This is a genomic window from Pseudomonas sp. NPDC098747, from assembly GCF_044760045.1.
In the GTDB taxonomy this organism is placed as follows: Bacteria; Pseudomonadota; Gammaproteobacteria; order Pseudomonadales; family Pseudomonadaceae; genus Aquipseudomonas.
Window position 1 is genome coordinate 1 of sequence record NZ_JBIWAL010000003.1, and the last position, 113,583, is coordinate 113,583.

Here is a 113,583-nt window from a genome sequence, read left to right on the forward strand (position 1 = left end):
AGCGCCTGAGCGCCCAGGAGTACGCCATGAGTGCCGTGATCAAAGACGCATCCCAGCAGAACGACAAACCCCTGGTCAGCCTGCGCAACCTGAACAAGCACTACGGTGATTTTGCCGCCGTGGACAACATCTCGCTGGACATCAAGGAAGGTGAATTCCTCACTTTCCTCGGCTCCAGCGGCTCCGGCAAAAGCACCACGCTGTCGATGCTCGCCGGCTTCGAAACACCGAGCAGCGGCGAGATCCTCGTCAACGGTCAGTCGCTGGTCAACGTGCCGCCGCACAAGCGCGACATCGGCATGGTGTTCCAGCGTTATTCGCTGTTTCCGCATCTGTCGGTGCGCGACAACATCGCTTTTCCTCTGGCGATCCGCAAACTCGCTGCGGCTGAACGTGAACGGCGTGTCGATGCGATGTTGAAACTGGTGCAGCTCGACCAATTCGCCCATCGCCGCCCTTCGCAACTGTCCGGAGGCCAACAGCAACGGGTGGCGATTGCCCGGGCGCTGGTCTACGAACCACGCATCCTGCTGATGGACGAACCGCTGGGTGCGTTGGACAAAAAGCTGCGCGAAGATTTGCAGGATGAACTGCGCCAACTGCATCGGCGTTTGGGCATCACCATCGTCTACGTGACCCACGATCAGGAAGAAGCCATGCGTTTGTCGCAGCGTATCGCGATTTTCAGCCACGGCAAGATTGTCGGTCTGGGCAGCGGGTATGACCTGTATCAGAATCCGCCGAACGCGTTTGTCGCGTCGTTTCTTGGCAACTCGAACTTCCTCAAGCTCAAGGCTCAGGGCAACGCAGCAGCGGGTTTCGAGGGCCAGTCGTTGTCGATTCGCCTGACTGCTGGATTGCATACGGATCAGGACGTGTTGCTGATGGTGCGCCCGGAAAAGGCACTGGCGTTGAGCGTTGAACAAGCGATCAACGAGCCGCTGGCGGCGGGTTGGAATGAGGTTTCAGCGAAGGTGGTGGAAGTGCTGTTTCTGGGTGAGAGTCAGACGTGCAGCGTGGTCACTTCGGGTGGGACTTCGATGACGGTCAAGGCGCTGTCGGCGGCGGGCATGCCGCTCAAGACAGGCGATCCGGTGCAGGTGCGCTGGGCCACTGCAGACGCCTGCGTCTATACCGAATGGACTGAAAGCGATCTGAACAAGGCAGCTGGCGCTCACTGATAGCGTGTTGTCTGCGGAATTTACCCCCTCACCCCAGCCCTCTCCCAGAGGTAGAGGGAGCAGATCCGGGGATATTGAAGAAGTACGTCGACCTGAAAGTTCTGCAGTGAATCCATATTCACCGCCAATCTTTCAGGTCGATATCTGACGCCGGGCAACTCGGTCAGTCCCCTCTCCCTCCGGGAGAGGGTTAGGGTGAGGGGCAAGCAGGCGACGCGGTATCACCTGATCGGCGCATACCCTTCAACCTCATCCGGCCACACCGTCAGCACTTCAAAGCCCGTTTCCGTCACCGCCACCATGTGTTCCCACTGCGCCGACAACGAGCCATCCTTGGTCAGCACGGTCCAGCCATCCGGCATGTTCTTCACATGGCGTTTGCCGGCATTGAGCATCGGCTCGATGGTGAAGATCATCCCGGCCTTGAGCGTCATGCCCTGATTGGGAAAGCCGTAATGCAGGATCTGCGGTTCATCGTGATAAACCTTGCCGATGCCGTGCCCGCAGTACTCGCGCACCACGCTGAAACCTTCCTTCTCCGCCAGACTCTGGATCGCATGGCCGATATCACCCAGCGTCGCGCCCGGACGTACTGCGCGAATACCGGCACACATGGCGTCATACGTCGTTTTAATCAGGTGCTGTGCTTCAGGCGTAGCCTCACCCACCACGTACATGCGACTGGTGTCGCCGAACCAGCCATCCTTGATCACGGCGATGTCGAGGTTGACGATGTCGCCGTCCTTGAGCGGCGTGCCCGACGGAATGCCGTGGCAGACTACGTCGTTGACTGAGGCGCACACGGTTTTCGGGAAACCGTGATAACCGACGTTGGCGGGAATGGCTTTCTGCACATTGACGATGTAGTCGTTGCACAGCCGATCCAGTTCATCGGTGGTGACGCCAGCCTTTACGTGCGGCACCAGCATCGCCAGCACTTCAGCAGCCAATTTGCCAGCAGCGCGCGATTGAGCAATGTCAGCCGGGGTGTTGATCTTGATCTGGTTTCTCATGCCGTGACGTCTTCCTGAGTCAGTTGTTGCAGGTCCAGCCCGCCGTTTTGTTCAGCACGAATCAGCAAGCGGCAGATTGCGCTGTGGTCAAGGTTGGGGTGCAGCTCGGCGAGCATGCCGATGCGCATCCAGTGCTCGGCCTGCGCGTTGATCGAGCGGCTGAGTGCGTTGCTGGAAATGCGCAGGTTCTCGTGCATGTCCTCTGAAATCTTTACGATGCCCATGGCACAATCCGATACGAAGTGTATATGGATCGTATATTAGCCAAGCCTGGTGAGGAATTGCAAACCGAACCCTGCAGGCACTGAATTTCAGGCAAAAAAAAGCTGCCAGAAATGGCAGCAAAAACTTTGAAGAACACGCGATGTGTTGGGCTCAGTATGGATATCGAATAATGACACTGTTATGACAAACAACAATTCACTGAACCGCCCCTGCCCCGTCATCAGGGTGTCATCAAGATAACGGCAGAATCCTCGCAAACCGTCTTGAGCCTCGCGACGGATGCTTTGCAAGGACTGCCATGAAAGACGACGCCTCGCTGTTTGCCGCCATCGACCTGGGTTCGAATGCATTTCGCCTGATGATCGGCCAGTCAGTGCGCAGTCGCAAAGGCCTGATGATCCAGGAAGTGAAAACCTTGCGCGAACCGGTGCGTCTGGCCGAGGGGCTTGACGGTGGTGCGCTCGACACCTTGGCTCTGGATCGAGGCTGGCAGGCGTTGGCGCGGTTCGGCAAGAAACTGCGCGGATTCGAGCCGGGCCGAGTGCGAGCAGTCGCTACCAGCGCGGTGCGGGAAGCCGATAACGCGCAGCTGTTTCTGGCCAGTGCGGAGCGGCATCTGGGCTTTCGCATCGACGTCATCTCAGGGCATGAAGAAGCGCGATTGGTGTACGCCGGCGTGGCGCACGCGTTACCGGGTGTCGAAGAGTTGCGCCTGGTGGTCGACATCGGGGGCGGTTCTACCGAATTGATCCTCGGCCAAGGCTCACAACCACTGCTCACTGAAAGTATTGCCATCGGCAGCGGCACCTTGAGCACGCGGTTCTTTCGCGGCGGCGAGATTTCCCCCGGCGCGCTGCAAGAAGCTGAACGCGTCGCCATCCTCGAGTTTGAAAAGGTCGCCCGACGCTATCGCGCTCAGGGTTGGCAGCAGACCATTGGCTCCTCGGGCACCGCGCGGATGCTCGCCAAAGTGCTCAAGGCCAATCGACTGAACGATTTCGGTCAGGACGGCATCACCTACGCGGGGCTATTGCGTCTGTCGCTGCTTCTGCTGAAGGTGACCAACGTCCGCCAGCTCAGACTCGAAGGCCTGCAACCACACCGCCAAAGCATCCTGCCCGGTGGACTGGTGCTGATGCTGGCGGCGTTCAAGGCGTTCGGTATCTCACAGATGGTGCCATGCGAACCGGGATTGCGCCTGGGCGTGCTGCACGGGTTGATGAGCAAGCACTGACCCTCCCACCGCTTGACTGCATTCCCTCAGTTGGATCTGCACGGGTCGAAAATGTGTGGACACCGCTGATCCCTGTGGGAGCTGGCTTGCCAGCGATGAGGCCCGCACATTCGACATTGATGCTGCCTGATCCACCGCCATCGCTGGCAAGCCAGCTCCCACATTTTTTCTCTGTACAGCCCTCGACATCGCGTAACCCTCCTCCCGCTGTTAACGCCCGGTCCCGAGGCAAATTCAGTTCTATAGTTAGATCAAAATCGCTGATCTTTTCAGCCCGCCGGGTGGTTGCGGCAGATTCCTTCACGGCTTATGTTGCATGCGAAGTTTTCCCGCGAATGGAACGCGATCCATCACCAACAAGAGGTGAAGAATGTCGAAGGAATCCCGCCCTGCCGTACTGCGGCTGATAGGAAATACGCCGCTGGTGCAAGTGACCCGCTTCGATACCGGCCCCTGCACACTGTTTCTCAAACTCGAATCGCAAAACCCCGGCGGCTCGATCAAAGATCGTATCGGCCTGGCGATGATCGATGCCGCCGAACGTGACGGTCGCCTCACACCCGGTGGCACTATCGTTGAGGCCACTGCCGGCAATACCGGCCTGGGCCTGGCACTGGTGGGCCGCGCCAAAGGTTATCGCGTGGTGCTGGTCGTCCCGGACAAAATGTCCACGGAAAAAGTCCTGCACTTGAAAGCCATGGGAGCCGAGGTGCACATCACCCGCTCCGACGTCGGCAAGGGTCATCCCGAGTATTACCAGGACGTCGCCGCGCGACTGGCGAAAGACATTCCCGGCGCATTTTTCGCCGATCAGTTCAACAACCCGGCCAACCCGCTGGCCCATGAATGCAGCACCGCGCCGGAGATCTGGGCGCAGACCGAACATGACCTGGATGCGATTGTGGTCGGCGTCGGCTCCGCCGGCACCCTGACCGGGCTGACCCGTTTCTTCAAACGCGTGCAACCTGAGCTGGAAATGGTCCTGGCCGATCCCGTCGGCTCGGTGATGGCTCAATACAGCCGCGACGGCTCGCTGCCCACCCCCGGTTCATGGGCGGTCGAAGGCATTGGCGAGGACTTTATTCCGTCGATCACCGACCTCTCCAGCGTGCGCCACGCCTATTCGATCAGCGACGAAGAAAGCTTCGACCACGCCCGTCAATTGCTGCGTGCCGAGGGCATTCTCGGTGGTTCATCGACCGGTACCCTGCTCGCTGCCGCGCTGCGTTATTGCCGCGAACAGACCGAGCCAAAACGCGTCGTGAGTTTCGTCTGCGACACCGGTACGCGCTACTTGTCGAAGGTCTACAACGACCAGTGGATGACCGATCAGGGCCTGTTGCAGCGCAAAGGCTATGGCGACCTGCGGGACTTGATCGCTCGACGTTTCGAGGACGGCCGGGTCATCAGCGTTGGCCCCGATGACACACTGCTAACCGCCTTCCAGCGCATGCGCCTGGCGGATGTCTCGCAACTGCCGGTGCTGGTGGAAGGCAAACAACTGGTCGGCGTGATCGACGAATCGGACATTCTGCTGGGGGTGCACGAAGACGCCGCACGCTTCAGTCAATCGGTCTCCAGCGTGATGACCGACAAACTGCAAACCCTCGCGCCCGACGCCCCCCTCGCCGAACTGGAATCGGTGCTCAGCCGTGGCCTCGTCGCTATCATCGCCGACGTATCGGGCTTCCATGGCCTGATCACCCGCGTCGATATGCTCAACCAATTACGGAGATCCCTCGCATGAGTCAGCAGGACAAGAGTGCCCAAGGTTTCGCGACCCGGGTAATCCATGCCGGGCAAGAGCCCGACCCAACCACCGGCGCATTAATGCCGCCGATCTACGCCAACTCCACTTACCTGCAAGACAGCCCCGGCGTGCACAAGGGTTTCGACTACGGGCGCTCGCACAACCCGACGCGTTTTGCCCTTGAGCGCTGCGTGGCGGATCTTGAGGGTGGCAGCCGGGCGTTCGCTTTCGCTTCCGGGCTGGCGACGATTTCCACGGTGCTGGAATTGCTCGACGCCGGATCGCACGTCATCTCCGGCAACGACTTGTACGGCGGCACCTTTCGCTTGTTTGACAAGGTGCGCCAACGCAGCGCCGGCCATCGCTTCAGCTATGTCGACCTGACCGACCTGTCGGCGTTCGAGGCGTCGTTGCAGGACGACACGCGCATGGTCATGGTCGAGACACCGACCAATCCGCTGCTGAGCCTGTCGGATCTGGCCGCCATCGCGCGTATCTGCCGCGCACGCGGAATCATCAGCGTGGCCGATAACACTTTCGCCAGCCCGTATATCCAGCGTCCGCTGGAGCTGGGTTTCGACATCGTGCTGCACTCGACCACCAAGTACCTGAACGGTCATTCCGACGTGATCGGTGGGATCGCCGTGGTCGGGCAGAACGCCGAACTGGCCGAACGTCTGGGCTTTTTGCAAAACGCGGTTGGTGCGATTTCCGGGCCGTTCGATGCATTTCTCACGTTGCGCGGAGTGAAAACCCTGGCGCTGCGTATGGAGCGTCATTGCAGCAACGCGCTGGATCTGGCGCAGTGGCTGGAGCAGCAGCCGCAAGTTAAACACGTCTACTACCCAGGGCTTGAGTCGCACCCACAGCATGAATTGGCGAAACGGCAAATGCGCGGTTTCGGCGGGATGATTTCCGTGGATTTGAACTGTGATCTGGCCGGCGCGCGGCGCTTTCTAGAGAACGTGAAAATCTTCGCCCTCGCCGAAAGCCTGGGCGGCGTTGAAAGCCTGATCGAGCATCCGGCGATCATGACTCATGCCACCATTCCACCTGAAACCCGCGCAAAACTGGGGATTGGCGACGGCTTGGTCCGTCTGTCGGTGGGCGTTGAAGACATCGAAGACCTGCGCGCCGATCTGGCGAATGCCCTGACGAAAATCTAGCGCTGCAAGAATGACAAAGCCCGCACGATGCGGGCTTTGGTGTTCGAGTAGGCGGCCAGTGCTGGTCTCTGGCTTACAAGGTTTATCAGGCTTCTCACAGTACCGGGCGAAATTGAAAAGTAGTGCCTCGGCTGCTTCACACGGCATAAGGGCTGGATCTCAGCGCGGAGATCTTTCTAACCGTGCACCCTTCGGAACGCGCCCCACGTCCCCTTGCTATCCGTTTGCGCATCAGTCTGCGTCTTCACCTACACCTTTGAGCGTAGCAAAAGCACAGAAAAACGAGCAGGTGCTTTTAGACTGATTTCCTTCTTGCTCGGGCCTGCAAGGAAGCGAAGCGACTATCGCAAACGTCTCCCCGCCTCAGGAATGCTATTGCAGCAATCCCCGGCTTCTCGGGTAAACCGGTAGTTCTTATCTTTATCAAGCTCAATAAGACCGTCCTCGCACAGGCGCTTGAGCACTTCGCGCACACTGATGAATGACAATTCGGGCGATGTCGACTCGACATACGCATGCACCCCGTTCACACCCATAGAGCGCCCGTCCCTGCTGGCAACCACCAGCGCATTGATCACTTTGAAACGGATCAGGCTGGCACGCAGCCCAAAGTGTCGCAGCAGTTCGCGAATATGCTCGTTGGCACTGCGTTCGAACTCAAAGGCCAGTGGGTTGGTGGCGGTCCGCAAGGCTGAAGGTGCGTTTACCGACGCAGCGCCTGGGTTGCTGAACATGCGAATACTCCTTTTCAGAATTGTTCAGGCGGGCTGTCGCTGATCCCGCCTGCCACCCACGCTCCAGACCGCAACGTGGTCGTGACGCTATATATAGAAGAGCAATGCGTAACTGCCGTTTACCAAGGCTCCCCTTTTCCAGCGTGCGTCAGAAATCGACCGTGGCCGACAGCTGCAATGTCCGCGGAGATCCCGGGGAGAATGCGCCGTAGGAGGCCACGCCTGACCAATACTCACGATCAAACACGTTCTGCACGGTGGCGCGGAACGTCGTTGGTCGGCCTTCGATTTTGGTGGCATAACGCGCACCCGCATCGAAACGGGTCCAGGAATCAAGTTCCTGGGTATTGGCCTGGTTGACGTACTGACTGTCGGTGTAGATCGCACCGCCGGTCAGTGTGAAACCTTCAAGCCATGGCGTATCCCATTCAGCCCACAGGTTGGCCTGTACGTCCGGCACGCCGACCGGTTTATTACCACGGTTGGCCGCTGTCGCCGAATCAGTCAACTTGCCATCGAGCACCGTTACGCCACCCATCAAGCGCGTGCCCGGGGCCACTTCGCCGAACATGCTCAATTCGACACCGCGGTTACGTTGCTCGGCCTGCACCGAGAACACGTTGTCGGCGCCGACTTCGCCACTGGGTTTCTCGATCTGGAACAACGCCAGCGTGGTCATGAACGTGCCATGTTCATATTTGACACCGACTTCATGCTGCTTCGATTCATAGGGGGCGAATGTCTCGCCGGCGTTGGCCGCGGTTCCGGGCGCGATGTCACCTTTGCTCAAGCCCTCGACATAATTGTAGTAGAGCGAAACATCCTCCCAGGGTTTGACCACCACACCGACCAGCGGGGTGGTGGCGTTATCGTTGTATTTCGAGCTGACAGAACCCGCCGCGTTGTAGTTACGCGACTCGATGTCCTGACGACGCAGGCCGAGCGTCAACTGAAAGCGGTCATCGAGCATGGACAGCGTGTCAGTGAACGCAACGCCGGAAAGTTCCGACTCGGAAATACGCAGCACCTTCGGCGCGTTGATGTATTGCTTGGGTGCATCCACTGGGTGGTAGATGTTCGAACGAACCGCCCTGCCGCTGGTGATGCCACGGGACAGTTCGTCCTGATACCGGGTCGCCATCAACGTGGTGGTGTGGGTCACCGGCCCGGTGGCGAACACACCGCGGATCCCGACATCCGCCGTCGACCGGTCAACGTTGAATTTGTAGTAGCCGGGGATATTGCTAGTATCACCGGCATCATTGAGGATTCGTGGTACCTGGTCGGACATGCGCTTGACGTCCGACTTGCCGCCACCGGCATGGGCGAACACCGTGACGTTATCTGTCAGGTCGTACTCGCCACCGAGCAACGCCGACTGCTCCTTGGTGTCCGACCAGCCCCAATCCTGCGACACATTGGTTCGACCATTCGGCGCAGACGGAACATCGACGCCCGGCGCGACGGTGAAGGGCCGCGAAGCCCCTTCGAAGTTTTCCTTCTGGCTGATGTAATCAAGGTTCAGGCGCAAACGTTCACCGCGATAATCAAGCGCAATCGCGCCGATACCCAAGTCTCGCTGCTGATCATCGACCGCGGTATCACCGCCCTGCAGGTTGCCGTTGAAGCGCACGCCGAACTGGTTCTGCGAACCAAATCGCCGACTCAAATCCAGATGCCCACCCACTTGCGAGTCAGAGGCATAACTGCCGGTAAAACGAGTCAGGTCTTCATCCAGCGGACGCTTGGGTACGATGTTGATCACGCCACCGACACCGCTGTTGGGCGAGATTCCGTACATCAGCGCCCCCGGCCCCTTGAGCACTTCGACACGCTCGGCGTAGTCGGTGAATACCCGATAGTTTGGCGCTACACCGTACACGCCGTCGTACGCCAACTCGCCCAGGTTGCCTTCACCAATCGCAAAGCCACGGATGAAAAACGAGTCAACGATCCCGCCCGTCTGCCCGGTCGAGCGAACCGAAGGATCACGCTCCAGCGCATCGGCGACGGTCACGGTTTGCAGATCGGCCAGTGTCTTGGCGGTGTAACTGGTGACGCTGAACGGGGTGTCCATCACATCCTTGTTGCCCATCATGCCGAGCCGGGCACCGCGCGCGACCTGACCACCGGCGAGCGTTTCCGGCAATGCGGTCGGGCCGCGGTAACGGGCGTTGATGTTGGTGGTGTCGAGGGTCAGCGCATCAGCGCTGTCGTCGGTCGACGCTGCCGCCGAACTGTTCGAAGTCTTATCGGCGGCAACGTCTTGTGGCTCGGGGCTCGCGGCCCACGCGTTGGCGCTTCCTGCGACCAGAACGAAATTCAGCATGGCGGTACGAATGGCGAGTGTTAACACGCGCTCACCGCAAGGACGACTGACAACAGGCATGACGTGAGGATCCTTTTCAACAAGGGAAAATGGTAATCACTCCTATTGCCAGTCGATCTGCGAAAAAGTATCACCCGCAATAAAGTTTTTTTTGAATTCGTCCAGCGGAGCTCAGGCGTACAGGTTTTCCAGCGGTATCGCGACCACCGGCAACGCTGGGTCAAACGCGTGTCGGGTGGTCTTGTAGGGAAAAATCTCACCACGAGCGATTGTGGTGAAAATCCGCGCCACCTCGAACGCCTGCCCGGTCTGCCAGTGCCGCACACATACTCGCGGATCGCTGTAATCGAGCTGGATGCACGGCACCCGCTTCAAGCCCAGCTGCAACGCGGCGTTGAAGCGGTGATTGCCGTCCATCACGATCCCCCGTGAACGCTCGACGATGATCGGTTCCAGCCAATGCCCGGCGCGAACAATCGATTCGCACAGCCGTGTCACGTTGGCCGGATCGACCTGCTCCGACGGCAGCACTTCGCTGAGCGGTCGCAGCGCAATCTGATAACCGTGTTCCATGGTGGTCCTCCTGATTTGCTTGGGATTCAGCAAGCATCGGCGCGGGTTATCGCAAACGGGCTGATAGCAGTCTGGGTCTGGCGACTGACTTGATCGGATTGCATGGCGTTGCTCCTTTGCGTGAACCAGTCGTGGTTTCTGAACATTTGCAGGCCCCTTCAGCGGCAAATTTGCGTGCTCGTCCGGGGTATCTCGCAGCCACCCTTAACGCCTTATTGATCAAGGAATTAAGCGTCTTTTTATTTCAGGACGAACGCTTCCTTGAGCGTGTAAATACACGTTCATTGATTTTTCTTGCGCAGGTCTTTATTCCAAAATATTTGAAAACCTTACTTGATAATCGTTCCTGTTCGCAATATTGTTCACGCCGCCAAGAGAAACTATCTTGGTTTCAACGCAAGCGAGCAGCACCACGGAAAGTACATATCAGTGATGTCATTTGAATGCCAGTCACTGGCCATTTACAGGGCATTGGTCATCAACTAGTGGCCAATTGGAACATCCGTACAAACCTCAGGGAATGGGTTTTCATGCAGTTATTTTGTGAAATATTTATTACGATCAGCGCCACCATTCAAACTTCAGCTATCGCCTGGCGCCCGCCTCCGAGTTGTATAAAACTCGTTTACAACGAGTAAACAGACTGAGTCCGTCGATAGCGATCAGTTATCGAAACATCAATGACGAGGTTATTTCGACGCCAGGGGTTAACTATGCCTACAACAAATTTTATAGCGATTGAACAATCAATCGAAACTCATCACCCCGACATGTTGAAACCGCTGATCGACCCAATAATCGCTACGCTTATCAACAACTTCCCGGACACACTTGCTGATCTGGCCAAACAACACGGCTCCCCCTTAAACCTGGTCTGGCCCCACGCGTTTAAATTAAACACACAGACCCTGCTTAACGTGTTGAAACAGCACAACGTGCCTTGTGAAATATTCTATGGCGCCAAGGCCAACAAGTCCCAGAGCATGCTCGGGGCGGCAGCAAATTCGGGGATTGGCGTCGACGTGTCGAGCATCCACGAACTCCATGCAGCGCTCCGAGCCGGTACACCTGGCGCAAAAATCTGCGCCACGGGGCCGGCGAAAACCGCCGTATTTCATCAGGCATTGATTAGCGCAGGCTCGCTGATTTGCGTCGACTCGCTGGAGGAATTCGATCACCTGAAAAGTGAGATCGAAGCATTGCAGCCAGTCGCCAAAGCCAGGATTTTACTGCGTTACAGACCGAAAAGCAGTCCAAAAAGCCGCTTCGGCATGAGCTCGGAAGATTTGCTGGAGGGCCTTCAACGACTGACCAAACGCAGTGATATTTTTCACTTCGAGGGTTTCCATTTTCATCTGGGCGGCTATGGGTTCGAATCCCGCGCACAAGCGTTGCGCGAGGTCAGCGGGTTCGTCGGGGCTGCCAGGGAAATGGGCTTGAATCCGCGGATGATCGATATCGGTGGCGGCCTGCCGATACGTTATGTCGAGCCGCAGACGTATGCCCGATTCTTACAAAACGACAATACGCCAAGCCATTACTACAACCAGAAAATTCCCGAGGCTTATTATCCTTATGGCGGCGACCTCACAGCAGCGCAATGGCTGACGTTATTGCTCGAGGCCGAGCATTCGCCCGGATTATCCATAGCCAATTATTTAAAGCTGGAGAATATAACGCTGGCACTGGAGCCCGGTCGAAGCCTTGTCGATCAAGCAGCGATTTCATTATTTCGCGTCACCCGCACCAAGAAACTTGCCAACAACAAAACCGTCATCTTTGTTGAGGGCAGTAGTTTCAGCGCTTGCGAAACCTGGTTCGCCTCCGAATATCTGGTTGATCCGATCCTGATCAGCACAAAAGAACTGCCACACACACCCACCCAAGCTTTTATCGCAGGTCATAGCTGCCTGGACGACGACGTTATCACTCATCGCCTGATCAACTTTGCGACTGCACCCCAGACTGGCGACTTATTGATTTACGTCAATACCGCCGGTTATCAGATGGACTTGCTGGAAAACGAGTTTCATCGCCATCCCCTGCCCCGACGGTTGACGGCGACTTGTTCTACGGAAGGTAACTATGCGTTTTCACCTGACTATTAAAGGGAACAACTGCAATGATATTGAATAAAGTCTCGGACCTTATCGGTAATACGCCGATGTTGGGCATTGATGTTCCGGATACCAACGCCCGCCTGTTACTGAAAATTGAAAAGAACAACCCGGGGGGCAGTATCAAAGACCGCATGGCACGCAACATGGTGCTGGCCGCACTCAAATCCGGACGCCTGAAACCCGGAGGCGTGGTTGTCGAATCTTCCTCCGGCAACACCGGAATCGGCCTTGCCATGGCGGCCGTGGAGTTCGGCCTGCACTTTATCGCGGTGGTTGATCATCACGCGGCGCAAGACAAGATCGCCGTGATGAAAGCACTGGGTGCCGACATTCGTTTCGTCAAAGGCACCTATCGCGAAGATGAAGTCGCGGTGGTCGAGCGCCAGCAAATGGCGGCAGAACTGGCCAGCGAAATTCCCGGCGCCGTGTTCATGAACCAATCTGACAACGCCGCCAACGCGGGCGGCTACAGCGATTTCGTTCGCGAATCCATCGCCCAGGCAGAGGGCGGTATCGGCGCCTACGTCGGTTGCGTCGGCACCGGGGGCTCGATGACCGGCATCGCTCGCGGCCTGAAAGTGCACAACCCCAACACCGTGACCGTCGCGGTGGAACCGGCCGGTTCGATCGTCTTCGGCCATCCCGGTTATCCCTACTACCAGTCAGGCACCGGCACTCCGGCCGGTGACACCGTCGGACTGGTGCTCGACTACAGCTGCATCGACCTGGGTGTGCAGGTCACGGACTCTCAAGCGTTCGAAACAGCGCGCTATATCGCCCGCAACCTTGCGCTGTTGGTCGGGGGATCAACCGGTGGTGCGATTTTCAAGGCGCTGGAACTGATCCACAAAGGCGTATTGACCGGCAACGTGGTCGTGCCAATCGCCGACGGGGGCGAAAAATACTTGCACACCGTGTTTAACGATAAATGGCTGCAAGAACGCGACCTGATCGACCCGAGCATCGCCACCCAGCTGGATGCCTGGCTGGGCAAGACACAATGGCTGGACTCCGCTTCCACGCCGCTGCAACTGAGCGTCGCATGACCCCACTCTCACACAGGAACGCCTCTCGATGAATCTGTTGAAAGTCGCCATCTGTGGTGGCGGCAGGACCGGCCATCTCAACGCCATTGTTTTTAAACAACTGCCCAATGTTCAGGTTTCAATGCTCACCGGCAATCCGCTCGTCATCGAACATCATGCGCGCCATACACCGATGCAAGCCTTGTTGCCCGATGGCTCGACCTTGAGTGCGCGCCTGGATCGAGTGACCAGCGACGCAAAGGCTGCCGTTGAAGATGCCGACATCGTCATCATCACCGTACCGGCCCATGCCCGGCAGCAAACTCTAAAAGCCATCGCCCCGCATCTGAGCGCGAGCAAACCGGTGTACATCGGAGCGATTCCCGGGTTCTGCGGTTTCGACTGGCTGGCTGAAGCGACCCTGCCTGATCGTCCCAACGTGGTGATATGGGGCATGAAAGACGTCCCCCACACCGCGTTCGAGCTGACCCCGGGGCAATCGATCAAAATGGGCGGCGGCAAAAACCAATTGTATGTGGCGACTCACGCCAGAGAGTCGCAAACAGCGCGCCAACAGTTGCAGGCCATACTGACCACACTGTACGGATCCTGCGTGACGATGCTGGAAAACTATCTGGAAATCACCCTGACGCCGGGCAACCCGATCATGCACAGTTCGGTGATCTATGGGCTGATCGGCCCTTACGGCCAATGGCACCGCAAGATTTTCCCGCAACGCATGTGCTGGTGGACCGAGTGCCCGGAGCTGGGCGCGTACTTCCTGGAGCGCATGGATCAGGAAAGCCAGGACTTGTGTGCGGTCATCAGTCAGCGCATGGGCATCGACCTGTCCTCGGTCAAATCCCTGAAGCAGGAAATCGTCGAGGCCTACGGCGACCAGATCCGCGACCAGAGCAGCATGCTGTCGATTTTGCGCACCAACCAGGCCTACAACGACATCCTCGCGCCGATGGTGCCCGCCGCCGACAACCGCGCCGGCTACGTGATCGAACGCGAAAGCCGCGCCTTCAACGAGGACGTCGCCTATGGCCTGGTGCTACTGGTGGAAATGGCCAGACGCTTCGACCTCAAGGTGCCCTATATCGAGGAAGTGCTGCAGTGGAGCGTTGCCTACATGCAAGGCCTGCGCGACTCGGCACTCGACTACTTCCCAAGCCACTGGCCACACCCGGCAAACGCCGCCGCTTGATCTCATTAATTCAATTTTCGACGAGCAGACCGCTGATATGGATGACTTCAAGACACTGATCGCCTACTCCCGCAAAAACGCCATGCGACGGTTGATACGCTGCCTTTTCGCGGACAACATCCTCGACCGTTCTGCCTTGAGCTTTTCGGTCGAGGGCAGCCAGGCCACTTTTCCACTCAAGGACGGCCGCGCCCACCTGGCCTTTTCCGACATCACCCAAGGCCCGGCCGACACCGTGGTCAACGAGGGTGACGTGGTGCTGGTCACCGATGAAGGCGTACGCCAAGTCATCACCAGCCACCAAGACCTGCTCGATGTGCTGCGCGACAGCTTCGACTTTGCGCCCACCGACGAAGGTGTGGCCGGGCTCAAGGCCGACATGGAAAACAGCCTGACCAACGACGCCCACGCCCGGCAACATCGCCAGCAATGGAACGCGCGGCTGCAACAGGCCGTCAGGGATCAGGGCCTCGACAGCTTCACCGACTACCTGCGACAGCACGCCAACACCAAGGACGCCGCGATTCTGCTCGACCAGTGGGGTTCGCTGGAAGGCCATCCGTATTACCCGACGTGGAAGGCGCGCCCGGGCCTCACTGATGAGGAAGTCGAGCAACTGTCGCCCGAGTTCAACGCGCAGGTACCACTGCGAATCGCTGCGTTGCGCGCGGACAACGCAAAAAGCGAAAGCATGCCTCACGTCACCCATTATCACGACTGGTTTGCCAGCCATTTCCCGGTGCAATGGGAACAATGGAAAGCCTCGCTTAACAGCAAGGGTCTGGACGAAAACCAGTGGCTGCCATTGCCGATTCACAGTTGGCACTTGCAGGCCTATGTGCTGGAAACCTTCGCGGCGGAAATCGAAGAAGGCATCCTGATCACCGACGGCCCTGACATGGCGAGCCTGCCGACCATGTCGTACCGCACGATGATGCCGGTGCTGGACCAATCCGCGCCGTTGATCAAACTGCCGATTGCCGTGTGGATGACCAGCGAATTGCGCAGCCTGCAAGCCAAGTCGATTCACATGGGGCCGCGCATCAGTACGGTGATTACGAAGATTCTGCAGGCGGAAAACGGCTTCGATCAGCGTCTGGAAATCTTCCCGGAGGAAATCGGCGTGCGTTATAAAAACGCGGTCACGCAAGACGATCACCCCGGGCGTCATCTGTCCGTGGTCTATCGCGCCAGTGCGCCGGCGTTCGACCGCAACGACGATTGCCTGCCGATTACCGTGGCGTCGTTGTTTACCCGCTTGCCGGGTAACGGGCGTCCGTTGTTCACCGATCTGATCGAGCGTGATGGCGTGCGGGCCAATGCCGTGCAGGTTGAAAACTGGTTCCGCGACTACGCCAAAGTGGTCACCCACCCGGTGGTCGCGATCTACCTGCTTTATGGCATCGGCCTGGAAGCGCACCAGCAAAACACCATGGTGCTGTTCTCCCCCGATGGCAAAGCACGTAGTCTGCTGATCCGCGATTTTGGCGATGGCCGCACGTACGCGCCACTGTTGGAAGGACGCGGCTACAGCCTGGCGCCGCATGTGCAGCCAGGTATTCTGCCGACGGTGTTTGCAGGCGATATCGAACCGGTGCGCTCGTTCGTCCTCGGCGCGACATTCCTCACCCACCTGCACGAAATTGCCCTGTGGCTGACCAAGGAATACGGTTTGAACAACACGCGGCTGTGGCAGATATTGCGCGAGGAAACCGACCTTGCCTTCGACGCCGTGCGCAACCGAGTCGAGCCCGCGCTGTGGAAAACCGAGCACAAAGCGTTCGTTGAAGATCCATGGCCGACCCGCTCGTTGTTGCGCATGCACTTGATGCAGTACACCAACTATCGTTTGCAACACACTTTGACCAACCCGCTCGCCAGCGTTTAACCGAGGCTGTCTCATGTCCCATGCAGGTGTCATCCAGGGTTCGAGAGTACGAATCCTGATTTATCTTCTATTTGCGATCCAGCTGGTGTCCATGGGCGCGATGGAGATGAGCGGGCCGTTCTGGCCCGTCCATCTGCGTGGGCTGACGTCCTCGGAGTCGGTCTTCAGCTTCGCCAGCATCGCCGTTTATGTCGGGCCGATGCTTGGCATTATTCTGACCAGTGCATTCTGGGGCCGTATCGGCGATCGATACGGCCACAAGTTGATGATGATCCGCGCCCTCGCCGGCTTGTCATTGACCCAGCTTGGGCTGGCCCTCTTCAGCGACATCTGGGTCATTCTGATCCTGCGTTTTCTGCAAGGCGCCTTCGCTGGCTACATCGCCCCGGCGCAGGCTTATGGCGTCAGTATCGAAGCCCCTTCGCGGCGAGCCCGGCTATTCGCGATCCTGCAAATCTCGACCAACGTGGGGTCGTTGCTGGGCGCAGTCGTCGGCGGGTTGATCCTCGATTACGCGACGTTCTTCTGGATCAACATCACCGCCTCGGTATTGTGTGCGGTGTGCACCGTGATCGCGGCCGTGACCCTGCCCGATGTACCGCCGGTAAAGAAAGCACCGATGGCCGACAAGGCAGCGCCTGCCCGCCGTTCAGGCCATATCTGGCAAGGGTCGCCGTTACTGTCGCTGCTCGGCGTGATGGGCATTCTGCTGTTGGCGCGAATGCTCCCGCAAACCTCGTTTTCGCTGTACGTCAGCTCGGTGTTCGACGTCAGCAACTCGGTGGTCGGCCTGTGCTACGGCTTGCTGGCGCTGGGTTTCATTCTTTCGGCCACGGCGTGGTCGCGCTATTTCGAACACCGCAGTCAACAGGACACCCTGCACCGCATGACCTACGTGGTTATCGGCTGCATCGCCCTCGCCGCTGTGGCTGGGGTCACGCGTAATCCGGTGGTGTTTGTCATCGCCTACTTCATTTGGGGCGCGCTGCTGGGCGCGACCACTCCGGTGCTGATGGCGCTGATTTCGAAAACCGCTGACAGCTCGAAACAGGGCCATGTGCTGGGCATTGCCCAAGGCACGGCGCAATTCGCCTCGATTGCCGGCATCTCGGCGGGTGGCTTGCTCAGCCAGGTCTACGGTTTGCAGTACACCTATCTGTTTGTTTGCCTGGCCTACGTTGTGGCGCTGATCCCGATTGTCGCGTTGCGTTACTGGCCTGCGGTGATGCAACCGAGTCATGCCCCTCCCGGGGATTGAGCAAGGAGTCTGACTTTGAACATCGAACAACTGCGCGCCGATACGCCTGCGGTCGCGCAACTGATCCACTTCAACAATGCTGGCGCGGCGCTGATGCCTGCGCCGGTGATCGAGACCATGACCCGTCACATTCAGCTCGAAGCCAGCCTCGGCGGCTATGAAGCGGCCGGGCAACAGTCGGCCGAGCTGGAAAACGTCTACGCCGCTATCGGTCGCCTGATCAACGCCGGGGCCGATGAAATTGCCGTGATCGAAAACGCGACCCGCGCCTGGGACATGGCGTTCTATTCGTTGCCGTTGCAATCGGGCGATGTGGTACTGACCTCGACCACCGAATACGCCGGCAACTACATCCCCTATCTGCAACTGAAGCAGCAGCGCGGCATTGAAATCCGCGTTATTCCCAACGATGAACACGGCCAGGTCTCGCTTTCGGCGCTCAAGGACATGTTGGCTGATGATCGCATTGCCCTGATCTCTTTGCCGGTGATCGCCACCAACGGCGGGCCGGTGCAGCCCATCGAGCAGATCGGCGCCCTCGCCCGCGCCGCCGGCGTGCTGTTTCTGCTCGATGCTTGCCAGGGTGTAGGGCAAATGCCCATCGACGTGCAGAAGATCGGTTGTCATATGCTTGCCGCCACCAGCCGCAAATACCTGCGTGGACCGCGCGGGATGGGATTTTTGTATGTCGAAAGATCTCTGTGCCAGAGCCTGGAGCCGGCATTTCTCGATCTGCATGCAGCGTCTTTGCTGACATCCGACGCCTACAAGATCCGCGCCGATGCACGCCGTTTCGAGAACTGGGAATGCAACGTGGCCGCGAAGCTCGGCCTCGGTGCAGCGGTCGAATACGCGCTGGCGCAGGGCATCGAGCCAATGTGGCAACGCATTCAACAGCTGGCCAGTTACATGCGTCAGCGACTGGCGCAGATACCCGGCGTCACCGTGCGAGACCAGGGGATTGAGCAGTCCGGCATCGTCACATTCACTCACCGGAACAGCAGCGCCGAGCAGGTTCAAGCGTTTCTGGCAGGCCAGACAAAACGCATCAATGTCAGCACCTCGACATTGCGCTCGACCCTGCTCGACATGCAACAGCGGGACTTGCTGGAGGTTAACCGAGCCTCAATCCACGCGTACAACACCGAGGCGGAAATCGACACGATGATCACTGCGCTGCGCCTTCTGCCGTGAGACTGAAAAGGACAACAATCGGCGCTTGCGTCGCAGCCAGTTTGTAAACTAGCATTGGGAATACTTCTCAATTGCATGAAAATCTGCAGCCATGAGCGAATCCCTTTCCGCGAATAATGACAATCACCTGCGCGCGATCGAAGCCTTGTACAGCGGTCATCACGGCTGGCTGTACGCGACGCTGAGGAAAAAACTGGGTAACGCCATGGATGCAGCGGATCTGGCGCAGGACACCTTCACCCGCATTCTCGCTTCCCGGGTGACTGTCATCGAACAACCGCGCGCTTATCTGAGCTGCGTGGCCAAAGGCATTCTGGTCAACTGGTATCAGCGCAAGGCGCTGGAACGTGCCTACCTGGACGCTCTCGCCCATGTGCCGGCCCCGGAGGTGCCTTCGCCGGAGTCACGCTTCATGATCCTCGAGACCCTGCACGAAATCGACGCGATGCTCGACGCCCTGCCGCCGCAGGTCAAACGCGCGTTCCTGCTGTCGCAAATCAGCGGCCTGAAATACGACGACATCGCCGAGCAACTGGGCGTCTCGCTGATCACCGTCAAACGCTACATGAAGCAAGCCTTCGTGCAGTGCCTGTTGCTGGTGGAGTGAATGCTGACTCGCCGCAAGGAGCCGAACCTCGATCACCAGGCACTGGAAGAAGCCGCAGACTGGTTGATCCGTCTGAGTGAAAGCGAACTCAGTGACACCGAACGGGCCGAGTGGGAATGCTGGAAAGTCAGCTCCCCTGAACGCGGCCGCGCGTGGGCCCGTGCGCAGTTGTTGCAGACCAAACTGGGCGGCTTGCCGCCGTCACTGGCGATGTCGGCACTTGATCGACCAAGCAGCCCGGAGCGGCGCGCGGCACTGGGCAAGCTGGCGATGATTCTGGCGATCTTGCCGGCCGGTTGGGGCAGCTGGAAACTGGCCGAATCTCAGCAATGGGCAGCCGACTATCACACCACCGTCGGTCAGCAACGCGAACTGACGTTGGCCGATGGCTCAAAAATCACCCTCAACACCGATACCGCCATCGACGTGCTGTTCGACGCCAATCAACGGCTGATTCATCTGCGTGAAGGCGAAATACTGGTGCAGACCGCGCCGGACATTTCGCCCATGCCCCGGCCATTTCTGGTCAGCACCCGCCAGGGTCGAATGCAGGCGCTGGGCACGCGTTTCACCGTTCGCGAACTGCAACCACGCACCCACCTTGCGGTGCTCGAAGGCGCAGTGAGAGTCGAACTGGCGGAGAATCATCAGGGCACACCATTGATCGTCAATGCCGGCCAACGCACGGACTTTTCATCGCGCACCTTTGGCCAGGTCAGCGTGGCCGACCGCTATGTCGGCGCCTGGAGCCAAGGCATGCTGATGGCCGACAAAATGCGTCTGGCCGACTTTGTTGCCGAACTGACGCGCTACCGCCGCGGCTTCGTACGCCTCGACCCGGCGATTGCCGATCTGCGCATTTCCGGCGCCTATCCCATCAGCGACAGTCAGCGCACGTTGAGCATGCTGGCGCAAACCTACCCTATTCTGGTCAGCGGCCATTTGAATGGCTTCTGGGTGATGCTCTCTCCTGCCTGAGGCAAAAAATTTGCCGTACCGGTGATACTTTTTTTGCGCTCGACTGGCTATTAGGCAGAAGAACCTTTTCGTCCTGTTCATAGGCTCATCTTTCCATGCTCGCTGCACGCCTCCTGCGTCCGGATCGTCAGTTCAAACCAGTTATTCGCAGTGCGTTGCTAAGCCTTGTCCTGATCGGTGCCGTTTGCCCGTTTGCCTTGGCCGTCGTGCCTGCGCAACTGGATGCTGTCGCGGTTCGTGCCTACAACATTCCTGCCGGATCACTTGGCGCAACTCTGTCGAGTTTTGCCGTGGATGCCGGCATTGCCCTGTCGTTCGAGCCGGCTTTGACCGAGGGCCTGAGCAGCCCGGCGTTGGTCGGTAACTTCTCCACTCAGGAGGCCGTCGATCGCTTGCTGCAAGGCAGTGGTCTGGACATGGTATTGCGCAGCGATGGCAGCTACACGCTGGCGCAGCGCCGGGTCTCGCTGGATGAAACGGCCATCATCGGCACCGACAAACGCACCGAAGCCCTGCTGCCGGTGTATGCCGGTGGCCAGGTCGCCAACGGCGGGCGTCTGGGCATTCTCGGTAATACCGACGTGATGGACGCGCCCTTCAGCGTCAGCACTTACACCTCGACGCTGATCAAGGATCAACAGGCGGTTACCGTCGGTGATGTGCTGGAGCGCGATTCATCGGTGCGCTCCACCGGCCAGACCGGGGGTATCGTCGACTCGTTCTTCATCCGTGGCTTTCCCGTCGGTGAAGGCAATCTCGGTGAACTGGCATTTGACGGCGTCTATGGCGTGGCGCCCAACTACCGGGTATTTACCGAATACGCCGAGCGTATCGAACTGGTCAAAGGCCCCGGTGCCCTGCTCTATGGCATGTCGCCCAACAGCGCGGTCGGCGGCGTTATCAACGTCGTGCCCAAGCGCTCGCTCGATGAGGATCTGACCCGGTTCACCGCCAGTTACGCCATGAATTCGCAGCTCGGTGGCCACATCGATGTCAGTCGGCGCTTTGGCGAGGATCGCCGGTTCGGTGTGCGCATCAACGGCAGCACCCAACTGGGCGACACGGCAATCGACGATCAATCGCGCCACGTCGATATAGGTGCAATGTCCCTCGATTATCAGGGCGAACGCTTGCGCACCACCTTCGATTGGCTCAGCCAGAAAGAAAGCTTCGACGCCGCCTCGCGGCCATTCTTGATCGCCTCGGGTGTGGACATTCCTTCAGCCGCCAACGGGCGCACCAACGTCAGCCAGGACTGGGGTTGGTCGCAGACCCGCGACAAGTCAGCGCTGCTCAGCGGTGAGTACGACCTCAGCGACGCATTGACCGTGTTCGCCCATGCCGGCGGCGGCAAATCGGACGTCGCGCGGATGTCCGACCAGACGCCAACCATCATCAACGCCGCTGGCGATACGTCCTCGACTCCCGGTTACTACAAGTTCGAAGTCCAGCGTTACACCGTAGACGCGGGGGCGCGCCTGCGTTTCGATACCGGGCCGATCACTCACCGGACAACGCTGCAGGTCAGTCGTTATCGCGATTTGTTGTCCCGGGGGGTCATTTCCGGCTCGCCGATTCTGTCCAACCTCTATCACCCGGTGGACCGCCCAAAACCCTACATCGCCAAGCCGGACACACCCAAAGTGTCTGAGAGTGAACTGACCGGCGTGGCCCTGGCCGACACGTTGTCGGTGCTGGATGACCGGGTTCAAATGACGTTGGGTGTGCGCAAACAGAACATTCAGTCCGACAACTACAACGCGTCCGGCGTGGTCACCACCTCGTATGACGACGGCCGGGTCACGCCACTGTTCGGCGCGGTGATCAAACCCTGGGATCACGTTTCGATCTACTACAACTACCTCGAAGGACTGAGCAAGGGTGACATCGCGCCCTCCACCGCCACCAATGCCGGCGAGATCTTTGCCCCTTATGTCTCGCGCCAGCACGAACTTGGGGTCAAGGCCGACTACGGAACCTTCACCTCGACCCTCGCGCTGTTTCAAATCACCAAACCCAGTGGCGAGCTGACCTCCGGGGTGTTTTCGATACAGGGTGAACAGCGCAACCGTGGGCTGGAGCTGAACGTGTTCGGCGAAGTCAGGCCGGGCACTCGCCTGCTCGGTGGCGTGACCCTGCTCAATGCCGAACTGAGCAAAACCGCGGTCGCCGCCAACCACGGCAATAAACCGGTCGGCGTGCCGGAGGTTCAGGCCAATCTCTGGGCCGAATGGGACACCTTATGGGTTGAAGGCCTGACGCTGACCGGCGGCGCGATCCATACCGGGAGCCAGTATGTGAACCAGGCCAACACGCAGGAACTGGATGACTGGACCCGCTTCGATGTCGGCGCCCGCTACACCACCCGCATCGAAGATCGACCGACCACGTTCCGCGCCACCGTGCAGAACGTGTTCGACCACGAATACTGGTCGGGCGTTGCCTCTTATGGCGCGTTTTCCCAGGGCTCACCGCGCACCTTATTACTGTCGGCGACTGTCGATTTCTGAAACGTTCAGCCGGTCGGCGATGCATGCCAATGACCGAACTGACCTTTGCAAAGGCTTTGACCATGGTGATTTTTGATCGACGCAGCCTCGCTTTTGCTGCGCTGTTACTGGCAGGACTTTTGAGCCTGACCTCCCTCGCACCGCGCAGCGCCCACGCTGGCGAGGCAGATACCGCGCGCACCGAGGTGACCGATCTGTTGGGGCGCAAGGTCAAGGTTCATTTGCCAGTCAGGAGGGTGATTCTCGGCGAAGGTCGGCAGCTCTATCTGGTCGCCACCCTCGACACGCAAAACCCGATCGAACGGATCGTCGGCTGGCGCAAGGACATGATCCAGTCGGACCCGGACACCTATAACGCGTACCTGCGCAAATTCCCCGACATCGCCAAAATCCCTACCTTCGGCGGTTTTGAGGACGGCACCTTCGACATCGAACAGGCGATCTCGCAGCGTCCGGACGTGATCATCCTCAACGTTGAGGCGCAGCACGCCACGGAAGATGCGCGTTACATCGAGAAGCTCGACGCGTTGGGCATTCCGGTGGTGTACGTCGATTTTCGCAATAACCCGATGCAGAACACAGAGCCGACCATGCGCCTGTTTGGCAAGTTGTTCGGCAAAGAGCAACGCGCGGAAGACTTTATTGATTTTCGCAACCAGCAGATCCATCGCGTCACCGATGTGATCGAGAAAAACCATCCGCCTCGCCCCAGTGTGTTCATCGAGCGCATCGGCGGCTACACCGATGATTGCTGCCTGAGTTTCGGCAACGAGAATTTTGGTCTGTTCGTCGACATGGCCGGTGGCAACAACATCGCCCGGCGCATCATTGCGACCACGTTCGGCCAGTTGAACCCCGAACAAGTCATCGTCTCCAATCCGGACCATGTGGTGGTCACCTCCGCCAATTGGGAAGCCTTTGCGCCCGGTGGCCATTGGATCGGTGTCGGTCCCGGCGCGGACATGACCGAGGCCCGAAAAAAACTCGCGTGGTTCACCCAACGTCCGGCCTACGCGGGGATCAAGGCCCAGCAAACACAAGCCTTCCACGCCATCTGGCATCAGTTTTACAACAGTCCTTATCAGTTCGTCGCTATTCAGCAATTGGCCAAATGGTTCCACCCCGAGCTGTTTGCCGATCTCGATCCGGACGCCTCATTCCGTGAACTGCACGAGCGCTTCCTGCCGGTGCCTTATGAATCGGGCTACTTCGTCAGCCTGCGCAAACCCGAGGTCAAACCGTGAGTTCGTTGACCGATGCTGTGGTCGTGCAGCGCGAAACCTATCGACGGCTGGTGCTGCGTAAACGCCTGATCCTCGCCGGACTTGTGTTTCTGTTGCTATGCAGCGTGTTGCTCGACCTGGCATTGGGGCCGGCGAGTTACAGTTTCAGCGAAGTGCTCGGCGCACTGTTTTCGCCGGACAGCGCTTCGCCGCAAGTGCGCGTGGTGATGTGGGACATCCGCCTGCCAGTGGCGCTAATGGCGGTAGCCGTGGGCGCCGCGTTGTCGCTGGCTGGCGCGCAGATGCAGACGATCCTCAACAATCCGCTGGCCAGTCCGTTCACCTTGGGTATCTCTGCTGCCGCCAGTTTCGGTGCCGCGTTGGGATTGGCCTTCGGTGTCGCGCTATTTCCGCTGGCGGCGCAATTCATGGTGCCGCTCAACGCGTTCATCATGGCCATGCTTTCGGCGCTGTTGATTCACTTCCTGAGCATGCGTCGCGGCGTCACCGCCGAAACCATTGTGCTGCTCGGCATCGCGCTGGTGTTTACCTTCAACGCGCTGTTGGCGCTGGTGCAGTTCTTCGCCACCGAACAAGCCGTGGCCGCGGTGGTGTTCTGGACCATGGGCAGTCTGACCAAAGCCACCTGGCCGAAGCTTGGAATCGTCTGCCTGATCATTCTCATCACCCTGCCGATATTCGCCAAACGCGCCTGGGCGCTCACCGCACTGCGACTGGGCGACGACAAGGCCGCGAGTTTCGGCATCAACGTCCGCAGCCTGCGCTTTCAGACGCTGATCATGGTCAGCCTGCTCGCCTCGTTTCCGGTGGCCTTCGTCGGCACCATTGGCTTCATCGGCCTGGTCGGCCCGCACATCGCCCGCATGCTGATCGGTGAAGACCAGCGCTTCTTTCTCCCAGCCTCGTTACTGACCGGCGCGTTAATTCTGTCGGCCAGCTCCGTGGTCAGCAAAACCCTGATACCCGGCGCAATATTCCCGATTGGCGTAGTGACCTCGCTGATCGGCGTGCCGTTCTTCATTTCTCTGATTCTGGGCGGGAAGAAAAACTCATGGTGAAGCTGCAGTTGGAGAACCTAGGCGCCCGCTACGGCCAGCGCGAGATCATCCGCGATGTCTCGACGGCGATGTTTTTCGGCGGTCAGGTGGTCGCTGTGGTCGGGCCTAACGCCGCCGGCAAATCGACGCTGTTCAAGCGCATGGCAGGGCTGATCGACGGCCCCGGCCAAGTCATATTGCAGGATTCAAAGAAGGGTCCGACGGGCATCAGCTACATGCCCCAGGGCTTGAACGCCAGCGCCCGTTTGACGGTTTACGAATCAGTGCTGCTGGCGCGCAAACAGCTGACACCCGGCTGGGTGGTTCACGATGATGAGTTGAAACTGGTCGATGAGATTCTCGCCGCACTGGGCATTAGCACTTTGTCGTTCCGTAATCTCGGTGAACTCAGCGGCGGGCAGCAACAGTTAGTGTCCATCGCGCAAACGCTCGTGCGCGAACCGGAAATCCTGCTGATGGACGAGCCGACCAGCGCCCTCGACATGCATCGGCAGGTGCAGGTACTCAACTTCATGCGCAGCCTGGCCCGCAAGCGGGAGGTGATTGTGTTCATCGCCATCCATGACCTGAACCAGGCACTGCGTTTTGCCGATCAGGTGCTGGTCATCGCCGATGGCACCGCGCAAGGCAGTGGTCCGAGCAACGAGGTGATCACCGAACAGATGTTGCGCAACGTCTACAAGGTCGAGGCCCGTATCGAGCAATGCAGTCGCGGCCTGCATCACATTCTGATCGACGACATCGTTTAAAAGTCTCGATGGTGAAATATTGCGGGTGCCGGGTTATGGGTCAACTTGCGCCATCAGCTCCGACACCGATTCCGGGCGGTTCGCATAACGCTGCGCCAACACCGCGCAGACCATCAATTGAATCTGATGGAACAGCATCAGCGGCAGGATCAGCACACCGATGGTGCTGCCGGCAAACAACACCTGCGCCATCGGCACACCGGTGGCCAGGCTCTTTTTCGAGCCGCAGAACAGGATGGTGATGCGGTCTTCCTGACTGAAACCGAAGGCCTTGCCCAGCAACGTCGCCGCCACCAGTACCAGCGCCAGCACGATGCAGCAAACCACCACCAGCCCGAGCAACTCGATCAGCGGAATCTGATGCCAGATGCCTTCGTTGACGGCCTCGCTGAACGCACCGTAAACCACCAGCAAAATAGAACCCTGATCGACAAACTTCAGCCAGTTCTTGTTGCGCCCCACCCACGCGCCGATCCAGCGGCGGGCAATCTGACCGACGATGAATGGCAGCAGCAATTGCGCGCTGATTTTCAAGATCGCATCGAGGGTCGAACCGCCGTCGCCATGGACGTCGAGCAGCAGCGTCACCAGCAACGGCGTGAGAAAAATCCCGAACAGACTGGATGCTGCCGCGCTGCAAATCGCCGCCGGAATGTTGCCCCGCGCCAGCGAGGTGAAGGCAATCGCCGATTGCACCGTGGCGGGTAATGCGCAGAGGTAAAGCATGCCCATGTACAACTTGTCGCCGATCAGCGGCGACAGCAGCGGTTTGAGCGCCAGCCCCAGCAGCGGAAACAGCACAAAGGTCAGCCCGAACACCAGCAGATGCAGGCGCCAGTGACCGGCGCCAGCGATGATCGATTCACGCGAGAGTTTGGCGCCATGCAGGAAAAACAGCAGCGCGATGGCGATATTGGTCAGCCAGCCGAAACCGACTGCGACCTGACCGCTGGCGGGTAGAAAACTCGCCAGCAGCACGACGCCGACCAGTGTCAGGGTGAAATTGTCGGGCAGGAATCTTGGGCGCGTCATGGTGTGTTCATCCGGGGGTTGCCAGTGCGTGCCGACGACTCTAACGTGAGCGGGAATTACCGACTAACGCCGAAGAGCCTGCTGATGCCGCCTAAAGGACATGCCAAAAGTATTCGGCGCAGCATTCCCGGGCTGCCCAGCCTGCCGCGTCCGCTGTACGGGCGCACTGAATCTCTGCCCAACCGCGCATTGACCCGGCGCCACAGCCATCCATGGGTGCAGTTGTCCTATGCGATTCAGGGCGTGCTTGAGGTGCAGACCAGTGCCGGACGTTTCGTCGCGCCCCCGGAGCGCGCCGTGTGGATTCCGGCCGGAGTACCGCATCGGGTATTCAGCTCGCCGCACACCGAAATGCGCAGTCTGTACATCGACTGCAGCGTCGCCGGTCGGGCTATTGAGCACTGTCATGTGCTCGGTGTGAGCGATTTGCTGAGAGAACTGATCCGTGCCTTCAGCGAGGTTCCGGCGGAATACGATCAATCCGGGCCACACGGACGCCTGGCCCAAGTTATCCTCGACCAACTGGCAGACGCGCCCCACATCGACCTGATGCTGCCGCTGCCCCAAGACGCGCGTTTACGGCAGATCTACCAGAGCCTGGAGCAACACCCGGAACAGCAGACCACGCTGAGCCACTGGAGCGAGAAATTCGGCGTCACCGAAAAGACCCTCACACGCCTGTTCCTGCGCGATACCGGCCTGACCTTCCGCGCCTGGCGACAACGCTTGCGCCTGCTCGGTGCGCTGACGCCACTGGAAAACGGTGAACGCGTCACCGACGTCGCGCTGGCCTGCGGCTACGATTCGACGTCGGCGTTTATTGCGGCGTTTCGTCAGCAGTTTGGGCAGACGCCGGGGGAGTTTTTTCGTTGATCCGCAATCAGCCACGGGCCCGACACTTCGTTAATAACGAACTCTAGCCCAGAAATAAACGATTTTTCTTTCGCCCAAACTCGTCGCTAGCATGGCCTCGCCTGACCCTAAAACAGCCAAAAACAGGGAGCGTGACATGCCAGCAACGAACATCAATATCGGCGAACCCTGGATGTGGGGCGCCTTCATCGTCTTCGTACTCGCCATGTTGGCCCTGGACCTTTTTGTGTTCGGCGGGCGCAAGGCGCATCGGGTCTCGGTGCGCGAAGCCTTGGCGTGGGTCATTGCCTGGTGCTTGTTGGCGTTGAGTTTCGCAGGCCTGCTCTGGTGGTACTTGAACGGTGCGTTCGGCGGTGAAATCGCCCAGCAGAAAACCCTCGAATTTCTTACCGGTTATCTGATCGAGCAGTCGCTGTCGATCGACAACATGTTCATCTTCGTGATGATCTTCAGCTACTTCGCCGTGCCGCCGGAGTTGCAGCGTCGGGTGCTGCTGTACGGTGTGCTCGGGGCAATCGTGATGCGCGCGGTAATGATTTTCGCCGGGGTGTGGCTGGTATCGCAGTTCGAATGGCTGCTGTATGCGTTCGGCGTGTTCCTGATCATCACCGGGATCAAGATGCTGGTGTTTGCCGATCAGCAACCGGATCTGGAGAAAAACCCGCTGCTGCGCTGGGTGCGCGGACATCTGCGGATTACCAGCAGCTTTCATGGCGAACGTTTTTTTGTCCTGCAAAACGGCGTGCGATGGGCCACGCCGATGTTTCTGGTGCTGGTGCTGATCGAAGCCAGCGACTTGATGTTCGCGGTCGACAGCATCCCGGCGATCTTCGCCGTCACCACTGACCCGTTCATCGTCTTCACCTCGAACATCTTCGCGATCATGGGCCTGCGGGCGATGTACTTCCTGCTGGCGGACATGGCTGACCGCTTTCATCTGCTCAAGTACGGCTTGGCGATTGTGCTGGTGTTTATCGGCGGCAAGATGACGCTGATGCCGTGGTTTCATATGCCGGTGGAATGGTCGCTGGCGGTGGTGGGTGGGGTGATTTTCGGGTCGGTGTTACTGAGCCTGATCACGACCAAGAGCAAAGCGCCGGAAAACCAGTCACCGTAAATCCCCGTGGGAGCACGCCCGCTCCCACGGGGTGATGTGCTGTTAATTACCGGACTTTATGCTGGTCCAGACCCGCGTCCGTACGCGCTCAAGCTTTTGCGGCAATGGCTGGACGACGTAGAGGGTTTTCAGCGCCTCTGGGGTCGGCGTCAGGTTCGGGTTGCCGGTGATTTCCTTGTTGATCAGCGCCATCGAATCCTTGTTCGCATTTGGATAACCGAGGAAGTCACTGATCGGCGCGATGACCTTCGGATCAAGCAAGGTGTTGAGGAACTCATGAGCCTCAGCAACGTTCTTCGCGCTCTTCGGAATCGCGAACGTATCGAACCAGATCGGCGCGCCCTCTTTCGGCAAACGCCAGTCGACCACCACGCCATTGCCCGACTCTTTCGCACGGTTGCCGAACTGATAGAAGCTGCCGGAGTAGCCGATGGCCACGCAGATGTCGCCGTTGGCGATGTCGGTCATGTATTTGGCCGAGTTGAAGTAGGTCACGTAAGGACGAACCTTGAGCATCAGCTCCTTGGCTTTTTCGTAGTCGGCAGGGTTCTGGCTGTTCGGGTCGAGGCCCAGATAATGCAGGGCCAGCGGTAGGATTTCCGTCGGCGAATCAAGCATCGCCACGCCACAGGACTTCAGCTTTTCCATGTTCTCCGGTTTGAACACCAGATCCCAACTGTCTACCGGCGCATTATCGCCCAGCGCAGCCTTGACCTTGGCCGGGTTGAAGCCGATCAGCACGGTACCGACCATGTATGGCACACCGTACAGGTTGCCGGGATCGTTCTTGCCCAGCAGCTTCAACAGCTCCGGATCCTGGTGCTTCCAGTTGGGCAATTTGGACTTGTCGAGTTTCTGGAACACACCGGCCTTGATCTGGGTCTCGAGAAACTGGTTCGACGGCACCACGAGGTCGTAACCGGAGTTGCCGGTCAGCAGTTTGGCTTCCAGGGATTCGTTGGTGTCAAAGGTGTCCCAGGTCACTTTGATGCCGCTTTGCGCCGCGAAATCCTTGGGCACCGCCGGCAGGATGTAGTCCGCCCAGTTGTAAACCCGCAGTTCGCGCTGCTCAGCCTGAACGGCACTGGCGAGCAGCGTCAGCCCACACACGGTGGCACCCAGAATACGTTTCATCGTGACCATGGTTGTTTTCCCGAAATGCGACGTGAGTTCGATGGTTTTTATGTTCTGTACACGGCAGTGGCTTCGACGATAGCCAAGGGTAAGGAAAATCAAATGTCTGATTTTTATTGTAGACAGCCTGATTCTTGCCGACGGCGCAGGAAGATCACAGTGGGGGGTTGGCCAAAAGGGGATTAATGTGGCCATTTGTAGTGAGGGGATTTATCCCCGATGGGTTGCGAAGCGATCCCGTCGGCTCAGCTTTAAAGCCCTTGCAAAGAATAAATTCTGGTATACCATAAGACCATAATCACATAACAATTGCGTCACAACACTCGAGGACCGTCCAATGATCGATGCCGCCATCTACAAACAAGTCATGGGCTCGTTCCCGTCCGGCGTAACCGTCATCACCACCCTGGATGACGACGGCCAGATTGTCGGGCTGACCGCCAGTGCCTTCAGTTCGCTGTCGATCAATCCGGCCTTGGTGCTGTTCTGCCCCAACTACAGCTCCGACTCCTACCCGGTACTGATCAAGAACAAACGCTTCGCGATCCATGTTCTGTCCGGTAGCCAGCAAAGCGAAGCTTACGCCTTCGCCCGTAAAGGCAAGGACAAGGCGCTGGGCATCGAGTGGACATTGAGTGAGCTGGGCAACCCGATCCTGGCCAACGCGACAGCGGTGATCGAGTGCGAGTTGTGGCGCGAATATGAAGGTGGCGACCACGCGATCATGGTTGGTGCGGTGAAGAACCTGATCGTGCCCGAACAGTGCACCGGGCCGCTGGTGTATTGCCACGGCAAAATGGGCGCCCTGCCCGTCCTGGCCTGATCTAAACCTTCAGGCATGCTCAGTCTTGTAGCCATAACAACAAAAAAATCCGAGGAAGCGTCATGAAATTTTCCCTGTTCGTACACATGGAACGCTGGGACGAAAGCGTCAGCCACCGCCAACTCTTCGAAGACCTGACCGAGCTGACTCTGATGGCCGAGGCCGGCGGCTTCAGCACCGTGTGGATCGGCGAACACCACGCCATGGAATACACCATCTCGCCGAGCCCGATGCCGCTGCTCGCCTACCTCGCGGCCAAAACCACCACCATCCACCTCGGCGCCGGCACCATCATCGCGCCGTTCTGGCACCCGCTGCGGGTCGCCGGTGAATGCGCGTTGCTCGACGTCATCAGCAACGGCCGCATGGAAGTCGGTTTGGCGCGTGGCGCCTATCAAGTTGAATTCGATCGCATGGCCGGCGGCATGCCCGCATCAAGCGGCGGCCAGGCCCTGCGGGAAATGGTCCCGGTGGTCCGCGCTCTGTGGCAAGGCGACTACGCCCACGATGGCGACATCTGGAAATTCCCCACCTCCACCAGCGTGCCAAAACCGATCCAGAAGCCCAACCCACCGATGTGGATCGCCGCCCGCGACCCGGACTCACACAACTTCGCCGTCGCCAACGGCTGCAACGTGATGGTCACGCCATTGATGAAGGGCGACGAAGAAGTCCTCGACCTGAAGAACAAATTCCAGACTGCACTGGACAACAATCCAGAGGTGCCACGCCCGCAATTGATGGTGCTGCGCCACACCCACGTTCACACCGTTGATGATCCTGAAGGCTGGAAAGTCGGCGCCAAAGCGATCTCGCGTTTTTACCGCACGTTTGATGCGTGGTTTGGCAACAAGGAAAGCCCGGTGAATGGCTTCCTTGCGCCGAGTCCGGAAGAAAAATTTGCCGGACGTCCGGAGTTTGAGCTGGAGAGCCTGCACAGAACTGCAATGATCGGCACGCCGGAAGAGATCATTCCGCGGATCAAGTACTACAAGGAACTGGGGGTGGATGAGTTTAGTTTCTGGTGTGATAACAGCTTGCCGCATGAGGAGAAGAAGAAGTCGTTGGCGTTGTTTATCAAGCATGTGGTGCCGGCGTTTCGCTGAAACCCTATCAGCAAACCACAACTGAAAAAGGGGAGTATTCATCGGGATGAACGCTCCCCTTTCTACACCGTCGAAGACACTGGTAAAAGCGAGCCTTCAGTGCGCCGCGCCCAGTCGGGTCGCCACCTCGTTCGCCGCCAATACGCGACCATCCGCCGCCTTCAGTTCGAGCTTGCAGAGCGGTTGGCGATTCTTTGCATCGACCATCACCGATCCCGCCTCACCCGGCTCGTACATGAACTCGCCACCCCATTGCGACAGCGCGACAATCACGGTCTGCAAGGCTTTGCCGCGTTCGGTCAGCACGTATTCCTTATAGGCGCTGCCATCAGCGGCCGGCACCGTTTGCAGGATGCCCTGCTCCACCAGCGCCTTGAGGCGGGCGCTGAGCATGTTTTTGGCGATATCCAGATTCTTCTGAAAATCACTGAAGCGGCGAATCCCCTCCAGCGCATCGCGGATGATCAACAGCGACCACCAGTCGCCGATCAAGTCCAGTGTCCGGGCGACCGGGCAAGCATTGCCTTGCAGGCTTTTGCGCTTCACGTAAACGTACTCCCTCAAACAGTGATCGGCCTTGTGGCTCAGGGTTGCATCATACAACCCTGATGCTGCGAGCCAACCCAGCACTTGCGTACAAGTGGCCAGCCGCGATTGCGCGGATAGTGAATGCTGCCCTTTCGGCAATCCATGCACGCCCTTCGAAGAACCTGACGCAGGAGTTTCCATGAGCACATTCACCACGCAAGACGGCACCGACATCTATTACAAGGACTGGGGCAGCGGTAAGCCCGTGCTGTTCAGCCACGGCTGGCCACTGGATGCCGACATGTGGGAATACCAGATGGAATACCTGAGCAGTCGTGGCTATCGCACCATTGCTTTCGACCGTCGCGGTTTCGGCCGGTCCGATCAGCCGTGGACCGGCTATGACTACGACACCTTTGCCGATGACATAGCGCAACTGATCAATCATCTGGACCTGCGTGAAGTGACGCTGGTGGGTTTCTCCATGGGCGGCGGCGATGTCAGCCGTTACATCGCCCGGCACGGCAGCGAGCGTGTTGCCGGATTGGTTTTGCTGGGTGCGGTGACGCCGCTGTTCGGCAAGAAAGCCGACTTCCCGCAAGGCGTCGACAAGTCGGTGTTCGATGGCATCAAGGCCGGTCTGCTGAAAGATCGCGCGCAGTTCATCGCTGATTTTGCCGCGCCGTTCTATGGCACCAATCAGGGCCAGACCGTCTCTGATGGTGTCCTGACGCAAACCCTCAATGTCGCGCTGCTGGCGTCGCTCAAGGGGACCGTGGACTGTGTGACAGCGTTCTCGGAAACCGACTTCCGTCCGGACATGGCCAGGATAGATGTGCCGACGTTAGTGATTCATGGCGACGGCGACCAGATCGTGCCGTTCGAGACTACTGGCAAGCAGGCGGCTGCGCAGATCAAAGGGGCGGAACTCAAGGTCTATGCCGGCGCACCGCATGGTTTTGCGGTGACGCATGCGCAGGCGTTGAATGAGGATTTGTTGGCGTTCCTCAGCCGATAACACCGATCCATCGAGCGTGGCACTGAACCGGTGACGAGGGAGCTTGCTTTCCTCGCCACCGGCTCATCAGGATTGCAGCAACCGGGCCGTTCTCGCGCCCGGTGATTGGCAATCGACGGTTCTGTTGTCACGCTTGGACGTAAACCCATGCCTCTGTTCCAGACTTCAGCAGCACACTGACGCGCTTGTAGTCCGCGACTTCATAGGCGTCGGCCACTACCAGTTCCTGCTCGGTGATCTGGAACACCGTGCCGGCAATCTCATCGGCTGCATTACCGCTCACCTGCACTATCGGATGATGGGTTTTGCCGCTGCTTGCCAGCACGGCAGAATCGGTGATCTCGACCATTTCCTGCCTGTAGCCGAGCAGACTGTCCGGCCGCCCTTGCAGCTCGCGACCGAAGTTGGACAACTGCACCGCGCGATCTTGCAAAGTGCCATAGGAAAACAGCAACACGGTTAGTGGTGTCGGATGGCTCATGGGGCTTCCTTGAGTCAGATGAGTTTTGCAGCTCAGGGCTGTGGTCATTTACCGCCACTTGATCGCTGCGCTGTATAAACCTTTATATTGCGAAACGCCGCTAAAGATACAGTCATGACACAAAGTGTCAATTACTCTTCTGCACGCACCACACCGCGCTCCTCAAGCAGGCGCACAAACATGCTCAGGCTGCGCGACACCGTGCCCCGCCGCCACACCAGCCAAGTCGTCAGGTAGCGAAAATCTGCCGTCAGCGGCCAGACACTCACCGTGGCACTACCGGGCATGCTTTGCAGCATTTTTCGTGGCATCAGCGCCAGTCCTGCACCCGCGCTGACGCAGGCGAGCATGCCGTGGTAGGACTCCATTTCGAAGATCTTGCCGGGCACAGCGGCATCGGTGCTGAACCATTTTTCGAAATGGTGACGGTAGGAGCAATTGGAGCGAAACGCATAAATGCTCTCGCCGTTCACATCCGCCGCACGCTGGACTGGCGGGTGATTGAGCGGCGCGATGATGACCATTTCCTCTTCAAACGCCGGCACGCCCTCCAGCGTCGGATGCAACACCGGGCCGTCGACAAACGCGGCGGCCAAGCGCCCGGATAGCACGCCGTCGATCATTGTCCCGGACGGCCCGGTGGACAGGTCCAGATCGACTTTGGGGTGCAACTGGTTATATGCCGCCAGCAGTTCGGGGATGCGCACCGCCGCTGTACTTTCCAGCGAACCCAGAGGAAACGCGCCCTGCGGTTCTTCACCGGCAACCGTCGCCCGAGCCTCTTGCACCAAGTCGAGAATGCGCCGTGCGTATTCAAGAAAACTCCAACCGGCCGGCGACAGGCGCAAGCGGCTTTTCTCTCGAATAAACAGATCGACGCCCAGATCTTGCTCAAGCTGTTTGATCCGCGTGGTCAGGTTCGACGGCACGCGATGGATCTGCGCGGCGGCGGCGCTGATGCTGCCGTGTTCGGCAACGGCTTTGAAGATTTCCAGCTGCACCAGATCCATAGTCATTCTCTAATCGTGAAAGAAACGATCTTAATTATTCAGTTTCCAGAACACAATCGCCACCCTACTCTAGCTCCATCCGATGAACACGCAGGACGACAGCCATGAGCCAGATTTCCAGCCAGACCCACGCCATTTCGATCAACCCCGCCACCGGCGAGCAGATCGGCCACTACGCGTTTGAATCCGCAGAGGCCCTCGATGGCGCGCTGACCCGCGCGGCCTTCGGCTTCGGCAAGTGGAAACGCAAGCCGTTGCAAGATCGCTCCAGCGCCCTGACGGCTCTCGCCGGCGCACTGCGTGAAACCGCCGAGGCCATGGCCACCATGGTCACCCTGGAAATGGGCAAGCCAATCGCCCAGGCCCGCGGTGAAATCGAAAAAAGCGCCAAGCTCTGCGAGTGGTACGCCGAGCACGGCCCGGCCATGCTCGATGCTGAGCCGACTCAGGTTGAAGGTGGCAAGGCGCGCATCGAATACCGTCCGCTCGGCCCGATTCTCGCCGTGATGCCGTGGAACTTCCCAATCTGGCAAGTGCTGCGCGGTGCTGTTCCAGCGCTGATCGCCGGCAATACCTACGTCCTCAAGCATGCGCCAAACGTGATGGGCAGCGCCTATCTGCTGCGCGATGCGTTTACCCGCGCAGGGTTTGCCCCTGGCGTGTTTGAAGTGATCAACGTCACCACCGAAGGCGTCTCCAGCGCCATCGCCGACCCGCGCATTGCTGCCGTTACGCTGACCGGCAGCGTCCGCGCTGGTATGGCCATCGGTGCTCAGGCCGGTGCCGCGCTGAAGAAATGCGTGCTGGAGTTGGGCGGCTCTGATCCGTTTATCGTGCTCAATGACGCCAATCTCGACGAAGCCGTTCAGGCGGCAGTGATCGGTCGCTACCAGAACTCCGGCCAGGTCTGCGCAGCGGCTAAGCGTCTGATCATCGAAGAAGGTGTCGCTGAGGAATTCACCCGAAAATTCGTTGAAGCGACGCGCAAGCTGAAGGTTGGCGATCCGCTGTCCGCCGACACCTACATCGGGCCGATGGCACGTTTTGATCTGCGTGATGAACTGGATCAGCAAGTGCGCGACACCCTGGAAGAAGGCGCGACCCTGTTGCTCGGCGGCGGCAAAACCGCTGGGGCTGGCAACTACTACGAACCGACCGTGCTGGCCGACGTCACCGATCGCATGACCTCGTTCAAACAGGAACTGTTCGGCCCGGTCGCCTCGATCATCACCGCCCGCGATTGCGCACATGCCATCGCGTTGGCCAACGACAGCGAATTCGGCCTGACCGCCACGATCTACACCGCCAATGTGGAACTGGCCCAGCAACTGACCAGCGAGCTGGAAACCGGCGGGGTATTCATCAACGGTTATTCCGCCAGCGACCCGCGCGTGACCTTCGGTGGCGTAAAGAAGAGTGGCTTTGGCCGTGAGCTGTCGCACTTCGGCGTTCGCGAGTTCTGCAATGCGCAGACCGTATGGCTGGATCGCCGCTGATCATTCGCAGAAAATGCTGCCGCTCGATGCTCTGCATGTTGCCCATTGCCGTGAGCCTTCTATAGTGTTCAGGTCCCCCTGCTCTTGGGGCCTGATATCGAGCGCTTTTCATGGTCGCCACCGAACAACTGATCATCTGCGAGCACTGCGATTGTGTGTATGAAAAAGCCGTGCTCGGCAAACACCAGAAAACCCTCTGCGTACGCTGCGGTGGAGTGCTCGAACGCTTCAACGGACTGACCGTTGAGCAGCGTCTGGCGTTGACGTTCACGGCGGCAATGCTGTGGCTGTTCGCCAATTTCTATCCGGTAATGACCATCAGCCTCAAAGGCCTGAAAAACAGTGCGACGCTGTGGGATTCGGTGCTCGCCTTGAGTCAGGGGCCGATCACGTTCATGGCGATGGTGGCGGCGATCTCGATCATCATTGCCCCGGCGTTCCAGTTGGTGCTGCTGATCTGGGTGCTGAGTTTCGCCCTCTCGTCCCGACGCGCACCCGGCTTCAAGACCTGCATGCGCTGGCTGGAAACGCTGCGCCCGTGGAGCATGCTCGAAGTGTGTTTGCTGGGGGCGATGGTGGCCGTGTTCAAACTGGCCGGGATGCTTGATGTGTTGCCCGGTATCGGCCTGTTCGCCCTGGCCGTGCTGAGCCTGATGATGATCCGCATTGCCGGCCGCGACATCCGTGAACTCTGGGAAATCAAATGAAGCGACCAGCGACCGCCAGCGAGCTTAACCTGTGCCTGTGCCACAGTTGCGGCCTGGCCTGCGACATGACCGACGAACCGCATGAGTGCCCGCGCTGCGATGCCCCGCTGCATCGGCGCAAGACCAACTCGCTTGCCCGCACCTGGGCATACCTGCTCGCCGCACTGGCGTTTTATGTGCCCGCCAACTTGCTGCCAGTGATGAACACCACGATGCTCGGCAACGGCGCCGACAGCACGATCATGAGCGGCGTGCTGGAGTTCTGGCAGCACGGCGCGTGGGACATCGCGCTGATCATCTTCATCGCCAGTATTGCCGTGCCGGGCGTCAAGTTCGGCGCCCTGACGCTGCTGCTGATCACCGTGCAGCGCGACAGTGCCTGGGCGCGGCGCGAACGCTCGAAGCTGTACCGTTTCGTCGAGTTGATCGGCTATTGGTCGATGCTCGACGTACTGGTGGTGGCTCTGGTCGCGGCGCTGGTGAAATTCCAGGCGCTGGGCGACATCGAACCGCGTTCGGGCATCCTGTTTTTCGGCATGGTCGTGGTGCTCACCATGCTCTCGGCGATGAGCTTCGACCCGCGACTGATCTGGGACAACGCGCCGGAGGACGAACCGCTCAGCGACTCAGCCCCTCAAGCAGCACCTGCAACGGATGGCGCACTGCCTGATCCGACTGGCGCTTGACCTGGCTGCGGCACGAATAACCGGTGGCCAGTGCCTCACCCTTCTGCGCTGGCGCGTCGATCTGCCGCGCCCACGATTGCTCGTAGATCACTGCCGACGTGTCGCGGTTGCGTGCTTCGTGGCCGTAAGTCCCGGACATCCCGCAGCAGCCGGTAGCCTGAGTGGTCAGTTTCAATCCCGCGCGCTCGAACACTTGCTCCCACTGCCGGGTTGCGGCCTGCGCATTGGTTTTTTCCGTGCAATGCGCCAGCAGACGGAAGGTCTTGGCGGTGCCTTGAAGTGCCTGCTCCGGCATCACGTTGAGTAGCCATTCTTGCAGCAGCGCGACCTCCGGACATGCCTGCATGCCGGGGACTTTCTGATATTCCTGGCGATAAACCAGGGTCATGGCCGGGTCCAGTCCCACCAGCGGCACGCCGATATCCGCCAGCTCCCGCAGCTGCCGCGCATTGCGCAACGCCGCGCGGTTGAACGCCGACAGAAAGCCCTGCACATGCAGCGGCTTGCCGTTGGCACTGAACGGCGCCAAATAGACCTGATAGCCAAGACGCGAAATCAGCTCGACCAGATCCGCCAGCAGCGGCGCTTCGAAGTAGCGGGTAAACGCGTCCTGCACCAGCACCACGCTGCGCTCGCGTTGCGCCGGGGTCAGCGCAGACAAGGTCGGCACCGTCGCCGGCTGCACCTGCCAACGGCGCATCGCCGCGTGAAAATCGAAACGGCTGAGCAACGGCACATCGACCATACCACCCAGGCGTTCCAGCAGTTTTCGAACCACAGATGCGCCCATCAAACCGTTGTACAACGCCGGAATTCGCGCCATGTAAGGAATGCTGTATTCGAGCGAAGCGATCAGATAATCCCGCGCCGGACGCAGATAGCGGCTGTGGTACAGCTCGAGAAACCGCGAACGAAACTCCGGCACGTTGACCTTCACCGGGCATTGACCCGCGCATGATTTACACGCCAGACAACCGGCCATGGCATCGTAGACCTCATGGGAGAAGTCCGGCGTTTGCGCGCGGCTGTTGCGCCAGCGCTGCCACAATGTGCTGAAAAACGCTGGTCGGCGGATGGTATCCGACAGCACATCAACTCCCGCCTCGCCCTGCAATCGCAGCCATTCGCGGATCAACGACGCCCGGCCCTTGGGCGACTGCGCGCGTTCGCGTGTGGCTTTCCACGACGGGCACATCGCGTCATCAGGATCGAAGTTGTAACAGGCGCCGTTGCCATTGCAGTGCATCGCTGCACCGTAGTCCTGCCAGACTTTTTCGTCGATCTGCCGATCCAGTTCGCCACGCAAGGTCACTTCATCAATCTTCAACAGTGCTGCGCCAGTGTTGGCCGGCGTGGCGATTTTGCCCGGGTTGAATTGGTTGAACGGGTCGAACGCGGCCTTCAGCGCTTGCAGCGCCGGGTACAATTCACCGAAAAACGCCGGCGCATATTCCGAACGCAGGCCTTTGCCGTGTTCGCCCCACAGCAGGCCGCCGTAACGCTGGGTCAATGCGGCGACGCCATCGGACACCGGCCGAACCAGCGCCGCTTGTTGCGGGTCTTTCATGTCGAGAATCGGCCGCACATGCAGCACACCGGCATCGACATGACCGAACATGCCGTACTGCAAACCGTGGCTGTCGAGCAGATCGCGCAACTCGGTGATGTACTCGGCAAGATGCTGAGGTGGCACGGCCGTGTCTTCGACAAACGGCTGCGGCCGCGCTTCACCGGCAACGTTACCGAGCAAGCCGACGGCGCGTTTGCGCATGCCGTAAACCTTGTTCACCGCGGCATGACCTACCGCCAGCGTGTGGCCCAGACGCTCAACGGTAAGGTCGTTGCTCAAGTGTTCAACGAAAGCCTCGACACGGCGCTGTAGATCTTCGGCATCGTCACCGCAGAACTCCACCAGATTGATCCCCAGCGTCGGCCGCTCTGCGCTTTGCGGGAAATACTCGGCAACGCCATGCCAGACAATGTCCTGCATCGCCAGCAACAGCACTTTCGAGTCGACGGTTTCAATCGACAACGGCTTGCGCGCCATCAGTGCCCGGGCATCGCGCAGCGCGTCCATGAACCCGGCGTAGCGAATGTTCACCAGCATCGTGTGTTTGGGGATCGGCAACACGTTCAACTTCGCCTCAACCACAAAGCCAAGCGAACCTTCGGCGCCACACAGCACGCTGTTGAGGTTGAACCGGTTGTCCGCCTCGCGCAGGTGCGCCAGGTCGTAACCGGTCAGGCAACGGTTGAGATCGGGAAAGCGTGCCTTGATCAGCGCACCCTGCTCATCAATGATCCGCCGCGCACAACGGTAAATTTCGCCGACCCGATCCTCGCGGGCGCACTGTGCCTGGAGTTCGCTTTCCGCAAGCGGCAGACCGTGCAGACGCTCGCCGCCGCGCAGGATCATATCGAGTTCGAGTACGTGATCGCGGGTCTTGCCGTAGGTGCAACTGCCTTGGCCACTGGCGTCAGTGTTGATCATGCCGCCGACGGTGGCGCGGTTAGAAGTCGACAGCTCCGGGGCGAAAAACAGCCCGGCGGATTTCAGCGCGGCGTTGAGCTGATCCTTGACCACCCCGGCCTGCACGCGCACCCAACGCTGCTCGACGTTGATTTCCAGAATACGGTTCATGTGCCGCGACAAGTCGACGACGATACCGTCAGTCAACGATTGGCCATTGGTGCCAGTGCCACCGCCGCGCGGGGTGATCACCACGTGTTGATAGGCCGGCTCGGCAATCAGCCGTGCGACCTTCGCGACATCCTCGGCGTCCATGGGGAAAACCGCGGCTTGCGGCAGGCGCTGATAGATCGAGTTGTCAGTGGCCAGCACCACACGACTGGCGTAGTCGGCGCTGATTTCACCGCGAAAGCCGCTGGCCTTCAGTGCATTGAGGAACTGCTGGTAATCCGTAGACAAGGCTTTTGCGGGCGACAGCTGGGCAATCATCGGTCAGGTTATCTCGGTAAAATCGGGCCGTGTAGCGGTGAACAGTTGTACGCAACGAATGATTGCGTCAGGCTCCGCCATCTCATGTTGCCCATGTTCATTGTTGAACAACGCTGGGACAACCGTAAATTTGACCCACTATCAATGACTTTTACGAATGAATCCGCGCACGCTCACCCCTTCCATGTCGTTATTGTTGGCCTTCGAGGCTGCCGCACGTCACGAAAGCTACACCCGCGCCGCCCATGAGCTGTCGCTGACGCAAAGTGCGGTCAGCCGTCAGGTGCAAATCCTCGAGAAGATGCTCGGCATGCGCCTGTTCAGCCGCGAAGGCCGGCAGGTAGTGCTGACCGACGTCGGGCGCATGTATCAACGCGAACTCGCCGAGGCACTCGGGCAGATCCGCAGCGCCACTTTGCAGGCCATGGCATTTGGTTCGGGCATCCACAGTCTGCGACTGGCAACGCTGCCGACTTTCGGCTCGAAATGGTTGTTGCCGCGACTCAAGGATTTCTACACCGCACATCCGGGCATGACCGTGCACTTGCACTCACGCATCGAAGCCATCGACTTTGATACCAGTGAGATCGACGCGGCAATCTGTGTGGGTGGCGGCGAGTGGCCGGGGCTGACCGCCCTGCCCCTGCACACCGAGGAACTGGTGGTCATCGCCAGTACGCAACTGTCCGAAGACGAGCGCAACGACGCCGGGCAACACATCGCAGGGCAATTGCTACTCAACGTCAGCAGCAATGCTCAAGCGTGGACAGAATGGTTCAGCCAGCACGGTTTGCCGCATCGCAGCATGCGCATCGGCCCGAGTTTTGAGATGACTGCGCATTTGATTCAGGCAGTACGCGCCAATATCGGCGTGGGCCTGGTGCCGAGAATTCTGGTCGAGGATGAACTGTTGAATGGCGAGTTGCTGCAACTGGGGGAACCGATTACCAGTCGGCGCAGCTATTACCTGGTGTATCCGCCACGTAACGAAGCGCTGCCTTCGTTGAAGGCGTTTCGGGATTGGTTGGTGGAGACGCTTTGAAGGCTCGCGACGGCTGACAAGGGGCTGTCAGATTTTTTTGTGCGAGCCGGTAATGGCCTGCCATCAGGCAGGCCTTCGTTTCCCCACACCTGAATACTTACGCATCCTGCAAAATCAGATCCGCGCCCTTCTCCGCCACCATCAGCACCGCCGCATGGGTATTGCCCGACGTCACGTTCGGAAAGATCGATGCATCGACAATCCGTAACCCCTCAAAACCATGCACTTTCAGACGCTTGTCGACCACCGAAGTCTGTTCGTCCGCGCCCATCGCGCAAGAGCCGCACAGGTGGTAGATCGAGCCGCAGTTGTCGCGAAAGTATTGCAACATCTGCTCGTCGGTCTCAACGGCCGGCCCTGGCAGAACCTCCTCGACGGTGATGCTCTTGAGCGCCGGAGCATTCATGATCTTGCGCATCAAGCGACTGCCCTGAATCACCTCGTCGATGTCCTTTTGCGTGCTCAGGTAATTGGGATCGATCAGCGCCGCGTCGCGCGGATTTTTTGAGGCGATCTCGATGTGTCCACGACTGGTCGGCCGGCACGGGTTGAAGCACAACAGGAAGCCTGAGTACGGTTCCGGCTTGAGACTGGCCTTGTTGTTTTTCGGGATCTGATACGACAACGGGTTGAAGTACAGTTGCAGATTGGGGTGCTGCTGATGCGCTTCACCACGAAAAAACCCACCCGCCTGATTGACGCTCATGGCCAACGCACCCTTGCGGGTCAGCAGGTATTTGACGCCGAGTTTGAACTGACCAAACAGCGAGCTGAGTTCATCGTTGAGCGTCGGGATATTGGCTTTGTAGTAGTAGCTGGCGCACAAGTGATCCTGCAAATTCTGGCCCACAGCCGACAGATGCTTGACCAGAGGAATCTGGTGCCTGGCCAGCAAGTCGCGGTCGCCGACGCCGGACAACTGAAGGATTTTCGGCGTATCGACAGCACCCGCGCAGAGGATGACTTCCTTGCGTGCGGTAAAGGTCCGCGCCAAGCCATGCTGGGTAATCGAAATGCCCGTCGCACGTTGCTGCGTTTCGTCGAACAGTACCCGATCCACCAGCGCGTAATGCTCGACGGTCAGGTTCGAACGTTTCAGCGCCGGATGCAGATGCGCAAAGCTGCTGGAGCAGCGCTGGCCATTTTTGGTGTTGACGTCGTACAGGCCCGCACCCTCGAATTTCGCGCCATTGAAATCATCGCTGCGCGGATAGCCGAGTTCTGCGCAGCCCTCAAGAAACACATCGCAAATCGGATGGGTCTGGCCCTTCATCGGCGTGATGCTGATCGGGCCGCTGCTGCCGTGGTATTCGCTGTCGCCCAGCGGATGATTTTCCAGTTTGCGGAAGTACGGCAGCACGTCCGTGAAGCCCCAGCCGTCGTTGCCATTGGCAGCCCAGTCGTCAAAATCATGGGCCTGCCCGCGCACGTAAATCATCGCGTTGATCGAGCCTGAGCCGCCCTGCACCTTGCCGCGTGGCGCGTAGATTTCGCGGTTGCCCAATTGCTTTTGTGGCTGGCTGTAATACATCCAGTTGAAGGTCGGGTTGTAATACATTTTGGCGAAGCCGACCGGGATCTTGAACCACAGAGAGCTGTCCTTGCCACCCGCCTCCAGCAACAGCACGGTGTGTTTGCCCGAGGCCGAGAGCCGGTTGGCCAGTACGCAGCCTGCGGCGCCTGCGCCAGCGATGATGTAGTCGTATGTCATGCAAGGTTACCGCGTAAGTCGTTGTACAAAATTTGCCGTCCCTGTGGGAGCGAGCTTGCTCGCGAAGGGTGCGTATCAGCATGCAGATTCGTCACTGACACTCCGCCTTCGCGAGCAAGCTCGCTCCCACAGGGGATTGGCTTCGCAATCAAAACCTGTGTCAGCCCCGGGCCGGCGATGTGTCTTTGACGTCCACAGGCGTCGGGGCCATTTGCAGGTGCAAGCGCTGGCCGGTGTACGGTGAATGCTTGCGCACCACGTCCATGTTCAGCTCAACGCCCAGGCCCGGCTCGGTGGACGGAATGATGTAGCCGTCCTCCCACTGCAACGGCTTGGTCAACACCTCGGCATGGAAACCATCCCAGGTGCCGATGCTTTCCTGAATCAGAAAATTCGGCGTGCACGTCGCCAACTGGAAACTCGCTGCCGCGCCAATCGGCCCGTTGTACAGATGCGGGGCGATTTGCGCGTAATAGGCCTCGGCCATGCTGGCGATCTTCTTGGCTTCGAGCAGGCCGCCGCATCGCGCGACGTTCATCTGCAGAATCGATGCACCGCCGGCCTGCAACAGCTTGAAGAATTCGTACTTGGTGGTCAGGCGTTCGCCGGTTGCAATCGGAATGCTGGTCTTGGCCGCCACTTGCGCCATGGCCTCTTCCTGCCCTGGCGGCACTGGCTCTTCAAACCACAGCGGATCGTATTTCTCCAGGCGCTTGGCCAGGCGAATCGCCGAGGATGGGACCATCTGCCCATGGGTGCCGAACAGCAGGTCGCATTTGTTGCCCACCGCTTCGCGGATCTTGCGGCAGAAGGTTTCGCAGCGCTCCAGCACTTCCAGCGAGATCTGATGCCCGGAGTACGCGGTGTAGGGGCCGGCCGGGTCGAACTTCACCGCCGTGAAGCCCTTGTTCATGTTGTCGATGGCACACTCGGCGGCCAGGTCGGGGTCGTCGTAGTCGTACTCGCCACGGCTGTTGACCGGGTACAGATAGGTGTAGGAACGCAGGCGCTCGTTGACTTTGCCGCCCAGCAGTTCGTAAACCGGCTTGTTCGCCGCTTTACCGATGATGTCCCAGCACGCCATCTCCAGACCGCTGACCACGCCCATCATGGTCAGGTCGGGACGCTGGGTGAAACCACTGGAATAGGCCTGACGGAAGAAGCGCTCGATGTGGTGCGGGTCATGATCGAGCAGGTAGCGTTCGAACACGTCTTCGATGATCGGCAACATGGCTTTGGGGCCGAAGGTCGCGGCGTAGATCTCGCCCACACCTTCAATGCCGCAGTCGGTCTTGAGCTTGACGAACAGCCAGTACATGCCGCCGACGTGCGGTGGCGGTACGGCGACGATATGGGTTTCAAGGGCGACGATTTTCATCTCAGGCACCTGTCTTGTTCAGAGATTTGCGATTGATTCGAGCGCGCAGGATCACGGCAGCCAGCGTGCCGAGAAAGCCGACGAAGGCGATGTAGCCGAAGTACAGCTTGTAACCAAGGGCACCGGGGAAGTGCTCGGTGAGGTAACCGTTGATCAGTGGGATAAAGGCATCCGGCATGTAGCCGACCACCGAAACAATGCCGATGGCCAGGCCGGTGATGCGCAGCGGAATGTTGCAGGTATCGAGGATCGCCCAGTACAGCCCGCGAATCGCATAGGTCATCAGGCCGATGAAAATCACCGTGCTGATCAGCAGGCCGATGCTGTTGAGCGACGGAAACACGATCAGGCCGACGATGGCCAGACTCGCCAGCAACAGCGCGACGATCAGCACCGAAATATTCGAGAACTTGTCCCCCAGCCAGCCGCCACCGATGCCGCCGATCGGGCGCATCCACAGTTTGATCGTGGTGATGGTGCCGGCCATGACCGCCGTCATGCCGCTGCCTTGCAGGTAATCGGAGAAACTGTAGGTGGCCCAGAAGATGTGATAACCGCAGAACACAATCGCGGTGACCAGCCACAACTCAGGAATCTTCACCAGTGTCGCCAGATCGCTGAGCAGGTTGAACTTGCCCTTCTCCACCGCCGGCGTTTCCTCCATCGACTTCGGGTCCTTGATCAGCACCAGCACACAGCCGATGGCGATACAGGTGAAGGCGTAGAGATAGACGACGTGGCGAAAGCCTTCGGCGCTGGATTCACCACGGGTTTCGGTGGCGAAGGCAAACAGCCCCAGGGCGACGGTCGCCAACAAGGCTTCAATCAGGCCACGACCGCCGTCGAGGATGCCGAAGAAACGCCCCTGCTCGGTGTGATGAGCGATCATCTTCACGCGCTTGAGCACCGAGGCCCAGAAGGTCAGACCGGTGGTCAGTCCCCAGCAACCGAAGATGATCATCAACTCGGTCATCGACGGCGCGGTGGAGTACCAGAGTCCCAAAACACCCGTGGCCACCAGCGAGAAGAAAATCAGAAACCGCGGCGCAATGCGGTCGGCCAGCCAACCGCTCGGCAAGTAGCTGAGCAAAAAGATCGTGCCGAGCATCGAGTACAGATAGCCCAGTTCACTGGGGCTGATCTGGAACACCTCAAGCATGGTCGTTTGATAGACCTGGCGCAGGTACAGAATCGGATAGATCGCGCCGGCGGCCAGCACCAGCAACATCAATTGGAAATAGCGACTTCCCTTGTCACTTTGGCTGTTCACAGCCGCGTTGGAACCCTGAACAGCCGCAGCAGAGGATGCATGCTTGGACATTGAAGTGACCTCGGGCGACCCGTGCTCCGGGCGCCCCTGATAATTGTTTTTATAGGTGTAGCGTGAGGCGTGTTGCGGCGGATCAGTACTTCATGACCACAAGTCGGGTCTGGGTGAATTCGAGCATGCCGTGCTTGCCGTCATCGCCGCCCAGGCCGGAGCGTTTCCAGCCGGCGTGGTAGCCCTGATACGGGTCGGCCGGGGTGCGATTGACGTACAACTCGCCAGCCTCGATGGCGTTGGCGACTTTCTGCGCGGTGCGGTAATTCTCGGTGTAGAGCACCGACGCCAGGCCGAACTGGTGATCGTTGGCCATCGCCAGCGCTTCGTCGATGTCGCGGTACTTGAGCACCGGCAGCACCGGACCGAAGATTTCTTCCTGGACGATTTCCATGTCTTGGCGGCAGCCGCTGAGCAGCGTCGGCGGATAAAAATGCCCCCGACCTTGCGGCAGTACACCACCGCATTCCAGGGTCGCGCCGTCAGCCACGGCACGCTCGACCATCGCGTGAATGTTCTTCCGGGAGCTGGCGTTGACCAGCGGGCCCATCAGGCTGGCGTCGGTGGCGCGGTCGCCGAATTTGACCTCGGCGATTTTTCTTTTGAGCAAGTCAAGGAACCGGTCGTAGACACTTTCCTGCACATAGACACGCTCGACCGCTGTGCACAGTTGGCCGCAGTGCGTGGTCTTCGAGGCGATGATCGCCGTCGCAGCCGCTTCCAGATCGGCATCCGCCTCGATGATCGCCGGGGTCTTGCCGCCCAGTTCCAGCGACGGCTTGGCGATATTGGCCTTGCAGTAATCGAGGACGATGCGCCCGGCGTTGACGCTGCCGGTCAGGGTAATCAGGCCCACCGATTTATGCGTGCAGACTGCCGCCGCCGTGGCGTGGTCCATGGTCAGAATATTGATGACACCCGCCGGCATGCCCGACTGCTGCACCGCTTTGGCAATTTCGAACGCCGAGATCGGGGTGTTGTTGCTCGGACGCACCACCACGGTGTTGCCGGTAATCAGCGCCGGGGCGATTTTGCGCAACAGGGTGTAGACCGGATAGTTGAACGGAATCAGGCAGGCAACGACGCCGATCGGCTCGCGATGCAAAAACAGGTTTTCGTCAGGGCTGTCGCTGGGAATGATTTCGCCTTCGATACGGCGCGCCCATTCAGCGTGATAGCGGGTGATCTGTGCGGCGTAGCGCGCTTCATTACTGGCGTCGCTGACGCTTTTGCCGGATTCGGCGGCCAGCGCGGCGCCGATGGCTTCAGCGCGATCTTCAAGGGCCGTGGCGAAGGCTCGCAGATGTTCGGCGCGCTCGATGCTGGTGAGTTTGCCCCAGAGCTTTTGCGCGGTGGTCGCAGCGTCGACCGCAGCAGTGGCTTCCTCGACAGTGGCGCCCGACACATGGCCCAGCAACGCTTCGGTGGCCGGGTTGTAGACCGCAATCAGCGCTGCGCTGGCAGGCTCGATGAATTGGCCGTTAACAAAATTTCGCTCGATTCGCATGTGCATCGCCCATCGTTTGTTTTTATCGATGCCGCCAGTCTTGTCATCGATGGCGGGTTGAACAAACGATTTATCGGGTGACGTAACATTCGAAAAATGCAGGTTACCCCTGAGAACACGCCGATCCCACAGGTTTTTTGGAGGACCTAGAAAGCGGCGGTCGAGGGCTGCAACTGGCGCTGCGCCAGCCAGATTTCTTCCTGCAACCACCGGCTGAACACCTGCAACTGCGGCATTTCAGTCTGCTCCGGCCGGGTGACCAGCCAATACGATTGATGCCCTTCAACATGCACATTCAGCACCTGAGTCAACTGCCCGCTGGCCAGTTCCCCCGCGACCATGTGCCAGTCGGCAATGGTGATCCCCAGCCCATCGGTCGCGGCCTGAATCGCCAGGTCCAGCAGGTCGAACTCATAACCGCCCTGGGTATCCACACCACTGATCCGCGCCGCATCGAGCCAGTGTTTCCAGGTCAGGTAACGCTGATCTTCCTTGGCCAATACATGCAATAACGTCAGACGATTGAGGTCGATACCCTGCTCGCCACTCTCGCGGGCATACAGCGACGGCGCGCACACCGCGATGTGCCGCTCCTGGATCAACAGCGAGCTGTCGAGACCATCCCACTCTCCATCGCCAAAACGGATGGCGCAATCGAGGGTGCTGGTTTCCGCGAGACTGTCCTGCAAGCGTGTGGTGATGCTCAGCTCCAGTTCCGGGTGCTGCTCGCGCAGGCGTCCCAGGCGCGGCATCAACCAGCGACTGGTGAAGGTCGGCGGCGCGTTGATGTGCAGGCGATTGGAATGGGTTTTCTGCTGAATGCTGCGTACCGTCAGCTCGATTTTGTCGAACGACTGGTGCAGCGCCCGCAACAGAATCTTGCCGGCGCCCGTCAGCTCCAAATGATGATGACGGCGCTCGAGCAGGCTTTCGCCAAGCTGTTCCTCCAGTTGCCGCACCTGGCGGCTGACCGCACTTTGCGTGACATTGAGCAACTCGGCGGCGCGGGTGAAGCTACCGGTGCTGCCGGCGACTTCGAACGCTTTGAGCGCGTTCAGGCCAGGCATTTTGCGTTTCATATCAAGGCACTCGAAAACCGCTGACAAGGCGCAGAGCATCCCATGAGTTTGTGGGACTGTCCTACAGGATTTTTCGAGTAACTTGCATTCGATGCAGGTTTCTCCAGCGTTTTTATCGTTTGTCCAACAATCGACAGATGGCAAAACTGCGGCATCTCTAATAAAAACAATCGAGAGCCGCTCTATGCCTTTCTCCTCTTCGTTTCGCCTGCGCACGACTTCCATTGCTCTGTTCTGTAGCTTCGCCGCGCCGGCAATGGCGGTGCAGGTCACCGACAATCTCGATCTGGGCGGCGCCATCCGCGCGCGTTGGGACGTGGACCCTGATCGCGACATTCAGAAGTTCGGCCTCGACACGGTATTCCTCAGCGCAAAATACAATTCCGACAGCTGGATCGGAGAGGCGCAATACCGCTTCTACGGCCGCTCCTACCCTTACCAGTACACGAAAAACTACGGCGACATTCAGTTCGCCAAGTTCGCCTGGGCCGGCTACAAATTCAATCCCGACCAGCAGGTGCAAGTGGGTCTGAACACCGTGCCGTTCGGTTTGCAGCCGTACTTCGGCAGCACGTTCTACGAGACGCTGGGCAACGTCATCGGCCTGGAAGATGTGCAACAGGTCGGCGCCAAATACATTCAGCAAAGTGGCGACTGGAACTTCCAGGCCGGGTATTACTTGCGCCCGGCGTGGCAAGGCAAAGGCACCAGCAATGGCGTCAGTTACTCAAGCATCGTGTCCGAGGCGGACGACTATGTGGCTGACGGCAGCGACAACCAGGAGCGCAACACCATCGTGCTGCGCGTGGCCAAGTCGCTGGACATCGGCGCGTGGAAGTCCGAGGTCGGCGTCTCCGGCCTGACGTCGAGCCTTCAGAACAGAGACACCGACAACGACGGCAGACGCAATGCCGTTGCCGTGCATTACCTGGGCAAGAACGGCCCGTGGGGCGTGCAGTTGCAAGCCGCGCGGCAGCAGATGTCTCCGCGCAACCCAGGCACGGATGAGCTGGTCACCCTCGGCGGTTATGACGGTACTTTCAACGTCGCCAGTCGCGGCAATCTGTACGTCGCAGATTTGAGTTATGACGTCGGTGGCAAATACCTGTTCGATCAAGTCAGCGGGATCAAGCTTTACGCCAACTACAGCGCCTTCGACAAATCCGCCAGCGGCTTCAAGACGTCGGAACGAATGATCCTCGGCAGCACGTTTTCGGTGAGCAAATTGTGGGTGGCGACTGAATGGCTGATCGGCAAGAACGATCCGTACATCGGTGGCAGCAACTACACCCAGAGTTTGGGTGCGGGCGGACTGGACCAGTGGGAAAACCAGATGTATGTGAACATCGGTTACTACTTCTGACATCCGGTTTTTCTGCGCCAGTCAGTACGCCATCGCGGGCAAGCCCGGCTCCCACAGGTATTAAGTTGCCCTCCAGTTTTGTGGCCGACATCAATCCTGTGGGAGCGGGCTCGCCCGCGATGCTTTCCTGCTAAACAACACTTGCATCCGCCCTCCACCAATAGTCAGATAAGCCCCTCAGACAACACCTACAAAAACAATAAAACCGAACAAAAGCTTCGGATCGGAGTTCCCTCTCCATGCGTCAACTGCCCTCCCTCAACACCCTGCGTGTATTCGAAGAAGTGGCCCGCCATCGCAGTTTTAGCCAGGCAGCCCATGGATTGAACGTCACCCAGGGCGCCGTCAGTCGTCAGATCAAACAGCTCGAAGATTACCTCGGCGTATCGCTGTTCGTACGCACGCCGCAAGGCCTGTCACTGACCGAAGCCGGCAGCAACCTCAAACCGCATCTGGCCGAAGCGTTCGACCACATGGAACGCGCCCTGCAAGCCGTGCGCGTACCCAATCTGCGTCAACGCCTACGCGTGCTTGCACCGCCGACCTGGGCCACTCGCTGGCTATCGTCCCACCTGCGCGCATTCTGCCAGCGGTACCCGGACATCAGCCTCAGCGTCACCAATCAGGCCAGCCACGACAGCCTCGCGGAAATCGACTGCCACATCCGCTTCGGCCTCGCCGCCGCTACGCATTGCGCCAGTCAATTGCTGGTGATGGAACGGCACATCGCGGTGGCCAGCCCTGAATTGTTCAATGGCGATCAGGCACCGAATCTGAGGGATTTTCCGTTATTGCACATCCTTCACGACGGCAAGCGATTGCAGGTCTGGGAGAACTGGCTGACGGCGATGGGAATAGTCGACATTGACGCCGGCCAAGGCCTGGAATTCAGCACGCTGGATCAGGTGATCCACACCGCACTGGCGGGCGGTGGACTGGCCGTCATCGACCGGCAGATGATCGAAAAGGAACTGGCCAACGGCAGCCTTGTGCCGATCACCCCGATTGAAGTGATCGGCCCTTATGGGTATTGGCTGGATGTAGCGAATGACAAACAGGGTTTGTCGAAGGTGAAGCTGTTTACCGATTGGTTGAGTGTGGTGAGCAATCCGTGAAACACCACCAACCCCATGTAGGGGTTGGTGGGCAGAATGTCAGATCGAGGTGGCGACCTTGTTCACGACAATCGCGCTGCCCTCCACCGGACTCTGCGCCTTGCACGCCTGACTCAGCGTCAGTGACTTGGTCTCCGGTGCCCACGCCCACGACAGCCACGCGCCAATCGCCAGAATCGCCGCGAGAATGCCCATGGTCGGACTCAGCCCGATCCCGGCCACACTCACTGGCAACAAGAAGGTGCTGACCGCCGAACCCAGCCGGCTGACTGCCGTTGCCAGGCCGATGCCGCTGGCTCGTACTTCAGTCGGAAAGCTCTCCGCCGGAAACACCCCGACCAGATTGCTCACCGCCGACAACACCAGCGTGAACAGACCGAACACCAGCACCATCAGCCACGCCGCGCTGCTTGGCAGGATCGCCAGCAGCGACAGTGCCACGGAGAGAATGATGAACGAGTTGATCAGGAATCCGCGCCGGGTGAATTTGATCGTGCACCAGATACCGATCAGCGCCCCGAGAATCAACAGCATATTAAGCATCAGTTCCGTACCGAAGCCCTCGGCCAACCCCATCTGCTGCAGGATCGACGGCAGAAAGGTGTAGATCGCAAAGTACGGCATCACGATGCACACGAAGAACAGGCAGTTGAATGCCGTGCGTTTGCGGTACTCGCGGCTGAACAGCACCGCATAGCCGGAACGGGTTTCAGTAGAGCGGGTTTCGTCCAGCTCAACGTTGTCGCCCAGATGCTTTTTGACGATCGCCCGGGCTTCGGCAATGCGTCCCTGATTGACCAGCCAGCGCGGTGATTCCGGCGTACCGATCCGTGCAATCAAAATCAGCGCTGCAGGGATGGCCGACGAGGCCAGCATCCAGCGCCAGGCATCGTCGCCGAGGCTGAGCATCGCGGTGCCGACGAAAGTTGCGGCGACGTAACCGAAGGTCCAGATCACACTGAACGAGCCGAGTAATACACCGCGATGTTTCTTCGGCGAGAACTCGGCAAGCATCGCGTGACCGACACTGAAATCACCGCCCAGGCCAATGCCGATCAGCACCCGGCACAGAAACAGACCCATGGCGGTTTCGGCGTAGAACTGCATCACCGAGGCAATCGTGATCAAGACAAAACTGATCAGAAAAATTTTCTGCCGGCCGACCTTGTCCGCGATCCAGCCGAAAAACAGACTGCCGATAAACAGCCCGACCAACGCCGATGCGCCGATCAATCCCTGCCAGAAAGCATCCAACTGCATCTGCGGGCTGAGCAAGGTGAACGCGATGCCGATCAGGCCAAGAATGTAGCCGTCGGTGAAATGCGCGCCAAAGGTCAGCCCGGCGATTTTGATGTGAAAACGGCCGATCGGCAGGTCGTCGATTTTTATGGGTTGAGCGGACATGTTCGTCTCCAATTGTTGTTATTGACGGAGAAACGGAAAGCGCTTTTTCCAGCAGTGGGCGCGGGCTTCGTGGTGAGGGGATTTATCCCCGAGGGGTTGCGTAGCGACTCCGCTTTCCATCCTGAAAAGAATGGGACTGCTGCGCAGTCCAACGGGGATAAATCCCCTCGCCACAGAGTTCACTCCTACAAAGGGCATGCGTTGAGGGTCAGAGACCGCCCATCAACAGATATTTGAGCTCCAGATAGTCATCCAGACCGTACTTCGAGCCCTCGCGCCCGAGGCCTGATTCCTTGATCCCGCCGAACGGCGCCACTTCGGTGGAGATGATCCCTTCATTGATGCCGACCATCCCCGCTTCCAGCCCTTCAGCCATGCGCCAGACGCGACCAATGTCGCGGCTGTAGAAGTACGCCGACAAACCGAATGGCGTGTCATTGGCCCGCGCCAGCACTTCGGCCTCGTCCTTGAAGCGAAAGCACGCGGCCACCGGGCCGAAGGTTTCTTCCTGGGCGATCAGCATGTCGCCGTTGGCCTCGGTGAGGATGGTCGGCTCGTAGAACGTGCCGCCGAGCGCATGCCGACGACCGCCGCACAACAACGTGGCGCCCTTCTCCAGCGCATCGCCGACGTGGCTTTCTACCTTGGCCAACGCGGCGGCGTTGATCAGCGGCCCTTGCTCGGTCTCGCCTTCCAACGCACTGCCGACACGCATGGCCGCCACGGCTTCAGCGAGTTTGCCGGTGAAGACTTCGTAGACGCCGTCCTGAATAAAGAAGCGATTGACGCACACGCAGGTCTGCCCGGTGTTGCGGAATTTCGAGGCCATCGCGCCTTTGACCGCTGCATCCAGATCGGCATCGTCGAAGACAATGAACGGCGCGTTTCCGCCCAGTTCCAGCGAGACTTTTTTCAAGGTGTCGGCGGCCTGGCGCATCAGCAACTTGCCCGTGCGGGTCGAACCGGTGAACGACAGTTTGCGCACGATGCTCGACGCTTGCAGCGCACCGCCGATGGCCACCGCATCACCGGAAACGATGTTGAATACCCCTGACGGAATGCCCGCCTGCTCGGCCAATACCGCCAAGGCAAAAGCCGACAGCGGCGTCTCTTCCGAGGGTTTGAGAATCATCGTGCATCCCGCCGCCAGCGCAGGGCCGACCTTGCGGGTGACCATCGCCAACGGGAAATTCCACGGAGTGATTGCCGCAACCACACCGATAGCTTCCTTGACCACAATGATCCGCGCATCCGCTTTGTGGCTCGGGATCACGTCACCGTAGGCACGCTTGGCTTCCTCGCCGAACCACTCAAGAAAACTCGCGGCGTAGACCACTTCACCCATCGCTTCGGCGAGCGGTTTACCCTGCTCGCGACTGAGCAGCAGCGCCAGATCCCGCTGGTTGGCGAGCATCAAATCGCTCCAACGTTTCAGGCGCTGACTGCGTTCCTTGGCGGTCAATTTGCGCCAGGCCGGCAAGGCCCGATTGGCGGCATCAATGGCAAGGTTGGTTTGCTCGGCGCCAGCCTTTTGCACGTCGGCGATCAACTCACCATTGGCCGGATTGCGCACCGGATAGGTCGCACCGCCCCTGCCCCACTGGCCGTCAATGTAGTTGCCGTAACGGATCAAATCGCTCATGCCACAGCCCCTTGCAAGGTGAATCGCTCCAGACCCGGACGGGGCGAGCGCAGGATGCGTTTGCCCGCGGTGTAATCGTTGATCACGTCGCACGGCGTGTAATTGCGCTCCAGCTCATGCAATTCGTCGGCATCAAGACGGGTCTCCAGCGCAGCCAGTGCACTGTCGAATTGCGCGGTGTTATCGGCGCCGACCAGCATGCAGTCGACACCCGGATGATTGGCCACCCAAGCCTGAGCGATCTGCGCATTCGACACACCACGAGCGCGGGCCACGCGTTGCACCGAGTGAGCGATGTCGAACGACGCTTCGTCGCTGTACATTTGCTGAGTGAAGAAGTCGGTCTGGTTGCGGGTCGACTGCACGTCGCCGGTCAACAAACCACGAGCCAGCGGACTGAACACCGACACGCCAATACCTTGGTCACGGCAGAACGGGATCATCTCGCGCTCTTCTTCGCGGTAAGCGCAGTTCAGTTGCAACTGCATGTTGATAGGCTTGACCCAACCGTTGCGCTCGCAGGCCATGAGGATCTTCGCCAGTTGCCCGGTGAGCATGGTCGACACGCCGATGTAACGGGCCTTGCCGGCACGCACGATGTCGTTCAGGGCGCCCATGGTTTCCTCGACCGGGGTGTTCACGTCGAAGTAATGCAGCATGAACACGTCGACGTAATCCATGTCCAGACGCTTCAGCGAAGCGTCGATGCTGTCCATGATGTGCTTGCGCGAATGGCCGGTGGCATTGATGCCGGTGCGCGTGCCGTAGCCGACCTTGGTAGTGATCACCAGGTCTTCACGACGGGCCAGACGCTTGACGATACGCCCCACCACTTCCTCGCCGACGCCGTTGGAATAGAAGTCGGCGAGGTCGATGAAATTGACGCCGTTATCCAGCGCGTGAGCGACGATCGGCTCACTTTGTTTTTCGTTGAAGATCCACGGTTTCCAGTCCGGCGTGCCCATGTTCATGGTGCCCAGACACAGGCGGGAGACTTGCAGACCGGAGTTGCCCAAACGGATGTATTGCATGGCGCGAACCTCAGGCTTTTGGTGTGTAGAAAGGATTGCTGATGTGCGCAACCACATCTTTCAGTTGCGCCGTTTCCGGCTTGCCGGTCAGGGCCGCGCGGATCGCGGTGCGGCACGCGTTGTAGTTGTTCAGGTACACCGCGTCGAGGTCATCGCACGCCGGGTTGACCCAGTTGGCGGTGACAATCGCCCACTCGTCTTCGGCTTCCGGTGGCAGGGTGCCGTCGAGCAGCGCTTCAAGCACGGCTTTGGCGATCCCGGCCTGGGACGCGCCCCAAGTCGCATTGCCGTGCAGGTCGCTGCTGATCGCGGCTTTGTTCACATACAGGGTCATCGGCTTGACCGGAATGTTCGGCTGCGCAATCACCATGAACGGGCAATGGCCCTGGCTCGGCGACGCGAGGCTGTTGGCAAACGCCTGCCCCGCTGGGCCGTTGCGCGGGCCGATAAGGATGTTGATGTGCGCCGCGTTCACGCCCGGGCCTTCGAAACCTTCGCCGATGTACAGGTCGAGTTCTTTCATCATTCATTACTCTTTTTGATGCAGAGGGATTGTTCGGGTGATCGGCAGCTCACGCGGGCCGGAGGGCGAGCGTGGTCAATGACGGGCGTGGGGAGGTGTAGCGGGAGAAATGGGACATGGCTGCAAACGCTCTCTGGTTGTTATTGATGAGCTGTGTTTGCGATTTTTTAACACTGGGGTTTACGGCGGCTGTAACCATTAAAAATCATGGGGCAATGACTTTTAGTCATAGCCCCGCCAGCAAAAACCATTCTCGACATCGCAAGAAAGGTCGGGCGCAAGGCAACGGCGCAGCTAGGCCAACAAGTCGAAGACGGGATTCAGGATCGGCGCGAGAAAAAAGCAGCCTCCCGCTGACCGACATTGCAGACTGCGGGTCCTCTTCTACTGCCGACAGGCGAAAAAAAAGCAGAAACCGTTAATCCGGTTTCTGCTTTTTTTGCACCCGACAATCGCTACAGGCAATCACGCACAGATTGGCGTAGCGACCCGGACTTGGCCCACGGCGGCCCCTGATACAAGGACACGCTGCTGCCGTCCTTGTATTTGACGATGTCGAGGATCTCGTCAGCCGTGATGATGCTCGGCGCGGTGATGCGGTAACCGTTGGAGATCGATGTCTGCGTGGTTTTTGCAACATCCTTCTGCCACAACGGTAATACGCACGCGGCATAGTCTTTGGGCGCCTTGCTACTGGTCTTTCTGACATTGGGCTCACCCGGCACCAACGATGTCGGCAACGAGCATCCTGCCAACATGGCCAACGCCAGCCCCCCGATCCATACCCGCATGATGTTTCCTTTTGCTAAAAAAAGTGAATGTACCGCCTAACAGACAACACATCCATCGTGGCATCGCACCCGCGGTGCCGATTGGACAATTTTTTACACCCGCTCAGCGGTAACACAGACAAACCACGCGCGAGGGGTGAAAAATGCGACTACTCTTTTTTACCGAGAATGTTCCGGAGGTGATCATGCGGCTCAATGAATACGAACACGAACTTCAGCGCGACCTGCAAAGCGTTGCGTCGGATCTGCGCTGGTCGGCAGTCGATCTTAAACGCATTGCGGAGCAGTTACGCAAGTCCGGCAACGAGGCCGACGCGCAGTCAGTACTGAGATCCTGTGAGGTCTTGCAAAGCGATGAAGAGCGGCTGCAATTGTATGCCAGGGAAGTGAAGGCAAGGGCAATCAGTCGTACCAAAGTCCACTAACGTTAACTGTACCGCTGCAAACCAAAGCCCTGGCGTCAAGCCGGGGCTGCTTTTTACAACCCGTTATCTCGCCTCGTGACCCTAAACACACGTTTAGCGTTCTCTGTATCCGCTCGTACCACGCAAGCCTGTCCAGCATTTGGCACTTCTCTCAATACTCGACGCTCCAACGTCAAAGGAACCTTTAACCAAGGCTCCGGCTCGAATATTGCAGTTTTATTTCTATTTTGTGACAGCGGTAACAGGCAACCGATGAAAGTACGTGCAACCGTCATTTGCGAACAGGATCGACATATCCTCTTGGTGCGCAAGCACCGCTGCCGCTGGAGTTTGCCTGGCGGAAAAGTTGAACCTGGAGAAACCCGGATAGACGCTGCCGTGCGTGAATTGCAGGAAGAAACCGGACTGAATGCCGATGAAGTGCTCTACCTGATGGAACTGCAATACGGCGGAACCCGACATCATGTCTATGAGGCTTCGGTGCTAAACATTGAACAGCTGCGCCCGCAGAATGAAATCACCGATTGCATCTGGTTCCCGCTGGACTCGGTGCAAAATCTGCATACCAGCGAGGCAACGCTGCGCATCGTTCGGGCATTTCAACGGCGTTTATAAACCTCAACCGGCGAAGGCCCTGCGGCCGGCACTCATTTCTGTACGCAATTCGCCGATAAAGTTGGAAATGTCGCGGATCGTGACGAGATGTTCCGGTGAGACGCCATTGAGCAGCAACTCGACGCGCCCGCTGTCGGGCTCATAGACCTTGATTTGCAGCAGCCCCTGAGGCGTTGAAATGCAGTCGCATTTAAACGTGGGAAAGCCGGATTCGACAATGCGGCAAATGTCGGCAATGGCAAGCATGGCTGGGCGCCTCGCAGGCGTTGAATCGATCGATCCGTAGAGCATAGGCGAGCGATCCCCGACCCGCCCCCCCGAAAAACGCCAACCCGATCACATTTTTCATGCGTTCCCTCAGTGGGCGTCCTGATCCCAGATCCAGTTCCACATGCCCGGCAACTGCACCGATTCAGAACTTTGCTGAACCGTGCGCGCCAGAGCAGCCTTCTCCAATGCGGCGCGATCATCATAAAAAGGCTTTGGTGCCAGTCTCACGCCAGTGGCTGCAGCGCTGTCGAGCAGGATTTGCAGGTATTCGCGCATATGCCGCGCGGTGTAGCGGTTTAGATCGTGAAAGGTGACCACCACCGGAATCACTCCGTCCACTGTCGGAAATTCACCGAGGGCGATGCGCTCACGCACTTGCGATAGCTGCTGCAACATGTTCGCCCGTCGACGCGGGCTGGCATTGAAGCCCCAGATCTTGCCGTCATTGGCACTCAGGTCCGTGAGCAACACCTGCAAGCCGTGCTGTTGATAGGCGGCGAACGTGCGTTTGTCGTAATTCCAGAATGGCGGCCGCAGCAACGTCGGCGGCGCTCCGATGATGGCGGCAATGTCAGCGGAGCCGTTAATCAACGATTCTTCGAGTTGCTTCGGGTCGAGCGAGCGATGGTTGGTGTGCCAATGGGTCGCGGTATGAAAACCGAGGACATGCCCCTCTTCGAACTCGCGCCGCATGATGCCGCGACCGATTTCGCTGTTGCCGGCTCGGGGCGAACGGGTCTGGACAAAAAACACCGCTTTGATCCCCGGCTGTACCGGGTTGTCTTTGAGGCTGTCGAGCACCGTCACTGATGGATTCCAGAAACTCGAAGCGCTGGGGCCGTCATCGAACGTCAGCAAAAAGCGCACCGGCGCTTGAGTCTTCAGCCGGGTTTCAGTTTGCGCGGTCAGTTCGATGGGCGCGGCAATGCAGCCAGCCAGCACCAGGGCGATAGCCGCTGCACAAAAAAGTTTGAATCCGGATGTCATGTTTTGCCTTGAGTCCGACCACTGAGGTCATGTTGTCGATTGGCAAAAACTCCCTCGCCCTTATCCATTCCTGCTCAGCTTCGCGAGCCGAGGTTGGATAAGGTACACAGGGTTTGGTTCCGGTGCTCGTTCGGTGCGCCAGTGCCTGCTGAAACGAGGTCAACTAAGCTGAAACTTCCTACAGGAGATTCAGCCGATGTGCGGAAGACTCTCGCAGTACCGGGGCATTCACGACTTCGTCGCAGTGCTGAGCATTCCCGATGCGTTGATCAACCATGTCGGTGATGCGCCGCTGGCTCGTTACAACGCAGCGCCGACCACCGCGCTGGCGGTTCTGCATCAGCACGAACAACGAATGTACGCCGACAACCTGCGCTGGGGCTGGCGACCGCACTGGGCCAAGGACCGCGCCGCGCCGATCAATGCGCGGGTGGAGAAAGTCGCGCACGGGCCGTTTTTCCGCGCGATCTGGCGCCACCGCTTGATCGTACCTGTCGACAACTGGTTCGAGTGGGTTGATACCGAGGACAAAATCCGACAACCGTGGCTGATTCGTCGGGTGGATCATGGGCCGGTTTTCTGTGCCGCCATTGGGCAATTTCCGACACCGGGTGCGGATGCTCACGACGACGATGGCTTCGTGATCATCACCGCCGACAGCGTGGGTGGCATGCTCGATATCCACGACCGCAGGCCGGTGGTGCTCAACACCGAACTCGCGCGCGAATGGCTCGACCCGGCGACTCCCGTGGAGCGAGCCGAACAAATTCTGCTGTTCGAGGGTGAAGACGCGGCGGCGTTCGAGTGGCACAAGGTCGACAAAGCCGTCGGCAACTCACGCAATCAAGGCCCCGATCTGATCGCTGAAGTGGCCTGAAAATCTGCCAATTCCGCTGCACCTACAGGTGACGCAGAATGTTTACAGCGGGTGTTTCAATCTTGAGAGAAGCCTTAATAAAACAGTCGTTTGAGCGAACTAACCGCTTGTCTGACATTTCAATCGTCATACATACATTTAGATGCGCTACGGATAGCATGCGCGCCGCATTTCCGTTTGGCATACCAATTGACCAAAGAGTCAAGAAACCGGGATTCCCCTATAACTTCTACAAGCCTTGCAGAGAAATAAGTTGCGCGACGATTTTGCAATCAAACAGGTCGGTGGCCTGGAGTGTATTCATCTGTCCACGACAGAACGCTTTCAACTCGACTGTTTTATCGGCCATTACATCAAGACCCGAAACCTGAGTTCAGTCCCTGACATCGAACGTATCCTGCGCACCACCCTTGAGGGGTATCCCGGCCATGCGCCGGTGATGGTCAACGAGCTCAGCGCCTGGATCGACCGAACCCTGGGTTATCGGGCGGCACACCCCGATTTCAAGCAGTTGGAAGACCTCTGAAACGTCAAAGCCCCGTTGATTCGGGGCTTTTGCTATTCATCATTCAAGGTTTCAGCGGGCGTTCCTGATCGCGATCCGACAGCTCTCTGCCGTCGTCATGTTTCCAGGTCTGCTCCTCTCTTCTTTTTTGTTGCTCGATCTCCTCTTCTGATGGTTCATCCTCATCATCCCGATGCGCTTTCTCAGTTGCCATGTCCACCTCGCTTTCAGAAGTAATTGATCACCGATAGAGCGTAGCAATTGCGCGAAATCGCGCCATTCGTGAGGCGCCACTGGCGTACCATGGGAACCCATCACAAATGCGTCAGGGAGACGACATGCTGTACCGAATCGCAGCCGACGGGCTGGTGCTGTTTCATTTGCTGTTCATTCTATTCGTGCTGTTCGGCGGGCTGCTGGTGCTCAAGTGGCCGCGGTTGATGTGGCTGCATTTGCCAGCGGCCGCGTGGGGCTTCGCGGTCGAGGTGTTGCACCTGACCTGCCCCCTGACCTACTGGGAAAACCTGATGCGTCACGCCGCCGGGCAAACCGAGTACGCCGGCGGTTTCATCGAACATTACATCTGGCCGATCATCTACCCAGCCGGGCTCACACCGCAGATTCAACTGGTGCTGGGCAGTGTGGTGCTGATGATCAACCTGCTGGTGTACGGGCGATTGATCCGCTCGTGGAAACTGCGCCGAGCCGCTGCACACCCTTAACCCGCCCCACCCTCACTCTCGCGGACTGACTGAAAGCGCGCATCGAAATCTGCCGCCAGATCCGCCAGGGTGATGCCACCCAACCGCGACAGCAACAACGCCTGCGCCTCATCGAAGGTGCGGGTCAGCGCGGCATTCACCGCTTGCTCAACCAGACATTGCGGATGATCCGTCGACAAGCCGATAGAAAAAATCGACTGCGTGCCCAGCGCCTGGTGAATGTCCAGCAACGTGATCTGCCCCAGCGGTTTGGCCAGCGCCCATCCGCCCTGGTGGCCCTTCTCCGACGTTACGAAACCCCGCTCCTTGAGCAAACCCATCGTGCGCCTGACCACCACCGGATTGGTGCCAAGCATGCCAGCGATGGTTTCAGAGGTGGCGCGTTTTTCGTGGCGATCCATGTGAATCAATACATGGAGCATGCGCGATAGCCGCGTGTCGTTTCTCATTGATGTTCCTTTTCAGCGCTTTACAAACGAGCCGAGTATCGCTCGCAATGTCTGAAGTTACGAGACTGTTGACACAGATAATTCACGTAACTTACGGTGTGCCGTGAAACCTCAAACGGAGATTTGCTCATGGTGTACGACGTCATCGTTGTTGGCGGCAGCTATGCGGGGCTGTCCGCCAGCCTGCAACTGGGCCGCGCCCGCCGAAAAGTGCTGGTGATCGACGCAGGACAGCGCCGCAACCGGTTTGCTGAAAGCTCCCACGGTTTTCTCGGACAGGACGGACGAGCGCCAAGCGATATCGCCAACGACGCCCGCGAACAATTACTGGCTTATCCAACGGTGCAATGGCTGGCAGATACTGCGCTGGAGGTGGTTCAGGCAGCGGATGGTTTTCAGCTGAGCACCGTCAACGGACGGCAGGTCAGCACCAGGCGCTTGATCATCGCAACAGGGGTCATTGACGAGTTGCCCGCCATCGATGGCCTGCAAGCGCGTTGGGGCAAAAGCGTGTTTCATTGCCCCTACTGCCATGGCTACGAACTGAATCAAGGCGCGATCGGCGTGTTGGCCACGTCGCCGATGTCGATGCACCACGCGCTGCTCCTGCCAGACTGGGGCCCGACCACATTCTTTACCAACGGAGTGTTTGAGCCCGATGCAGAGCAGCTTGCAGAACTGCATCGACGCGGCGTGACGCTGGAAACTCGAACGGTCAGCCACATCGGCGGCGAGCGAGCCGATGTGGTGCTCAGCGACGGTGAGGTCATCAGCGTTGCGGGCCTGTTCGCCATGCCGCGCACTCGGATGGCCAGCCCGCTGGCGGAGCAACTGGGCTGTTTATTTGAGGAAGGGCCGATGGGGGCGTTTATTCAGACCGATGCCATGCAACAAACCAATGTGCCGGGCGTGTTCGCTTGCGGGGATGCGGCACTTGCGGCCGGTTCGGTGGCCATTGCGGTCGGTGATGGTGCCCGCGCCGGAGCAGGCACCCACCGCTCACTGATATTGGGCTGAAACCCAAGGCAGACACATTAACGCGGTTTCAAGGCCTCCAGCCACGCCGGATCAAGGCGTGGCTGGTCGATATCAAGACCCAGCGCCTGCATCCGCTCCTTGTGCTGCTCGACTTCGCGATGCAACTGCGCATGATCACTGGAGTTACCGTCCAGTTCATGCATCTGCGTCAGCCCTTGATGATAGAAGCGCAGCACTTTCATCGCGATCAGGTCATTCGTTTCCACTGCCGCCGTCACCTGATGCATCACATTGGTGACGCTCATCAAATTGCGCTTGAGCCGCCAGCTATAGACCGCCGGCGCCATCCAGCTCTGATTCCAGAAGCGCCCACGCAACAACGCCGCCGTCAGCAAAAATGCCAGAAAAACCCCGCCGACATTAAACCGCAGGTTATCGCCGCCAGGTTCTCCGAACACCTGCACCGCCACCGTTGAAAACAACATCGCCAGCACCAGGAACAGCACGGCGATGATCAGCGTGCTGCGGCGGGTCTGTTGGCGAAAAGTGGCGGCGTCCATTGGCTGAATCTCGAACATCACAAATGACTTCCTTGAGCGAGAAAAAAAGGTGCAACAGAAAAACGAGCCCGGGCATTATCGCCTCTACGCTGGATTTAGCTATGCTGGGGCCCCTTTTCATCTTTTCATCATCCAACGGGGACATGGCGGTACAGCGCAGATCGTGCCATCTTCATTCATGGATACACACTATTCGGATGCCATTCGCCTGGTTCTGGGATGACATCGTTTTAAGGATCATTGCATGACCCAACGACACGTAATCAATGCTTCGGTCAGCCCCAAAGGCAGCCTGGAAACCCTTTCTCAACGTGAAGTTCAGCAACTGAGCGAAGCCGGATCCGGCAGCACCTATACCCTGTTCCGCCAGTGCGCCCTGGCCATCCTCAACACCGGCGCTCATGTTGATAACGCCAAGACCATTCTTGAAGCCTACAAAGATTTCGAGATCCGCATTCACCAGCAGGATCGCGGCGTGCGCCTCGAGCTGCTGAACGCTCCGGCCGACGCCTTCGTCGACGGCGAAATGATCGCCAGCACCCGAGAAATGCTGTTCAGCGCCCTGCGTGACATCGTCTACACCGAAAACGAACTCGACAGCCAACGCATCGATCTGAGCACCTCGCAAGGCATCAGCGACTACGTCTTCCACCTGCTGCGCAATGCCCGCACCCTGCGCCCGGGTGTCGAGCCGAAAATCGTCGTGTGTTGGGGCGGTCACTCGATCAACACCGAAGAATACAAATACACCAAGAAAGTCGGCCACGAACTGGGCCTGCGCAGCCTCGACATCTGCACCGGCTGCGGCCCCGGCGTGATGAAGGGCCCGATGAAAGGCGCGACCATCGCCCACGCCAAACAGCGTATTCACGGCGGTCGCTACCTCGGTCTGACCGAGCCGGGCATCATCGCTGCCGAAGCGCCAAACCCGATCGTCAATGAGCTGGTGATCCTGCCGGACATAGAAAAACGTCTGGAAGCGTTCGTGCGTGTCGGCCATGGCATCATCATTTTCCCGGGCGGCGCCGGTACGGCGGAAGAGTTCCTCTATCTGCTGGGCATTCTCATGCATCCGGACAACGAGGGCCTGCCGTTCCCGGTAATCCTGACCGGGCCGAAACATGCTGCGCCGTATCTGGAGCAGCTCGACGCATTCGTCATCGCGACCCTTGGCGAAGCAGCCAAGCAGCACTACGAAATCATCATCGACGACCCGACTGAAGTCGCGCGCCAGATGACCCAGGGCCTGAAAGCCGTGAAGCAGTTCCGTCGCGAGCGTAACGACGCGTTCCACTTCAACTGGCTGCTGAAGATCGACGAGGGCTTCCAGCGTCCGTTCGATCCGACCCACGAGAACATGGCCAACCTCAAACTGCACCGCGACCAGCCACCGCATGAACTCGCGGCCAACCTGCGCCGGGCGTTCTCCGGGATCGTGGCCGGTAACGTCAAGGACAAGGGCATTCGCCTGATCGAGGAACACGGCCCGTACCAGATCCGCGGCGATGCAGCGATCATGCAACCGCTCGACGCGCTACTCAAAGCCTTCGTCGCCCAGCACCGGATGAAACTGCCGGGCGGCGCGGCGTATGTGCCGTGCTATCGAGTGGTGGCGTAACATTCAGCCACACGATCCCCCAAGGAGCTGCGGCACGCTGCAATCTTTTGATTTTGACCTTTAAAAACAAGATCAAAAGATCGCAGCGTGCCGCAGCTCCAGGAATTTGTGTCAGGCAAAGATCTTGTGCTCAACGCAAGACCCTGTGGGAGCTGGCTTGCCAGCGATGACGGCCGAACGTACACCCTCAACCCGGCAGACCCTCTCAATCCGTCAACCGCACCGCCAATGCCTTCGCCTGCAACGCCACATCCGTCACCGCCGTACTCTCCCACCACATCCCGCGCAACGGCGGGCCCATCGCGAATAAACGATTCGCTGCTTGCCCGTGTTCGTCCACAACAGCTCCGTCAATCGCAGCTGCAATCCCCAGCGCCAACGGCCCTGGCTGCACCAGCCCCCGCGCCAGCAACTGTTGCGGAAGCGGTCGCGCCACTCGACGCCAGTCATATTCAATGCCGCTGGAGTTGATCAGCGCCCCGCCATGCACCACGCCCGTTTGCGCTTCACCCCGCCGACGGATGCGAACACTCACGCCACCCTGCGCGCAAGGCTCAAGCCCTTTGAACGAAGCAGCGTGAATCCGCAATCGCCCTTCGCCTTGCAGACGCTCAATCAGCTGCGCACTCAGCGGAGGCGAACGATGATGATGGCTCTCCCACCACGGCCGCACATGATGTACGAATTGTCGACGCTGCACGTCAGTCGCCTGATTCCACAGTCGGCCGATGTGCGCACGCACCGTGTCCAGCGGCGCTTGCCAATCGATGCCTTGTGCGATGGCGTCGCGACAATGTCGTCGCAGCTCGCGCAGTAACTGTCGGGGGGAACGAATGCCGTGGTCTTCAGCAAGGAAATCCACCCAGCCCGGCGGTTGTCGACGCACATGAGGTAGCAGGCCATGACGGGAAAAGACTTCAATCGGCCCACGATGCCCGGCCTGCTCCAGCGACACCACGGCATCGACCATGGTCAGGCCGGAACCGATGATCAGCACGGTCGATTGCGCATCGAGTTGGCGCATGGCTGCGACATCCCACGGATCCAGCGCGGCAGCGTTGAGACCACTGGACGCCTTCTGCGGTGTGCGCGCGGCGGGGAACATGCCGGTGGCGAGCACTGCGTATGCGCCGTGCAATTGTTGGCCGTCGCTCAAAGTGAGCTGCACCGAATCGGCCTCGGTTTGCAGGTCGATGGCTTCTGCGCGGATGTGTTCGACGGTTGAACCGTATTGCGCTCCGACCTCACGTGCTTCGGCTAACCGCTGCTGCACGTAGACACCGAACAATCCGCGCGGCGGGAACAGTTCACTGACCGGCACCTGCTGCTCGGCAGACTCGGGCCAGCCGCCCGCAGCGATGTGCTCGGCCAGCCATTGCGTCAGGTCATCCGGGTTATCCGGATCGACGCTCATCCGCGCCGCATTGCCATTGAGCGTATGGCCCAACTCCACCGCACTGTAAGCCTCACCACGGCCGAGTTCCGCGCGCGGTTCAATGATCAGAATCTTGCGGTGACCTGGCCGACGCAACAATTGCACCGCCAGCATCGTGCCGCTAAGGCCGCCGCCGATGATCAGGATGTCTGCGTAACGCTGGCTAGCCGTTTCCTGCCCGATCAATGACAACTTAACCTTCTCCCACCCTGAAACGACCAAAATGCTCGACCGGTTTACTCCGATCGAGCATTTTTATCACTCGATATTTCTTAGTGCGTTATTTTGTATGCGATAGGTTCCGAAGACCACGGGTTTGTACCAGCCACGAATAACACATATGTGAAGACCAGCGGTTTTTCCTCCCCCGCGGAATCGAGTAACCATTCCTTGGGTACCGAAAACTCATAAGTCCTGTCCTGAACATCTCCGAGAAAATGCTCAGCCTTATGTTCTCCTACCAATAGCTGAATGAAGTCCCTGTCATACTCTCGGTCCGGCTTGGGAATGACGGCTGTTGCACCATTAGGAACGTCTCTCATTGAGATCTCGAGGCCATTGGCTTCTTTGATCATCAATGCCTTAGGCACCTGCTTCGATAAATTACTCATCTCTCAATTCCTTCTGAAGTATTACTGAAATTTGTCCATCGCAATCATGGAAGCGTTTCCGCGAGCAATTGACTCGCCCATCGGCACGCTCATCAAACGCTGGAGGACCGATCTCGTCTACTGTCAGAAATTACAGGTACAGACGTATAGCCGACGGACGGCAGGCTCGAATCAAATCACCACATTACGTACAAACCGCGCCGCCACTTCCCCATCATTTCTATAGGCATGCGGCTGGTTGCTGGCAAACATGAAGAACTCCCCCGTGCCGATCTGCTGCGCATGATCGCCAAGCATCAAGGTCAGGCAACCCTCGAACACATAAATCTGTTCGCTCCAGCCATCGGCATCCGGTTGTGACGGATAGACCTCGCCCGGTTGCAGGCACCATTCCCACTGCTCGACTTCGCGGGTGGCGGTGGCCTTCGACAGCAAGACGGCTTTGCTGCCGGGGATGCTTCCGGCCCACGCCACTTCGTTGATGCGGCTCGGGTCGCGCGCGTCGGGGGCCTGAATCAAATCGCTGAAGGCAACGTCGAGTGCTTCGGCGACGCGATCGAGGGTGGTCAGGCTGACGTTCTTTTCGCCCGCCTCGATTGCCACCAGCATCCGCCGACTGACACCGGATTTTGCCGCCAGCGCGGTCTGGCTCATGTCGGCAGCGTGCCGCAAACGCCGGACGTTCTGGCTGACGTGTTGCAGGACGGAGGCGCGTTGGCTGGAATCTTTGTGCACTATATTGCTCACTCGGTGGGGTTGGGCAGTATACTGCGCAACATTTGGCGCATTGTGCGTCGCTCTTTCTCCCGCGTGCAAGGACCTGACGTCAGTGAATCGCCCCGACACCTCCCCTCGTTTCTCCCGCTTCAGCAAGGCCGAGTGCGTGCTGGTGCTGATCACCATGGTCTGGGGCGGCACCTTTTTGCTGGTGCAGCATGCGATGACCGTCAGCGGCCCGATGTTCTTCGTCGGCCTGCGCTTTGCCGCCGCAGCGGCCATCGTGGCGCTGTTCTCATGGCGGCACCTGCGTGAGCTGACCCTGTTCGAACTCAAGGCAGGCGCCTTCATTGGCGTGGCGATCATGCTCGGTTACGGCTTGCAGACGGTCGGCTTGCAGACGATTGCGAGCAGTCAGTCCGCGTTCATTACCGCGCTGTATGTGCCATTCGTGCCACTGCTGCAATGGCTAGTGCTGGGGCGACGACCGGGTTTGATGCCGAGCATGGGCATCATGCTGGCGTTTACCGGATTGATGCTGTTGTCGGGGCCGTCCGGCGCCTCGCTGAATTTCAGCCCCGGTGAAATCGCCACACTGATCAGCGCCATTGCCATTGCCGCCGAAATCATTTTGATCAGCACCTACGCCGGCCAGGTTGATGTGCGCCGGGTGACGGTGGTGCAACTGGCAACGACGTCGGTGTTGTCATTTTTGATGGTGGTGCCGACTGGCGAAGCGCTTCCGGATTTTTCCTGGCTGCTGCTGGCAACGGCTTTGGGCCTGGGCGCGGCGAGTGCGGCCATTCAGGTGGCAATGAACTGGGCGCAGAAGAGTGTTTCACCGACTCGAGCGACGCTGATCTATGCCGGTGAGCCGGTGTGGGCAGGGATTGTCGGGCGGCTTGCTGGCGAGCGTTTGCCGGCGATTGCCCTGGTGGGCGCCGGGTTGATTGTGGCGGCGGTGATTGTCAGTGAGTTGAAGACCAAGGGTAAGGCGGCTGAAGCCGAAACTGAACTGGAACAGAAAACTCAGGGTTGAATTGATATGTCTGCGCTGTTGGAAAATTCGCCATCGCGAACAGGCCACCCGCAGGCAACGTCCCTCCCCGGAAACAATGCCAAACAGTTAATTCCAGACTACTTTGTAGGATTCTGAGACATCCTGGCGTTTGGTGATCGGGGAGCTGGCACGTATGATGCTTCACAAACTTCCGCAGATTAGAAGCCTATGTCCCTGATAGTTCTACTGCTTCTGCCATTCATTGGCAGCTGTCTGGCAGCGGTGCTGCCACACAACGCGCGTAATACCGAATCCCTGTTGGCAGGCCTGGTCGCTCTGATCGGCACCGTCCAGGTTGCGCTGTTGTACCCGCAAATCGCCCATGGCGGCGTGATCCGTGAAGAGTTCATGTGGCTGCCCAGCCTTGGGCTGAACTTCGTCCTGCGCATGGACGGCTTCGCCTGGCTGTTCTCGATGCTGGTGCTGGGGATCGGCACACTCGTCTCTTTATATGCCCGCTACTACATGTCGCCGGATGACCCGGTGCCGCGATTCTTCGCGTTTTTCCTGGCGTTCATGGGTGCCATGCTTGGACTGGTAATCTCCGGTAACCTCATCCAGATCGTGTTCTTTTGGGAGCTGACCAGCCTCTTCTCTTTTCTGCTGATTGGTTACTGGCACCACCGCTCCGATGCCCGCCGTGGCGCCTACATGGCGCTGATGGTCACAGGCGCCGGCGGACTATGCCTGCTGGCGGGGGTCATGATTCTCGGCCATGTGGTCGGCAGCTACGACCTCGACAGGGTCCTGGCCGCCGGCGATCTGATTCGCGCACATACCCTCTACCCTATTCTTCTACCCCTCATTCTCATTGGCGCACTGAGCAAAAGCGCCCAGTTCCCCTTCCACTTCTGGCTGCCCCACGCCATGGCAGCGCCCACGCCCGTCTCGGCGTATCTGCATTCGGCAACCATGGTCAAGGCCGGGGTTTTCCTGCTCGCACGTCTGTGGCCATCGCTGTCCGGCAGTGAAGAATGGTTCTACATCGTCAGCGGCGCTGGCGCGTGTACGCTGTTGCTCGGCGCATATTGCGCAATGTTCCAGAACGACCTCAAAGGTCTGCTGGCCTACTCGACCATCAGCCACCTGGGCCTCATTACTTTGCTGCTGGGCCTGAACAGTCCGCTGGCCGCCGTCGCGGCGGTATTCCATATCCTCAACCACGCCACGTTCAAGGCCTCGCTGTTCATGGCTGCGGGCATCATCGACCACGAGAGCGGCACCCGCGACATACGCAAGCTCAGCGGTCTGATCAAACTGATCCCATTCACCGCGACGCTGGCGATGGTGGCCAGCGCCTCGATGGCCGGCGTGCCATTGCTTAACGGCTTCCTGTCGAAAGAGATGTTCTTCGCCGAAACCGTGTTCATCAATGCCACGGCGTGGGTCGAAGCCGCATTGCCGATTGTCGCAACCATCGCGGGGACATTCAGCGTCGCCTACTCCCTGCGCTTCACCGTCGATGTGTTTTTCGGCCCAACCGCCACCGACCTGCCCCACACCCCGCACGAACCGCCACGCTGGATGCGTGCCCCTGTCGAGTTGCTGGTGTTCACCTGCCTGATCGTGGGGATCTTTCCGGCACAAGTGGTCGGCCCGTTACTCGCCGCCGCCGCACTGCCCGTAGTGGGCGGCACCTTGCCGGAGTACAGCCTGGCGATCTGGCACGGCCTGAACGCACCGATGATCATGAGTCTGATCGCCATGTCCGGTGGCATCGTGCTCTACCTGTTGCTGCGCAATCAGTTAAAACACGGCCGTTTCAAATATCCTCCGCTGGTGGGCCGCTTTAATGGCAAGCGTCTGTTCGAGCGCAGCCTGGTGGTGGTGATGCGCATGGCCCGGCGCGTGGAGCGCCGACTCGGCACCCGTCGCTTGCAAATGCAATTGTTCCTGGTGGTGTTGGCGGCGGTGCTCGCCGGCCTCATCCCGATGCTGCACAGCAGCCTGAGCTGGGGCGACCGGCCGAAGATTGCGGGCTCAATCGTTTTCGTGACCCTGTGGCTGCTGGCGATTGCCTGCGCCCTCGGTGCCGCGTGGCAGGCCAAGTATCACCGTCTCGCCGCCCTGACCATGGTCAGCGTCTGCGGCTTGATGACCTGCGTGACCTTCGTCTGGTTCTCCGCACCGGATCTGGCGCTGACCCAATTGGCCGTTGAAGTGGTGACCACCGTGCTGATTCTGCTCGGTCTGCGCTGGCTGCCACGACGGATCGAAGAAGTCTCGCCACTGCCCCGCACCCTGCGCAAGGCGCGTATACGTCGTCTGCGCGACCTGCTGCTGTCGATTGCGGTCGGCGCCGGCATGGCGCTGCTGTCCTACGCAATGCTCACGCGGCAAACGCCGAATCACATTTCCTCGTTCTACCTCAGTCGCGCCCTGCCCGAGGGCGGTGGCAGCAATGTGGTCAACGTGATGCTGGTGGACTTCCGTGGTTTCGACACTCTTGGAGAAATCACCGTACTGGTCGCTGTGGCGTTGACCGTGTTCGCCCTGCTGCGCCGCTTCCGCCCTCCGAAAGAAAGCCTGCAACTGCCGGCCCAGCAGCGCTTGCTGGCACCGGACGTGGTCACCGATCTGGTCAACCCGCGTTCGGCCAGCGACACCGCGCTCGGCTTCATGATGGTGCCGGCGGTGCTCGTGCGTCTGCTGTTGCCGATTGCGCTGGTGGTGTCGTTCTACCTGTTCATGCGCGGACACAATCAGCCGGGCGGCGGATTTGTCGCCGGACTGGTGATGTCGGTGGCGTTCATCCTGCAATACATGGTCGCCGGTACGCAGTGGGTCGAGGCGCAAATGAGTCTGCGACCACTGCGCTGGATGGGCACGGGCTTGCTGTTCGCCACGGCCACCGGGCTTGGCGCGATGGTGGTCGGGTATCCGTTTCTGACCACCCACACCTGGCACTTCACCTTGCCGCTGCTGGGTGACATCCATGTCGCCAGCGCGCTGTTCTTCGATATTGGCGTGTACGGCGTGGTGGTCGGCTCGACGCTGTTGATCCTCACCGCCCTCGCCCACCAATCGGTGCGTGGTCACAAGAACGCGTCCCTGCCCAAATCCGTCGCCAGCAAAGGAGCCGTCTGATGGAAGAAGTCATCGCAATCGCCATCGGCGTGCTTGCCGCGTCCGGCGTCTGGCTGATCCTGCGGCCACGGACATTTCAAGTGGTCATGGGCCTGTGCCTGCTGTCGTATGGGGTCAACCTGTTCATCTTCAGTATGGGCAGCCTGTTCATCGGCAAGGAGCCCGTAATCAAGGACGGCGTGACCCAGGACTTGTTGCACTACACCGACCCGCTGCCGCAGGCGTTGGTATTGACCGCGATCGTCATCAGCTTCGCCATGACCGCGTTGTTCCTCGTCGTTCTGCTCGCCTCGCGCGGCCTGACCGGCACCGACCATGTCGACGGCCGGGAGCCTAAAGAATGATGGCGATGACTCACCTGATCGCCGCACCGATTCTGCTGCCGCTGCTGACCGCCGCGATCATGCTGATGCTCGGCGAGCGGCACCGGCCGCTGAAGGCGAAAATCAACCTGTTCTCCAGCCTCCTCGGCCTGTTCATTTCGGTGATGCTGCTGCAATGGACGCAAACCACCGACGTGCCCGGCTCGATCGGCGTATACCTGCCGGGCAACTGGCAGGCGCCGTTCGGCATCGTGCTGGTGGTCGATCGCCTGTCGGCGCTGATGCTGGTGCTGACCGGGGTTATTGGCGTCAGCGCCTTGCTCTTCGCGATGGCCCGTTGGGATGGCGCGGGATCAAGCTTCCACGCGTTATTCCAGATCCAGTTGATGGGTTTGTATGGCGCGTTCCTCACCGCCGACCTGTTCAACCTGTTCGTGTTCTTCGAAGTTCTGCTCGCCGCCTCTTATGGCCTGTTGCTGCATGGTTCGGGCCGGGCACGGGTTTCGTCGGGGCTGCATTACATTTCGATCAACCTGCTCGCCTCGTCGCTGTTTCTGATCGGCGCGGCACTGATCTATGGCGTCACCGGCACCCTGAACATGGCCGATCTGGCGCTGAAAATCCCGCTGGTACCGGAAGCCGACCGTGGCTTGCTGCACGCCGGTGCGGGCATTCTCTCGGTAGCGTTCCTGGCCAAGGCCGGCATGTGGCCGCTGAACTTCTGGCTGGTGCCGGCCTACTCTTCGGCCAGCGCACCGGTGGCGGCGATGTTCGCGATCATGACCAAGGTCGGCGTCTACACCCTGCTGCGCCTGTGGACACTGCTGTTCTCCGGGCAGGCCGGGGCCTCGGCGTTCTTCGGTGGCGACTGGCTGATCTACGGCGGCATGGTGACCATGGCCTGCGCGGCGGTGGCGATTCTTGCCGCGCAACGCCTTGAGCGCATGGCCAGCCTGAGCATTCTGGTGTCGGCGGGGATTCTGCTGTCGGCTGTCGGTTTCGCTCAGCCGAACCTGATCGGTGCGGCGTTGTTCTATCTGGTCAGCTCGACGCTGGCGTTGAGTGCGCTGTTCCTGTTGGCCGAGTTGATCGAGCGTTCGCGCTCGGCCAACGAAATTCCACTGGAAGACGAAAGCGAAATGCTGCCGCGACCACAGGAATCCCTGCAACCGCCCAAAGGCATCAACCTCGACGACGAGCAAAAAGCCGTGGTCGGTCAGGTCATCCCTTGGACCATGGCGTTTCTCGGTTTGAGCTTCATCGCCTGCGCCCTGCTGATCATCGGCATGCCACCGCTGTCCGGTTTCATCGGCAAACTCAACCTGATCAACGCGCTACTCAATCCGCTGGGACTGGGCACTGCGGCGCCGATTTCCAACGCGGCCTGGGCGTTGCTGGCGCTGCTGATTTTGTCCGGGCTGGCAGCGTTGATGGCGTTCTCGCGTCTCGGCATCCAGCGCTTCTGGACGCCAGAAGAGCGCCCTTCACCGCTGCTGCGCAAACTCGAATGCGCACCGATTTTCCTCCTGCTGGGGCTGAGCATCGTCCTGACCTTTAAGGCAGAACCGCTGCTGCGTTACACCCAGGCCACTGCTGATGCTTTGAACAATCCGCAGCAATACGTAATGGCCGTGCTCGGCACTCGCGCCGTACCAAGCCCGGAAAGCAAAGCCGCCCTGCTGGAGGTGCAGCCATGAAGCGTGTATTTCCGGCACCGTTGCTGTCATTGGCACTGTGTATCTTGTGGCTGACGCTGAACCTGTCGATCAGCCCCGGCAACCTGCTGCTCGGCGCAATACTCGGTTTCGCTGCACCGCTGATGATGCGCAAACTGCGTCCCAAGCAAGTGCGTATTCGCCGTCCGTGGACGATCCTGCGCCTGTTTTTGCTGGTTGGCCGCGACGTAGTGACGTCCAACTTGATCGTGGCCTGGGGCGTACTCAACGCAGGTCGCCGCCCGCCTCGTTCGTGCTTTATCAAAGTGCCGCTGGATCTGCGTGACGCCCACGGTCTGGCGGCGTTGTCGATGATCTGCACTGTTGTGCCCGGCACGGTGTGGTCAGAACTGGCGCTGGATCGCAGCATTCTGCTGGTGCACGTATGGGATCTGGATGACGAAGCGCACTTCATCGAGCACTTCAAGAGCGCTTACGAGCGGCCGTTGATGGAGATTTTCGAATGAGCCCATTACTGTCGAACGCGATTCTGCTGACGCTGTTTCTGTTCTCGCTGGCCATGGTGCTGACCCTGATCCGCCTGTTCAAAGGGCCGTCGGCGCAGGATCGGGTACTGGCGCTGGACTATCTGTACATCGTTGCGATGCTGATGATGCTGACCTTGGGCATTCGCTACTCCAGTGACACTTACTTTGAGGCGGCGCTGCTGATCGCGTTGTTCGGCTTCGTCGGTTCGTTTGCCCTAGCGAAATTCCTGCTGCGTGGCGAGGTAATCGAATGAACGCTGAACTGTCTTTATGGGTTGAGATTCCGGTGGCGATTCTGCTGGTGCTCAGCGGCGTGTTCGCGCTGATCGGCGCGCTCGGGTTGTTGCGGATGAAGGATTACTTTCAGCGCATGCACCCGCCGGCACTCGCGTCGACGCTGGGAGCATGGTGTGTGGCGCTGGCCTCGATCATTTGCTTTTCAGCGCTGAAGTCCGGGCCGGTGCTGCATGCCTGGCTGATCCCGATTTTATTGGCGATCACGGTACCGGTGACCACGTTGCTACTGGCGCGGGCGGCGTTGTTCCGCAAACGCATGGCCGGGGATGATGTGCCGGCGGAAGTCAGTAGCCGACGCACAGAAAGCGGTAGCTGAATTCAGACTTTGTGGTGCCGGGACTGGCCTCTTCGCGGGCAAGCCCGCTCCCACAGTGGCCTGAGTCGTACACAAATTTTGTACCCATCACAAAATCCTGTGGGAGCGGGCTTGCCCGCGAAGAGGCCGGCCCTGTCAGCAAATAAATCTGCTCAGCCTCAAACCCAAGCCACCGTCAGCAACCCGCCCCCCAGCACCGTACACAACGGCGAATACACCCACGTATCCAGCCGCGCAAAACGTGAACCCTTCACTTCCTTGAAAAAACCCACCAGATGCGAATCTCCAATCGCCCGGGCAAACATCAGCAACGCAATAACACTGATCACCCACTGCAACGCCTTGTGATGCACTGCCTCCATGCCCCACCCGACCCGCAGACACACCAGCGCGGCAATCGCCAGTAACGCAGCCGCCACCACCAACGTAATCCAGCCCGACGGCTTGAACGCGGGTCGCAGCGTAACCACCAAACCTTCCACCGGAACTTGCGGAACTGCCGCCACCGCCGCCCATTGCCCACCCAACGCCCAGTACACATGCACCAGGCTGATCACTGCAAACACTGTCACCAGCCATTGAGCCAACACAAAGGTCATGGTTGAAATCCTTGAAAGGGATTTGAACAAATCATCCTAGTCGCATTTTTTTCAAGTGCACGACCGATCAGCGGTACGGTAAAGTTCCGCCCCATGAAATTCTCCCGTTCCGATCGATCACTGCTGGCCTGGATGCTCTATTGCTGCGTCCTGTTCAACGTGTTCGCCTGCAGCATCGGTCACGGGCAAATGGTCGGCATGCAGCTCAACGGCATCGGTGGCCAGTTCTGTACAGTCGACCCGGCGACTCAAGCGCCGCTGGCCTCCAATCCCAGCGAAGAACAACTGCCGACCCTGTCCAAAGCCTTCGGCTGTCCGCTGTGCTCTGTCGGCGGTGGCATGGGCCCGGCGTTCAACTCCAGCCTGACGCTGGCGATCCTGCCGGAACAACACAGCCCGCCGCTGGCACCCATCGCCAGCGCCGACCTCCCTGCCCGCTTCACCTGGCCCTCGGCCAACCCACGCGCCCCACCGCTCGCCTGAGTGTTCCTGCCTTTTTGATTTGTCAGCCCACTGCGCCAACGCGGGGCGTTTGCCTGTGCGCTGACTCCTAGACAAGCATTCAGGATTCAATGATGAAACAACTTACTTTGCTGGCGAGCCTGTGCGGCTGCCTGTCCGTTAACGTCTGGGCGCAATCCACCGTGGATCTGGCGCCGATTACCATTGATGGCGAATCCGGCAGCGAACCGGGCCTGAGCCTTGACCAGTCCAGCGGCATGGCTTCGCGCCTCGGTCTGAGCGTGCGCGAAACACCCGCCTCGGTGGCCATCGCCAATCGCAACGACATCGAACGCCACGGCGCGCAGAACTTCCAGGACGCCGCCAACACCCTGCCCGGCGTCAATGCCAGCGCACCGCCAGGCTTCGGTGGATTCGTTTCCTATCGCGGCTTCACCAGCAGCCAGATCACCCAGATGTTTAACGGCATCAACGTTTCCGGCGGCCTCGCCCGCCCCGTCGATGCGTGGATCTATGACCGGGTGGAGTTAGTGGGCGGCCCGTCGTCGCTGATCAATGGCGCAGGCTCGGTCGGCGGCTCGTTGAACTACGTGACCAAACTGGCGACCCGAGATGAACAGGCCGTTGAAGGCCGGGTCAGTTACGGCACCTACGACACCACCGAGACCGCGTTCGGCCTCAATCATGCGCTGACCGATCCAGGCAGCGAGGTGCAGCACTACGCGCGGCTGGACGTCAGCCACAACACCAGCAATGGCTACATCGACCGACAGGAGCGCGACGCGTGGAGCGTGGCGTTCTCGTTGCTCAGTGATCTCACGCCAAACCTCTCGCACACCCTGGCCCTGGAATATCAGGACGAGCACGAAGACAGTCCTTACTGGGGCACGCCGGTACTCAACCCCAAGGCCGGCGAGTTGAAGATCGATAAACACAATCGCTTCAACAACTACAACGTCGAGGACGGCCGCTACGAACAGCGGACAATCTGGGTACGGTCGATCATCGACTACAGGATCAACGACAGCACCACCCTGCGCAACACGCTGTATCACCTCGACAGCCAACGCGATTACCGCAACCTCGAGACCTACCAGTACAACGCCGACAACTCGGCGGTGAACCGTTCGACGGCGTATCAGGTGCGGCATCAGGGCGAACAGAACGGCAACCAGTTCGAACTGCGCCACGACAACACGCTACTGGGTCTTGATACGACGTGGTCCGGCGGTTTCGAGTACAAGGTCAACCAAACCACCAACTCGCCGCTCAACATAAAAGGCGCAAGCGCGGTAAACCCGAACCACTATCGGCCCGGCCATTTCTACGACATTCCCGGCACCAAACCGAAGCTGATCAGCGACAAGACCAACGAGGTCACCACCAAAGCGCTGTTCGTGGTAAACCGTCTGGCGTTGACCGACAAACTCTCGCTGCTCACCGGCCTGCGTTATGACGACATTGATCTCGACGTGACCAACCACCGCACTGTGACCGCCGCCAATCCCAGGCACCTCAAGCGCAGTTGGGAGCCGGTCACCGGTCGCGCGGGCCTGACTTACCAGTTCATTCCTTCGGCCAACGTCTACGTGCAATACAGCACCGCGGCCGAGCAACCCAACGGCACACAAGACTTCGACGTCTCGACCGGCAAGCAATGGGAAATCGGCAGCAAGTTCGATTATCTCAACGGGCGCGGCTCGGCCACGGTGGCGGCTTATACGATCGAACGAAAGGACTTCGCCGTCACCGATCCGCTCGACCCAACCAGCAGTATTCCGGTGGGTCAGCAGACGTCAAAAGGGATCGAGATTGCCAGCTCCTTGCGGATTACGGACAAGTTACTCGCCGAGGGCAATTTCGCTTGGGTCGATGCGCAATATGACGACTTCACAGAAAAGAACGCCGCTGGCGCAGTGGTTTCGCGCAAGGGCAATACGCCCACCAATGTCCCGGACCGGGTTGGCAATCTGTGGCTGACGTATGATTTTTCGCCGCAATGGCAAGGTGGAGTCGATGCGCGTTATGTCGCGTCGGTGTTCGCCGACAGCGCCAACACCATGACCGTGCCGTCGTACACGCTGTTCGGCAGCTTCCTCAGTTACAAGGTCGATACACACACCACCGTCACCGGGCGCGTGCGTAATTTGACGAATGAGGTGTATGCCGAGTTTGCGCACGTATCGCCGGCGTATTACCTCGGTACACCGCGTACCTTTGAATTGGCGGTGCAGACCCGATTCTAAAAGCATCGCGGGCAAGCCCGCTCCCACAGTGACTGGTGTCGTGCACATATTTTGTATTCGACAGAAAAACCTGTGGGAGCGGGCTTGCCCGCGATGAGGCCAGTGACCTCAACCCTCTATTTCAAATCAGCCGAAACCTTCTCCGCCACATCCTTCGGCAACCACGCCTGCCACACATCCGGATGCGCCTTCATGAACGCTTCAGCCGCCTGACGCGGTGCGGTGTGCTTCTCGCTCATCTCGGCCAACGCCTTGTTCAACGGTTCAATCGGGAAATCGACCTTGCTGAAGAATTCGGCAATCTGCGGATACTGCTTCTGGAACGGCGTAGACACGCCAATCGACAGCTTCGACGCCAGTGATCGGGTTGGTTTCGGGTTGGGATTATCGGCGTCAGTCAACGTCTTCCAGGCCTCGGCATCAAACGGCGGCTCTTCCAGTTGCACCAGTTTGAACTTGCCCAGCAACGGCGTCGGCGACCAGTAATAGAACAGCACCGGTTTACCCCGACGGATCGAAGAACTGATCTCGGCGTCAAGCGCCGCACCCGAGCCACTGCGGAAATTGGTGAAGTCGTCCTGCAACCCGTAAGCCGTGAGTTTCTGCTTGTTGACCACCTCTGAAGTCCAGCCAATCGGGCTGTTGAGGAAGCGCCCCTTGCTCGGGTTTTCCGGGTCCTTGAACACGTCTTTGTACTTTTTCAGATCACTGACACTGCGCAAGTCCGGTGCCAGCGGCTTGATACCTTTGGCCGGGTCACCCTTGATCACGTATTCCGGCACCCACCAGCCTTCAGTGGCGCCCTTGACCGTATCGCCCAGGCTCACGACCTTGCCTTCGGCCTCGGCCTTGACCCACACCGGGCTGCGCCCCGCCCACTCTTCGCCAATGACCTGAATGTCATTGTTGGCCAATGCGGTTTCCAGGGTAATGGTGGTGCCAGGCAACGTGTCGGTCGGCAATCCGTAGCCCTTCTCGACGATGATCCGCAAGACATCGGTGATCAGGCTGCCGCTTTCCCAATTCAGGTCGGCGAAATGGATCGGCGTCTGCGCCGCCATCGCCGATTGCGCTGAAGTCAGTAAACCGAATGCAGCCACGCTGGCGGCCAGTAACCGTCGAAATCCGTTCATGCATTGCACCTCGTGCTGTTCACAGCAATGGCAGGATGGCCTGACAGAAGACCGCAAGCCTCTGAATACTCAGTCAACTGACTGTAGACGAGGTTCCTGCTTTTTTAGGGCCTGGCCCCAGACGAGGTTAGCTTTCAGACTTTTCCTGCAAGCTTTGCAGCTCGCGTCTGACCATGCTGGCGTATTCCGCTGGACGCAATGCGTAGATCTGCGAGGCCACCCATCCCAGCCACGCGCCTTGCAACTCGGCCTTCATGGCGAAAAATCGCCCGGCCTCATCACGCGCATTGTCGAGGTTCTGCGAATGGAAATCGGCGCGACTCAAACCGCCGATCACTCGCTGGCCTTGAAGGTCACCAGTTCGCCCTTGCGCCATTTCGCGGCTTTGCCAGTGACGGCTTTCAGGGTCTTGGTCAGGCCTTCCTGCAATTGCTCATTGGCGGCAAACACGGTCACCACGCTGTGACCTTCCTTGAACAGGATCGCATGGCCATCAGCGCTATCGACGAAGGCGTAATCACCCAGCCCATAGGCCGTCAGTTTTATTTCACGAAAGCGGATATCCAGCTTTCCACCTTCACGGCTGGGCAAGACTGCTGCACTGAAATGATCGCCAACCTTGAGCTTGAGCCCCGGTTTGTCATCGACAACCAAAGCACTTTCGGTGTCGATCTCGGCAACATAAATGCCTTCGGCGCTTTGCTCGGTGATGTAAACAAAACGCGACTGGAACTGCTTGACCAGCTTTGCACGCAAATCACCCAGCACGAACAAAGCATGCATATCGAGATTACTGACTGCCAAAGAAACATCCCCACATCTGAAAAACCGCACACGGGAAACGCGCACGGCAAAAAAACGGCCAGGCCGATGGCACTGCCAATTGACTCAAAGAAAAACCCGAACTGAGCAGAGCGCTCGTTCAACGCGAGGTTTGCAAGACTACTGGATTGTCACTCGCGAAACTTACTCCAATGTCGCCAAAGCCTGAAGGAAAAATCCTCACCGGCCATGAGAGAAAGTTGACTACGAACTTTAGGGAAAATTCGCACGAAAAAAAGCTCTTTTCCGACATATCGCTTGCGAAAAATTGCTTTAGATAAGCGCTGTCGTCAACAGGTACTGGCGATTCTAGAGCAGCGATGCTCATAAAGACTACCCGCAACGGCCTGTAAATATCGGCCAACTGATGAAAAGGACTTCATATGTGCACTCTGACTCATTTCGCCATGACCGCTGACGCCCGACTCAAATCGCCTCTGATCCTGCATATCACCGGTATGGAAGATTTGCCGGAATCGGTAACAAACGGCCAGACACCACGCTTTCAGGTGGTACCTGCAGGAAACGCCTTCTTTCACATCAAAGAAAAGTCGACCGGCCGCGTAAGAGGTTTCCGCGAAGATCATAACGAGGCTTGCGCGCTCGCCCGCTCCCTCGAATTACAAATCGAACTCCTGGCCAGCGGCTGCCTCAGATAGAGAGAGTGTCGATTGCGCCATCCCGGCGCGCGCAAAAGGAGCACACGATGGATCTGGAAACATACAACTTGAAAACCCTGTTCGATCAGTTGGGACTGCCTTCAGAGGACACGGAAATCGACGACTTCATCGAACAGCATCCGCTGGATGCCAACACCAAACTGGTTGATGCGCATTTCTGGACGGAAGCTCAAAAACAGACACTTGAAGAGTGGATTGGCAAAGACGACGACAGGGCAATTGTCTTCGATGAACTAAACGTACGCTTGCACGACGACAAGTGACCCCGAACAGTGCAGGCTGTTGCCAGTCTCGAACTTCAACTGCGCGAGCCACGCAGCCCTGCACTCCTCGGCCTCATCGCGACTGGCAAACGCGGTGCCACGGCGCTCACCGTTGAGCAAAACCACCCAGCAAACGCTTTGCCCCATCGCGCGCAAACCAGCGGGCACGCCACTGCCGATCATCACGGCAACATCAACCCTGCATTGCATGCGGACCTCCTAAACTCATTAGCCACCTAACTAAGTAGGCATGTTAATGATTTGGCCGCAGCGGAAACAGCAACGCTCGTGCACAGATTCATTGCATCAAGCGTAACAATCGATCAACGCGGACTTTCTGGTTTATAGCCCAAACGCAAACCGCCCCAGTGTCGGCCCTTTATCGTGATCGGCACAGACAGATCGTGCATCAACTCGCCGGTGTCGCGGGTGTAGGTTTGCAACAACACCGGTTGCTGATGGCTGCCACAGCGAATCCCGGTGCGGTCGGCGAACTTGCGTTTAGTCCGGCTGTTGACCGCATCGACCTGCGCATCGCCAGTCAACGGCTGGCTGAAGGCCTGATTGTGCGTCGGCACATAGCCCTGCTGCGTGCAGGCAATGGCGAACACCAGACCTTCGTGACGCGGCAACAAGGGTTCCTGAATCGCCGGCAGAACCTGATCGGTATAACGGTCGAATCGGGTTTGAAATTTCGCCGGTTGAGTATTCGGAATCGCCTGATACTGGCGGTCGAACAGATCTTCGAGACTGATCCGCCCTTGCTCGACGTCCGCTTCAAAACGCGCCGCAATCTGGCTGGCCCCATCGCGCGCCAGGTCATAGATGCGTTGGTGATAGTCATCCAGGCCGACTTCGGCCAGACGCTCGCTGATGGTTTCCGCCTGTCCTTCCATCTGCACCGCTGCTTCGGCGAGTCGACGGGTTTGTTGATCGCTGATCGCCAAATCACTGCGCATCTGCTCGATGGCCTTGAACAAACTGTCGAGTTGCTCGCGATTGGTCTCCGCGCCACGGGCGATTTCGCCGACCTGCGTTTCCACTCCAGCCGCCAAACGCGCGATGTTCTCAAGATGCTTTCCGGTGTGCTCGACCTGCTCGACGCCTGTGTGCAAGTCGCTGGACAGCTCGCGGATCTGCTCCACCACTTGCGCGGTGCGTTGCTGAATGTCGGCAACCATCTCGCCGACCTCGCCAGTCGCCGACGCCGTCCGCGCCGCCAATCCACGCACCTCATCAGCCACCACCGCAAAACCGCGACCATGCTCGCCGGCCCGCGCCGCCTCAATTGCCGCGTTCAACGCCAACAGGTTGGTCTGGCTGGCGATTGACTGAATCACCAGGGTCACGCGCTGAATATCATCGCTGCGCAGGCTCAAGGCTTCGATCAGCTCTCGACTGGCATTCGCGCGCTGACTGAGCTGATGCATGCGCGAGATCGAATCGACCAGTTCGGTACGCCCCGCTGCACTGCTGCTATGCGCCTCGCTGGCCGCCGCAAGTGCATCGCGGCTGAGCTGCGAAGTCGCATGTTCGGTGGCGATCATCACCTCGGCGTTGCTGACAATCCGTGCCGCCGCATCGAGTTGCGATTCGAGTTTGCTTGCGAGTTCCTTGACCGAAAACGCCACCCCGGCCGCCGACAAGGCGTTATGGCTGGTGGTGTAGGAAAGGTCACGGGTCAGTTCGGACATGGCGCTGCCGGTGTCGGCAGGCTGTGCATCAGGGACGGCTCGGGAGCGCAGGCGCGGCAGCCAGACAATCAGCACCGCCAAGGGCATGCCAATGTAAAGCGACCATTCACCCAGCGTCATGCCGGCCAACAACAGCATCAGGGCGATGCTTTGCAGGGTCGGTGCGATCCAGCGGTTTTTCGGCAAAAGCACTGGTGCAGGCAAAGCCCCAACCAGAGATCCTTCTCTCGTCATATCGACACCCCACGTTTGTTCTCATTGTTGTAACTGCATTAAACGCCACTACAACGCCATTATCTATGGTCCGTTAGTCGTGGTGTCTTGTAGCAGGTCAATGGAACGGCCTGGAATATCGCAGACGAACAAAAACAAAGATCGCAGCCTTCAGTAGCTCTATGAAAGAGCTGCCGAAGGCTGCGATCTTTTCAGGATGACCCACATTCATGGGTCATCGCACAGAATCAGGCCTGACGCTGGTGCTTATCGATCTGCTCGTGACGCTCTTGAGCTTCGATGCAGTACTTGGTGGTCGGGCTGATCAGCAGACGCTTCAGGCCAATGGCCTCGCCGCTGTCGTCGCACCAGCCAAAGCTGTCTTCCTTGATGCGCTCAAGGGCTTGTTCCAGTTGCGGCAGCATGCGCTGGTCGCGATCGATCGCGTTGACCAGCCAGGTGCGCTCTTCTTCAACCGAAGCCGCGTCCGCCGGGTCAGCCGGGGTATCCAGGCTTTCGATGGCGATACGGTTTTGCTCAATGCGCTCGTGGGTTTCGACTTTCATGTTCTGCAACAGCTCTGCGAAGAAAGCGTGTTGCTCAGCATTCATGTAGTCATCTGCCGGCATGGCCAGCAACTTGTCCTTTGTCATTGATATCTCTATAAAAAAACGTGCATTAAGGCGAAATAGGGAGCGTTCCGGCGAACCGTGTCCGGTCGACGAAAAGGCATCGTTTATTGCAAACGCCACCCGGCACTCAATTTACGAGGGGCGGCAGTCTAAGGCCCGATGGAGGCCTCAGCAACTCTAAATACTGGGAATATGTCCGACAAAGCCCGGAAACTGCTCTGATACAGGCTTCATTGCGGTTATCGGAGTGCGTTTATAGCAAGAAATTCAGTCGAGCGGCTGTATATAGAAGACAAACGGCTAACCAAGCGATGCTTTATCGCAATTTTTTCACTTGCCAGTGCATCGTTTCAGCCAAGCAAACCCCGCAAACCACCACTAACATCAGCCGCACCACACCTCGCCTCAGCGTTATCGATCAGCCAGAAGGATGACTTATGCCCCGCCCCGATCTGCCGGCCACCGACGAGGCCACCCTCGCCAGCCCCCCGATCAATGCCGAGCGCCTGCTGCAACTGATCACCGAAGAATACGAAACCCTGCCGCGCCAGCTCAAACGCATCGCCAGCTACATGAGCCAGCAGAGCGACCGGATCATGGTCGACCGCATCAGCGACATCGCCCGCGAGTGCGAAGTCCATCCGTCCGCCATCGTGCGCTTCTCGCAGCGCTTCGGCTTCAGCGGCTTCAGCGAAATGCAGGCCCTGTTCCGCACCGCCTACACCCACAAAGCCTCGCCGGTGCAGAACTACCAACAACGCATCCGCAACATGATCGCCAACCAGTCGCAGAAAGCCAGCGACGGCGACCTCGCCCGCGAATGCATCGACGCCACCCTCAGTGGCATCGAACGCCTGGGCCGCGAACTCGACGACGCCGCTTTCGAAAAAGCCGTCGACCTGATCGTCAACGCCGACAACATCTATGTCGTCGGCGTGCGCCGCTCCTTCGCCGTCGCCGACTATCTCGTTTACAACTTGCAACACACCCAGAAACGCATCCACCTCGTTTCCGGCCTCGGCGGCAGCTATCGCGAACAAATGCGTAGCGTCCGCGAGGGCGACCTGGTCATCGCCATCAGCTTCACCCCCTACGCCAAAGAAACCCAACACTGCCTGCGCCACGCCCGCGAGCAACAGGCCAACACCCTGAGCATCACCGACAGCCACCTCTCGCCACTGGCCAAACGCGCGAACAGCGTGTTGTTGGTCAACGAAGGCAGTGCGCTGGCCTTTCGTTCATTAAGTGCGACGTTGTGTTTGTGCCAGGCGTTGTTCGTGGCCGTGGCCTATCGACTGGAATTGAATGTCGATGAGATTCACGAACAAGCGGGATTCGACGACTGACAATTCCTTCAACCTCGGCTAGGTTATGCCTACCCCACCGGTTTGACTTGAAGGAACGCGTCATGAAACTGATCGGCATGCTGGACTCCCCATACGTGCGCCGCGTGGCGATCTCCGCCAAACGCTTAGGGATTGACCTCGAACACGAGTCAGTCTCGGTGTTCCGCCACTTCGAGCAATTCCAGCAGATCAACCCGGTGGTCAAGGCCCCGACCCTGATCCTCGACGACGGCGTCGTCCTCATGGACTCGACCCTCATCCTCGACTACCTCGAAACCGCCTCCGGTAAAAGCCTGCTGCCGAAAGACTTGAGCCAGCGCGCCCACGCCCTGCGCCTGATCGGCCTCAGCCTCGCCGCCTGCGAAAAAGCCGTGCAGCTCTACTACGAACGCAACCTGCGCCCGGCCGACATCCAATACCAACCGTGGGTCGAACGCGTCGAAGGCCAACTCGCCGCCGCCTTCACCGCCCTGGAACACGAACTCGAAAAAACCGGCCTGCCCACCGACGGCACCCTCACCCAGGCCGGCATCAGCCTCGCCGTCGCCTGGAGCTTCACCGATCTCGTCGTCCCCGACCAGATCGATGTGGCGCGCTATCCGCGTATCGCCCAATACACTGCCTACGCCGAAACCCTTGAAGCGTTCGTCAGCACGCCGATGACCTGATCATGAGCGCGACTGAAACCGCTGCACCGGCACTGAAAGAGATCTTTAACGCTGAGCGTTTGCAGCACATCGCCACAGAAATGACCGCTGTGTACCCGGCGTTCAAGGCCAAGGCGTTTTTGAAGCATGCCAATGAGGGGCTGGCCGAATTGTCGGTGATGCAGCGGATGGCGCGTGTCAGTGAAAGCCTGCACGCGGTGCTGCCGCTGGATTACGAGCATTCGCTCGATGTGTTGCGCGAACTCGCGCCTCGGCTTAACAGTGGATTCGTCAGCATGTGCTTGCCGCATTACGTCGCGAGTTACGGTGCTCACGCATTCGATACCTCAATGGAAGCGCTGAAGTACTTCACCACCTTCGGCTCATCCGAATTCGCCATCCGCCACTTTCTGCGCAGTGACCTGGAGCGCTCGCTGGAACTGATGCACGACTGGACTCAAGACGAAAACCACCACGTCCGCCGACTCGCCAGCGAGGGCAGCCGCCCTCGCCTGCCTTGGTCGTTTCGGTTGGAACCGGTACAGGCTGATCCGCAGTTGGCCGCCGGGATACTGGATCGGTTGAAGACGGATGAAAGTTTGTACGTGCGCAAGTCCGTGGCGAATCATTTGAATGATGTGACGAAGGTGCACCCGAAGTGGGTGCTCGACACGATTGAAGGATGGTCGCTTGAGAATAAACACACAGCCTGGATTGCGAAGCATGCGTTAAGGAGTTTGATCAAACAGGGGGATTTGCGGGCACTGACGGTGATTGGAGCTGGTGGGAAGCCTGAGGTTGAGTTGCTGGATGTGAGGGTTGAGCCGGCGGTGGTGAGGCTTGGTGAGGCGATTACTTTGTCATTTGTGGTGAAGTCGACGGTGGCTGAAGAGCAGCGGCTGGTGATTGATTATGCGATTGACTATGTGAAAGCGAATGGCGGGGTTTCGGGGAAGGTTTTCAAGTTGAAGACGGTGGTGTTGGCGGGGTTTGGGAGTGTGGTTGTGGGGAGGCGGCAGGTGATAAAGGATTTTACGACGCGCAAGCATTTTGTTGGGCGGCATGGGGTTTGTGTGATGTTGAACGGAAAGACGTTGGCAGCTACCGCATTTAGCATCGTCGCAGAATAACATCCCTAGACGTTCGGCCGATCTGGCAACACTTGCACAAATGTGAGATTACAGAAGGATCCAGTCTCGCCCAGAAGCAGACATTCAACTGATCCATTCTGATTTAAAAGCTGGCATAGACTAAAGCCGCCCCCTAGGCGATGCATGGCTATTTGCTATACATTTATCGCCTCAAAGGCTTCATCCAGCCCCGCTGCGGATGAACGCCCTAAGGAAGAGACGGCTAAAGAGAGGGAATATGAGCGATAGAAATACGAGTGCTAGCGCCAGCGCAGCGGGCTACTGCTATCAGTTTGTCCGGGCGTTGCATCGGATTTTTCGAAGCACTCATCCTCAGACACGCTTCGGTATCGAAACGGCAGATGACATAGAAGAGATAGTGCCGAGTTCAGCGGGCGAACTCCAAATTAAAGAGCAGGACAAGCTTACAACTCTTGACAAAAACCCACTTCAGGACAGTAGTCGAAACCTCTGGAACACCCTACGTAACTGGCTTGATAAACTTGAAAAATCAAGGCAGCAATACGCTTACCTACAATTTGTGATTGTTACTAATAAACCGGTAACAGAGGGATCGCTCGCAGACAAGTTATCCCAAGCGAGTACGGAAAAGTCTATCGCTGAGGCGATTGACGCTCTGCGTCAACAGGCATCATCAATGACAGGTGAGACTGCTGACATTGCTGCCAAGGTCAGAGGCTTTTCTGATGAACAGTTGGGGTTTCTAATTGAACACCTCTTGGTAGTAGACGCTGTTGAGGTGACCGCACTAAAACAAGATGTCATTTCGGTGCTCCAATTCCCTGAAGGAGTAGAGGAATACCACGAGCAGATTTACGAAGCGCTGCTCGGCCATCTGATTTCGGGGTGCCTTGAGAGCTGGAGTGAGGGGCAGAGTTACTGGACGTCTGCGGAGACCTTCTTCACAAAAAAACATGCTTTATTAGTGAGCCATCAACAAAAGCCTTTGCAGCCGCTTTCGCAGGAAAGCACGGATTACAAAGAGCTTTTAGAGTTGCGTAAAGGAATGGCTCTTCCATTTCTTGATCAACTCAAGAGCCTGGACATTAATGATTGGTTTATAAATGAGGAGCTAGGTCATTTCTGGGCTGCATATTCAGAGCGCACACGACTGCTTAAAAGTGGCGGTGTTTTGTTGGACGACTTCAACACGGCCGAGGAGATACTTTGTAATCGTTGAAAAAGTATTAGAACAGCTAAAGCGCTTACAGCCAATAAGCCGCCAATCGAGTTATTCAATGAAGATCTTATGGGGATTTACATAAGCGCCTCAACCCCGGAGTCATTCGAAATGAATATCGGACGAATTCAGTCCTCTCAGCGATATCTATATATGGGAACTTATCATTTCTTAGCCAATGCGGAGGGCACCAAGCATCCTATCTATTGGCATAAGCAGAAGGAATCTGAAAAGCAATGAACGGAGCATATATGGATAAACACCTTATCCACAACTCATCTTTGGCTTGCTTTCTTTTGACAAACTTTGTTTCTGAGTATGAAAACCAGACCAGTGGATTTCCTATTGACCTGACGAAGTTGATGTTGGTTCTCCCAATCGTATGGAATGAAAGTAATCGCCACGCACTCGGGAGCAGAAATGCACGCTCGAAAATTGACGCAGTGCTTAGGGATAATCCCATTTTGAAGATTGACCTTGAAGAACGTGTTAGGGCTCATGCGCCTGCTACTCTGCAAGGGCTTAACCTCGCGGTCTCTTCAGGCTTGGTTACGAAGAGTATCGATGAAGACGGGGATGAATATTTTTCGACACTCATGTCTCGTTGGCCAACAGGCATCAAAAAGACTATTCCCGCAGATCTGTTGAAGACAACAAAACAGTTGGCCCTTTGGTATAGCACCGCGCCAACCGAAACTCTTTACAAGCTATTATTCGGGATTCCAAATGAAATTCGTAATTGATGCTATTGTGCTTTGGCCACAAGATGCCCTTAGAGAAATCAGAGTCATCCCCTTCGAAAATTCGAAGATCAATATTATTCATGGACTTAGTAGCACTGGAAAGTCATCCATCATCCATATTATTGACTATGCCTTAGGGGCGAGTAAGTGCCAGATACCTATTGGGCTTATTCGAGATAAGGTATCCTGGTTCGGTTTAAAAATAACAATGTTAGGTGAAGCCTGGGTGGTTGCACGAAAGACGCCGGGGCCGAAACAGGTGTCAGGAGAATTCTATCTTGAGCGTTTTACAGGCGAATATCCTGAAGCGCTGTCTACCACGCTTGTTACTGAAGCCTTTAAGGAAAAGTTTAATGCTTTAGTGCGCATGAGTGACTTACCTCACTCTGACGAAGAGAAACCTCCAAAACGCGATTCGCGCAGCTCGTACCGTGATATGGCTGCATTTAATTTTCTCCCGCAGCATATTGTGGCCAACCCAAATACTCTCTTCTTTAAAACAGATTCATGGCTGCACAAAAATCGTCTGATTCGCGCAATGCCGTACGCGCTAGGGATAGTCGATGCCACTTACGTTATGAACGAGCACCGTCGTGATGCAGCAGAGAAAGAGCGAGAAAGTCTCAATAAGGAGCTAGTTGTACTAGAGAGGGCAAAGCAGCGCTGGGGATTCGACGTAGATCGCATGTTAGGACGGTGCGTCGAGCTAGGGATGCTGTCAAATGAGGACATATCCGAGGCACTTGAGGACAACATTGCAAAACTCCAAACGGTTGTAAAGGCATATGAAGAAAGCCGGCTTGAGCAAATTTTAAAAAAGAACCAGATCGGTTGCACACGAACCGCGAATTCGACGCCGCGGTAAACCTTGAGGCTAAGCAGCAGGAATTAGTGGACAGTCTCGCCGCTCAGATCAGTGGATTCAGCAGCCTAGCAGCCAATGGACAAAAATTTTTTGCTGCGATTAATGATGAGCGCTCGCATGTTATCGGGCTTGATTGGCTTAAAAATAGCGTCTTTCCTGAAGCTCATTGCGTTGCCTGTGGCTCGTCGACATCTTCACTCCCCATGGTCCTAGATGCACTAGAACGTAAGGTAAATAAAATCACTACTGTCGCTTCGATTCTTCAAGAAAACCCTGTGGTAGATCGAAAACTCGCCTCCCTGAAGCGAAAGATGAGCAGCGAGCAAAAAACTCTATATCGTCTTCGTCGGGAAAAGAATGAAATTCTGATTCAAGACAAAAAGCTGAAGGATGTTATCGGTCAGATATATTTTATGGCAGGCGATATATCAGGACTATTAAACCGCATAGGCAAGACCTCTGTTGACCAGTCGCTCCTCGACCGCATATCGATATTGACTAAAGACATTCAGCACTATGAAAGAGAGATGCTAAAATCCAATCACTACAACCGAGAGAAAAGTGTCGAGAGATCTTTAAGCGAACTTATCGGCGAGTATGTTGATCAGTTCCCTTTGGAGGCCCCTGTAGGCTCTGACATTAAGCTCGACCTGAAGGAGTTGACGCTTCGCTTTGATGGTGCGGATGAGAGAAGAGATTATCTATGGGAGGTTGGAAGCGGGGCGAATTGGATGGGGTATCACATCGCGACATTCATGGCGATCCATGAATATCTGGCTCTCGAAGAGAATCAAAATCTTCCGCCGTTTAGCTTTTTGATAATTGACCAACCGAGCCAAGTATATTTCCCGAGCAGTCACAGTGGTGATAATGATCTAGACAATTGGACTGATGTAAAAAAGCATCGTCCCTCAGATGTTCGGGCCACCATGAAAATCTTTGAAATGATTTCGCAGGGTCTTGAGCGGGCTAGTTTTAATTTTCAGATTATTGTCCTCGAGCATGCTGGACCGGATATCTGGGAAAAGATCCCTCATACACATGAGGTTGCTAATTGGGACACCAAGGGAGACGGGCTCATTCCTGCGAGTTGGCTGTAATCTCGAAACTAAGCTTAGCTCATTCTGGGACGACACTTAGTCGCCTCAGAATCACCTTAGAGCTTCTTAAGAAAAAAGCGACAGATTTATATTCATACAATTTGCAATACTGAATACGCCCCCTTTTCTAAATTACCGACTTCCGTATGGAATTCCGTATTTTTCGATATACCGCTTTAACTTTTCACTAACTGGACAAGCTAAATCTTATTATCTGAGTGTCCAGTCAGATGCATACCGCGACTACCAACTACCGTATGGAATGCCCCACTTCTCTATATAGCGCCTGGACTTTTCACTGACTGGATAAGCATATCGTCCCTGGGTTTTCCCCTGACTCGGCCCCAATGGCTCGATTTCAGCCTGTGCTTTCGCTACTTCGACCGGACTGTGACACGAGTCCCTTACCCACACCTGCACGACACCACCCGGCGCTAAGCCCAGATAAACCGAAGATATATAGGTAGCTCTTTTCTCTGGAGTTTTCGAGCAGCGCTGGTTGACTGAAGTCAGCATCAACTGTCTGGCTTCTTCCGGTATATCGATCCAAACACTATAGGTTTGAGGCTCTACGATGGATTGCCAGCGAACGAAGATACGTTTGGGGAGATCAGCGCCCACCACCGCTTTTGCGGAGCTGCCCAAGCCATGCCAGCCTCGCGCAGATTCTGTTCCGTCTTCTGGCTGCCCGCCCGAGGCGGATCCGCCGCCAGTGTGTGGGAGCGTCTTTCCTTTGATGTCTTCGACGGAGGTGTCCTCAACCCAGACTTTCATATAGCGAGGCTCGGTAAAGCCGAGTTCCCACCATGGGGATTTGGGGTCGTTTTTCGCTGACAGCGGGTCAGCGTGACAACCAGCAACAAACAGTATGCAAAGCAAGGTTGCGAATAACTTCATTACCAAAGCGTCCAGTCAGGTACGTGTGGATGTTTTACTCGTATTGAATCTTCAGTGGGAGCGTTGATATATACAGCCCGCAAGCCACTTCCATCTCTTCGCCCAAGTGGGTGGTTCCAGTTCGCGGATGTATGAATGTACTTGAGTTGGAGCACTTGCTCCTCTTCCAGCGTGGTGCTGAAGTCACCAGAGACAAATCGATCGCACATGGGTTGAAGTTCTGCCGGAATTACAAACTCAGGGGTCTCGGGAATATCGTTGAAACGCACTCCCTTGGCTTTTGCCTGTTGATGCATTACGCGCAGGAAAACTCTAGCCAGCATTCCGCTCACCGGCCGTTTTAGCTGCAAGGCAGCATAGACTCGCTTAACGCGTGGACCCAATCGATCTTGCGGGTCGATTGGCATCAGGAGTGCCGGTGGTGTGACGATCTCCAGCATTTCGGAGGGCCATCCTTCGCTTAGCCACTGGCTTCTCACCTTGACCGCATCCTGGTAGATCGATGTGGTGGCAACATCAGTATTAATGGACACCTCAAGAGTTTGCATTGGGCTGATGAGTACGCACTCTTCCGCCTCTTCGAGGTAGCCACCACCAATATCGGAGTGCACACCGGGCAGGACAATTTCAGGATGGTCCATCGCAACACGACTGAGGGCAAAGTTACCTCTGCATTCGTCCCGAGCGACCAATTGGACAACATCGGTGAAAAAGCGTCGGTCGAGGAAAAGCCTGATACCTGTTGCGACAGCGCTTTTGATGTTGCCCAAATTGGACCAGCCAGCGATTGACGGCACCGTGTCGAACAGACCGATAAAGCCCATATTGATATCGCTGTGGTACTGATCAACGAAGGACGAACTGAAGACGTCAGAATTGCTGCGCAAGATTTCGCCCAGCGGGCCTTGTTTGCCACGCACTATCTCATTTGCGAAGTGCCGAGCGGCTGCCGCACCGCGACTGAAACCGAAAGTGTCGAAGGTCAACGAGACAATTTCACTACCCGGATTTTCTTTAACTGCTTCATTGATACGTTGTTCGATGAGCACAAACGAAGATTTAACGCGACCGGCAACACCTGTTTCCCCGCGCCCGGCGCCGGCACCCAAAGTGCTGTCTTCTTCACCTGATCGGGTGCCGATACCTTCGACATACACCATACGGAATGCCTGCTTTCGCTGTCCCTCGCCTTCAGCTACTTCAGGAGCGTCATACAGATCGCTCAGTCTTTTCACATTACTGACGTCGTTACCGTAACTGCTATCCGGATCGCTCATATACGGCTTGCAACTGGAATCGATGTCTTGGGGTGAAATGGGGTGATGCGCGCCACAAAGCAGACCTGCGGCGGCATTATTCGCATTATTTCCAGTGCCATCAAAGAACACACCAATCCGCAACGCAATGCCGATTTTCTCAGGCTCGGGCGCGGGTTCTTTCCCGTGTTTTTCGTATTCAGCCCAGCGCTGGGCGTGGATATCGACGGGTTTGGCTTCTTCGTAACGATAGTTTTTCGGGGGGTTGGGGACGTAGCCGCTCAATCCTTGGTTCCTTGCTCTGATCCTTGAGAACGGCCCGAAGGGTGACAGCCGAGACCTGGGGGCGCAAGGCGTGGCCGTGTGCCAGCCCCGTTGAGACCGCGTGATGTGACGAGGGTTTCCCCTCGTCGTGGTGGGTGGTTATTTGGGGACTTCGACGTCATCGAGTGCTTTGTTTACGGCCAGTTCGGCGAGCATTACGACTTGGGCAATGCCTAGCGCGGTTTTGCGGTGGGAGTTATTAAGCATTGCCGCAAAGTTGACGAGCATTTCACTGGCCGAGCCGAGGGTTTCGCTGGCGTTGGCCAGCAGGGATTCGGTGTCGTACTTCGGGTTGGCGAAGTACATGCGGTCGGGTTCGTTGGTGCTGGCCATGATTTGGTCGGCAGGCTTGAGGTAGTGGTCGAGGGCGCGTTCGGCGGCTTCGTGGAATTTCTTGGAATCGGGGGATTCGTAGGGGGATGTGGGGTCGGTTTCTGGCGGGTTGGGCGTGACTTTGAACATGGTGAAACTCCTGATTTTTCACTAGGAGCTACCAGCATCACTTGCAGATGATGGGTGGCAGCTATGCGCGGGTCTGCAAGACCGGGAAACCAGGCACCCGGCAGACCCGAGGGTCTCCCGCACAAAGCCGCCATTGAACAAACACGAACGAGTGTCCTTTGGCAGGGCTGTGCGACTGGTTTTTCGGCGGGCTTGCAGACCCGATCACTGATGAGCAGTGACGAGAATCAAGTTACGGGGGGAGTTCCAGACGCACAAGCCGGCGGATTCTGGCGTACTCGTAGCCGATGGCGCAAGACGTTGTAGGGCTTTGGTGGTTACTGGAGGCTTCGTTTAAACAGTGTCGGTATTTTCTGTTTATTTCGGTCGGTAAGTGAGAGGTGACTGGGCTGACGCCATCGCGAGCAAGCTCGCTCCCACAGGGTTTGCGGGTCGCCTGGGATGTTTGCCGACTGGACGGACGTAGCGCGCGCAACTACCGCATTTATGAATCAGCCATTCATGAACCACAGCTTCCGACCCAAAGCTGCCCTTTGACGCACGCTGTCTGACTGATTGCTCTTGAAAGTTTTACGCAGAATTTACGGAGCCTTTAGGTGGGGCATCCGATACTGCGCGGTGCTTATTTGGAACGCGACTGTAATGTCCCTCGCAGCGATTCGGCTTATCGGATTTATCTTAGGTATTTTCCTGATCACACTGGCCATAAGCATGGCTATTCCATTGATCACACTGGTGATCTACGAGCGTAGCGACGATCTGTCGGCGTTTCTCTGGTCGAGTTTGATTACCCTCATCTGTGGCCTCATGTTGATCGCCCGGGGGCGCCCGGATGCTGGCCAGCTACGTCCGAGGGATATGTACCTGCTGACGACGGCCAGTTGGGTGGTTGTGTGCACTTTCGCAGCGTTGCCAATGCTGTTCATCAGTGACATCAGTTACACCGACGCGTTTTTTGAAACGATGTCTGGCATCACGACCACCGGCTCGACTGTGCTCACAGGTCTGGACACTTCATCACCCGGCTTGTTGATCTGGCGCTCTATGCTTCATTGGTTGGGAGGCATTGGATTTATTGGCATGGCTGTGGCGATCCTTCCACTGTTGCGAGTGGGTGGCATGCGCCTGTTCCAGACAGAGTCCTCAGACTGGTCAGAGAAAGTGACGCCGCGTTCCCATGTGGGAGCCAAATACATCCTGCTGCTCTATTTGGGGCTTACTGGCATCGGAGCTCTGGCGCTCTGGCTCGCTGGAATGACGCCATTTGAAGCGGTCAACCACGCAATGTCGTTGATCTCTACCGGGGGGTTCTCAACTTCCGACGCCTCACTTGGGCATTGGACGCAGCCAACGATTCACTGGGTGGCAGTGGCCATCATGATTCTGGGCAGCCTGCCATTCACCTTGTACGTCGCGACATTGCGGGGCAATCGGCGTGCACTGATCAAGGATCACCAGGTACGCGGATTTATTGGATTCTTGCTCATCACATCGCTGGCTGTGGGTACCTGGCTATATTTTCACAGCGATTACGGATGGTGGGATGCTTTTCGTATCGTGGCAGTCAACGTGACTTCGGTCGTCACGACCACCGGAATTGCTGTTGGCGACTACACCTTGTGGGGCAGCTTCGCTGTCTTGCTGTTTTTCTATTTGACCTTCGTGGGTGGTTGTTCCGGTTCCACTGCAGGCGGTCTTAAAATCTTCCGTTTTCAGGTGGCTGCTGCCCTACTGGTCAGTAGCTTGAAGCAGTTGATCCATCCTCGAGCCGTGATTCAGAAAAAATACAACGGCCATCCCATCGACGAGGAGATCGTGCGCTCGTTATTGACCTTCTCGTTTTTCTTCACCATCACAATTGCCGCCATCGCCTTGGGCCTGGCCCTCATCGGACTTGATTGGACAACCGCGTTGAGCGGTGCCGCTACTGCGGTGTGTAACGTCGGGCCGGGGCTTGGCACAATCATTGGGCCGGCAGGTAATTTCTCATCGTTACCGGATGCCGCCAAATGGCTACTGACCGTTGGAATGCTTCTAGGAAGGCTGGAAATCCTGACGGTGTTGGTACTCGTAACTCCAGTTTTCTGGAGATATTGACCCAGCTTGTCAAGGGCTGAGACGACAAGCTACATGAGGGACGAAAATCAACTCGTCGATAAAACCGTGGCGTCGAACCGCTGGCTGATCGCGCTGCGCAGTTGTTCTTCCGTCAGCGGGTAGTGCGCTTTCGGGAAAATGAAGAACAGTTCCTGAATACCCTGCGCAAAACTGCAGATGGTTTTGACGTCTTCGGCCAATGCGGGTCTGTGAGTGAAGTTCATCGCTGCCCTGCCCTCACTGTTTGCCGTTGGCCAGATGATGCGCGACCAGCGCGTTGGCATGGCCGTGGCCCATGCCGTGTTCTTCCTTGAGCCACGCCACCAGTTCCATGTGTTTCTTGTCGCTGACGCTGGCGAGCAGGTTCAGCCAGTGGCCGATGGGCTGGCCGTACTTTTTCTCGATGGACGGGAAGTACGACGCGGGGCCTTTTACCTTGTTGTCTTCGCTCATGCTGTTGGCTCCCTTTGATTGCTCATCGATAAAACCGGTGGAGAGTCCGCCGGATTCAATTCTCGAACATCCCGAACCGCTTCTTCCAGATCATAGCTGGCCAGATCAACATATCTTTTTATCCGCAGTCTTTGATAAGGCGTACTTTGAATGCCATCCCAAACAATCCAGTAAATAAACGAAAAAACTGCGACGAGGATGAGGATGACAGCGCCCTTACCACCTATAAAAAATGACGTCGCTTTGATCAGTTCAGTGGACAGCCCGATCATCAGAGCGAAAAGCGAAACGAATCCCAGATTTTGCGAAAGAGAAGGTTTGGCCGGTGCGACGGTCAGGTCTGAATACGCCGACAGTTCACGGAGTTTGGCAGCCGTGTAGCCTTCATTTTTCACAATCTGCAAAAAAAACGCATAGCAAAGAATATTTTCTTGTTCGACCCAGGGTTGCTGGGCAATGGAATGTTCAGCGCACTGCGTTGGATAAACTGTGCGAATGGCATGGAGTCGAGTGAAGAAAAGTCCACCCGCCCACAAGGCAAGAAAAACATAGGAGACCGGGACTAATATCGGGTACTTGATCCCGAAGGCGGACAAAACAACGAGGGGCAACGTTGCCGCTGCCACCGTCCACATTGGCCATAGGCGGCGAGCATTTTTCCATTTGAACAGCAATGTGTTCGGCTGTTTGCGGCTGCGTTTGTACAGGACCGTCAAATCAACCCATTCCTTGAACTTCATGACTAAGTACTTCCTTGTATTGGCCAGTGACACGGGTAATGCGCCGGTATCCTAGGTGAACCGGCCAGCGTTTGCAGCCAGCCATGTCACGTTGTTTCGCAACCGTTATTTAGATCGAACGCTGGTTGACCCGGGCCATCAATTGCTCGGCGCTTTCCTTGCGTTCGGAGTAGCGATCCACCAGAAAATCCTGGCGGTCGCGCAGCAGCACGGTGAACTTCACCAGCTCTTCCATCACATCGACGACACGGTCGTAATACGGCGACGGCTTCATCCGCCCCGCTTCGTCGAATTCCATGTAGGCCTTCGGCACCGAGGATTGGTTAGGGATGGTAAACATCCGCATCCAGCGCCCAAGCACGCGCAGTTGATTGACCACGTTGAACGACTGCGAGCCGCCGCACACTTGCATCACCGCAAGGGTTTTGCCCTGAGTCGGGCGAACCGCGCCAAGCTCCAACGGAACCCAGTCGATCTGCGCCTTGAACACCGCCGACATTGCGCCGTGGCGTTCTGGCGAGCACCAGACCTGGCCTTCCGACCACAGCATCAGTTCACGCAATTCCTGGACTTTCGGATGGTCGACCGGGACGTCGTCGGGCAATGGCAAACCGGACGGATTGAAGATGCGTGTCTCGGCGCCGAAATGTTCGAGCAGGCGTGCGGCTTCTTCCACCAGCAAGCGGCTGAAGGAGCGTTGGCGGGTCGATCCGTAAAGCAGCAGGATGCGTGGTTTGTGTTCGCCCGGGGTTGCGGTTGGCAAGCCTCCGAACAGGGTTTGATCAAGATTGGGCAAGTGGTCGGACATGATCAGTCCTCCTTAAAGCGTGCCGATTCGGTCGAGCTCGTGTTTGAGTTCGTCGCGGCTGAGGCGGTTGAAAGGCAATGCGAGGAAGGCTTTGCAGCGTTGCTCGATGCGCGCCAACGTGGCGCGGAAAGCGGCGTCAATCGCGGCTTCGTCGCCCGTTACTTCGGACGGATCTTCCAGCCCCCAATGGGTTTTCAGTGCCGGGCCGAAGTACACCGGGCAGCTTTCGCCAGCGGCCTTGTCGCAGACGGTGATGACGATGTCCGGCGGGTTGCTTTCGAAGGCGTCGTTACCTTTGCTGTACAAGCCGTCGATGGCGATGCCAGCCTGCTGCAAGGTGGAGAGACTGCGCGGCAGCACCTGGCCTTTGGGGAAACTCCCGGAACTCAGTGCTTCGAATCCCGACGGCGCCAGGTGGTTGAACATCGCTTCAGAGAGAATGCTGCGGCAGCTGTTGGCCGTGCACATGAACAGGATTCGCATGGGTTGCTCCAGCAGATATTTAATGATTTAGCAGCACGCTGCTTCGCGGACAGGACGCCCATCCATTTTTTGCAGGCGCGAGGCATTGTCCTTGAGCCAATCGGCATTGGCTTTGAACGTCACTTGCAGGATCTCGCGGACCCAATCCGGCAGGTCCGGGTTGAGTCGGTAATAAACCCATTGGCCTTGGCGGCGATCGAGCAGCAGACCGTTGCTGCGTAATTGCGCCAGGTGACGGCTGATTTTTGGCTGGCTGTCGTCGAGGGCGCACATCAGCTCGCAGACACACAACTCACCCTGATCGGCAATCAGCAGGGTGGCGCGGACGCGGGTCTCATCGGCCAGGCTTTTGAAGACTTCGGGGGGCGTGATCATGGGATCGGCCTCGTACATATGGAAAACCGAATATACGGACATCCACATATTAATCAACCCCGGATCACCCTACTGACCTCAGAAACCCTGAATAACCCTGTGGGAGCGAGCTTGCTCGCGAAGGCGTCGTGCCAGTCAATATTTGCTTCACACAAGCGCCCCTTTCGCGAGCAAGCTCGCTCCCACAGTGGACTTGTGTTGCTAGAGTCAACCAAGGAGAAGCCCCTGCTCCGCCTCACACAACCCCACCACATAATCCCAAACCACCCGCAACCGCACCGACTTGTGCAACTCGCGCCGCGTGCTGATCCAGTAACTTCGCTCGATGCTCTCATCCGGCAGTAATGGCACCAGATCCGGGTCGGGAGCCGCCATGTAGCACGGCAATACGGCGATGCCCATCCCCGAACGCGCCGCTTCCTGCTGAGCGATAACGCTGGTGCTATGGAACACCACGCGAGGGCTGCGGCAGAAGCTGTTGAGGAACATCAGTTCCTGGCTGAACAGCAGATCATCGACATAGCCGATCCAGGCATGCCGCCCGAGGTCTTCGCGGCTGTGCAATGGCGGCGCGTTGTCGAGGTAGCTTTGGCTGGCGTAGAGCGCGAGGCGGTAGTCGGTGAGTTTGCGGGTGACCAGCATGTCAGCCGCCGGGCGCTCCAGATGAATGCTGATTTCGGCTTCGCGGTTGAGGATGCTGACGAAGCGCGGCACCGCGACCAGTTCCACTTCCAGGCCCGGGTAACGTTCGAACAGACCGATCATGCGACTAGCGAGGAACTTGACGCCGAGACCTTCGGTGACACCGACGCGAATCTTGCCCAGTGGCGCAGTGGCTTGGGTGATTTCTTCCTGGGCGAGCAGCGCGACGTTTTCCATGGCTTCGGCGTGCTTGAGCAGCGCCTCCCCGGCCGGGGTCATTTCGTAGCCTTGGGCGTGCTGGATGAACAGCGCAGTGCCGAGGCTTTTTTCAATTGCCTCGATATGCCGGGCGACCGTAGCGTGGGTGGTGTTCAGGCGGCGGGCCGCGGTCAGCAAGCGTCCGCTGCGTTGCAACTCAAGAAAAAACCGCAGGTCGTTCCAGTCGAACATGGGGTGTCCTTGTCAGCTAAGGTCAATCAAGGCTGTTCGAAAACGCACAGCGGCTGCGTAAAAACTAACATTCTTTTAACGAAAGCTAACAACTAGAGTGTCCGACAATAAAAACAAAAAGCGAGGTCAGGGAATGCAGACTTCCCTCGATGAATACGATTACATCGTGGTCGGCGCCGGCCCTGCCGGGTGTTTGCTGGCCAATCGGCTGTCGGCTGATCCGCAGCAGCGCGTGTTGCTGCTCGAAGCCGGCGGCCGCGATAACTATGCGTGGATTCACATCCCCGTCGGCTACCTGTTCTGCATCGGCAACCCGCGCACCGACTGGTGCTTCAAGACCGAAGCGCAACCCGGCCTGCAAGGGCGTGCGCTGAGCTATCCGCGCGGCAAAGTGCTTGGCGGCTGTTCTTCCATCAACGGCATGATCTACATGCGCGGCCAGGCCAACGACTACGACGGCTGGGCGGCGGAAGGCAATCCGGGCTGGGCCTGGAACGACGTGCTGCCGCTGTTCAAGCAGAGCGAAAACCACTTCGCCGGCAGCGCTGAATTTCATGGCGCCAAGGGTGAATGGCGAGTTGAGCAACAGCGTTTGTCATGGCCGATTCTGGATGCGTTTCGCAGTGCCGCTGAACAAAGTGGCATTGCTTCTATTGAAGACTTCAATCAGGGCGACAACGAGGGTTGCGGCTACTTTCAGGTCAATCAGAAGGCCGGGGTGCGCTGGAACGCGGCCAAAGCCTTTCTCAAACCGATACGTGACCGGGCGAACCTGACGGTGCTGACCGGGGTTGAGGTGGATCGTGTTCTGCTGGAGGACGGTCGCGCTTCTTCTGTCAGTGCACGTCATGAAGGTCAGGTGAAACGCTTAAAGGCGCGCAAGGAGATTGTCCTGTGCGCCGGTTCCGTTGGTTCGCCGAGCATTCTGCAACGCTCAGGGATTGGCCCGCGGCCGCTGCTCGAACGCCTCGGTATCGGCGTGATTCATGAGTTGCCGGGAGTGGGCGGCAATCTGCAGGATCACCTGCAACTGCGCCTGATCTACAAACTGGAAAACGCCCGCACCCTCAACCAGATCGCCGGCAGCGTGTGGGGCAAGATGGGCATGGGCCTGCGTTATCTGTATGACCGCAGCGGACCGTTGTCGATGGCGCCGAGTCAGTTGGGCGCGTTTGCCCGGTCGGGGCCGGAGCAGACGTCGGCGAATCTTGAATATCACGTGCAACCTTTGTCGCTGGAGCGCTTTGGCGAGCCGTTGCACAGCTTTCCGGCTTTCACCGCGTCGGTGTGCGATTTGCGTCCGCAGAGTCGTGGCCGCGTAGAAATTCGTTCGGCTGACCCGCAACAGCCCCCGCTGATTCAACCTAACTATTTGAGCCATCCCGAAGACCTGCGCGTCGCTGCCGACGCCATCCGCCTGACCCGCCGCATCGTCAGCGCCCCTGCCCTGCAAGCGTTCAAACCGGTCGAGTACTTGCCTGGCAACAGCCTGCAAAGCGAAGAAGAGTTGCAGGAAGCGGCGGCCAGAATCGGCACGACCATTTTCCATCCCGTCGGCACGTGTCGGATGGGCAATGACAGTGATGCGGTGGTCGATGCGCAGTTGCGCGTACATGGCGTGCAAGGCCTGCGTATCGCCGACGCCTCGATCATGCCAAGGATTACCTCGGGCAACACCTGTTCGCCTACGCTGATGATTGCCGAAAAGGCCGCCCAACTGATCCTCGACCCAAACGCTGTAAACACCGTCCCTGTGGGAGCGAGCTTGCTCGCGAAAGCGGTAGATCATTCAACATAAACGTTGACTGACACGACACCTTCGCGAGCAAGCTCGCTCCCACAGGGTTTTGTACAAAACTCAAGGCACCACCCGGACACGCAACACCAGTGGAACAACAAAAACAATCACTGTGAGGGACACCGACATGTCAGAACACGCTCAACCGCTGGACGCCGTGCACAGCGCGGAAACCAGCCCGGATACACGCAAAGTCATCTTCGCTTCATCACTGGGGACGGTGTTCGAGTGGTATGACTTTTTCCTCTACGGCGCCCTCGCGGCGGTGATCAGCAAGCAGTTCTTTGCCGGGGTCAACGACACCACGGCGTTCATCTTTGCGCTGATGGCGTTTGCCGCCGGGTTTATCGTGCGGCCATTCGGCGCGCTGGTATTCGGTCGGTTGGGGGACATGATCGGCCGTAAATACACCTTCCTAGCGACCATTATTTTGATGGGCGTGGCGACCTTCTGCGTCGGCTTGCTGCCAACCTACGCCAGCATCGGCATCGCCGCGCCGATCATTCTGGTGGTGCTGCGCATGCTTCAGGGCCTGGCGCTCGGTGGCGAGTATGGCGGCGCCGCAACCTATGTGGCCGAACACGCGCCGATGGGCAAACGCGGTTTCCACACCAGCTGGATTCAATCCACCGCGACCCTCGGCTTGCTGCTGTCGCTGCTGGTGGTACTCGGTTGCCGTTATTTCACTGGCGATCAATTCGAAGTGTGGGGCTGGCGTATTCCGTTCCTGCTGTCGATTGTGCTGCTGGGCATTTCCACATGGATTCGCCTGAGCCTGCACGAGTCGCCGGCCTATCTGAAAATGAAAGAAGAAGGCAAAACCTCGAAAGCACCGATCCGCGAATCCTTCGGCAAATGGGAAAACCTCAAAGTCGTGCTGATCGCCCTGTTCAGCATCAACGCCGGGCAAGCGGTGACCTTCTACGCGGCACAGTTCTACGTGCTGTTCTTCCTCACCCAGTTCCTGAAAATGGACCCTGCGCTGGCCAACACGTTACTGATTATCAGCGTGGTGATCGGCGCGCCGTTCTTCATTTTCTTCGGTTGGCTGTCGGACAAGGTCGGGCGCAAACCGGTGCTGATGCTCGGCCTGCTGCTGGCGACGGTGCTGTACTTCCCGATCTTCAAATCTCTGGCACATTACGCCAACCCGGCGATCGATCAGGCCAGCCGTCAGGCGCCAATCACGGTGCTGGCCGACCCTGCAACCTGCACCTTCCAGTTCGACCCGGTGGGCAAGGCGAAATTTGACAGCCCGTGCGACAAGGTCAAAACCTTCCTGGTCAAACAAGGCCTGCCCTACTCCAGCGCCGCCGCACCGGCCGGCAGTGCCGTACAAGTCAGTGTTGGCGACGTGAAACTCGATGGTTACGACGAGGCCGCGCTGCGCGGCGCAATCACCCTCGCCGGTTATCCGCAACAGGCTGATGCGCAGCAGACCAACAAGCCGATGATCGTCGCCCTGATCGTGGCGCTGATCATCATCTCCGCCATGTGCTACGGCCCGTTGGCGGCGCTGATGGTCGAACTGTTCCCGACCCGCATCCGCTACACCTCGATGTCACTGCCGTACCACATTGGCAACGGCTGGTTCGGCGGGTTTCTGCCAACGGTGTCGTTTGCGTTGGTGGTGTACACCGGGGATATTTTTTATGGGCTGTGGTACCCGGTGCTGATTACCGGGGTAAGCCTGGTGGTGGGGATGATCTTTTTGCGGGGGACGAAGAATATCGATCTCGACAAGAACTGAACCAGTACCCGCGCGCTCCACATCGGTGGTGGGAGGCAAACACTCTCACCGCTGATACAGTCAAATACCTCCTCCCGCCCAAGCGCATCGAATGGCGGCGAAAACTTCTCTCGCAATGCCCTTCGCATTGTCCAAATCTCGTCTACGATAAATCACACAATAAAGCCCTGCGACGCAGAAAAGCGTTCGTGACGTGGGGGATCATGCCTCTTGGATTGAGGACACTCCCATGCCCGCCACACGCTTTGCCCTGCCTGACACCACCATCACACTCGACGCCCGTCCAGACCGCCTCGACCTTCGCGACCGGATTTTCACTGCCCGCGTGCAATCGCTGCCGGCATCCTTCCCGTCGGACAAAGATGTCACCGAAAAACTGGCCGATTACCTCAATAGGGGCATGGTGCTCTTCCAGGGAAAAGAAGGTGCCTGCACCGGTTTCGGTCTCTCGGCGGTCATCAATTATCTGTTGTGGCGGCGGGACAGTGAATCGGTGCAAACCAGTCCACGTCAGCTCTACCACTTGGCCAAACTCTATGACGAATGGCCTGGCGAAGACTATTCCGGTTCCAGCTGTCGCGGAGCGTTGAAAGGCTGGCATAAACACGGCGTTTGCGAACAAACCCTGTGGCCCTATACCGTTACCCCGGACGGCACAGTGCCGTCATTCGAAGCCCCTGCCGTTAACTGGGCTGAGGACGCAGTGACGCGCCCCTTGGGCGTCTATTACCGGGTCGAAAAAGACGACATCACCTCCATGATGGCGGCGCTGTATGAAACCGGCGCGCTTTACGTTTCGGCGACGGTGCATGACGGCTGGGCGATCAATTCCAAAGGCGAGGCAAATGCCTTTCAAAGTACCGCGCAATTGCCTGTCATCAAGTGGAAGCCAAAAGCCAAGGGCGGACATGCATTTGCCTTGATCGGCTACACCCACGAAGGTTTCATCGTGCAGAACTCCTGGTCCACTCAATGGGGATTCTCGGGTTTCGCGATTCTGACGTACGAAGACTGGTTGGCCAACGGCACCGATGCCTGGGCCGTCGCACTGGGGGTGCCGATCAAGCACGGTGCGGCCTCGCGCAATGCCAAGCCCTCAAAAACTCAAAGCGATGAGCAATCGGTATTTCGCAATGCCTTGCCTCAATCGAGCGCTAAACGCGAGGGCGTGTCCCTGCTCTCTGCCGACTCGCGCCATCCTGATCGCAAGGGGCCGCCGGCATTGACGACGGATCAGGCTTACGGGATGACCGTCGTCATGGAAAACAATGGCAGCATCGGCCCGCGCCTGACCGATGTCGAAAACGTTCGTGCGGGCGTGGCGCGGATTGTTCGCCAGGCCCCCAAGGCCTGGTATGACAGCCTGCCAGCCGCGCAAAAGCCTAAGGTGCTGCGCATCGCCGTGTTTTCCCATGGCGGACTCAATCGAGAAAAAGACTCCATCGACCGCATATGTGCGATGGCGCCCTACTTCCTCGAAAACGGCATTTATCCGCTCTTCGTCACTTGGCGCACCGGGGTTCTGGAGACCCTGGCAGATATCGTCAAAGACACCTTCCCCGGCTTGTTCCCAGAGGCAGGTGGCTTTGGTGACATATTCAAGGTCATCAAGGACAAAGCCGTGGAGGGGCTCGACCGCACGGTGGAAATGGTCACCAAAAAACTTGGCGGCGACCAATGGAGCCAAATGAAACAAAACGCGGAAGCCGCCTCAATCGCAGGTTTCACTCCGCGCGGCCTGCTCGAAATGGCCGACAACCTGAAAAAACTGGTTGGCGATCTGGGCGCTACTCACATTGAATTGCATCTGATTGGCCACTCCGCAGGCTCGCTGATCAATGGTCACCTTATTCAACTGCTCTGGTCCCGTGGTTTGCCTATTTCGACTTCAACGCTACTGGCACCGGCCTGCACGCTCGACTTCGCCAACCGCACCTATCGCAAAGTCATGGAGAACGGCGGCCTCAAGCGCGAAAACTTCCATTTGCACATCATGTCCGACAAACGTGAACAGGCCGACAACGTCATCCGTGTTTACAACAAGTCGTTGCTCTATCTCGTCTCCCGCTCCTATGAAGAGTTGCAACGCATGCCACTACTCGGCATGGCCAAGAGTCTGGACGGCGCGTACCTGGACTTCAGCAAACCCGATGCTTGCGAATGGAACATCGCCGCTCAGGACATGACGTTGCAATGGAACAACTTCTATTGGAACAACAATGTTCCTTCAGGCTTTGCCGCAACGGGCAACGGCCTTGCCGCCAACTTCGCGCAGACTTTGCACATCTACAACGATGCAAAAATGACCTATGGACCGGGCATCAAGGCCGATACGTCCCACGGTGGCTTTGACAATGACTTGACCGCGATGACCAGAACCTTGAAGACGATCCTCAAGCTCGGCTCCGATGATGTTCTGCACCAGCCAGTGATCGATCTCAATTACTGACCCCAGGAGAATCATCGTGCCGGCTACTCTGATAGCGCCTCTGGGCGCTCAAGAACTGTTACACCGCATCGATATCCCGGCGAAGGAGCCGTGGTGCTCGACACCCGTCATGCTCATCGCCGGCGAACGCTATTTTTTCCGCGCCAGTGGTACCTGGGTCGACTGGAAACAGACGCACGATGCAAATGGTGCAGCGGTGGCGCATCTCAAGCCTTTCCTGCCGTTCCTGCGTTGCAGGGCGCAAGACGCTACGTGGTTCACGCTGATCGGCTCGATCGAAAAGAACCCGCAGAGTTTCTTCGCCATCGGTGATGGCCTGCGCTGGCCGATCGGCTGGGTGGCACCGGCATCCGGTCAACTGAGGTGTTTCGCCAACGATGTGCGGCCAATGTATTTCAACAACCGTGGCGCGATCAGCCTGCAAGTCTGGCGTTAACCCCGCGGCGCCAATCGCGCCGCAGAAGTGCTGAACAGTCTGGACGTAGCAGCACCCTCATGACGTCGTTCGGACCAATGACAGGAACCTGCGAACTATCGGTTCCCATGCGTTTTATCCGATTGAAAAGGACTGCCGACATGAACTACGAAAGTGAAGATGCGTTAGCGAAAATCAATCTGGCGATCTGGCAACACGATCAGCCAGCGCAAAAAGTGGCACCGGGTGCCGCCGCAGGATTTTTCTTCGGCTCAGATGGTGTGGACGTCGTGGCACAGGGTGATTCCTGGTTCGACTATTTACCCGGCGTGGACATCATCAAGTGGCTGAAACTGACGTCCGGCTACAAGATCAAGAGCTTCGCCACCGGCGGCGACACCTTGGAAAACATGGTGTACGGCACAGAGATCAAGGAAGGCTCGTGGACGCGCAAACCGGTGGAATTCGCCGATGTACTGGCGGAAATAAAAAGCACCAAACCGGCATTTTTCCTGTTCTCCGCCGGGGGCAATGACATCGCCGGCGATGAGTTTGGGTCCTTCCTGAATCACGCCGATTCCTCGCCGCCATCCTTGCTTCGCACCGCTTACGTCAATGACACCATCGACCGGGTGTTTCGCGGCGGTTATGAGGACATGATCAAGCGGGTCAAAGCCGTCAGCCCCAAGACCAGGATCATTTTCCACGGTTATGGTCGCGCCATTCCCACTGGAAAAGGTGTGATCAATTTCGGCACCTATCGATTCATCGGACCGTGGATCCGCCCCTCTCTGACGCGCAAGAACATCATGGACCCGCAAGTACAACGCAAGATCGTCGCGGACTTCATCGACCAGTTCAATGACATGCTCAAATCCGTTGCCGATAGTAATCCGGACGTTCACTTCCTGGACTTGCGCGACCTGATCAAAGACGAAGACTGGATCAACGAACTGCACCTCAATGCCTTGGCCTACAAACGCATGGCCGCCGTTTTCGAGAAGAAGATGGACTCGCTACTTACGCCAAAACTTTCGGCCGTCATGAGCGACGCCAAAGCAAGTGCAATGGCGTCATTCCAGCTACTCGACCAATCACTGGCTGCCTCGCAGTCAGGCCTGCCGGCTCCCGCCCAGGCACATTGGGCACCAGCGCTGACGCAACCAGTGGTCAAGCACACCAATCGCACCCGCAAAGCGGCCCCGGCCAAAGCCAAGCCCGCAGCCAAACGTAAGGGCAAGTAATCCTCAGCCCGCCGCCGTTCACGGATAGGCGGGCTGTTTCCTTCAGGCATCAGCCCTTATCACCTCAAACTTCACCTGATCCGGATAAAACGCCACATAGTCGCGGATCGGCGCCACCGAGACTTTTGGATTCTCGTAAGTCCACACCGCATTCGCCCCCTCATGCCCCGGCACCTGCAGGCTGAAGTAATTGGCGTCGCCCTTGTACGGGCAATAACTGGTGTGGTCGGTGCGGGCGAAGTACTTTTCGTCGATGTCCTCGCGAGGGACATAGTAAACGGGCGGGTAGTTAGCTTCGTTGAGAATCATCGCGTGGGAGGATGCGGCGACCTGAATGCCGTGGAATTTCACCAGCAGGCAACCTGTAAGTTGTTCGAGGGCGATGACGGGGCTGGGGCCGGAGCTTTTCATGGGTTTCTCCTGAATACGGCAAAGAGACCGGTTCAGGTATAGCCCATGTGTTCTGGTCATGCGGGGTTCGCAGCCGAACGGCTAAATAGTCCATCAGCCCAGCGCTCTCCCGGAGGGAGAGGCAGCCTACAGAGGTGTCTTTCGCCCTGCATCGACCTGTAAGAGCTGTTTCGACTATGGATTCAGCAAAGCACTTACAGGTCGATGTGTTTCTCCAGCATCCCCCATTCAGGCCCCTCTCCTCTGGGAGAGGGTTAGGGTGAGGGCAACGGTTTCAGGCATCAAACAACAATATCCGTCACCACCGCCTGCCCCACTACACCCACGGCAAAATCGACCTGCCCTTGCCCCGTCAAATCAACCAGCAGTCCGGTCTGACCGCTCTGCGCGTAGTAAGTCAGGATCGCATCGCCCGCCTGGCCAGTGAAACTGCTGACGAAGTTCAACGTGGCCGCACCACTCGCAAACTCGGTGATGCCCGAGAGGTCGATCTTGTCCAGGCCGCTTTTGAAATCCATGATCCAGTCCGGCTGGTTATTGGTCGAATCGCTGGCAGCGCCGAACACGAAAGTGTCCGCACCCGCGCCGCCCAACAGCGTATCGCCACCACCGCCACCGTAAAGGATGTCGTTTCCAGCACCGCCAAACAGATAGTTCGCAGCCCCGTTACCGATCAGCAGGTCATTGCCCGAACCGCCAACGGCTTTTTCCACAGTCACACCGTAAGCGATCGAAACGTTGCCCACCAATCCTCCGACATCGGAGAACGAACCTTCATTGAGGTTGATTTTCTGGTTCTGGGTGAAACCGGAGAAGTTCAGCGTGTCATCGCCGCCACCGTCCCACACCGAGAACACCAGTTTCGACGATGCCGATGTCGCGCTGTAGAAATCACGCCCAGTGTTGGAGTAGAAACCGTACGTGGTGTTATCGGCGCGGGTCTCATAGTTGGCACCGTACAGTTTCTGCACGGCAACAATGTCGTCCATCAATGGCGCAGAAGCGTAGGCACCGCTGCCATCCTTGGTGAAGTCCTGCTCGGTGTTGGTTTCACTCCAATAGCTCATCAGGCTATAGCCGCGGGTATCTTCGGCGTATTTGGCGTCGGCGTAAGTCGGGTTGCCATTGCCGGCGTTGTAGGCGCCCGGGTGCGACAGGCCGAGGGTGTGACCGATTTCGTGGGTCAGGGTCTGGCGCCCGTAGTTGCCGGTGTCCGGGGTTTTGTTGACCTGATACTGGTTGTTGATCAGATACCACGATTGACCGTCATAGCTGCCGCCGCTCGGCAGGTAAGCGAATGCGGCGCCACCGGTGCTGACGTCGTAATTGCCGAACGTCATGTGGCCGTCGCCGCCCTTGCCTTCGGTGAAAGTGACGTTGGCGACGTCGGCCCAGGACTGCATGGCCAGCACGGCCTGGGCTTTCTGCTGGGCACTGAACTCGCCGAAATTGCCAAGATTCGGGTTGTAGTTCGCTGGTTTTTCAGTGAGGAAGGTGTAGCTGAGGTCAATCTTGCCGTCAGCGTTCTTATCGCCCCACGACAGGCCCTTGCGCAGGATTTCGTCAGCGGCTTGATCGGCGGTGAACGAGGGTTTGCCGTTGATCAGCCCGACGCCGCGGTCGTACAGGTGGCTGAAGGTGTCGATCTGGTCGTAGGCGCTGCTGGTTTTGGTTTTGGCTTGAGCCATGGATGGACTTCCTTGTTTCAGAGTAGTCAGTGTCGACAGACCACGGCGATCTTCTGGCGAGATCGTCCTGTCACTCGCGTTGTTGAATCGCCGAAAAACCTGACACAGGCACACACAGGGCGCTAATCAATTTTTCGATAGTGCCTGCCCCGCCCCCGGAATGTCCGTAATTTCCCGCAATCCTTTTTATCTGTATATCCATACAGATAAAAGTTGCCCCGGGGCGTAAGTGCGGCCATTCTGTGCACCTGTCCGGACATTGATCGACGTGGTGGTTATGCGGCTGTACCTCTGTGAAAAACCTTCCCAGGCCAAAGACATTGCGGCCGTACTCGGTGCCAAACGCCGGGGCGACGGCTGCTGGCTGGGAACAGACGTCACGGTGACCTGGTGCATCGGCCACTTGCTGGAAACCGCGCCGCCGGATGCCTACGACGCACGATACAAGCGCTGGGTGCTCGCGGATCTACCGATCATTCCGGACAAATGGAAAATGACCGTCAAGCCGCGTACCGCCAGCCAGTACAAAGCAGTCAAACGCCTGCTCGGCGAGGCCAGCGAACTGATAATCGCCACCGACGCCGACCGTGAGGGCGAGATGATTGCCCGGGAACTGGTCGAGCATTGCCGCTATCGCGGGCCGATCCGCCGCTTGTGGCTGTCGGCACTGGATGAGGCGTCGATCCGCAAAGCCTTGGCCGCATTGAAGCCCGGCGCCGAGACGTTCAGCCTGTATCACTCGGCACTGGGTCGCTCCCGCGCAGACTGGCTGATCGGCATGAACATGAGTCGCTTGTTCACCCTGCTCGGTCGGCAGTCGGGTTATCAAGGTGTGTTGCCGGTCGGTCGAGTACAAACGCCGACATTGCGCCTGGTGGTGGATCGCGATCGCAGCATTGCCGATTTCGTGCCGGTGCCGTTTTGGGCCATCGATGTGCAAATGCAGCACGATGGCACACCGTTTACCGCCCAATGGCGCGCGCCCTCTGATGTTTGTGACGATCAGGACCGCTGCCTGAATCAGGCGCTGGCGCAACAAGCGGCCGCCGCGATCAGCAGCTCCGCCACGGCCAGGGTTGTCAAACTACGCACCGAGCGTATGCGTGAAGTGGCGCCCCTACCCTTCGACCTCGGCACCTTGCAGGAAGTCTGCTCGAAGAAACTTGGCCTCGGTGCGCAGGAAACCCTCGACATCGCCCAGGCACTCTACGAAACCTACAAAGTCGTGACCTATCCGCGCAGCGATTGCGGTTTTCTGCCGCTGAGCCAGCACGGTGAGGCGCCGGGGATTCTCGCTGCGCTGCGTCAAGCCGACCCGAGCCTTGAAGCGCTGCAAGGCTTTCTTGAGCCGCAACGCCGTTCCCGGGCGTGGAACGACGCCAAGGTCACCGCGCACCATGGCATCATCCCCACCGCTGCGGCAAAGAACCTTGAACGCCTGACGGGCAAGCACCGCGCGGTCTACACGCTGATCCGCGCGCGGTATCTGGCGCAGTTCCTGCCCAACCACGAATACGACCGCACCCAGGCTGATTTCGATTGCGCCGGTGAAGCGTTGCGTGCGGTCGGTAAACAGATCATCGAACCGGGCTGGAAGCGCGCATTGCCCGAAGCACTGGCGCCGGCCAAGGGCCGTGAAGCGCCGGCACCGCAAACCTTGCCGGCACTGAGCCAAGGTATCGATTGCGCCGTCGCCGATGTGAAACTCAAGGATTTGTGGACGCAGCCGCCCAAGCCCTACACCGAAGGCGATCTCATCAAGGCGATGAAGAACGTTGCCAAACTGGTGGAAGATCCGCTGCTCAAACAGAAACTCAAGGACACCACCGGCATCGGCACTGAAGCCACCCGTGCGTCGATCATTCAGGGTTTGCTCGATCGTGGTTATCTGGTCAAAAACGGCAAGGCACTCGCGGCAACACCGGCGGCGTTCAGTTTGATCGACGCAGTGCCCCGAGCGATTGCCGACCCCGGCACCACGGCGATCTGGGAGCAGGCGCTGGACATGGTGCAGAGCGGTGAGATGAGTCTGGAAGAATTCGTCACCAAACAAGCGGCGTGGATGAGCAAGCAGGTGACTCGCTGTTCCGGTCTGAGCATGACAATCAGCGGCCCGCCGCCTGCCGGCAAGGCGGCTACGCCGTGGAAGAACAAGCGCAAATCGACGCGCAGCAAATCAACCGGCACAACCAAACGCACGGCAAAACCGGCGGCCAAAAAGTAAACGCGCTACTGTTCCTGAAAGGTTCATCACCCACAGGAACACAGAACATGCCTGATATCGAACTGTATCCCGCCCAGCGTGATGAACTGCAAATCATCGAAAACCTGATGCAGTTTTACCTGTACGACTTCAGCGAATGGCTGCCGTTGAAGCTGGCCGAGCATGGCTTCTTCTCCATCCAGCCGAAAGACGATTACTGGCGCCACCCGGCCACCCAACCCTTTCTGATCCGCGTCGATGGCGAACTCGCCGGTTTCGTTACGGTAGACAATGAAACCCACATCGACGGCGCCGAATTCAACATCGGCTACTTCTTCGTAACCCGACGCCTGCGTGGCCAAGGCGTCGCGCAGTTTGTCGTCTCTGCCCTCTTGAGCCAAATCCCCGGTCGGTGGCAGATTTTCCATATCGACGCCAACCTGCCTGCACAGTGCTTCTGGACCAGGCTGATACCGCAATTGGCCGGCGGCGCATTCACCTTGAGCCACCGCGTTGTTGACGGCTATCCATGCACGTTCTACAGCCTGCGCAGCCCCGTTTCCATTGCCTGAACGGATCCGTTCTCATTCCAAAACAGCTTTGTCCGACAATATGTAGTGCTCAAAAATAATCACTACAAAACCGTTGACGGCGTCGTTTTGCTTTTGCATGATGAAGACGTTCCCCGATCGGGAACACGGGTAACACGCTTGAGCAAACTCGTCTGACCGCCGAGTTGTTTTTTCCGGATACACGCTGCCCACAAGGCAGATTGAAGAAGCTGACCTGGCCTGAACGTCCAGTACAAGGACGAGAAACGCTGGCGAAAATTCTCAAGACGCTTGTGGTCGACGCTGAAAACGTCGGCAAGGGGCCTCCCGGTTTTCGCTGCTTCTCCTCGTTGTGACGCTATTGCGTAGCAGTTATTCAACACGACTACATGCAACAGATGCACGACCCCGCACTTCACACGGGCGACCGCTGACGTCCTGGTTTCGGTGCCAGGGATCAACTAACCGATGGGCTACCTGTATTAGCGAACCAACTTAGAAAGATCACCAAACTGGTCAAGGGGCAAAATCATGAATCTGAACAATCAACCTACTATCGAAGAACTGGCTCGTATGTTCGCTGCGCAAAAAGACAGCCTCGACAGCCATATTCTGTGGATCAGCAAGTCGGGCCAGGTGCATATCGACTGCCTGGCGCCCCACGCTGGCGAAGAAGAGTTCGACCGCAACAATCAGAACCTGCTGGCCCGCCTGAAGATGTACCGCCGCGGCCACGGTTATGTCGGCAAGAAAGCCGCGGCCGACAAGGACTTCATCGGTAATGTTCTGCAAACGCTGAAAAACGCGTGGGACTCGATGCAGAACAAGAATGAAGTTCGGGTGATTGATCGGTTCTGCTAAGCCACAACTTCAATAGATAAAGGCCTGCTCACTTGATAAGGAGCAGGCCTTTTTTGTGTAAGGCGGGGGTTTTGTAATGTGAGTTAGATCTAACCCCCTCACCCCAGCCCTCTCCCCCAAGGGGGCGAGGGGGAAAGGGAGCAGATCGGCGTTGTTCGTTTGATCTACATTCAACTTGAATATTTCAGGTGGACGCATTAACTACAAACACCTCGATCAGTCCCCACTCCCTCCGGGAGAGGGTTAGGGTGAGGGGCTTCCCATGCCCAACACCAGTTCCACAAACGCCACCGCCGCCGCACTGTGATAATTATTCTTGCGCCGCAACAACGCCGCCCCGCGCTGCGGCACTTCGCTTTCAACCTGCAATCGGCGCAACGCCCGATCCTCAGTCGCAATCGCCTCCGGCAACATCGTCGCCATCGGCGAATGCCGCACCACCTCCAGCAACGTACTGACCGAATTCACTTCA

110 protein-coding genes and 1 pseudogene (1 of these 111 only partly in view) are annotated in these 113,583 nt (G+C 58.2%); 62 read left to right on the top strand and 49 right to left on the bottom strand.

Going from position 1 to position 113,583, the window contains the following annotated elements:
• Positions 1-26: 26 nt before the first annotated feature.
• Positions 27-1,181, top strand: coding sequence for an ABC transporter ATP-binding protein (locus ACIQVE_RS02130; RefSeq protein ID WP_402804508.1), 1,155 nt, complete (start codon positions 27-29; stop codon positions 1,179-1,181).
• 221 nt (positions 1,182-1,402) lie between these two features.
• On the opposite strand, the gene map is transcribed toward ACIQVE_RS02130, so the two are convergent.
• Positions 1,403-2,194, bottom strand: a complete 792-nt coding sequence (gene map, locus ACIQVE_RS02135) for a type I methionyl aminopeptidase (protein ID WP_402804052.1) — start codon at positions 2,192-2,194, stop codon at positions 1,403-1,405.
• Positions 2,191-2,418 (bottom strand): ParD-like family protein, encoded by a 228-nt coding sequence (locus ACIQVE_RS02140; RefSeq protein WP_042559521.1) that lies wholly within the window; start codon positions 2,416-2,418, stop codon positions 2,191-2,193. Before ACIQVE_RS02140 ends, map begins: the two co-directional genes overlap by 4 nt.
• A 299-nt stretch (positions 2,419-2,717) precedes the next feature.
• Here ACIQVE_RS02140 and ACIQVE_RS02145 point away from each other — a divergent pair, with 299 nt between their 5' ends.
• The 3 genes from ACIQVE_RS02145 to ACIQVE_RS02155 all read left to right on the top strand — a co-directional run bounded on the left by ACIQVE_RS02145 (position 2,718) and on the right by ACIQVE_RS02155 (position 6,569).
• Positions 2,718-3,653 carry a Ppx/GppA family phosphatase gene (locus tag ACIQVE_RS02145; RefSeq protein WP_402804056.1) on the top strand — a complete coding sequence of 312 codons (936 nt, stop codon included), beginning with the start codon at positions 2,718-2,720 and terminating at the stop codon, positions 3,651-3,653.
• Between the two features lie 370 nt (positions 3,654-4,023).
• On the top strand, positions 4,024-5,400 hold the full coding sequence (locus tag ACIQVE_RS02150; protein ID WP_402804059.1) for a pyridoxal-phosphate dependent enzyme: 1,377 nt from the start codon (positions 4,024-4,026) through the stop codon (positions 5,398-5,400).
• Positions 5,397-6,569, top strand: a complete 1,173-nt coding sequence (locus ACIQVE_RS02155; RefSeq protein WP_402804062.1) for a cystathionine gamma-synthase — start codon at positions 5,397-5,399, stop codon at positions 6,567-6,569. The genes ACIQVE_RS02150 and ACIQVE_RS02155 overlap by 4 nt, the downstream gene beginning before the upstream one ends.
• Before the next feature lie 341 nt (positions 6,570-6,910).
• Here the strand turns inward: ACIQVE_RS02155 and ACIQVE_RS02160 are convergent, their stop codons facing one another.
• From ACIQVE_RS02160 to ACIQVE_RS02170, 3 genes are all read right to left on the bottom strand, one after another.
• Entirely contained in the window at positions 6,911-7,303 is a 393-nt protein-coding gene (locus ACIQVE_RS02160; RefSeq protein ID WP_402804065.1) for a fe2+ zn2+ uptake regulation protein, read from the bottom strand.
• A 148-nt stretch (positions 7,304-7,451) separates the two neighbouring features.
• On the bottom strand, positions 7,452-9,692 hold the full coding sequence (locus ACIQVE_RS02165) for a TonB-dependent receptor (protein ID WP_402804068.1): 2,241 nt from the start codon (positions 9,690-9,692) through the stop codon (positions 7,452-7,454).
• A 111-nt stretch (positions 9,693-9,803) separates the two neighbouring features.
• A complete protein-coding gene (locus ACIQVE_RS02170) occupies positions 9,804-10,205 on the bottom strand; it encodes a ParB N-terminal domain-containing protein (protein WP_402804071.1) in 402 nt (133 codons plus the stop codon).
• Between the two features lie 89 nt (positions 10,206-10,294).
• Here ACIQVE_RS02170 and ACIQVE_RS02175 point away from each other — a divergent pair, with 89 nt between their 5' ends.
• The 13 genes from ACIQVE_RS02175 (at position 10,295) to ACIQVE_RS02235 (ending at position 26,046) form a co-directional block, all read left to right on the top strand.
• The gene (locus tag ACIQVE_RS02175) at positions 10,295-10,648 is read left to right on the top strand and encodes a hypothetical protein (RefSeq protein WP_402804073.1); all 354 of its coding nucleotides are present in this window, start codon (positions 10,295-10,297) and stop codon (positions 10,646-10,648) included.
• A 270-nt stretch (positions 10,649-10,918) separates the two neighbouring features.
• The gene (locus ACIQVE_RS02180; protein WP_402804075.1) at positions 10,919-12,313 is read left to right on the top strand and encodes a Y4yA family PLP-dependent enzyme; all 1,395 of its coding nucleotides are present in this window, start codon (positions 10,919-10,921) and stop codon (positions 12,311-12,313) included.
• A 14-nt stretch (positions 12,314-12,327) separates the two neighbouring features.
• Entirely contained in the window at positions 12,328-13,371 is a 1,044-nt protein-coding gene (locus ACIQVE_RS02185) for a PLP-dependent cysteine synthase family protein (protein ID WP_402804077.1), read from the top strand.
• A gap of 28 nt (positions 13,372-13,399) precedes the next feature.
• Entirely contained in the window at positions 13,400-14,560 is a 1,161-nt protein-coding gene (locus ACIQVE_RS02190) for an NAD/NADP octopine/nopaline dehydrogenase family protein (RefSeq protein WP_402804079.1), read from the top strand.
• 37 nt (positions 14,561-14,597) lie between these two features.
• Positions 14,598-16,448, top strand: coding sequence for an IucA/IucC family protein (locus tag ACIQVE_RS02195; RefSeq protein WP_402804081.1), 1,851 nt, complete (start codon positions 14,598-14,600; stop codon positions 16,446-16,448).
• 13 nt (positions 16,449-16,461) lie between these two features.
• A complete protein-coding gene (locus ACIQVE_RS02200; protein ID WP_402804083.1) occupies positions 16,462-17,706 on the top strand; it encodes an MFS transporter in 1,245 nt (414 codons plus the stop codon).
• A 15-nt stretch (positions 17,707-17,721) separates the two neighbouring features.
• On the top strand, positions 17,722-18,900 hold the full coding sequence (locus ACIQVE_RS02205) for an aminotransferase class V-fold PLP-dependent enzyme (RefSeq protein ID WP_402804085.1): 1,179 nt from the start codon (positions 17,722-17,724) through the stop codon (positions 18,898-18,900).
• A gap of 91 nt (positions 18,901-18,991) precedes the next feature.
• Complete coding sequence (locus ACIQVE_RS02210; protein WP_402804087.1) at positions 18,992-19,507, top strand: sigma-70 family RNA polymerase sigma factor; 516 nt, start codon at positions 18,992-18,994, stop codon at positions 19,505-19,507.
• Positions 19,508-20,485, top strand: a complete 978-nt coding sequence (locus tag ACIQVE_RS02215; RefSeq protein WP_402804089.1) for a FecR domain-containing protein — start codon at positions 19,508-19,510, stop codon at positions 20,483-20,485. It begins immediately after the preceding gene.
• Positions 20,486-20,580: 95 nt separating this feature from the next.
• The gene (locus ACIQVE_RS02220; RefSeq protein ID WP_402804092.1) at positions 20,581-22,995 is read left to right on the top strand and encodes a TonB-dependent siderophore receptor; all 2,415 of its coding nucleotides are present in this window, start codon (positions 20,581-20,583) and stop codon (positions 22,993-22,995) included.
• Between the two features lie 62 nt (positions 22,996-23,057).
• Positions 23,058-24,239 (top strand): ABC transporter substrate-binding protein, encoded by a 1,182-nt coding sequence (locus ACIQVE_RS02225; RefSeq protein ID WP_402804511.1) that lies wholly within the window; start codon positions 23,058-23,060, stop codon positions 24,237-24,239.
• Positions 24,236-25,297 carry a FecCD family ABC transporter permease gene (locus ACIQVE_RS02230; RefSeq protein WP_402804094.1) on the top strand — a complete coding sequence of 354 codons (1,062 nt, stop codon included), beginning with the start codon at positions 24,236-24,238 and terminating at the stop codon, positions 25,295-25,297. The genes ACIQVE_RS02225 and ACIQVE_RS02230 overlap by 4 nt, the downstream gene beginning before the upstream one ends.
• The gene (locus ACIQVE_RS02235; RefSeq protein WP_402804096.1) at positions 25,291-26,046 is read left to right on the top strand and encodes an ABC transporter ATP-binding protein; all 756 of its coding nucleotides are present in this window, start codon (positions 25,291-25,293) and stop codon (positions 26,044-26,046) included. The genes ACIQVE_RS02230 and ACIQVE_RS02235 overlap by 7 nt, the downstream gene beginning before the upstream one ends.
• A 33-nt stretch (positions 26,047-26,079) precedes the next feature.
• On the opposite strand, the gene ACIQVE_RS02240 is transcribed toward ACIQVE_RS02235, so the two are convergent.
• Positions 26,080-27,078 (bottom strand): bile acid:sodium symporter family protein, encoded by a 999-nt coding sequence (locus ACIQVE_RS02240; protein ID WP_402804098.1) that lies wholly within the window; start codon positions 27,076-27,078, stop codon positions 26,080-26,082.
• 84 nt (positions 27,079-27,162) lie between these two features.
• On the opposite strand from ACIQVE_RS02240, the gene ACIQVE_RS02245 reads away from it, so the two are divergent.
• Together ACIQVE_RS02245 and ACIQVE_RS02250 are read left to right on the top strand one after the other, a co-directional pair.
• A complete protein-coding gene (locus ACIQVE_RS02245; RefSeq protein WP_402804099.1) occupies positions 27,163-27,951 on the top strand; it encodes an AraC family transcriptional regulator in 789 nt (262 codons plus the stop codon).
• A 136-nt stretch (positions 27,952-28,087) separates the two neighbouring features.
• On the top strand, positions 28,088-29,068 hold the full coding sequence (locus tag ACIQVE_RS02250; RefSeq protein ID WP_402804101.1) for a TerC family protein: 981 nt from the start codon (positions 28,088-28,090) through the stop codon (positions 29,066-29,068).
• 42 nt (positions 29,069-29,110) lie between these two features.
• Here ACIQVE_RS02250 and ACIQVE_RS02255 read toward each other — a convergent pair whose 3' ends face one another.
• The gene (locus ACIQVE_RS02255) at positions 29,111-30,211 is read right to left on the bottom strand and encodes a polyamine ABC transporter substrate-binding protein (protein ID WP_402804103.1); all 1,101 of its coding nucleotides are present in this window, start codon (positions 30,209-30,211) and stop codon (positions 29,111-29,113) included.
• A gap of 328 nt (positions 30,212-30,539) precedes the next feature.
• Between ACIQVE_RS02255 and ACIQVE_RS02260 the strand changes: the two genes are divergently transcribed.
• Positions 30,540-31,025, top strand: coding sequence for a flavin reductase family protein (locus tag ACIQVE_RS02260; protein WP_402804105.1), 486 nt, complete (start codon positions 30,540-30,542; stop codon positions 31,023-31,025).
• 62 nt (positions 31,026-31,087) lie between these two features.
• On the top strand, positions 31,088-32,131 hold the full coding sequence (locus ACIQVE_RS02265; RefSeq protein ID WP_402804107.1) for an LLM class flavin-dependent oxidoreductase: 1,044 nt from the start codon (positions 31,088-31,090) through the stop codon (positions 32,129-32,131).
• A 96-nt stretch (positions 32,132-32,227) separates the two neighbouring features.
• Here ACIQVE_RS02265 and ACIQVE_RS02270 read toward each other — a convergent pair whose 3' ends face one another.
• Positions 32,228-32,677, bottom strand: coding sequence for a winged helix-turn-helix transcriptional regulator (locus tag ACIQVE_RS02270; RefSeq protein ID WP_402804108.1), 450 nt, complete (start codon positions 32,675-32,677; stop codon positions 32,228-32,230).
• 181 nt (positions 32,678-32,858) lie between these two features.
• On the opposite strand from ACIQVE_RS02270, the gene ACIQVE_RS02275 reads away from it, so the two are divergent.
• Positions 32,859-33,677 (top strand): alpha/beta fold hydrolase, encoded by an 819-nt coding sequence (locus tag ACIQVE_RS02275; RefSeq protein WP_402804109.1) that lies wholly within the window; start codon positions 32,859-32,861, stop codon positions 33,675-33,677.
• A 127-nt stretch (positions 33,678-33,804) separates the two neighbouring features.
• On the opposite strand, the gene ACIQVE_RS02280 is transcribed toward ACIQVE_RS02275, so the two are convergent.
• On the bottom strand, positions 33,805-34,158 hold the full coding sequence (locus ACIQVE_RS02280; protein ID WP_402804111.1) for a gamma-glutamylcyclotransferase family protein: 354 nt from the start codon (positions 34,156-34,158) through the stop codon (positions 33,805-33,807).
• Between the two features lie 131 nt (positions 34,159-34,289).
• Complete coding sequence (locus tag ACIQVE_RS02285; protein WP_402804513.1) at positions 34,290-35,168, bottom strand: LysR family transcriptional regulator; 879 nt, start codon at positions 35,166-35,168, stop codon at positions 34,290-34,292.
• Between the two features lie 104 nt (positions 35,169-35,272).
• Here ACIQVE_RS02285 and ACIQVE_RS02290 point away from each other — a divergent pair, with 104 nt between their 5' ends.
• From ACIQVE_RS02290 to ACIQVE_RS02300, 3 genes are all read left to right on the top strand, one after another.
• Complete coding sequence (locus tag ACIQVE_RS02290; protein WP_402804113.1) at positions 35,273-36,664, top strand: aldehyde dehydrogenase family protein; 1,392 nt, start codon at positions 35,273-35,275, stop codon at positions 36,662-36,664.
• A 110-nt stretch (positions 36,665-36,774) separates the two neighbouring features.
• Positions 36,775-37,371, top strand: coding sequence for a paraquat-inducible protein A (locus tag ACIQVE_RS02295; protein ID WP_402804115.1), 597 nt, complete (start codon positions 36,775-36,777; stop codon positions 37,369-37,371).
• Complete coding sequence (locus tag ACIQVE_RS02300; RefSeq protein WP_402804117.1) at positions 37,368-38,057, top strand: paraquat-inducible protein A; 690 nt, start codon at positions 37,368-37,370, stop codon at positions 38,055-38,057. The genes ACIQVE_RS02295 and ACIQVE_RS02300 overlap by 4 nt, the downstream gene beginning before the upstream one ends.
• Here the strand turns inward: ACIQVE_RS02300 and ACIQVE_RS02305 are convergent.
• Entirely contained in the window at positions 37,990-41,016 is a 3,027-nt protein-coding gene (locus ACIQVE_RS02305) for an FAD-binding and (Fe-S)-binding domain-containing protein (protein ID WP_402804118.1), read from the bottom strand. The two genes, ACIQVE_RS02300 and ACIQVE_RS02305, sit on opposite strands and share 68 nt — an antisense overlap.
• 157 nt (positions 41,017-41,173) lie before the next feature.
• Here ACIQVE_RS02305 and ACIQVE_RS02310 point away from each other — a divergent pair, with 157 nt between their 5' ends.
• The gene (locus ACIQVE_RS02310; RefSeq protein WP_402804120.1) at positions 41,174-42,058 is read left to right on the top strand and encodes a LysR substrate-binding domain-containing protein; all 885 of its coding nucleotides are present in this window, start codon (positions 41,174-41,176) and stop codon (positions 42,056-42,058) included.
• 97 nt (positions 42,059-42,155) lie between these two features.
• Here ACIQVE_RS02310 and ACIQVE_RS02315 read toward each other — a convergent pair whose 3' ends face one another.
• The 5 genes from ACIQVE_RS02315 to ACIQVE_RS02335 all read right to left on the bottom strand — a co-directional run bounded on the left by ACIQVE_RS02315 (position 42,156) and on the right by ACIQVE_RS02335 (position 49,054).
• The gene (locus ACIQVE_RS02315) at positions 42,156-43,769 is read right to left on the bottom strand and encodes a GMC family oxidoreductase (RefSeq protein WP_402804122.1); all 1,614 of its coding nucleotides are present in this window, start codon (positions 43,767-43,769) and stop codon (positions 42,156-42,158) included.
• Positions 43,770-43,929: 160 nt separating this feature from the next.
• Entirely contained in the window at positions 43,930-45,147 is a 1,218-nt protein-coding gene (locus ACIQVE_RS02320; RefSeq protein WP_402804123.1) for a mandelate racemase/muconate lactonizing enzyme family protein, read from the bottom strand.
• Between the two features lies 1 nt (position 45,148).
• The gene (locus ACIQVE_RS02325; RefSeq protein ID WP_402804126.1) at positions 45,149-46,468 is read right to left on the bottom strand and encodes a nitrate/nitrite transporter; all 1,320 of its coding nucleotides are present in this window, start codon (positions 46,466-46,468) and stop codon (positions 45,149-45,151) included.
• 82 nt (positions 46,469-46,550) lie between these two features.
• Positions 46,551-47,975, bottom strand: coding sequence for an aldehyde dehydrogenase (aldA, locus tag ACIQVE_RS02330; RefSeq protein ID WP_402804516.1), 1,425 nt, complete (start codon positions 47,973-47,975; stop codon positions 46,551-46,553).
• A gap of 146 nt (positions 47,976-48,121) precedes the next feature.
• A complete protein-coding gene (locus ACIQVE_RS02335) occupies positions 48,122-49,054 on the bottom strand; it encodes a LysR substrate-binding domain-containing protein (protein ID WP_402804128.1) in 933 nt (310 codons plus the stop codon).
• Positions 49,055-49,238: 184 nt separating this feature from the next.
• On the opposite strand from ACIQVE_RS02335, the gene ACIQVE_RS02340 reads away from it, so the two are divergent.
• Positions 49,239-50,417: a hypothetical protein gene (locus ACIQVE_RS02340; RefSeq protein WP_402804131.1), complete on the top strand. Its 1,179-nt coding sequence runs from the start codon at positions 49,239-49,241 to the stop codon at positions 50,415-50,417.
• 239 nt (positions 50,418-50,656) lie between these two features.
• A complete protein-coding gene (locus ACIQVE_RS02345) occupies positions 50,657-51,532 on the top strand; it encodes a LysR substrate-binding domain-containing protein (protein WP_402804133.1) in 876 nt (291 codons plus the stop codon).
• 39 nt (positions 51,533-51,571) lie between these two features.
• Here ACIQVE_RS02345 and ACIQVE_RS02350 read toward each other — a convergent pair whose 3' ends face one another.
• The 5 genes from ACIQVE_RS02350 to ACIQVE_RS02370 all read right to left on the bottom strand — a co-directional run bounded on the left by ACIQVE_RS02350 (position 51,572) and on the right by ACIQVE_RS02370 (position 56,923).
• Positions 51,572-52,936, bottom strand: coding sequence for an MFS transporter (locus tag ACIQVE_RS02350; RefSeq protein ID WP_402804135.1), 1,365 nt, complete (start codon positions 52,934-52,936; stop codon positions 51,572-51,574).
• Between the two features lie 208 nt (positions 52,937-53,144).
• On the bottom strand, positions 53,145-54,578 hold the full coding sequence (locus ACIQVE_RS02355) for an NAD-dependent succinate-semialdehyde dehydrogenase (RefSeq protein WP_402804138.1): 1,434 nt from the start codon (positions 54,576-54,578) through the stop codon (positions 53,145-53,147).
• Positions 54,575-55,609: an aldo/keto reductase gene (locus ACIQVE_RS02360; protein ID WP_402804140.1), complete on the bottom strand. Its 1,035-nt coding sequence runs from the start codon at positions 55,607-55,609 to the stop codon at positions 54,575-54,577. Before ACIQVE_RS02360 ends, ACIQVE_RS02355 begins: the two co-directional genes overlap by 4 nt.
• A 10-nt stretch (positions 55,610-55,619) precedes the next feature.
• On the bottom strand, positions 55,620-56,132 hold the full coding sequence (gene fae / locus ACIQVE_RS02365; protein ID WP_093437400.1) for a formaldehyde-activating enzyme: 513 nt from the start codon (positions 56,130-56,132) through the stop codon (positions 55,620-55,622).
• A gap of 455 nt (positions 56,133-56,587) precedes the next feature.
• On the bottom strand, positions 56,588-56,923 hold the full coding sequence (locus ACIQVE_RS02370) for a hypothetical protein (protein ID WP_402804142.1): 336 nt from the start codon (positions 56,921-56,923) through the stop codon (positions 56,588-56,590).
• A 185-nt stretch (positions 56,924-57,108) separates the two neighbouring features.
• Between ACIQVE_RS02370 and ACIQVE_RS02375 the strand changes: the two genes are divergently transcribed.
• Complete coding sequence (locus ACIQVE_RS02375) at positions 57,109-57,348, top strand: hypothetical protein (protein ID WP_007910805.1); 240 nt, start codon at positions 57,109-57,111, stop codon at positions 57,346-57,348.
• A 252-nt stretch (positions 57,349-57,600) separates the two neighbouring features.
• On the top strand, positions 57,601-57,963 hold the full coding sequence (locus tag ACIQVE_RS02380; RefSeq protein WP_402804144.1) for an NUDIX hydrolase: 363 nt from the start codon (positions 57,601-57,603) through the stop codon (positions 57,961-57,963).
• 3 nt (positions 57,964-57,966) lie between these two features.
• Here the strand turns inward: ACIQVE_RS02380 and ACIQVE_RS02385 are convergent, their stop codons facing one another.
• Positions 57,967-58,209, bottom strand: coding sequence for a DUF1652 domain-containing protein (locus ACIQVE_RS02385; RefSeq protein ID WP_402804146.1), 243 nt, complete (start codon positions 58,207-58,209; stop codon positions 57,967-57,969).
• Positions 58,210-58,320: 111 nt separating this feature from the next.
• Complete coding sequence (locus ACIQVE_RS02390) at positions 58,321-59,220, bottom strand: polysaccharide deacetylase family protein (protein WP_402804148.1); 900 nt, start codon at positions 59,218-59,220, stop codon at positions 58,321-58,323.
• 196 nt (positions 59,221-59,416) lie between these two features.
• Between ACIQVE_RS02390 and ACIQVE_RS02395 the strand changes: the two genes are divergently transcribed.
• Positions 59,417-60,097: an SOS response-associated peptidase gene (locus ACIQVE_RS02395; protein WP_402804150.1), complete on the top strand. Its 681-nt coding sequence runs from the start codon at positions 59,417-59,419 to the stop codon at positions 60,095-60,097.
• A 253-nt stretch (positions 60,098-60,350) separates the two neighbouring features.
• Positions 60,351-60,623: a hypothetical protein gene (locus tag ACIQVE_RS02400; protein WP_402804152.1), complete on the top strand. Its 273-nt coding sequence runs from the start codon at positions 60,351-60,353 to the stop codon at positions 60,621-60,623.
• Positions 60,624-60,666: 43 nt separating this feature from the next.
• On the opposite strand, the gene ACIQVE_RS02405 is transcribed toward ACIQVE_RS02400, so the two are convergent.
• On the bottom strand, positions 60,667-60,816 hold the full coding sequence (locus ACIQVE_RS02405) for a hypothetical protein (RefSeq protein ID WP_402804154.1): 150 nt from the start codon (positions 60,814-60,816) through the stop codon (positions 60,667-60,669).
• A 124-nt stretch (positions 60,817-60,940) separates the two neighbouring features.
• On the opposite strand from ACIQVE_RS02405, the gene ACIQVE_RS02410 reads away from it, so the two are divergent.
• A complete protein-coding gene (locus tag ACIQVE_RS02410) occupies positions 60,941-61,324 on the top strand; it encodes a DUF2784 domain-containing protein (protein ID WP_402804156.1) in 384 nt (127 codons plus the stop codon).
• Here ACIQVE_RS02410 and ACIQVE_RS02415 read toward each other — a convergent pair.
• Positions 61,321-61,773 (bottom strand): Rrf2 family transcriptional regulator, encoded by a 453-nt coding sequence (locus ACIQVE_RS02415; RefSeq protein ID WP_402804158.1) that lies wholly within the window; start codon positions 61,771-61,773, stop codon positions 61,321-61,323. The two genes, ACIQVE_RS02410 and ACIQVE_RS02415, sit on opposite strands and share 4 nt — an antisense overlap.
• A 129-nt stretch (positions 61,774-61,902) precedes the next feature.
• On the opposite strand from ACIQVE_RS02415, the gene ACIQVE_RS02420 reads away from it, so the two are divergent.
• Positions 61,903-62,790: an NAD(P)/FAD-dependent oxidoreductase gene (locus tag ACIQVE_RS02420; protein ID WP_402804160.1), complete on the top strand. Its 888-nt coding sequence runs from the start codon at positions 61,903-61,905 to the stop codon at positions 62,788-62,790.
• Positions 62,791-62,807: 17 nt separating this feature from the next.
• Here ACIQVE_RS02420 and ACIQVE_RS02425 read toward each other — a convergent pair whose 3' ends face one another.
• Positions 62,808-63,329, bottom strand: a complete 522-nt coding sequence (locus ACIQVE_RS02425) for a DUF3087 family protein (protein ID WP_402804161.1) — start codon at positions 63,327-63,329, stop codon at positions 62,808-62,810.
• A gap of 226 nt (positions 63,330-63,555) precedes the next feature.
• Between ACIQVE_RS02425 and ppnN the strand changes: the two genes are divergently transcribed.
• Positions 63,556-64,929, top strand: a complete 1,374-nt coding sequence (ppnN, locus tag ACIQVE_RS02430; protein ID WP_042559566.1) for a nucleotide 5'-monophosphate nucleosidase PpnN — start codon at positions 63,556-63,558, stop codon at positions 64,927-64,929.
• A gap of 205 nt (positions 64,930-65,134) precedes the next feature.
• On the opposite strand, the gene ACIQVE_RS02435 is transcribed toward ppnN, so the two are convergent.
• The 3 genes from ACIQVE_RS02435 to ACIQVE_RS02445 all read right to left on the bottom strand — a co-directional run bounded on the left by ACIQVE_RS02435 (position 65,135) and on the right by ACIQVE_RS02445 (position 67,710).
• On the bottom strand, positions 65,135-66,556 hold the full coding sequence (locus tag ACIQVE_RS02435) for an FAD/NAD(P)-binding protein (protein ID WP_402804163.1): 1,422 nt from the start codon (positions 66,554-66,556) through the stop codon (positions 65,135-65,137).
• 80 nt (positions 66,557-66,636) lie between these two features.
• Positions 66,637-66,975, bottom strand: coding sequence for a hypothetical protein (locus ACIQVE_RS02440; RefSeq protein ID WP_402804165.1), 339 nt, complete (start codon positions 66,973-66,975; stop codon positions 66,637-66,639).
• Between the two features lie 171 nt (positions 66,976-67,146).
• Complete coding sequence (locus ACIQVE_RS02445) at positions 67,147-67,710, bottom strand: helix-turn-helix domain-containing protein (RefSeq protein WP_402804167.1); 564 nt, start codon at positions 67,708-67,710, stop codon at positions 67,147-67,149.
• Between the two features lie 85 nt (positions 67,711-67,795).
• Here ACIQVE_RS02445 and ACIQVE_RS02450 point away from each other — a divergent pair, with 85 nt between their 5' ends.
• The 7 genes from ACIQVE_RS02450 (at position 67,796) to ACIQVE_RS02480 (ending at position 74,978) form a co-directional block, all read left to right on the top strand.
• Positions 67,796-68,731, top strand: coding sequence for a DMT family transporter (locus ACIQVE_RS02450; protein WP_402804518.1), 936 nt, complete (start codon positions 67,796-67,798; stop codon positions 68,729-68,731).
• Between the two features lie 189 nt (positions 68,732-68,920).
• On the top strand, positions 68,921-71,839 hold the full coding sequence (locus tag ACIQVE_RS02455) for a monovalent cation/H+ antiporter subunit A (RefSeq protein WP_402804169.1): 2,919 nt from the start codon (positions 68,921-68,923) through the stop codon (positions 71,837-71,839).
• Positions 71,839-72,183, top strand: coding sequence for a Na+/H+ antiporter subunit C (locus ACIQVE_RS02460; RefSeq protein ID WP_007910763.1), 345 nt, complete (start codon positions 71,839-71,841; stop codon positions 72,181-72,183). Before ACIQVE_RS02455 ends, ACIQVE_RS02460 begins: the two co-directional genes overlap by 1 nt.
• Positions 72,180-73,859 (top strand): monovalent cation/H+ antiporter subunit D, encoded by a 1,680-nt coding sequence (locus ACIQVE_RS02465; protein WP_402804171.1) that lies wholly within the window; start codon positions 72,180-72,182, stop codon positions 73,857-73,859. Before ACIQVE_RS02460 ends, ACIQVE_RS02465 begins: the two co-directional genes overlap by 4 nt.
• On the top strand, positions 73,856-74,344 hold the full coding sequence (locus ACIQVE_RS02470; protein ID WP_402804173.1) for a Na+/H+ antiporter subunit E: 489 nt from the start codon (positions 73,856-73,858) through the stop codon (positions 74,342-74,344). Before ACIQVE_RS02465 ends, ACIQVE_RS02470 begins: the two co-directional genes overlap by 4 nt.
• Entirely contained in the window at positions 74,341-74,619 is a 279-nt protein-coding gene (locus ACIQVE_RS02475; RefSeq protein WP_003225959.1) for a K+/H+ antiporter subunit F, read from the top strand. The genes ACIQVE_RS02470 and ACIQVE_RS02475 overlap by 4 nt, the downstream gene beginning before the upstream one ends.
• Positions 74,616-74,978, top strand: a complete 363-nt coding sequence (locus ACIQVE_RS02480; protein WP_402804176.1) for a Na+/H+ antiporter subunit G — start codon at positions 74,616-74,618, stop codon at positions 74,976-74,978. The genes ACIQVE_RS02475 and ACIQVE_RS02480 overlap by 4 nt, the downstream gene beginning before the upstream one ends.
• A gap of 158 nt (positions 74,979-75,136) precedes the next feature.
• On the opposite strand, the gene ACIQVE_RS02485 is transcribed toward ACIQVE_RS02480, so the two are convergent.
• Positions 75,137-75,577 (bottom strand): DUF3995 domain-containing protein, encoded by a 441-nt coding sequence (locus ACIQVE_RS02485; protein WP_402804178.1) that lies wholly within the window; start codon positions 75,575-75,577, stop codon positions 75,137-75,139.
• A gap of 93 nt (positions 75,578-75,670) precedes the next feature.
• Between ACIQVE_RS02485 and ACIQVE_RS02490 the strand changes: the two genes are divergently transcribed.
• Both ACIQVE_RS02490 and ACIQVE_RS02495 read left to right on the top strand, forming a co-directional pair.
• A complete protein-coding gene (locus tag ACIQVE_RS02490; RefSeq protein WP_042559576.1) occupies positions 75,671-76,060 on the top strand; it encodes a DUF2946 domain-containing protein in 390 nt (129 codons plus the stop codon).
• Positions 76,061-76,152: 92 nt separating this feature from the next.
• Complete coding sequence (locus ACIQVE_RS02495) at positions 76,153-78,285, top strand: TonB-dependent receptor (RefSeq protein ID WP_402804180.1); 2,133 nt, start codon at positions 76,153-76,155, stop codon at positions 78,283-78,285.
• A 116-nt stretch (positions 78,286-78,401) separates the two neighbouring features.
• On the opposite strand, the gene ACIQVE_RS02500 is transcribed toward ACIQVE_RS02495, so the two are convergent.
• From ACIQVE_RS02500 to ACIQVE_RS02510, 3 genes are all read right to left on the bottom strand, one after another.
• Complete coding sequence (locus ACIQVE_RS02500) at positions 78,402-79,418, bottom strand: ABC transporter substrate-binding protein (RefSeq protein WP_402804182.1); 1,017 nt, start codon at positions 79,416-79,418, stop codon at positions 78,402-78,404.
• A gap of 127 nt (positions 79,419-79,545) precedes the next feature.
• Positions 79,546-79,743, bottom strand: coding sequence for a hypothetical protein (locus tag ACIQVE_RS02505; protein WP_402804520.1), 198 nt, complete (start codon positions 79,741-79,743; stop codon positions 79,546-79,548).
• A gap of 8 nt (positions 79,744-79,751) precedes the next feature.
• Positions 79,752-80,222, bottom strand: coding sequence for a hypothetical protein (locus ACIQVE_RS02510; RefSeq protein ID WP_402804184.1), 471 nt, complete (start codon positions 80,220-80,222; stop codon positions 79,752-79,754).
• 401 nt (positions 80,223-80,623) lie between these two features.
• Here ACIQVE_RS02510 and ACIQVE_RS02515 point away from each other — a divergent pair, with 401 nt between their 5' ends.
• The gene (locus ACIQVE_RS02515) at positions 80,624-80,899 is read left to right on the top strand and encodes a hypothetical protein (protein ID WP_402804186.1); all 276 of its coding nucleotides are present in this window, start codon (positions 80,624-80,626) and stop codon (positions 80,897-80,899) included.
• A 47-nt stretch (positions 80,900-80,946) separates the two neighbouring features.
• Positions 80,947-81,183 (top strand): DUF2789 family protein, encoded by a 237-nt coding sequence (locus ACIQVE_RS02520; protein WP_402804188.1) that lies wholly within the window; start codon positions 80,947-80,949, stop codon positions 81,181-81,183.
• On the opposite strand, the gene ACIQVE_RS02525 is transcribed toward ACIQVE_RS02520, so the two are convergent.
• The 3 genes from ACIQVE_RS02525 to ACIQVE_RS02535 form a co-directional block, all read right to left on the bottom strand.
• Positions 81,154-81,393, bottom strand: a complete 240-nt coding sequence (locus ACIQVE_RS02525) for a hypothetical protein (protein ID WP_402804190.1) — start codon at positions 81,391-81,393, stop codon at positions 81,154-81,156. The two genes, ACIQVE_RS02520 and ACIQVE_RS02525, sit on opposite strands and share 30 nt — an antisense overlap.
• A gap of 113 nt (positions 81,394-81,506) precedes the next feature.
• Positions 81,507-83,111 carry a methyl-accepting chemotaxis protein gene (locus ACIQVE_RS02530; protein WP_402804192.1) on the bottom strand — a complete coding sequence of 535 codons (1,605 nt, stop codon included), beginning with the start codon at positions 83,109-83,111 and terminating at the stop codon, positions 81,507-81,509.
• 227 nt (positions 83,112-83,338) lie between these two features.
• Positions 83,339-83,743, bottom strand: a complete 405-nt coding sequence (locus ACIQVE_RS02535) for a TraR/DksA C4-type zinc finger protein (RefSeq protein WP_047301757.1) — start codon at positions 83,741-83,743, stop codon at positions 83,339-83,341.
• Between the two features lie 416 nt (positions 83,744-84,159).
• On the opposite strand from ACIQVE_RS02535, the gene ACIQVE_RS02540 reads away from it, so the two are divergent.
• From ACIQVE_RS02540 to ACIQVE_RS02570, 7 genes are all read left to right on the top strand, one after another.
• Positions 84,160-85,068, top strand: coding sequence for a MurR/RpiR family transcriptional regulator (locus ACIQVE_RS02540; protein WP_402804195.1), 909 nt, complete (start codon positions 84,160-84,162; stop codon positions 85,066-85,068).
• Positions 85,069-85,130: 62 nt separating this feature from the next.
• Positions 85,131-85,736 (top strand): glutathione S-transferase, encoded by a 606-nt coding sequence (locus ACIQVE_RS02545; RefSeq protein ID WP_402804197.1) that lies wholly within the window; start codon positions 85,131-85,133, stop codon positions 85,734-85,736.
• Positions 85,737-85,738: 2 nt separating this feature from the next.
• A complete protein-coding gene (locus ACIQVE_RS02550; protein WP_402804199.1) occupies positions 85,739-86,845 on the top strand; it encodes a DNA alkylation repair protein in 1,107 nt (368 codons plus the stop codon).
• Between the two features lie 238 nt (positions 86,846-87,083).
• Positions 87,084-88,046 carry a hypothetical protein gene (locus ACIQVE_RS02555; RefSeq protein ID WP_402804201.1) on the top strand — a complete coding sequence of 321 codons (963 nt, stop codon included), beginning with the start codon at positions 87,084-87,086 and terminating at the stop codon, positions 88,044-88,046.
• A 251-nt stretch (positions 88,047-88,297) separates the two neighbouring features.
• Positions 88,298-88,789 (top strand): three component ABC system middle component, encoded by a 492-nt coding sequence (locus tag ACIQVE_RS02560; protein ID WP_402804203.1) that lies wholly within the window; start codon positions 88,298-88,300, stop codon positions 88,787-88,789.
• A complete protein-coding gene (locus ACIQVE_RS02565) occupies positions 88,773-89,654 on the top strand; it encodes a hypothetical protein (RefSeq protein WP_402804205.1) in 882 nt (293 codons plus the stop codon). Before ACIQVE_RS02560 ends, ACIQVE_RS02565 begins: the two co-directional genes overlap by 17 nt.
• Positions 89,621-90,754: a DUF3732 domain-containing protein gene (locus ACIQVE_RS02570; protein ID WP_402804207.1), complete on the top strand. Its 1,134-nt coding sequence runs from the start codon at positions 89,621-89,623 to the stop codon at positions 90,752-90,754. Before ACIQVE_RS02565 ends, ACIQVE_RS02570 begins: the two co-directional genes overlap by 34 nt.
• Before the next feature lie 243 nt (positions 90,755-90,997).
• Here the strand turns inward: ACIQVE_RS02570 and ACIQVE_RS02575 are convergent, their stop codons facing one another.
• From ACIQVE_RS02575 to ACIQVE_RS02585, 3 genes are all read right to left on the bottom strand, one after another.
• Complete coding sequence (locus tag ACIQVE_RS02575; RefSeq protein WP_402804209.1) at positions 90,998-91,651, bottom strand: DUF2931 family protein; 654 nt, start codon at positions 91,649-91,651, stop codon at positions 90,998-91,000.
• Entirely contained in the window at positions 91,651-93,192 is a 1,542-nt protein-coding gene (locus tag ACIQVE_RS02580; RefSeq protein ID WP_402804211.1) for a phospholipase effector Tle1 domain-containing protein, read from the bottom strand. The genes ACIQVE_RS02575 and ACIQVE_RS02580 overlap by 1 nt, the downstream gene beginning before the upstream one ends.
• A gap of 138 nt (positions 93,193-93,330) precedes the next feature.
• Entirely contained in the window at positions 93,331-93,693 is a 363-nt protein-coding gene (locus ACIQVE_RS02585; protein ID WP_402804212.1) for a DUF6124 family protein, read from the bottom strand.
• 642 nt (positions 93,694-94,335) lie between these two features.
• Here ACIQVE_RS02585 and ACIQVE_RS02590 point away from each other — a divergent pair.
• Complete coding sequence (locus ACIQVE_RS02590; RefSeq protein ID WP_402804214.1) at positions 94,336-95,790, top strand: TrkH family potassium uptake protein; 1,455 nt, start codon at positions 94,336-94,338, stop codon at positions 95,788-95,790.
• Positions 95,791-95,855: 65 nt separating this feature from the next.
• Here the strand turns inward: ACIQVE_RS02590 and ACIQVE_RS02595 are convergent.
• From ACIQVE_RS02595 to ACIQVE_RS02625, 7 genes and pseudogenes are all read right to left on the bottom strand, one after another.
• Positions 95,856-96,014: pseudogene (locus ACIQVE_RS02595) on the bottom strand (GNAT family N-acetyltransferase); the annotation flags it as partial.
• A 13-nt stretch (positions 96,015-96,027) separates the two neighbouring features.
• Positions 96,028-96,243 carry a DUF4287 domain-containing protein gene (locus ACIQVE_RS02600; protein WP_402804216.1) on the bottom strand — a complete coding sequence of 72 codons (216 nt, stop codon included), beginning with the start codon at positions 96,241-96,243 and terminating at the stop codon, positions 96,028-96,030.
• On the bottom strand, positions 96,240-96,983 hold the full coding sequence (locus ACIQVE_RS02605) for a hypothetical protein (protein ID WP_402804218.1): 744 nt from the start codon (positions 96,981-96,983) through the stop codon (positions 96,240-96,242). Before ACIQVE_RS02605 ends, ACIQVE_RS02600 begins: the two co-directional genes overlap by 4 nt.
• Positions 96,984-97,092: 109 nt before the next feature.
• Positions 97,093-97,791, bottom strand: coding sequence for an arsenical resistance protein ArsH (gene arsH / locus ACIQVE_RS02610; RefSeq protein WP_402804220.1), 699 nt, complete (start codon positions 97,789-97,791; stop codon positions 97,093-97,095).
• Positions 97,792-97,803: 12 nt separating this feature from the next.
• On the bottom strand, positions 97,804-98,274 hold the full coding sequence (locus ACIQVE_RS02615; protein ID WP_402804222.1) for an arsenate reductase ArsC: 471 nt from the start codon (positions 98,272-98,274) through the stop codon (positions 97,804-97,806).
• A 27-nt stretch (positions 98,275-98,301) separates the two neighbouring features.
• Entirely contained in the window at positions 98,302-98,649 is a 348-nt protein-coding gene (locus ACIQVE_RS02620; protein ID WP_402804224.1) for a metalloregulator ArsR/SmtB family transcription factor, read from the bottom strand.
• A gap of 207 nt (positions 98,650-98,856) precedes the next feature.
• Positions 98,857-99,741, bottom strand: a complete 885-nt coding sequence (locus ACIQVE_RS02625; protein WP_402804226.1) for a LysR family transcriptional regulator — start codon at positions 99,739-99,741, stop codon at positions 98,857-98,859.
• 133 nt (positions 99,742-99,874) lie between these two features.
• Here ACIQVE_RS02625 and ACIQVE_RS02630 point away from each other — a divergent pair, with 133 nt between their 5' ends.
• From ACIQVE_RS02630 to ACIQVE_RS02650, 5 genes are all read left to right on the top strand, one after another.
• Positions 99,875-101,539 (top strand): GMC family oxidoreductase, encoded by a 1,665-nt coding sequence (locus ACIQVE_RS02630; RefSeq protein ID WP_402804227.1) that lies wholly within the window; start codon positions 99,875-99,877, stop codon positions 101,537-101,539.
• A 127-nt stretch (positions 101,540-101,666) separates the two neighbouring features.
• Complete coding sequence (locus tag ACIQVE_RS02635) at positions 101,667-103,289, top strand: MFS transporter (protein WP_402804229.1); 1,623 nt, start codon at positions 101,667-101,669, stop codon at positions 103,287-103,289.
• Between the two features lie 229 nt (positions 103,290-103,518).
• Positions 103,519-105,738, top strand: a complete 2,220-nt coding sequence (locus ACIQVE_RS02640) for a C1 family peptidase (RefSeq protein ID WP_402804231.1) — start codon at positions 103,519-103,521, stop codon at positions 105,736-105,738.
• Between the two features lie 16 nt (positions 105,739-105,754).
• Positions 105,755-106,174 (top strand): hypothetical protein, encoded by a 420-nt coding sequence (locus tag ACIQVE_RS02645; protein WP_402804233.1) that lies wholly within the window; start codon positions 105,755-105,757, stop codon positions 106,172-106,174.
• Positions 106,175-106,314: 140 nt separating this feature from the next.
• Positions 106,315-107,397, top strand: coding sequence for an SGNH/GDSL hydrolase family protein (locus ACIQVE_RS02650; protein WP_402804234.1), 1,083 nt, complete (start codon positions 106,315-106,317; stop codon positions 107,395-107,397).
• A gap of 42 nt (positions 107,398-107,439) precedes the next feature.
• Here ACIQVE_RS02650 and ACIQVE_RS02655 read toward each other — a convergent pair whose 3' ends face one another.
• Complete coding sequence (locus tag ACIQVE_RS02655; RefSeq protein WP_402804236.1) at positions 107,440-107,808, bottom strand: DUF427 domain-containing protein; 369 nt, start codon at positions 107,806-107,808, stop codon at positions 107,440-107,442.
• A 281-nt stretch (positions 107,809-108,089) separates the two neighbouring features.
• Entirely contained in the window at positions 108,090-109,496 is a 1,407-nt protein-coding gene (locus ACIQVE_RS02660) for a serralysin family metalloprotease (RefSeq protein ID WP_402804238.1), read from the bottom strand.
• 277 nt (positions 109,497-109,773) lie between these two features.
• Between ACIQVE_RS02660 and ACIQVE_RS02665 the strand changes: the two genes are divergently transcribed.
• The 3 genes from ACIQVE_RS02665 (at position 109,774) to ACIQVE_RS02675 (ending at position 113,111) form a co-directional block, all read left to right on the top strand.
• Positions 109,774-111,720 (top strand): DNA topoisomerase III, encoded by a 1,947-nt coding sequence (locus ACIQVE_RS02665; protein WP_402804240.1) that lies wholly within the window; start codon positions 109,774-109,776, stop codon positions 111,718-111,720.
• A 47-nt stretch (positions 111,721-111,767) separates the two neighbouring features.
• Positions 111,768-112,271: a GNAT family N-acetyltransferase gene (locus ACIQVE_RS02670; RefSeq protein ID WP_402804243.1), complete on the top strand. Its 504-nt coding sequence runs from the start codon at positions 111,768-111,770 to the stop codon at positions 112,269-112,271.
• A gap of 510 nt (positions 112,272-112,781) precedes the next feature.
• Positions 112,782-113,111, top strand: a complete 330-nt coding sequence (locus ACIQVE_RS02675) for a hypothetical protein (RefSeq protein ID WP_402804245.1) — start codon at positions 112,782-112,784, stop codon at positions 113,109-113,111.
• A 243-nt stretch (positions 113,112-113,354) separates the two neighbouring features.
• Here ACIQVE_RS02675 and cynR read toward each other — a convergent pair whose 3' ends face one another.
• A protein-coding gene (cynR, locus tag ACIQVE_RS02680) for a transcriptional regulator CynR (protein ID WP_402804247.1) crosses the window boundary here: on the bottom strand, positions 113,355-113,583 show its 3' portion. 659 nt of this gene lie beyond the right edge of the window; 229 of the gene's 888 nt are visible here — the last part of the coding sequence; the start codon falls outside the window, past its right edge — the gene reads right to left on this strand; it ends in the stop codon at positions 113,355-113,357.

Coding starts and splice junctions, on each gene's coding strand:
- ACIQVE_RS02130 (WP_402804508.1), top strand. CDS start 27: ATGAGTGCCGTGATCAAAGACGCATCCCAGCAGAACGACAAACCCCTG.
- map (WP_402804052.1), bottom strand. CDS start 2,194: ATGAGAAACCAGATCAAGATCAACACCCCGGCTGACATTGCTCAATCG.
- ACIQVE_RS02140 (WP_042559521.1), bottom strand. CDS start 2,418: ATGGGCATCGTAAAGATTTCAGAGGACATGCACGAGAACCTGCGCATT.
- ACIQVE_RS02145 (WP_402804056.1), top strand. CDS start 2,718: ATGAAAGACGACGCCTCGCTGTTTGCCGCCATCGACCTGGGTTCGAAT.
- ACIQVE_RS02150 (WP_402804059.1), top strand. CDS start 4,024: ATGTCGAAGGAATCCCGCCCTGCCGTACTGCGGCTGATAGGAAATACG.
- ACIQVE_RS02155 (WP_402804062.1), top strand. CDS start 5,397: ATGAGTCAGCAGGACAAGAGTGCCCAAGGTTTCGCGACCCGGGTAATC.
- ACIQVE_RS02160 (WP_402804065.1), bottom strand. CDS start 7,303: ATGTTCAGCAACCCAGGCGCTGCGTCGGTAAACGCACCTTCAGCCTTG.
- ACIQVE_RS02165 (WP_402804068.1), bottom strand. CDS start 9,692: ATGCCTGTTGTCAGTCGTCCTTGCGGTGAGCGCGTGTTAACACTCGCC.
- ACIQVE_RS02170 (WP_402804071.1), bottom strand. CDS start 10,205: ATGGAACACGGTTATCAGATTGCGCTGCGACCGCTCAGCGAAGTGCTG.
- ACIQVE_RS02180 (WP_402804075.1), top strand. CDS start 10,919: ATGCCTACAACAAATTTTATAGCGATTGAACAATCAATCGAAACTCAT.
- ACIQVE_RS02185 (WP_402804077.1), top strand. CDS start 12,328: ATGATATTGAATAAAGTCTCGGACCTTATCGGTAATACGCCGATGTTG.
- ACIQVE_RS02190 (WP_402804079.1), top strand. CDS start 13,400: ATGAATCTGTTGAAAGTCGCCATCTGTGGTGGCGGCAGGACCGGCCAT.
- ACIQVE_RS02195 (WP_402804081.1), top strand. CDS start 14,598: ATGGATGACTTCAAGACACTGATCGCCTACTCCCGCAAAAACGCCATG.
- ACIQVE_RS02200 (WP_402804083.1), top strand. CDS start 16,462: ATGTCCCATGCAGGTGTCATCCAGGGTTCGAGAGTACGAATCCTGATT.
- ACIQVE_RS02210 (WP_402804087.1), top strand. CDS start 18,992: ATGAGCGAATCCCTTTCCGCGAATAATGACAATCACCTGCGCGCGATC.
- ACIQVE_RS02215 (WP_402804089.1), top strand. CDS start 19,508: ATGCTGACTCGCCGCAAGGAGCCGAACCTCGATCACCAGGCACTGGAA.
- ACIQVE_RS02220 (WP_402804092.1), top strand. CDS start 20,581: ATGCTCGCTGCACGCCTCCTGCGTCCGGATCGTCAGTTCAAACCAGTT.
- ACIQVE_RS02225 (WP_402804511.1), top strand. CDS start 23,058: ATGGTGATTTTTGATCGACGCAGCCTCGCTTTTGCTGCGCTGTTACTG.
- ACIQVE_RS02235 (WP_402804096.1), top strand. CDS start 25,291: ATGGTGAAGCTGCAGTTGGAGAACCTAGGCGCCCGCTACGGCCAGCGC.
- ACIQVE_RS02240 (WP_402804098.1), bottom strand. CDS start 27,078: ATGACGCGCCCAAGATTCCTGCCCGACAATTTCACCCTGACACTGGTC.
- ACIQVE_RS02245 (WP_402804099.1), top strand. CDS start 27,163: ATGCCGCCTAAAGGACATGCCAAAAGTATTCGGCGCAGCATTCCCGGG.
- ACIQVE_RS02250 (WP_402804101.1), top strand. CDS start 28,088: ATGCCAGCAACGAACATCAATATCGGCGAACCCTGGATGTGGGGCGCC.
- ACIQVE_RS02255 (WP_402804103.1), bottom strand. CDS start 30,211: ATGGTCACGATGAAACGTATTCTGGGTGCCACCGTGTGTGGGCTGACG.
- ACIQVE_RS02260 (WP_402804105.1), top strand. CDS start 30,540: ATGATCGATGCCGCCATCTACAAACAAGTCATGGGCTCGTTCCCGTCC.
- ACIQVE_RS02265 (WP_402804107.1), top strand. CDS start 31,088: ATGAAATTTTCCCTGTTCGTACACATGGAACGCTGGGACGAAAGCGTC.
- ACIQVE_RS02275 (WP_402804109.1), top strand. CDS start 32,859: ATGAGCACATTCACCACGCAAGACGGCACCGACATCTATTACAAGGAC.
- ACIQVE_RS02280 (WP_402804111.1), bottom strand. CDS start 34,158: ATGAGCCATCCGACACCACTAACCGTGTTGCTGTTTTCCTATGGCACT.
- ACIQVE_RS02285 (WP_402804513.1), bottom strand. CDS start 35,168: ATGGATCTGGTGCAGCTGGAAATCTTCAAAGCCGTTGCCGAACACGGC.
- ACIQVE_RS02290 (WP_402804113.1), top strand. CDS start 35,273: ATGAGCCAGATTTCCAGCCAGACCCACGCCATTTCGATCAACCCCGCC.
- ACIQVE_RS02295 (WP_402804115.1), top strand. CDS start 36,775: ATGGTCGCCACCGAACAACTGATCATCTGCGAGCACTGCGATTGTGTG.
- ACIQVE_RS02300 (WP_402804117.1), top strand. CDS start 37,368: ATGAAGCGACCAGCGACCGCCAGCGAGCTTAACCTGTGCCTGTGCCAC.
- ACIQVE_RS02305 (WP_402804118.1), bottom strand. CDS start 41,016: ATGATTGCCCAGCTGTCGCCCGCAAAAGCCTTGTCTACGGATTACCAG.
- ACIQVE_RS02310 (WP_402804120.1), top strand. CDS start 41,174: ATGAATCCGCGCACGCTCACCCCTTCCATGTCGTTATTGTTGGCCTTC.
- ACIQVE_RS02315 (WP_402804122.1), bottom strand. CDS start 43,769: ATGACATACGACTACATCATCGCTGGCGCAGGCGCCGCAGGCTGCGTA.
- ACIQVE_RS02320 (WP_402804123.1), bottom strand. CDS start 45,147: ATGAAAATCGTCGCCCTTGAAACCCATATCGTCGCCGTACCGCCACCG.
- ACIQVE_RS02325 (WP_402804126.1), bottom strand. CDS start 46,468: ATGTCCAAGCATGCATCCTCTGCTGCGGCTGTTCAGGGTTCCAACGCG.
- aldA (WP_402804516.1), bottom strand. CDS start 47,975: ATGCGAATCGAGCGAAATTTTGTTAACGGCCAATTCATCGAGCCTGCC.
- ACIQVE_RS02335 (WP_402804128.1), bottom strand. CDS start 49,054: ATGAAACGCAAAATGCCTGGCCTGAACGCGCTCAAAGCGTTCGAAGTC.
- ACIQVE_RS02340 (WP_402804131.1), top strand. CDS start 49,239: ATGCCTTTCTCCTCTTCGTTTCGCCTGCGCACGACTTCCATTGCTCTG.
- ACIQVE_RS02345 (WP_402804133.1), top strand. CDS start 50,657: ATGCGTCAACTGCCCTCCCTCAACACCCTGCGTGTATTCGAAGAAGTG.
- ACIQVE_RS02350 (WP_402804135.1), bottom strand. CDS start 52,936: ATGTCCGCTCAACCCATAAAAATCGACGACCTGCCGATCGGCCGTTTT.
- ACIQVE_RS02355 (WP_402804138.1), bottom strand. CDS start 54,578: ATGAGCGATTTGATCCGTTACGGCAACTACATTGACGGCCAGTGGGGC.
- ACIQVE_RS02360 (WP_402804140.1), bottom strand. CDS start 55,609: ATGCAATACATCCGTTTGGGCAACTCCGGTCTGCAAGTCTCCCGCCTG.
- fae (WP_093437400.1), bottom strand. CDS start 56,132: ATGAAAGAACTCGACCTGTACATCGGCGAAGGTTTCGAAGGCCCGGGC.
- ACIQVE_RS02370 (WP_402804142.1), bottom strand. CDS start 56,923: ATGCGGGTATGGATCGGGGGGCTGGCGTTGGCCATGTTGGCAGGATGC.
- ACIQVE_RS02375 (WP_007910805.1), top strand. CDS start 57,109: ATGCGGCTCAATGAATACGAACACGAACTTCAGCGCGACCTGCAAAGC.
- ACIQVE_RS02380 (WP_402804144.1), top strand. CDS start 57,601: ATGAAAGTACGTGCAACCGTCATTTGCGAACAGGATCGACATATCCTC.
- ACIQVE_RS02385 (WP_402804146.1), bottom strand. CDS start 58,209: ATGCTTGCCATTGCCGACATTTGCCGCATTGTCGAATCCGGCTTTCCC.
- ACIQVE_RS02390 (WP_402804148.1), bottom strand. CDS start 59,220: ATGACATCCGGATTCAAACTTTTTTGTGCAGCGGCTATCGCCCTGGTG.
- ACIQVE_RS02395 (WP_402804150.1), top strand. CDS start 59,417: ATGTGCGGAAGACTCTCGCAGTACCGGGGCATTCACGACTTCGTCGCA.
- ACIQVE_RS02405 (WP_402804154.1), bottom strand. CDS start 60,816: ATGGCAACTGAGAAAGCGCATCGGGATGATGAGGATGAACCATCAGAA.
- ACIQVE_RS02410 (WP_402804156.1), top strand. CDS start 60,941: ATGCTGTACCGAATCGCAGCCGACGGGCTGGTGCTGTTTCATTTGCTG.
- ACIQVE_RS02415 (WP_402804158.1), bottom strand. CDS start 61,773: ATGAGAAACGACACGCGGCTATCGCGCATGCTCCATGTATTGATTCAC.
- ACIQVE_RS02420 (WP_402804160.1), top strand. CDS start 61,903: ATGGTGTACGACGTCATCGTTGTTGGCGGCAGCTATGCGGGGCTGTCC.
- ACIQVE_RS02425 (WP_402804161.1), bottom strand. CDS start 63,329: ATGTTCGAGATTCAGCCAATGGACGCCGCCACTTTTCGCCAACAGACC.
- ppnN (WP_042559566.1), top strand. CDS start 63,556: ATGACCCAACGACACGTAATCAATGCTTCGGTCAGCCCCAAAGGCAGC.
- ACIQVE_RS02440 (WP_402804165.1), bottom strand. CDS start 66,975: ATGAGTAATTTATCGAAGCAGGTGCCTAAGGCATTGATGATCAAAGAA.
- ACIQVE_RS02455 (WP_402804169.1), top strand. CDS start 68,921: ATGTCCCTGATAGTTCTACTGCTTCTGCCATTCATTGGCAGCTGTCTG.
- ACIQVE_RS02460 (WP_007910763.1), top strand. CDS start 71,839: ATGGAAGAAGTCATCGCAATCGCCATCGGCGTGCTTGCCGCGTCCGGC.
- ACIQVE_RS02465 (WP_402804171.1), top strand. CDS start 72,180: ATGATGGCGATGACTCACCTGATCGCCGCACCGATTCTGCTGCCGCTG.
- ACIQVE_RS02470 (WP_402804173.1), top strand. CDS start 73,856: ATGAAGCGTGTATTTCCGGCACCGTTGCTGTCATTGGCACTGTGTATC.
- ACIQVE_RS02475 (WP_003225959.1), top strand. CDS start 74,341: ATGAGCCCATTACTGTCGAACGCGATTCTGCTGACGCTGTTTCTGTTC.
- ACIQVE_RS02480 (WP_402804176.1), top strand. CDS start 74,616: ATGAACGCTGAACTGTCTTTATGGGTTGAGATTCCGGTGGCGATTCTG.
- ACIQVE_RS02485 (WP_402804178.1), bottom strand. CDS start 75,577: ATGACCTTTGTGTTGGCTCAATGGCTGGTGACAGTGTTTGCAGTGATC.
- ACIQVE_RS02490 (WP_042559576.1), top strand. CDS start 75,671: ATGAAATTCTCCCGTTCCGATCGATCACTGCTGGCCTGGATGCTCTAT.
- ACIQVE_RS02495 (WP_402804180.1), top strand. CDS start 76,153: ATGAAACAACTTACTTTGCTGGCGAGCCTGTGCGGCTGCCTGTCCGTT.
- ACIQVE_RS02500 (WP_402804182.1), bottom strand. CDS start 79,418: ATGAACGGATTTCGACGGTTACTGGCCGCCAGCGTGGCTGCATTCGGT.
- ACIQVE_RS02515 (WP_402804186.1), top strand. CDS start 80,624: ATGTGCACTCTGACTCATTTCGCCATGACCGCTGACGCCCGACTCAAA.
- ACIQVE_RS02520 (WP_402804188.1), top strand. CDS start 80,947: ATGGATCTGGAAACATACAACTTGAAAACCCTGTTCGATCAGTTGGGA.
- ACIQVE_RS02525 (WP_402804190.1), bottom strand. CDS start 81,393: ATGCAATGCAGGGTTGATGTTGCCGTGATGATCGGCAGTGGCGTGCCC.
- ACIQVE_RS02530 (WP_402804192.1), bottom strand. CDS start 83,111: ATGACGAGAGAAGGATCTCTGGTTGGGGCTTTGCCTGCACCAGTGCTT.
- ACIQVE_RS02535 (WP_047301757.1), bottom strand. CDS start 83,743: ATGACAAAGGACAAGTTGCTGGCCATGCCGGCAGATGACTACATGAAT.
- ACIQVE_RS02540 (WP_402804195.1), top strand. CDS start 84,160: ATGCCCCGCCCCGATCTGCCGGCCACCGACGAGGCCACCCTCGCCAGC.
- ACIQVE_RS02545 (WP_402804197.1), top strand. CDS start 85,131: ATGAAACTGATCGGCATGCTGGACTCCCCATACGTGCGCCGCGTGGCG.
- ACIQVE_RS02550 (WP_402804199.1), top strand. CDS start 85,739: ATGAGCGCGACTGAAACCGCTGCACCGGCACTGAAAGAGATCTTTAAC.
- ACIQVE_RS02555 (WP_402804201.1), top strand. CDS start 87,084: ATGAGCGATAGAAATACGAGTGCTAGCGCCAGCGCAGCGGGCTACTGC.
- ACIQVE_RS02560 (WP_402804203.1), top strand. CDS start 88,298: ATGGATAAACACCTTATCCACAACTCATCTTTGGCTTGCTTTCTTTTG.
- ACIQVE_RS02565 (WP_402804205.1), top strand. CDS start 88,773: ATGAAATTCGTAATTGATGCTATTGTGCTTTGGCCACAAGATGCCCTT.
- ACIQVE_RS02575 (WP_402804209.1), bottom strand. CDS start 91,651: ATGAAGTTATTCGCAACCTTGCTTTGCATACTGTTTGTTGCTGGTTGT.
- ACIQVE_RS02585 (WP_402804212.1), bottom strand. CDS start 93,693: ATGTTCAAAGTCACGCCCAACCCGCCAGAAACCGACCCCACATCCCCC.
- ACIQVE_RS02590 (WP_402804214.1), top strand. CDS start 94,336: ATGTCCCTCGCAGCGATTCGGCTTATCGGATTTATCTTAGGTATTTTC.
- ACIQVE_RS02600 (WP_402804216.1), bottom strand. CDS start 96,243: ATGAGCGAAGACAACAAGGTAAAAGGCCCCGCGTCGTACTTCCCGTCC.
- ACIQVE_RS02605 (WP_402804218.1), bottom strand. CDS start 96,983: ATGAAGTTCAAGGAATGGGTTGATTTGACGGTCCTGTACAAACGCAGC.
- arsH (WP_402804220.1), bottom strand. CDS start 97,791: ATGTCCGACCACTTGCCCAATCTTGATCAAACCCTGTTCGGAGGCTTG.
- ACIQVE_RS02615 (WP_402804222.1), bottom strand. CDS start 98,274: ATGCGAATCCTGTTCATGTGCACGGCCAACAGCTGCCGCAGCATTCTC.
- ACIQVE_RS02620 (WP_402804224.1), bottom strand. CDS start 98,649: ATGATCACGCCCCCCGAAGTCTTCAAAAGCCTGGCCGATGAGACCCGC.
- ACIQVE_RS02625 (WP_402804226.1), bottom strand. CDS start 99,741: ATGTTCGACTGGAACGACCTGCGGTTTTTTCTTGAGTTGCAACGCAGC.
- ACIQVE_RS02630 (WP_402804227.1), top strand. CDS start 99,875: ATGCAGACTTCCCTCGATGAATACGATTACATCGTGGTCGGCGCCGGC.
- ACIQVE_RS02635 (WP_402804229.1), top strand. CDS start 101,667: ATGTCAGAACACGCTCAACCGCTGGACGCCGTGCACAGCGCGGAAACC.
- ACIQVE_RS02640 (WP_402804231.1), top strand. CDS start 103,519: ATGCCCGCCACACGCTTTGCCCTGCCTGACACCACCATCACACTCGAC.
- ACIQVE_RS02650 (WP_402804234.1), top strand. CDS start 106,315: ATGAACTACGAAAGTGAAGATGCGTTAGCGAAAATCAATCTGGCGATC.
- ACIQVE_RS02655 (WP_402804236.1), bottom strand. CDS start 107,808: ATGAAAAGCTCCGGCCCCAGCCCCGTCATCGCCCTCGAACAACTTACA.
- ACIQVE_RS02660 (WP_402804238.1), bottom strand. CDS start 109,496: ATGGCTCAAGCCAAAACCAAAACCAGCAGCGCCTACGACCAGATCGAC.
- ACIQVE_RS02665 (WP_402804240.1), top strand. CDS start 109,774: ATGCGGCTGTACCTCTGTGAAAAACCTTCCCAGGCCAAAGACATTGCG.
- ACIQVE_RS02670 (WP_402804243.1), top strand. CDS start 111,768: ATGCCTGATATCGAACTGTATCCCGCCCAGCGTGATGAACTGCAAATC.
- ACIQVE_RS02675 (WP_402804245.1), top strand. CDS start 112,782: ATGAATCTGAACAATCAACCTACTATCGAAGAACTGGCTCGTATGTTC.